This window comes from uncultured Pseudokineococcus sp., from assembly GCF_947495735.1.
In the GTDB taxonomy this organism is placed as follows: domain Bacteria; phylum Actinomycetota; class Actinomycetes; order Actinomycetales; family Quadrisphaeraceae; genus Pseudokineococcus.
On sequence record NZ_CANMAA010000001.1, the window covers coordinates 115344 to 230686 of the forward strand.

Below are 115343 nucleotides of genomic sequence, written 5' to 3' on the forward strand. Positions count from 1 at the left end.
GGCGAGAGCGTGCGGACGGCGCGCCGCAGCCCGGCCACCTCCGCGACCTCACGCTCCAGGCGGCCCGCGAGCGCCCGCCGGGCCCGGGCCCGGGCCGCGCCCACGGCCTCCCGGCGCTCGGCCAGGCCGCGGCCGGGCTCGGCGAGCGCGGGGCGGGCGCGCAGCGAGCGCAGCTGCGCCGCCTCGGCCTCGAGCCGGGAGCCCAGTGCGCGCCTCAGCCGGTCGCGGGACGCCGCGACGCCGGCGAGCTCCTCGGCCACGGCGGGCACGACGCGCCGACCGGCGTCGGTGGGCGTGGACGCCCGCACGTCCGCCACGAGGTCGAGCAGGGGGGAGTCCACCTCGTGGCCGATGGCGCTGACGACGGGCGTGCGGCACGCCGCCACGGCTCGCACCAGGGCCTCGTTGCTGAAGGGCAGCAGGTCCTCCAGCGACCCGCCGCCGCGGGCGACCACGAGGACGTCGACCTCCTCGGCCGCGTCCAGCTCGGCGACGGCGCGGCTGACCTGCGCGACCGCGTCGACGCCCTGCACGACGACCTCGCGGACCTCGAACCGGACGCCGGGCCACCGGGCCCGCGCCGTCACGACGACGTCGTGCTCGGCCGCGCTGGCGCGGCCGCAGACGAGGCCGACGACGCGCGGCAGGAAGGGCAGGGGCTTCTTGCGCCCGGGGGCGAAGAGCCCCTCGGCGGCGAGCACCTGCTTGAGCGCCTCGACGCGGGCGAGCAGCTCGCCCGCGCCGACCGGGCGGATGGCGTCGGCCCGCATCTGCAGGCTCCCGCGCCGCGCCCAGAACTCCGGCGTCGCCCGGACGACGACCCGGGCGCCCTCGACGAGGGAGGGCCCGAGGGCGTCGAGGACGCGGACCGAGGTCGTCACGGACAGGGACATGTCCACGTCGGCGTCGCGCAGCACGCAGAAGGCGGTGGCCTGCCCCGGCCGGCGGGTCACCTGCACCAGCTGGCCCTCGACCCAGACGGTCGACATCCGCCCGACGTAGTCGCTGATCTTGGCCGACAGCAGGCGCACCGGCCAGGGCTGCTCGGCGGTCGTCGCGGCGGCGGTCGCCGGCAGCTGGCGCGGGCGGTCCTCGCCCGCGGGTCCGTCCCCGCCACCCGCGCCGGGGCGTGCCGCCGGGCTCGGTCGGCTCGGCTGCTCGCTCACGCGGGCGACCCTACGCAGCGGCTGCGCGGGCCCGGGCGCGTGACCGCACCGCTCACGGGTGAGCCGCCGTCCGCTCCCCCGGGGAGCGCCTCGGAGAGGCGAGCCGCCGTCCACTCGCCCCGGGAGCTCCTCGACGGGGCGAGCCGGCGGCGGCCCTGCCTGCGAGGGACGCCGGCACCGCCGGTGCGCGACGGGTCGCCCCGGGGCCCGCTGCGTACTGTGGGTGCGTGACTCCCGCCCACCGCCCCGACCCGTCCGCCGCACGCACCGCCCCCGCTCAGCCGGGCCCGGTGGACGGCGGCGACTCGCCGACCGGCGACGAGGCGGACGGGCCCACCGCGCCCGGGGACGCCCGCGCCGAGGAGCAGATCGCCGAGCACGGCGCGTCGTCCTCGCCCGACGTGGCCGGGGTGGCCGACGCGGCTGCCGGCGGCGCCCGCTCCGGCGGGTCGGGCAAGCGGGTCCTGCTGGCCGCCCCCCGCGGCTACTGCGCCGGGGTGGACCGCGCCGTCATCGCGGTCGAGAAGGCGCTCGAGCACTACGGGGCGCCGGTCTACGTGCGCAAGGAGATCGTCCACAACAAGCACGTCGTCGCGACGCTGTCCGAGCGGGGCGCCGTCTTCGTGGACGAGACCGACCAGGTCCCCGAGGGCGCCACCGTCATCTTCTCCGCGCACGGGGTCTCGCCCGCCGTGCACGAGTCGGCGGCGCAGCGGCAGCTGAAGACGATCGACGCCACGTGCCCCCTGGTGACCAAGGTGCACAAGGAGGCCGTCCGCTTCGCCAAGGACGACTACGACATCCTCCTCGTCGGCCACGAGGGCCACGAGGAGGTCGAGGGCACCGCCGGCGAGGCGCCGCAGCACGTGCAGCTCGTCGACGGCCCCGAGTCCGTGGACGCCGTCACCGTGCGCGACCCCGAGAAGGTCATCTGGCTGAGCCAGACGACGCTGTCGGTCGACGAGACGATGCAGACGGTCGAGCGGCTGCGCGAGCGCTTCCCGACGCTGCAGGACCCGCCCAGCGATGACATCTGCTACGCCACGCAGAACCGCCAGGTGGCGGTCAAGAAGATCGCCCCGAGCTGCGACCTGCTGGTCGTCGTCGGGTCGGCCAACTCCTCCAACTCCGTCCGCCTCGTCGAGGTGGGCCTGCAGCACGGCGCGGCGGCCTCCTACCGCGTCGACCACAAGGGCGAGATGGACGAGTCGTGGCTGGACGGCGTCTCCACCGTCGGCGTGACGTCCGGCGCCTCGGTGCCGGAGATCCTCGTGACCGACCTGCTCGCCTGGCTCGCCGAGCGCGGCTACGGCGACGTCGAGGAGGTGCGCACAGCCTCGGAGGACCTGCTCTTCTCCCTGCCCCGCGAGCTGCGCGCCGACCTCAAGGCCACCTCCGCCGCGAAGCACTGAGGAGCCCGGCGGGAGCGCGCAGGAGCCCGGCAGCACCGGGACGGCGGGCACCGGCTCGCACCGGTGCTCAGCCGGCCCGGCGGTCCTGGGCGCCGCCGGAGGCCTCTCGGGCGAGCCGCTCCGGGCGGTGCTCGCCCGCGTCGGTGAGCAGCTCCGGCGCCGTGAGCGGCCGCGGGGCGTCGACGAGAGGCTCGACCTCGGGGATGTCGTCGTCGACCAGCCCCATCTCCGCCAGGCGCCGCGCCGAGACCAGGACGCGGCGCTCCAGCGTCCCGACGAGCCCGTTGTAGTCCTCCACGGCGCGGTGCAGCGAGCGCCCGAGGGCGCTGGCGCCGCGACCCAGCCCGCCGAGGCGGCGGTGCAGCTCGCGACCGGTCTCCAGCAGGGCCCGCGCGCTGCCGGCGAGGGCGTCCTGCTGCCACGTCAGGGCCACCGTGCGCAGCAGCGCCAGGAGCGTCGTCGGGGTGGCGAGGACGACGCCGCGCCCCATCGCGTGCTCCAGCAGGGCGGGGTCGGCCTCGCAGGCGGCCGCGAGGAAGGACTCCCCGGGCACGAAGCACACGACGAGCTCGGGGGAGGGCTCGAAGGCCTCCCAGTACCGCTTGGCGGCCAGGTCGTCGACGTGGCCCCGCAGCGCCTTCGCGTGGGCGGCCGCGGCGGCGTGCTGGCGCCGGGCCGCGGCCCCCGGGTCCTCCCCGGCCCGCGCGGCCTGGGCCGCCTCGAGGAACGCGGCCAGCGGCGCCTTGGCGTCGACGACGACGCTCTTGCCGCCCGGCAGCCGGACGACGGCGTCGGGGCGCACCCGCTCCCCGTCGGGGCGGGTGGCCGTGACCTGCCGCTCGACGTCGACCCGCTCCAGCATGCCGGCGTGCTCGACGACGCGGCGCAGCTGCACCTCGCCCCACGCGCCCCGGGCGCTCGGGCTGCGCAGCGCCCCCGCCAGGGCTGTCGTCTCGGTGCGCAGCGCCTCGCCCGAGCGGCGCACGCCCTCGAGCTGCGCCTCCAGGCGGCCCACCTGCGCCGCGCGCTCGGCCTCCAGGGCACCGACCGTGCGCTCCACCCGCGCGAGGCTGCTGGTGAGGGGGGCCAGGCCCAGCGCCAGCTCGTGCTCGTCCTCGCGCGCCGCCTCGGCCGCCGCGACCCGCTCCCGCGCGGCGTCGCGCTCCGCGACGGCGCGCGCCAGGGCGAGCTCGGCGTCCCGGCGGCCGTCCAGGGCGCCGCGGCGCACCCCGGCGCGGTGCCCGGCCCACGCCGCGCCGCCGACGAGCGCCAGGAGGACCAGCGACGCCACGAGGGCCGGCGCCAGCGCGGAGGTCGTCATGCGGCGGAGCGTGGCACCGACCCCCGACATCGCCGCGTCCCGTCGCGCGTGTCGCCGCGCTCGTCCTCGGAGGACGTCTCGGGGGCGTGCCGTCGCCCGTCCGCCCGGGAGCGGCGCCGGCGACGTCGCTGGCAGAGTGCCGGTGTGCGAGCAGAGGACCCGTCGAGCGCCGAGGCCCTCCCCGCCAACCGCTGGCTCGCCGAGACCGGGGGCACCCGCGGGCCGGAGTACGCGGCGCGGTTCGCCGAGCTGGCCGGGGCGGGGGAGGACGTGCACGGCGAGGCCGCCGCCGTCGACGCGCTGCTGCCCCGGCGGGCCCGCGTCCTGGACGCCGGGTGCGGCACCGGGCGGGTGGCGAGCGAGCTCGCCCGGCGCGGGCACCTCGTCACCGGGGTGGACCTCGACGCCTCGATGCTCGAGGAGGCGCGCCGGGCCGACCCCGCCGGGCGCTGGGTGCTCGGGGACCTGCTCGAGGTGGCCCCCGAGGAGGTCGGCGCGCCCCTGGACGCCGTCGTCCTCGCCGGCAACGTCGTCGTCTACCTCACCCCCGGCACCGAGGGGGACGTCCTGACCCGGCTCGCGGGGTGGCTCGTGCCCGGGGGCCTGCTCGTCGCGGGGTTCGCCGCCGACCGCCACGTCGCGCCCGAGGACCTCGCGGGCTGGTGCGCCGCCGCCGGCCTGGAGCCCGTCGACTCCTGGGGCGGGTGGGGCGGGGAGCCCGCGGGTGGGGACTACAGCGTCCAGGTCCACCGCCGCCGGCGGTGAGAGCACTGAGCGCACTGGGCGCCCTGAGCGCCTCGAGCGCACCGACCACCCCGGTCGCCCCGTAGGCTCCTGTTCCCGTGGCTCTCACCCTCGGCATCGTCGGACTGCCCAACGTCGGCAAGTCGACCCTCTTCAACGCCCTCACCCGCAACGACGTGCTCGCGGCGAACTACCCGTTCGCGACGATCGAGCCCAACGTCGGCGTGGTCCCGCTCCCGGACCCCCGGCTGCAGGTCCTCGCGGGGATCTCCGGCAGCGAGAAGGTCCTGCCCGCGACCGTGTCCTTCGTCGACATCGCCGGCATCGTCAAGGGCGCCAGCGAGGGGGAGGGGCTGGGCAACAAGTTCCTCGCGACGATCCGCGAGGCCGACGCCATCTGCCAGGTCGTGCGGGTGTTCTCCGACCCGGACGTCGTCCACGTCGACGGGCGCGTGGACCCGGCCTCCGACATGGAGACCGTCGCCACCGAGCTCGTCCTCGCCGACCTCCAGACCCTCGAGCGCGCGCTCCCGCGCCTGGAGAAGGAGGTCAAGGGCAAGAGGGCCGACCCGGCGGTGCTGGCCGCCGCGCAGGCGGCCGTCGCCGTCCTCGAGCGGGGCACGGCGCTCTCGCAGGGCGCCGCCGACGCCGGCGTGGAGCTCGAGCACCTGCGCGACCTCACGCTGCTGACCACCAAGCCCTTCGTCTACGTCTTCAACACCGACGAGGCGGGGCTGGCCGACACCGCCCGCCGGGCCGAGCTCGAGGCGCTGGTGGCCCCCGCGGGCTGCGTGTTCCTCGACGCGGCCGTCGAGTCCGAGCTCGTGGAGCTGGACCCCGAGGACGCCGCCGAGCTGCTGGCCTCGACGGGCCAGACCGAGTCCGGCCTGGACCAGCTGGCCCGGGTCGGCTTCGAGACGCTGGGCCTGCAGACGTACCTGACGACGGGGCCGAAGGAGTCCCGCGCCTGGACCATCCGCCGCGGGTGGACGGCGCCGCAGGCGGCCGGCGTCATCCACACCGACTTCCAGCGCGGCTTCATCAAGGCCGAGGTCGTCTCCTACGCCGACCTCGTCGACGCCGGCTCGCACGCCGAGGCCAAGGCGCGCGGACGCGTCCGCATCGAGGGCAAGGACTACGTGATGGCCGACGGCGACGTCGTGGAGTTCCGCTTCAACGTCTGACGGCCGCTGCTCCCGGGGTGCTCGGGCCCGTTCCGAGGGGGTGGGACCGGACCGCCCGGGGCGGGCCCGGCTGCGCCGGTCCCGTGCGGGTGGATCCCAGGTGACGTCCAGGTGGCCCGGAGATGACGACCCCCGGGCGCCCCGCGCGGTCACGGGCAGGTCTCGTTCTGGTCTCAACACCTCTCGAGTGCGGAGGGCCGTGCTCCGGCGGCCCCCCGACGTGCTTATCGTCTGCGCCAGCCAGGGTGCCCAGCGCGCTCGAGGCCACCACACCCACGAGGAGGAACCACATGCGTGTCCCCACGCGGACCACGCGCGCCATGGCGGTCGCGATGGCTGGCGTCTTCGCCCTGAGCGCCTGCGGCGGCTCGGACGACGGCGGCTCGGGCGGCTCGGGCGGCTCCGGCGGCTCCGGCGGCGGCAGCGGCGACGGCACCTGGAGCATGTACATCGGCAACCCGGAGAACCCGATCGTCCCGGGCAACACCACGGAGTCCGAGGGCAGCCAGGTCGTCGACGGGCTCTGGACCGGCCTGGTGCAGTACGCCGAGGACGGCTCGGTCGAGTACACCGGCGTCGCCGAGTCCATCGAGTCCGAGGACAACGTCACCTGGACGGTCACCCTCAAGGACGGCTGGACCTTCCACGACGACACGCCCGTCACCGCCAGCAGCTTCGTCGACGCCTGGAACTACACGGCGCTGTCGACGAACGCCCAGGGCGGCTCGTACTTCTTCTCCAACATCGTCGGCTACGACGCCCTGCAGGGCGAGACGGACGACGAGGGCAACGTCGTGGCCGAGCCCTCGGCCACGGAGATGAGCGGCCTGACGGTCGTCGACGACCAGACCTTCACGGTCGAGCTGACCGAGCCGTTCTCGATCTTCCCGACCACGGTCGGGTACTCGGCGTTCTACCCCCTCTCGGAGGCCTTCCTGGCCGACCCCGAGACGATGGCGACCGACGTCCCCATCGGCAACGGCCCCTTCATGGCGACGACGCCCTTCGAGGACAGCGTCGGCTTCGAGACGACTCGCTTCGAGGACTACGCCGGGGAGAACCCCGCGCAGTCCGGCGGTGTGGAGTACCGGGTCTACACCGACGTCAACACCGCCTACGCCGACGTCCAGGCGGGCAACCTCGACGTGATCAACCCGATCCCGCCGGACGCCATCGCCACCGCGGAGGAGGAGTTCGGGGACCGCTTCGCCGAGGCCGAGTCGAGCTCGTTCACCTACGTCGGCTTCCCGACGTACGACGAGCGCTTCTCCGACCCGCGCGTGCGCCAGGCCTTCTCGATGGCCATCGACCGCCAGGCCATCACGGACGCCATCTTCCAGGGCACCCGCGTGCCGGCCGACGCCGCCGTGGCGCCGACGGTCGAGGGCTACCGCGAGGGCGCCTGCGAGTACTGCGCCCTCGACGTCGAGCGCGCCAACCAGCTGCTCGACGAGGCCGGCTTCGACCGCAGCCAGCCGGTCGAGCTGTGGTTCAACGCGGGCGCCGGCCACGACGCGTGGATGCAGGCCGTCGGCAACCAGTTCCGCGAGAACGTCGGCGTGGACTACCAGCTGCGCGGCGACCTCGAGTTCGCGCAGTACCTCCCCCTCGGCGACGAGCAGGGCTTCACCGGCCCGTTCCGCCTCGGCTGGGTCATGGACTACCCGAGCGCCCAGAACTACCTGCAGCCGCTGTACACGCAGGAGGCGCTGCCGCCGAACGGGTCGAACGCGACCTTCTACACCAACCCCGAGTTCGACGAGCAGCTCGCCCTGGGCAACCAGGCGGACAGCCCCGAGGACGCGGTGGAGTACTACAACGCGGCGGAGGACATCATCCTCGAGGACATGCCGATCGCGCCCATGTTCTTCGGCCTGTCGCAGTTCGTGTGGTCCGAGCGCGTCGGCGACGTGACCGTCGACGTGTTCACCCACGTCAACGCCGCGGACGTGACGGTCAGCGAGTGACGACGCGGTAGCGTCCCACCGCTCCACGAACGCGGGGTGCGGGTGCCCTCCTGGCGAGGGCGCCCGCACCCCGCGTGCGTGGGCCTGCCGGCCGTCGTCGTCACCCACGGGGCCGTCCGGCTGTTCCCCAGCGCCGACCACCCCGCCGGTGCCCGACCCGAGGAGAGACCCGTGGGCCGCTACGTCGCGCGCCGACTGCTCCTGACGATCCCCGTGCTCATCGGGGCCTCGTTCTTGATCTTCGCCATGGTGTACGCCCTGCCCGGCGACCCCATCCGGGCCCTGGCCGGGGACCGCCCGCTCCCGGCGTCCGTCCAAGCGGCTCTGACCGCCGAGTTCAACCTCGACGACCCCCTGCTCGTCCAGTACGCCAAGTACGTCGGGGGGCTCCTGCAGGGCGACTTCGGCACCGACTTCCGCGGTCGGCCGGTGCTCGACACCATCAGCCAGCGCCTGCCGGTGACCGTCACGCTGACGGCCGTCGCCATCTTCTTCGAGATCCTCATCGGCATCACGGCCGGGGTGCTCGCCGGTCTGCGCCGCGGCTCCTTCTTCGACAACCTGGTGCTCGTCTCCACGACGCTGGTCGTGTCGATCCCGGTGCTCGTGCTCGGCTTCGTCAGCCAGTACGTCCTCGGGGTGCGGCTGGGCTGGTTCCCCGTGGCCGGCATCACCCAGGGCCTCTACAGCTACCTGCTGCCGGGCTTCATCCTGGCGGCGACCTCGCTCGCCTACGTGACGCGCCTGACGCGCACGAGCCTCGCCGACAGCCTGCGGGCCGACTACGTGCGCACGGCGCGGGCCAAGGGCCTGGCGCCCCGCACCGTCGTCGTGCGCCACACGCTGCGCAACAGCCTCATCCCGGTCGTCACCTTCATCGGGGCCGACATCGGGGGGCTGCTGGGCGGCGCCATCATCACCGAGGCCGTCTTCAACATCCCGGGGCTCGGTCGCGCCGTGTTCGACGCGGTCAGCCAGCAGGAGGGGGCCGTGGTCGTGGGCATCATCACGCTGATGGTCTTCTTCTTCATCTTCTTCAACCTGGTCGTCGACGTCCTCTACGCCGTCCTCGACCCGAGGATCCGATATGAGTGACCGCGACCCCGTCGCCTCCGCCGTCGACCCGAAGCTGTCCAGGGACTCGCGGCACCCTCGGGACCCCGAGCAGCGGCACGACGAGGTGGAGGCCGGCACGACGACGGGCCTGGCCGCCCCCGACGTCGACCAGACCGACGGGAGCCAGACGTCGCTGTGGGGCGACGCCTGGCGCGAGCTGCGCCGACGGCCCTTCTTCTGGATCGGCGGCGTCCTCGCGCTGGTCTTCCTGACCATGGCGGTGTTCCCGGCCCTCTTCGCCGGCGGGGCCGACCCGCGCGCCTGCAGCCTCTCCAACTCGAACCTCCCGCCCTCGGCGGAGCACCTGTTCGGCTACGACCAGCAGGGGTGCGACTACCGCGCCACCGTGGTCTACGGCGCCCGCAACTCGCTGCTCATCGGCTTCACCGCCGTCGTCGGCGTCCTGGCGGTCGGCGTCGTGATCGGCGCCGTCGCCGGCTACTTCGGCGGGTGGGTGGACAGCCTGCTGGCGCGCATCGCCGACGTCTTCTACGCGCTGCCGCTCATCCTCGGCGCCCTGGTGCTCCTGCGCGTCGGTCCGGAGATGCGCGTCTTCGGGCAGCCCATCCCGATCATCTCCGAGCGCGGCCCGGGAGCCATCGCGATCGCCCTCACCATCTTCGGGTGGATGACGGCGATGCGCCTGGTGCGCTCGCAGGTCATCGCGATCAAGAGCTCGGACTACGTGGCCGCGGCGCGCGCGCTGGGGGCGGGGAGCTTCCGCATCCTCACTCGCCACATCCTGCCCAACGCCGTGGCCCCGGTGCTCGTCTACGCGACCATCACCGTGGGCGCGCTCATCGCGGCCGAGGCGGCGCTGACCTACCTCGGCGTCGGGCTCCAGCAGCCCGCCTTCTCGTGGGGTCTGCAGATCAGCGCCGGCCAGAACCTGCTGCGCACGGCGCCGCACCTGGTGCTCATCCCGAGCGCCGTCCTGTCCCTGACCGTGATGGGCTTCATCATGATGGGCGACGCCCTGCGCGACGCCCTCGACCCGAGGCAGCGCTCATGACCCCGTCCACCTCCGGCGCGCACCCCGCCGGCACCCCGGCCGACAGCGGCACCACGAGCCGCACCGACGCCGCAGCCCGTGCGACGGCGACCCCCGACACGGGGGTCCCCGTGCTCGAGGTCGAGGACCTGCGCGTGGAGTTCCGCACCCGCGGGCCCGTGGTCAACGCCGTCAACGGCGTGAGCTACTCGATCGCGCCCGGCGAGACGATGGCGATCCTGGGGGAGTCGGGCTGCGGCAAGTCCGTCTCCGCCCAGGCGATCATGGGGATCCTCGACACCCCGCCGGCGGTCATCAGCGGGGCCATCCGCTTCGAGGGTCGCGACATGCTCGCGATGGGGGCCGAGGACCAGCGCAAGATCCGCGGGCCCGGCGTCTCGATGATCTTCCAGGACGCCCTCTCGGCGCTGAACCCCGTCTACAGCGTCGGGTACCAGATCGGCGAGATGTTCCGGGCGCACCGCGGCACCTCCAAGAAGGAGGCGCGGGAGAGGGCCGTCGAGCTCATGGACCGGGTGCGCATCCCGGCGGCGCGCCAGCGCGTCGACGACTACCCGCACCAGTTCTCGGGCGGCATGCGCCAGCGCGTCATGATCGCCATGGCGCTCGCGCTGGACCCGAAGGTGCTCATCGCCGACGAGCCGACGACGGCCCTCGACGTCACGGTGCAGGCCCAGGTCATGGACCTGCTCAAGGACCTGCAGCGCGACACCGGCATGGGCCTGATCCTCATCACCCACGACCTGGGGGTGGTGAACGAGGTCGCCGACCGCGTCTCCGTCATGTACGCCGGGAAGGTCGTCGAGACCGGGACGACCGACGACGTCTTCACGCGGCCGGCGCACCCCTACACGCGCGGGCTGATGTCCTCCATCCCGCTGCTGGAGGACAAGGGCCACCGGCTCAACCCCATCGTCGGCGCGCCCCCGAGCCTCGCGGCGATCCCGCCGGGCTGCTCCTTCCACCTGCGCTGCCCGATGGCGCGGCGCGGCGCGGACGGGCGCCCCGACTGCGCCGCCGACGTGCCGCCGCTGCGCGAGGTCGTCGTGGGCCGTCGCTCGGCGTGCCACTACAGCGAGGAGCTCCTCCATGGCTGACGTCCAGACCCGCCCCGAGCGCCGGACCAGCGAGGCCCGGCGCGCCTGGGAGGCCAGCGGCGACCCGCTGCTGGAGATCCGCGGGCTGCAGAAGCACTTCCCCCTCCAGCAGGGCATCGTCTTCAAGAAGACGGTCGGGCACGTGCGCGCCGTCGACGGCGTCGACCTGACGGTGGGCCGCGCCGAGACGGTGGGCCTCGTCGGGGAGTCCGGCTGCGGCAAGAGCACGGTGTCCAAGCTGCTCGTGGCGCTGGAGCGGCCCACCGCGGGGGAGATCGTCTACAAGGGCGAGGACGTGTCCCGGATGCGCGGCAGCGCGCTGAAGGCCTACCGCCGCGAGGTCCAGATGATCTTCCAGGACCCGTACTCGTCGCTGAACCCGCGCATGACCGCGGGCGACATCGTGGCCGAGGGCTGGGCCGTCCACCCCGACGTCGCCCCGAGGAAGGGGCGGGACCGCCGGATCCGCGACCTGCTGGACCGCGTGGGCCTGAACGCCGACTACGCCAACCGCTACCCCCACCAGTTCTCCGGCGGCCAGCGCCAGCGCATCGGCATCGCGCGGGCCCTGGCGATGAGCCCCGAGCTCATCGTCTGCGACGAGCCCGTCTCCGCGCTCGACGTCTCGGTCCAGGCCCAGGTGATGAACCTCCTCGAGGACCTGCAGAAGGACCTGGGGCTGTCCTACCTGTTCATCGCCCACGACCTGTCGGTGGTGCGGCACATCTCCCACCGCGTCAACGTCATGTACCTCGGGCGCATCGTGGAGACGGGCACGGACGGCGACGTGTACGGGCACCCCTCGCACCCGTACACCCAGGCGCTGCTGTCCTCGGTGCCGGTGCACGAGCCGGCGCTGCGGGGCAAGGGCGACCGGATCCTGCTGACCGGTGACGTGCCCAGCCCGGCGAACCCGCCGTCGGGCTGCCGCTTCCGGACCCGCTGCTGGAAGGCGCAGGACGTGTGCGCCGAGCAGGACCCGGAGCTGCGCGACCGCGGGCAGGGGCACCCGTCGGCGTGCCACTTCGCCGAGGACCACCAGGTCGTGCCGACCGTCGAGGGCTCCGCCGGCTGACCCGACGCGCACCGCGACGGCCGGTCCCGCACCGCGGGGCCGGCCGTCGCACGTCCGGGGGCGGTCGGTCACGGTCCGGCCTCGTTCTGCCGTGATGGGGGCTCGTGGTTGGCCACGCGGTGACCGGCAGTGCTATCACGGTCGACGGACATGCGCCGCGCACCGCTGCTCGGCGTTCGCAGACCGGACGCGGTGGAGCTCCCGCCGCGGAGGAGGAGCACGCGCATGAGCAGCACGACCGAGAAGGTGCCGGTGGGCGGGCCGCCGCCGAACCCCCCGACGCCGCAGGACGCCGGCGCAGGTCGCTTCGGCATCGCCCCGTGGGTGTTCTGGCCGGCGCTGGGGATCATCGTCACCTTCGTCACCTTCACCCTCGTCTTCCCGGAGGCGGCGGGAGCCGCCTTCGGGGCCGTCCAGTCGCGCATCATCGGCGGCCTGGGCTGGTACTACGTCCTGCTGATCGCCTCGTTCGTCGTGTTCTCCATCTGGGTCGGGGCGGGGCGCTTCGGCTCCATCCGCCTGGGCCGGGACGACGACGAGCCGGAGTTCAGCCTCCCGGCCTGGTTCGCCATGCTGTTCGCGACCGGCATGGGCATCGGTCTCGTGTTCTGGGGCGTCGCCGAGCCGCTCAACCACTTCGCCTCGCCGAAGCCGGGCGTCTCCGGCAACGACGTCGAGCTCGCCCAGCAGGCGATGACGCAGACGTACATCCACTGGGGCGTCCACGCCTGGGCGATCTACGTCGTGGCCGGCCTCGGCATCGCGTACGCGGTCCACCGGCGCGGCCGCCCGGTCTCGATCCGCTGGGCGCTCGAGCCGCTGCTCGGGAACCGGGTGCGCGGCTGGCTCGGCAACGTCATCGACGTGGTGGCCATCGTCGGCACCATCTTCGGCGTCGCGACCTCCCTCGGCCTCGGCGTGCTGCAGATCGGCGCGGGCTTCGAGTTCATGGGGATCGCCGACAACGGCAGGACCCTGCAGGTCGTCCTCATCGTCGTCATCTCGCTCATCGCGATGGTCTCGGTCGTCTCCGGCGTCGGCAAGGGCATCAAGTGGCTGTCCAACGGCAACATGGTCCTCGCCGGCGTGGTGCTGCTGGCCGCGCTGCTGGCGGGGCCGACCCTGTTCCTCCTCCGGGAGTTCGTGCAGTCGATCGGCCTGTACCTGCAGAACGTGCTCCGGCTGACCTTCGACGTCTCGGCCTTCCAGGGCCAGGAGGGCCAGGACTGGCAGGCGGGGTGGACGACGTACTACTGGGGCTGGTGGATGTCGTGGGCCCCCTTCGTGGGCGTCTTCATCGCCCGCATCTCCAAGGGGCGGACCGTCCGCGAGTTCGTGGCCGGCGTCCTCCTCGTCCCGACCACCGTCACGTTCCTCTGGTTCTCGGTCCTCGGCGGGACGGCCCTCTACGAGGAGCTGTTCGGCGGTGGCGGCTACGTGGCGGCCGACGGCTCGGTGGACACCGAGAGCAGCCTCTTCACGCTGCTGTCGGGCATCCCCGGCGGCGCCATCTGGGCCGTGGCCGGCATCCTGCTCATCACGATCTTCTTCGTGACGTCCTCGGACTCCGGGTCGCTCGTGGTCACCATGCTCGCCACCGGCGGCGACCCCGACCCGGCCCGCTGGAACCGGATCGTCTGGGCGCTCATGTCCGGGGCCGTGGCCATCGGGCTGCTGCTCACGGACGGTCTGGCGGCCCTGCAGACCGGGGCCATCGTCACGGCCCTGCCCTTCAGCTTCGTCCTCATCGGGATCATGCTGTCGCTCGTCAAGGCCTTCAAGCGCGAGCTCGAGGTGCGCCGCCGGCTGATGCGCCAGGTCGAGCGCCGCGAGCTGGCGGCGGAGGCGTCCGAGCACGTCTTCGGCCAGCTCGAGGAGTACCCGCTCGACGACTACGAGCGGGGCTTCTCGGCCGGCGGCCGGCGCAACGGCCGCGCCGCGGGCGGTGACGTCAAGGTGCTCCGCCGCCGGGGTCGCCGCGAGGGCCCGAAGTAGGCCCCTCCTGCGACGCACGAGGTCGGGGACGGCGCGTGAGGGCCGTGGGGCCGGTGCTCGTGGTCGCCGCCGCGCTGGTGGACGACCTGGCCCGGCCGACGACGCTGCTCGCGGCCCGCCGCAGCGCGCCGTCGTCGCTGGCTGGGGGGTGGGAGCTCCCGGGCGGCAAGGTGGACGCCGGCGAGGAGCCGGTGGCCGCGCTGCGCCGGGAGCTGGCCGAGGAGCTGGGGGTCCGGGTCGAGCTGGGCTCCCGCCTGGTCTCGGCCGAGCCGGACGGCGACTGGCCGCTCGCCCCCGGGCTGCGGATGCGCGTCTGGACGGCTCGCGTCGTCGAGGGGCAGCCCGCGCCGCTGGAGGACCACGACGTGCTTCGCGTCCTGCCGGGCCGGCGCTGGCGGGACGTCGCCTGGCTCCCCGGCGACGTCCCGCCGGTCGAGGCGCTGGCCCGGTCCGCGGGCTGGTAGCCCGCGGACCGGTCAGGGGACTGGCTCTCAGGCCCGCGGGGTCTCGGGCGTCTGGCCGTCCGGGCGCGGCGGCGCGTCGTCGCGCTGGGGCAGCTCGGCCATGCCGGCCTTGGCGAGCGGCGAGGGGCCGAGCTCGTCGAGCAGCTGCTGCATGCGGTGGTAGGCGCGGTCCCGGTAGGCGATGAGCTCGTCGAGCTGCTCCGGGCCGAGGTCGTAGAAGCCCCCGCCGTTCTTCGTGCCGTGCCGACCGGCGTCGACGACGTCGGTGAGCAGGCGCGGGGCCGCCAGGCGGTCGCCGAAGCCCTCCTGGAGCGTGCCGAAGCCGCGCACGTACGTGTCCAGCCCCGCCATGTCGGCGATGGCGAAGGGCCCGAAGAAGGGCAGCCGGAAGCCGAACGTCGTGCTGACGACCGTGTCGACGTCCTGCGGGGTCGCCACGCCCTCCTCGACGACGGCCATGGCCTCCTTGAGCAGCACGAACTGCAGGCGGTTCAGGACGAAGCCGGGCACGTCGGCGACCTGGGCGCTGCGCCGGCCCATGCGGGCGAGCAGCTCCTCGACGGCCTGCACGACGGCCGGGTCGGTGTGCTCGCCGCTGACCAGCTCCACGCCCGGGATGAAGGGCGCCGGGTTGGAGAAGTGGACGGTGAGGAAGCGGCTCTTGTCCCGCACCGCCTGGGAGAGCACCTTCACCGGGATCGTCGAGGTGTTGGTGCCGATGATCGCGTCGGGCCGAGCGGCGGCGTCGACCTGGCGGAGCACGTCCAGCTTCAGGTCGGGGACCTCGGGCACGGCCTCCTCGACGAGGTCCACGTCGGCGACCGCCTCCGCGAGCGACGCCCTCGGGTGCAGGTTCGCCTCGACGGCGTCCGCGGCCCCGGCCGGGTAGAGGCCGGCGGCCTCGAACGTGCGCGCCTCGCGGAGGAGGCGCTCGTGGTTGCGCTGGGTGGCCTCGGCGTCGGCGTCGGCGAGCTGCACGGGCACGCCGGCGATCGCCAGGGACTGCGCGATGCCTCCGCCCATGTAACCGGTGCCCACGACGGCGGCGCTCTCGATGCGTGTGACGGCCACGGCGTTCCTCCTCGGGTCGGTGGCCGGGGCGACGTCGCCCCGGCCGGGTCCGCCCAGTCTGTCGGCCCCGGCGGCCGGCGGCCCTCGGGCGTCGCGCCGGACTGGTGCGCCACCGGCTGGGAGTGCGGCGGACGCCCGCGTCAGGAGCCGCCCGCCACCTCCTCGACCCGCGGCGGCTCGGTGCCGGGGTGGAGCCCGCGGGAGCGCATGTGCCGCACGAGCACGAGCCCGAGGGCCAGGGCCACGAGGACGCACACGACGAGGAAGGCGAGCAGCGCCGGGAGCCGGTCCTGGATGAGCGTCGGGGTGGCGAGGGCGAAGAACCCGACGGCGAAGCGTCCGACGGCGAGCGTCAGGCCCTGGACGGTCGAGCGCGCCTCGACCGGGAGGCTCTCCCGCGTCCACACCTTGTAGATGGCCTCGCCCGCGGCGTTGTTGCCGAGCTGGTACAGGGCGATCGCGACGACGTAGACGGCGAGGACGCCCGCGCCGAAGCCCAGCAGCACCATCGCGACGGCCTGGACCGAGAGGCCGACGACGAGCACGGGCGTGCGCCACCGGGTGTCCATGAGGCGCACCACCAGCAGGGACGCGATGACGCCGAGGGGGATGACGGCGGCCCCGACGCCGGTGGCCGTCGTCTGGCTGGCGCCGGCCGCCTCGATGAGGAAGTAGGGCTGGAACTGCCCGAAGGTGTTGGCCACGAGGTTCCAGGCGACGTAGAAGCCCATCGTCAGCAGCAGGGGCACGAGCATCGCCCGCGTCGTGAGGATGGTGCGCAGGGGCAGCCCGCCGCGGGTGCGCCGCGGCCGGTCGCCCCGGCCCTCGCCCCGGGTGGGCTGGTGCGAGCGGGCCTCCTCCGCGTCCGCCTCCAGCGAGCGCAGGGAGGGGGAGTAGCGGCGCACCAGGAAGGTGACGACCGCGAGGACGGCCAGCTCCCCGAAGACGAGGCGGATGCCGAGCAGGCCGAGGCCGGAGAGGGCGAACCCGAGGACCTGCGTGACGGCGATGCCGATCACCCACATGACCTGCGTGACGCTGACGAGGCGTCCCTGGGCGCGGGCGGGCGAGCGCTCGGACACCACGGCGATGGAGGTGGGCAGGTCCGCGCCCGCGGCCAGCCCCGCGACGACGACGCCCGCGAAGAGGACCTCCGCGGACGGCGAGAGCGCCATGGCCGCCATGCCGACGGCGTACACGAGGATGTAGACGGTGAAGGCGCGCAGCCGGCCGACGAGGTCGGCGACGCGCCCGCCCAGCAGGGCGCCGACGCCGATGCTGAAGGTCAGCGTCGCGCTGAGCGCGCCCAGGCCCCACGCCCCGAGGCCGTACTCCTCGCCGATCAGCGCGAGGCCGACACCCAGCGCCACGATGACCGAGGCGTCGAGGAAGGACGCCATGCCCGCCGCCACGGCGAGCGACCAGTGGCGGCGGTCGGGCTCGCCACCGCTGAAGAGCGGCGCCACGTCGGTCGTGCTGCCGGCGTCCTCGTCGGTGCGGTCCACAGGGATCTCCTGACCTCGCGTGGTGGGTGTCCCCGGGCTCGGGGTCGGCTCAGCTCGTCGCCGGCTCGTACCGGCGGAGCCGGTGCGTGCCGCGGACCAGCGCGCGCAGGTCCTCGAGGGACCCGGTGACCGTCCCGGTGGCGCGGGCCTGCACGAGGACGTTGCCGAGCGCGGTCGCCTCGACGGGCCCGGCGAGGACGGGACGCCCGCACGCGTCGGCGGTGAGCTGGCACAGCAGCGTGTTCCGGGCGCCGCCGCCGACCACGTGGACGACGTCGACGTCGCGGCCCGAGAGGCGCACGGCGTCCTCGACGGCCCGGGCGAAGGCCCCGGCCAGGCTGTCGAGGACGCAGCGCACCACGGCGGCGCGCTCGACCGGGGAGGGCTGCCCGGTGGCCTCGCACGCCCGCTGGACGCGCCCGACCATGGGCCCCGGCGGCAGGAACGACGGGTCGTCCACGTCCACCACGGGACCGCCCGGCGGCAGGTCCCCGGCGGCGGCGAGCAGCCGGCCCAGGTCGGCGTCGCCGCCGTCGCCGCGCCACTCCTCCAGGCAGCACTGCAGGACCCACAGGCCCATGACGTTGTGCAGGTACCGCACGCGCCCGTCGACGCCGCGCTCGTTGGTGAAGCCCGCGGCGAGGCTCTCGGGGGCGAGGACCGGGTCCTCGAGCTCGACCCCCACCAGCCCCCAGGTGCCGCAGGCGATGTAGGCGAACCGCTCGTCGGTGGCCGGCACGGCCACGACGGCGGAGGCGGTGTCGTGGCTCCCGACGGCGACCAGCTCGGTGCCGCGCAGGCGCGTGCGGTCCACGACGGCCGGCAGCAGCGGGCCGAGCCGCGCCCCGGCGTCGACGACGTCGGGCAGGAGCGCCGGCGAGACGCCCGCCAGCTCGAGCAGGTCCTGCGCCCACCGGCCGGTGCGCACGTCGGCGAGGCCCGTGGTGGAGGCGTTGGTCGACTCCGCGACGCGCTGGCCGGAGAGCCAGAACCCCAGCAGGTCCGGCAGCAGGAGCAGCTGCTCCGCCCGCTCGAGCAGGGGGCCGTCGGCCTCCGCGACGAGCTGGTAGATCGTCGTGAACGGCAGGTGCTGCAGCCCGTTGCGGGCGTAGAGGTCGTCGGCCGCCAGTCGCTGGTGCACGCGCTCGGCGACGCCGTCGGTGCGGGGGTCGCGGTAGGAGCGGGGGTTGGCGAGGAGCCCGCCGCCGCCATCCAGCAGGGCGTAGTCCACCGCCCACGTGTCGACGGCGACGCTGCTCACACCGTCGGGACCGGCGCGGTGGGCGGCGTCGGCGAGGCCCGCCAGCGCGTCCTGCCAGAGGCCGAGGACGTCCCAGTGCAGGCGGCCGCTTCGGCCGTCCGGGCCCGCCGCCACCTCGACGGCGCCGTTGCGGAAGCGCGCGACCTCCGTCAGCTGCAGCCGGTCGGGGGCGACGTCGCCGAGCATCACGCGCCCGCTGGAGGCACCCAGGTCGACGGCCGCGTGCAGGCTCACGGCGCCCCTCCCGCCGGGTCCGGGGTCGGTGCCGGGCCCGTCACCGCAGGAACGCCGCGGCGACGCCGGAGTCCACCGGCACGTGCAGGCCCGTGGTCCGCGAGAGCTCGCCGCCGGTGAGGACGAAGACGGCGTCGGCCACGTGCTCGGGCAGCACCTCGCGCTTGAGCAGCGTCCGCTGGGCGTAGAAGGCGCCCAGCTCCTCCTCGGGGATGCCGTAGGTCTTCGCGCGCTGGGCGCCCCACCCGCCGGCGAAGATGCCGGAGCCCCGCACGACGCCGTCGGGGTTGACGCCGTTCACCTTGATCCCGTGCTCGCCGAGCTCGGCGGCCAGCAGGCGCACCTGGTGGGCCTGGTCGGCCTTCACGGCCGAGTAGGCGATGTTGTTCGGGCCCGCGAAGACGCTGTTCTTGCTGGAGATGTAGACGACGTCGCCGCCCATGCCCTGGGCGATGAGCACGCGGGCGCACGCCTGGGAGACCAGGAAGCTGCCCTTGGCCATGACGTCGTGCTGCAGGTCCCAGTCGCGCTCCGTCGTCTCCAGCAGCGGCTTGGAGATCGACAGGCCCGCGTTGTTGACGACGAGGTCGAGCCCGCCGAAGGCCAGGACGGCGTCGCGGACGGCCGCGGCCACCGCGGCCGGGTCGGACACGTCGGCCGCGACGCCGACGGCGACGTCGGTCCCCTTCGCCCCGGCGATGCCCGCGGCGGCCTCCTGGGCCTTCGCGAGGTCGAGGTCGGCGACGACGACGCACGCGCCCTCGGCGGCCAGCCTCGTGGCGATCGCCTTCCCGATGCCCGAGGCCGCGCCGGTCACGAGGGCGACGCGCGTGGCCAGCGGCTTCGGCCGCGGCCGGCGGGCCAGCTTGGCCTCCTCCAGCGCCCAGTACTCGATGCGGAACTTCTCCGCCTCGTCGATGGGCGCGTACGTGCTCACCGTCTCGGCACCGCGCATGACGCCGATCGCGTTGCGGTAGAACTCGCCCGCCACGCGGGCCGTCTGCTTGTCCGCGCCGTAGGTGAACATGCCGACGCCGGGGACGAGGACGACGGCGGGGTCGGCGCCGCGCATCGCCGGGCTGCCCGGCACGGCGTGCCGCTCGTAGTAGGCCGTGTACTCCGCGCGGTAGGCCTCGTGCAGCGCGGGCAGCCGCTCGAGCACCTCCTCGAGGGGGGCGGTGGCGGGCAGGTCCAGCACGAGGGGGCGGACCTTGGTGCGCAGGAAGTGGTCCGGGCAGGACGTGCCGAGCGCCGCCAGGCGGGGGTGCTCGGAGCGCGCGAGGAAGTCGAGCACCGCGGGGGAGTCGTCGTAGTGGCCGACCTGGGGGGCGTCCGTGGACGCCAGCCCGCGCAGCACCGGCGCCAGGGCGGCGGCGCGCTCGCGGCGCTCGGCCTCGGGCAGGGGGGCGTGCCCGGCCAGCTCCTCGCCGAAGGGGTGGGTGCCGCTGGCGGCCTCGCGCTCGGCGAGGAAGGACTCCGCGGTGCGGACGATCTCGAGCGAGCGCTCCTGGCACTCCTCGCTGGTGGCGCCCCAGGCGGTGATGCCGTGGCCGCCGAGCACGCAGCCGATCGCCCGGGGGTTCGCCCGCGCCACCTCGGCGATGTCCAGGCCGAGCTGGAAGCCCGGGCGCCGCCACGGCACCCACGCGACGCGGTCGCCGAAGACCTCGCGGACCAGGGCCTCGCCGTCCGCGGCCGTCGCCAGCGCGATGCCCGCGTCGGGGTGCAGGTGGTCGACGTGCGCCGCCTCGACGAGCCCGTGCATGGCCGTGTCGATCGAGGGCGCCGCCCCGCCTCGCCCGTGCAGGCAGTAGTCGAAGGCCGCGACCATCTCGTCCTCGCGCTCCACGCCGGGGTAGACGTCGACGAGCGCGCGCATCCGGTCCAGGCGCAGGACGGCGAGGCCGTCGGCGGTGAGGGTGCCGAGGTCGCCCCCGGAGCCCTTCACCCACAGCAGCTCGACCTCGCGGCCGGTCGCCGGGTCGACGTCGACGCCTTTCGCGGACGTGTTGCCGCCCGCGTAGTTGGTCGTGGTGGGGTCGGCGCCGAGGGCGTTGGAGCGGGCGACGAGGTCGGCGACGGGGGTGCTCACGGGGGTCTCCTGGGAGGTCGGCGTCGGAGGGCTCGGGGGAGGGGTGCTCATCAGGCGCCCCACCCGGCCTGGGTGCCGCCCACGCGCTCGGCGGCGACCCGCTCGGCGTACCCGGAGGCCGCGAAGGCGCGGTAGGGGTCGGCGGGCAGCCCGCGGCTCTCGCGCAGCTCGGCGAGCAGGGGCCGGACGTCGGTGCTGTAGGCGTCCATGAGCAGGCCGTTCGCGGCGAGCACGTCACCGGCGCGCTGGGCCTGCCCGAGCGCCTCGCGGTCGACCAGCAGGGCCTTGGCGGTGGCCTCCTGCACGTTCATGACCGACCGGATCTGCCCGGGGATCTTCTCCTCGATGTTGTGGCACTGGTCGAGCATGAAGTTGACGCCCGAGTCGGGGCGCAGGGCGTCGCCGCCGACGATCTCGTGCATGATCCGGAACAGCTGGAACGGGTCGGCGGCGCCGACGATGAGGTCGTCGTCGCCGTAGAAGCGCGAGTTGAAGTCGAAGGCGCCGAGCCGGCCCGCCCGCAGCAGCTGGGCGACGATGAACTCGATGTTCGTCCCCGGCGCGTGGTGGCCGGTGTCCAGCACCACCATCGCCTGCTCGCCGAGCGCCAGGCAGTGCAGCAGCGAGGTGCCCCAGTCGGGGATGTCCATCGCGTAGAAGTACGGCTCGTAGAACTTGTACTCCAGCACGATGCGCATGTCGGCGTCGAGACCGGCGTAGACCTCGGCGAGGGACTCCGCGAGGCGGTCCTGGCGGCCGCGCAGGTCGTCCTGGCCCGGGTAGTTGGTGCCGTCCGGCAGCCAGATCTTGAGGTCCTTCGAGCCCGTGGCCCGCATCACGTCGAGGCACTGCAGGTGGTGCTGCACGGCCTTGCGGCGGATCGCGGGGTCGGCGTTGGTCAGCGACCCGAGCTTGTAGTCGTCGTCCTGGAAGACGTTGGAGTTGATCGTCCCCAGCTGCACGCCCTCGTCGGCGGCGTGGGCCGCCAGCGCCCCGAAGTCGTCGACGAGGTCCCACGGGATGTGCAGCGAGACCCGGGGCGCGGCGCCGGTGTGGCGGTGCACCTGCGCGGCGTCGCTGACCTTCTCGAAGGGGTCGCGCGGGACGCCCTTCGTCGGGAAGACCTTGAAGCGCGTCCCCGCGTTGCCGAAGGCCCAGCTCGGGAGCTCGATGCTCTGCTGGGCGAGGGCGTCGAGGGCGTGCTGGCGGCGCTGGTCGGACGTGGTCATCGGGGGCCTCCGGCAGGGGCGGTCGGGAGAGCGCCGGGCCCGGGCGGGACGGCGGCGGGCGGGACGGCTGCGCGCTGGGCGTCGAGGTCGAACACGCACTCCAGGCGGACGGTCCCGGTGTCGGGGCGCCCGCCGGGGAGGTCGGCGAAGAAGGGGGCCATCTCGGCCTGCCACCGGGCGTTGACCTCGGTGGCGTCCATGGCCGCCTGGGCGGCGTCGAGGTCGTCGGCGACGACCGTGCCGACGAGGAGCCCGTCGCCGCGCAGGAAGAGCCGGTAGTCGCGCCAGCCGGAGGCGGCGAGCGCCTCGAGCATCTCGGGCCAGACCTCGGCGTGGCGGCGGGTGTACTCCTCGAGCCGGTCGGGGCGGACCTGCAGGGTGAAGCAGTACTGGGGCATCGTCGCTCCTGGTGCCTGAAACGTTCCACGGAGAGTGTCTCGGAGGCTAGTGCCGGCCGGTGGGGCGGGAGCGGCTCAGCCGCCGGTGACGACGACCCGCGTCGTGACGACCAGGCCGGACACCCGGCCCGTGGCGACGACCTCGGCCGAGCCCGTCGAGGTGCGCGGGTGGACCACGGCGGTCACCTCGCCCCGGCCCTCGGCGTCGGTCCGGACGCGGGCGAGGCGCCGGCCGTCGAGGACGACGTCCACGGCCTCCCGGGGGGCGAAGCCGCTGACGGACACGGTGGTCCGCCCGCCGGCGACCACCCCGCCCGCGAGGACCAGCTGCGGCCCCGCCTCGACGAGCTCGCCCGGCCCCGGGTCCTCCCCGGTGTAGGCGATGCTCGGCGCCGGCGGCGCCTCCATCCCCGCCCCGAGGAAGTAGGAGGTGTGCGGCGGCTGGTTGTAGCTGGTGTTCTGCCACGCCACCGCCAGGCGGTAGGTCGGGTCGGACATCAGGGTGCGGAGCCGGTGCTCCGTGACGTCGGTGGTCGTGTGGACCCGCAGCGCCGAGGAGTCCTCGAGCCGCGTGACGACCTCCTCGCGCCAGTCGCCGAAGAGGTCGGCCTGGATCGCCGGGGTGCCCTTCGTGCCGTTGGCCGTGAGCGTCCCGGAGGCCCGGTAGACCTCGACCTCCTCCTGCGCCTCCCAGTCCCACTTCGCGATGGTGGGGACGCCGGCGCCGCGGTCGGCGTCGTAGTCGTGGTCGGTGATCTCCCGCAGGAGGTCCCCGTCCCACCAGGTGAGGAAGTTGGCCGCGGGGATCGAGGTGGACAGCAGCTCGCCGTCCGCCGAGCGCATCTCGCCGACGCGGGAGTTCCAGGCCGCGTCACCGCCGACGGCCCAGCCCTCCGCCCCCTCGTGCCGGGGGTCGACGTCGCCCATCGCCGCGCGGCCGGTGTCGCGCGTGGCCGGGATCGACCAGATGATCTCGCCCGTCGCCGCGTCCCGGAACGTCGCGCCGCGCTGCCCCGAGGCGCCCATGTCCTCGTGCGCGGCGAAGACCTCGAGCCCGGGACGGCCCGGGGCGAAGTCCGAGACGTGCAGGGCGTCGCCGTGGCCCAGCCGCGTGTTGTAGAGCGGCGTGCCGTCGTCGTCGAGGGTCAGGGAGCCGAAGACGACCTCGTCCTTCTGGTCGCCGTCGACGTCGGCCACCGCGAGCTGGTGGTTGCCCTGGCCGCGGTACTGCGAGCCCGCCTGGTCGGTGTCGAAGACCCACCGCTGCGTGAGCTCCGCGCCGTCGAAGTCGTACGCGGCGACGACCGCCCGCGTGTAGTAGCCGCGGCTGAAGATGACGCTCGGCCGCTCGCCGTCGAGGTAGGCGGTGCCCGCCAGGAAGCGGTCGACGCGGTTGCCGTAGCCGTCGCCCCAGGCGCCCACGTCACCGCGCGGCGGCGTGTAGTCGACGGTGTCCACGGCGGCGCCGGTGGCCCCGTCGAAGACGGTCAGGTACTCGGGGCCCGTGAGCACGTACCCGCCGGAGTTGCGGAAGTCCGCGCTCGCGTCGCCGATGACCCGGCCCTGGCCGTCGACGGTGGCGTCGGCGGTCTTCATGGTGACCTCGGCGCGCCCGTCGCCGTCCAGGTCGTAGACCTGGAACTGCGTGTAGTGGGCGCCGGCGCGGATGTTGCGCCCCAGGTCGATGCGCCACAGGCGCGTGCCGTCCACCTCGTAGGCGTCCACGTAGACCGGGCCCGTGTAGCCCGCCCGGGAGTTGTCCTTGGCGTTGGACGGGTCCCACTTCAGGACGACCTCGAGCTCGCCGTCGCCGTCCAGGTCCGCCACCGAGGCGTCGTTCGCCGCGTAGGTGTAGGGCTGCCCGGCCTCGTCGACGCCGTCCGCCGGCTTGTCCAGCGGGATGTCCAGCGTCTGGTCGTCCCAGACCGAGAAGTCCTCGGTCGCCCAGCGCTCGACGCCCTCGACCACCGCGCTCACGCGGTAGGTCGAGCCCGTCCCGCCGTCGGCGTCGAGCAGGTTCGTGCTGCCGGTGAGCGGCTCGTCGGTGACGCGCTCGCCGTCGCGGTAGACGTGGAAGGCGACGGACTCCGGGTCCAGGCCCAGCATCCGCCAGCCGACGTACGCGCCGCCGTCGACGGCCACGGCGACGGGGGAGCGGTCGAGGCGCTCGGCCTGGCGCTCGAGGACGGTCGGGGCCTCGGTGAGGAGGACCTCCGAGCGCTCCGAGGTGCCCCCGGCGTTCACGGCGGCCACCGCGTAGCGGTAGGGCACCGTGGTGAGGACGTCGGTGTCGGTGAAGGTCGGCCCGTCCGCGCGGCCGACCAGCGCCAGCTCGCCGTCGGCCCCGGGGGCGCCCTCGGCGCCCTCGGCCCGGTAGACGAGGTAGTACCCGGCGCCCTCGGAGGGGGCCCAGGTCAGGGTGAGCTCGCGGGCCTGGAGGTCGGTCACCGCGAGGCCGGTGGGCACCGGCGCGGTGGCGACGTCGTCGTCCACCGTCGTCACGAGGACGTCCTCGGTCGGCACCGACTCGGTGCCCGCGGCGTCCAGGGCGACGACGCGGTAGGCGTACTCGAGCCCGACGGCGGCGGTGGTGTCGACGTAGGAGGTCTCCTGGACGTCGGCCAGGGCCTCGGCCTCCGCGGCCCCCGGCGCCTGGCGGTAGACGCGGTAGCCGGCGGCCTCGGGCACGCCGGCCCACGACAGGGGCACGGCGACGCCGCTGCCCTCCACGTCGACGTCGCCCGCCGCGAGGGCGGTCGGCGCCAGCAGCAGCGCGGTGACCTCCACCCCGTTGAGCCGGGAGGACGAGCCCGTCATGACGAGGTTGATCTGCCCGTCGACCACGTCGACCGGCTGGCTGATCTTCTTGCTGACCGCTCCGCGGCCGGCGTTGGAGGACCCGTAGGCGCGGCCCTCGATCTGCACCTCGGAGCGGCTCGTGCCGATCCAGTCGCCGTTGTAGGTCGTCACGGCGTAGGTGCCGCGGGGCACGTCGATCGCGAGCTCGTGCACCGGCGCGGGCAGCAGGAAGTCGCGCTCGACGTCGTCCGGGGCCTCGGGGAAGTCGGTGCCGCGGTCGCGGCCCGCGATGGCCGGCTCCAGCGAGAGCCAGCCGAAGCCGCGCTCCGGGGTGTAGGCGGTGGTCTCGTCGAGCGCCGTCCAGCCCTCGGCGAGCGGGTCGCCCTGGCGCTGGACGTCCAGGCGCAGGAGGGCGGCGCGGGTGGTGACGCGCACGGCCGCCGACGGCCGGGACTCGCCGCGGCCGTTGACGGCCACGACGCGCAGGTCGTACGAGGCGCCCTCCGCCAGGCCCGTGACCGCGGCCCGCGCCACGGTGGAGGTGGTGGCGAGCACGTAGTCGGCGTCGGGCGCCCCGGCGTCCTTGCGCTCGACCTGGTAGATGTCGGCGCCCTCGACGGGCTCCCACGTCAGCACGGTCCCCGAGCTGGACACCGAGCCGGCGACGACGCCGGTCGGGGCGGCCGGGACCTGCGCGGGGGGCTCGGCCTCCACGACCTCCTGCGCCAGGGGGATGTCGAGGCGGGCGACGTCCGCGGCGACCAGGCGCGCCATCTGCACGGCGCCGTAGTCCTGGAAGTGGGTGTCGTCCTGCGTGCCGTTCGGGCGGTTCGGGTAGACGCCCGCCGGGACCCAGAGGAAGACCGACTTGGCGCGCTCGGGGCCGATCTCGGTGAGGAGCGCGCGGCTGGAGGCCGAGAGGTCCACCAGCGGGGCGCCGGTCTCCGCGGCCAGCTCCCTGACGGCCTCGACGTACGCGGGGAAGGAGACGTTCGCCGTGCCGTCGGCGGCGAAGGAGCGCCGGGAGACGGGCGTCACGAGGATCGGCGTCGCGCCGCGCTGGCGGGCGCCGTCGACGAAGGTGCGCAGGTACTCCCGGTAGTCGGCCGGGGCCGCGAAGCGGTCGTCGACGCCGTAGGAGTTGTCGTTGTGGCCGAACTGCGCGAACAGGTAGTCGCCCGGCCGCACGTCCAGGAGCACGTCGTCGAGCCGGCCCTGGCTGATGAAGTTCTTCGAGCTGCGCCCGCCGATGGCCCTGTTGACGACGCTGACGTCGTCGGTCAGGTACCGGTCGAGCATCTGGCCCCAGCCGGCCTGGGGGGTGTAGTCGTCGGTGTAGGTCTGTACCGTCGAGTCGCCGGTGATCCAGGCGGTGGGCTCGGCGCCCGCCTCGCGGGGCGCCTGCGGCGTGATCGTGAGAGCGGCGAGCTTCGGCGCCGTCCCGCCGACGTCGACGTTCAGCTGGCCGTCCACGAGGGCGATGTCGAAGGACATCTCGAGGAGCTCGCCGGCGGGCAGGGCGGTGGGCAGGACCTTCGCCATCTGCTCCACCTCCATCGACAGGTCGCTGGACTCCACCGTGTCGCCGGCGACGAGGTCGACGGTGTAGTCGCCCGGCGGGAGGTCGACGACGAGCTCGGTGGCGCCCAGGGTGAGGAAGTCCCCGCGCAGCGGGTCGTCGCCGCCGCGGTCGGTCGCGCTGGCCGCGCGCGGGTCCACGAGGCCGTAGCGCTGGTCGGCGGAGTAGGCGGTGGAGGCGTCCACGCGCACCGCGCCCTCGGCCAGCTCGCCGCTGCCGAGGTCGAGGACCAGGGGCCCCTCGAGCGCGGGGGCGGGGGTGGTGAGCGAGGAGGCGGCGGCCTGCGAGGGGACCGACACCTCGCCGGCGGCGTCGACCGCGCGCGCCCGGTAGTAGTGGACCGCGGTGGTGTCCACGCCCCGGTCGGTCGTGAAGACGTCGCGGCCCTCGACGCGGGCGACCTCGGTGTAAGGGCCGGCGACGGCGGCGGCGCGCTCGAGCACGTAGCCGGCGGCGCCGGGCACCTCGTCCCAGCGGACCACGACGGCGTCGTCGGTGACGCGCGCCATCCGCACGTCCTGGGGCGCGGGCAGCAGCGAGGCGGCCGGGTCCTCGGGGTCGACCTCGACCTCGGTGACCTGGATGCCGTTCACGTAGCCGCCGGCGCCCGCGCCGGTGACGTCGACGGTCAGCTGTCCGTCCTCGACCACCGTGCGCCAGGTCTCCTCGGAGACCGACTGGCGGGCCGACACGCTGCCGACGGGGGCGCCCTCCAGGGAGATCGAGGTCCGCGTCGAGCTGGTGCCCGGCAGCACGTCGCCGGAGAGGACGCGGACGTCGTAGGCGCCGTCCGGGACGTCGACGGCGAAGCCCCAGGCGGTGCCCAGGACGAAGTCCTCGGCGACCGGACCCGTGTCGGTGCCGGTGCGGTGGCGCGAGATCGGGCTGACGTCGCCCGCCGGCACGATGCCGTAGCCGGCCTCCGCCGAGTAGCGGTTCGACTCCGGCACGCCCGTCCAGCCGTCGGCGACGGGGCTGGAGGCGGTGCCGAGGTCGAAGGACCAGCTCGTGGGCGCGGGCGCGGCGCCCGTGGCCAGCGCCGGCGCGCCCAGGGCGGTCAGGGCCCCGGCCGTCACCGCGGCCACGGCGGCGCGGCTGCGGCGGCGCCCGTGCGCAGCGGACCGGACGAGGGGAGCGGGCGGCGGGGGAGCAGCGGAGGTCGGGGGGCGGGAGGGGAGCACGGCACCACACCTTCTGTCTCGTCGTCGAGAGGAGGTCGCAGGACCTGGGCCGGTCGCGCCGCCGCCTCCCCGAGGGGGGTGGCGGACGGCCGCGCACGACGGCGCAGCGGCGACCCAGTGCCCGGAACGATGATGGAGAGCGCTTTCCTCGTCAAGGGGCGATGTGGGGCGAATCGACCACCGGTGCGGACGGACGGGTGGTGGGGGTCCGCGGTGCCGCGGTGCCGCGAGGGCCGGGGGTGCCGGGTCGGGGCGCGAGTGGCTGGAGCCCGAGAAGACCTACCGCACAGGTGGTTGACGGCCCCCGCGAGCACCCCTACAGTCGGAATGCGCTTTCCACCTGAGCAGAGAGGCTCCAGTGATGAAACGATGCATGCGGATCGCCGCAGTCTTGACCGCGGCGGCGCTCACGACCACCGCCTGCGGGAGCTCCGGGTCCGGTGACGGCGGTGAGGACGGCGGTGACGTCAACCTCACGATGACGTGGTGGGGCAACGACGACCGCGCCCAGCGGTACAACGAGGCCATCGAGGCCTACGAGGCCGAGAACCCGGGCGTGAGCGTCACGACGTCCTTCGTCGACTACCCGAACTACTGGCCGGCCCGCGCCACCGAGGCCGCGGGGCGGTCGCTGCCCGACGTCATGCAGATGGACGTGTCCTACCTCCGCCAGTTCGCCTCCAACGGGCAGCTGCTCGACTTCGCCGAGGTCGAGGGCGACGGCGTCGACCTGAGCGGGCTGCCGGACCCGCTGATCCCCTCGGGGCAGGTGGAGGGCGCCCAGTACGGCATCCCGGTCGCCACCAACGCCTTCACCCTCTTCACCGACGCCGCGGGCCTCGCGCAGGTCGGGGTCGAGCTGCCGGAGAACCCGACCTGGGAGGAGTACCACGACTTCCTGCGCGAGGTGGCCACCGCCGGCGGCACGACCGAGGACGGCCAGCCCGTGTACGGCGCCGGCGACTACACCGGCGTCTTCTGGATGTTCATCCACTGGCTCAACCAGCAGGGCATCGAGGCCTTCACCGAGGACGGCGAGCTCGGCTTCACCCAGGACGACCTCGAGACCTGGCTGTCCTCGGTCGACGACCTGCGCGCCGAGGGTCTGCTCATCCCGCCCGCGCGCATCAACCAGCTGTCGCCGCTGTCGCCCTTCGACGCGGGGGAGACGACGAGCGAGATGACGTGGGACAACTTCGCCGCCGGCTACGCGACGAACAACCCCGACGTGGAGCTGGAGCTGCAGCCCATCCCGTCCGACGACCCGGAGAACCCGGGCCTGTTCCTCAAGCCGTCGATGCTGTTCAGCATCGGGGCCAACACGGACCACCCGGAGGAGGCGGCGGCGCTCATCGACTACCTCGTCAACGACCCGGAGGTCGGTGACGTCTTCGGGACGTCGCAGGGGCTGCGCGCCTCCAGCTTCCAGCGGGACGCCATGACGATGGAGGGCCTCGACGCCGAGGTGGCCGCCTACGAGGAGTCCATCGAGCCCCTCCTCGTCGACTCGCCGCCCCCGCCGGTGGAGGGCTTCGGGACGATCGAGGCCCGCCTCCTGGAGATCACCGAGAACATCAACTACGGCACCGTCTCCGTCGAGGACGCCGCCGCGCAGTGGTACAGCGAGGCCGAGCAGACGCTGGCCGACAACCAGTAGCACCCCGCCGGGGCGCACGGGCTGGTGCCCGTGCGCCCCGGCGCCACCGCACGGACGGAGATCACAGGGCTGGAGAGGGGATGGGTCGATGACGACGGTCACCCAGGCGGTGCGCGAGCGCGAGCAGGGGCGCGACGTGCAGGAGCCGAGGGCGCCGCGCTCGCGCCGGCGCCGGGCGGAGGACGTGGCGGGCTACAGCTTCCTGCTTCCCTGGCTCCTGGGGTTCTTCCTGCTGACGGCGGGCCCGATGCTCGCCTCGCTGTACCTGTCCTTCACGCGCTACGACCTCTTCAACGCGCCGCAGTGGGTCGGGCTGGACAACTTCCGCGAGCTGTTCTCCGACCCGCGGTACCGCGACTCCGTCCGGGTCACCACGGTCTTCGCCGTGGTGGGCGTGCCCATCAAGCTCGCCGCCTCGCTCGCGGTCGCCATGCTGCTCAACGCGGCGCTGGGGGCGAAGGGCTTCTACCGCTCGGCGTTCTACCTGCCCTCCCTGGTGGGCGCGAGCGTCTCGATCGCCATCGTGTGGCGGGCGATGTTCAACGACGGCGGCATCGTCGACCAGATCTCGCAGGGCGTCGGCGGCGAGGCGGGGGGCTGGATCGGAGACCCCACCCGCACGATGCCGATGTTCATCCTGCTGGCGGTGTGGCAGTTCGGCGCTCCCATGGTGATCTTCCTCGCCGGGCTCAAGCAGGTGCCGGCCGAGCTCTACGAGGCCGCCTCGGTGGACGGCGCCGGACCGCTGCGCCGGTTCCTCTCCATCACCCTGCCGATGCTGAGCCCGGTGATCTTCTTCAACCTGCTGCTCGAGACGATCAACGCGTTCCAGGTCTTCGCCTCGGCCTACATCATCTCGAACGGGACCGGCGGGCCGGCGAACTCGACGCTCTTCTACACCTTGTACCTCTACCGGCGCGGCTTCGAGGACTTCGAGATGGGCTACGCCTCCGCGATGGCGTGGTTGCTCGTCCTCGTCGTCGGAGCCATCACCTTCGTCTTCTTCAAGACCTCGAAGTCCTGGGTGCACTACAGCGGGGAGACGCGATGACGCGCACGACGGCCGAGCCGGGCACGCGGACGGTCGACGAGAGCGCACGGACCCCCGAGCAGCACGCGACCGCCCGGCGGTCCGCGCGCCGCTCGCGGGACCGCCGGCACAAGCTGGTCTTCCACCTGGTCACGGGTGCCCTCGTGGTGGTCGTGCTCTACCCGGCCGTGTGGATGCTCGTCTCCTCGTTCCGACCGTCGGCCCAGATCATCGGAAACGTCAGCATCGTCCCGACGGAGGTGACGCTGGACAACTTCGTGGCGGCCTTCAACGGGATCGGCGGGGTGTCCTTCTGGACGTTCTTCATGAACTCCACGATCCTCGCCGTGGGCTCGGTCGTGGGCATCGCCCTCTCCAGCGCCGTGAGCGCGTACGCGCTGGCGCGCATCGACTTCCGCGGCCGCCGGGTGTGGTTCGGGCTGATGATCGCGACCCTCCTGCTACCGGTCCACGTGATCATCATCCCGCAGTACATCGTGTTCAACAACCTCGGCCTGGTGAACACCTACTGGCCGCTGCTGATCGGGAAGTTCCTCGCCACCGAGGCGTTCTTCGTCTTCCTCATGGTGCAGTTCATGCGGAACCTGCCGCGCGAGCTCGACGAGGCGGCGCGCATCGACGGGGCGGGCCACCTGCGGATCTTCGGCTCGATCATGCTGCCGCTGATGAAGCCCGCGCTCGTCACCTCCTCGATCTTCGCCTTCATCTGGTCGTGGAACGACTTCCTCGGTCCGCTGCTCTACCTGAAGGACCCGAACCTGTACTCGCTGCCCATCGCGCTGCGGCTCTACGTCGACCAGACGACGGGGGCGGCGAACTTCGGGCCCCAGATGGCGACGGCCGTGCTCGCCCTCGTGCCGGTGCTGATCTTCTTCATCATCTTCCAGCGGTACATCGTCGAGGGCGTCGCCACCCAGGGCCTCAAGGGATGAGCGCGGCCGCCGTCGCCCGACGCCGCGACCGCGGCGCCGGGCGCGGCGCGTCGGGCCGGGCGACGAACCGCGACGCGAGCCGCAGCCCGCTCACCGCGCTGGGGCTCCTCGGCGAGGTCGTCGTCGTGGGCGTCGCCGTGGCCCTGCTCACCGTGCCCCTCGTGACGGCGCTGCCCGCCGCGGCGGCGGGGGGCGAGCACCTGCGGGCGCACGCCCGGGGGGAGCGCGACGACGTGCGCTCCCTGCTCGCCCGCCTGCGGCGGGCCTGCCGGCGGCCCTGGGGGGTCCCGGTCGCGGCCGGGGCGCTCCTGCTGGTCCTCGTGGTCGACGGCGGCATCGTCCTCCTCGCGCCCGCCGGCCCCCCGGTGCCGGCGCTCGCCGGGCTCGGTGCCGGGGCGCTGCTCCTCGTCGTGCTGCTGCGGGCGGCCGCCGCCTGGTCGCCCACGGCCTCCGACGTCGCGGGCCCCCCGTGGCGGCGCCTGGTGGCCGCCGCCGCCGCGCGCTCCCTCGACGACCTGAGCGGCTCGGCGCTGCTGCTGCTGGCGCTCGGCCTCGCCGGCGTCCTCGTGTGGATGCTGCCCCTGTTCGCCCTGCTCGTCGGGGGCCTCGTCGTCCTCGCCGCCGTCGCCGTGGAGCAGCGCGCCGACGCCCGGGCGCGGGCCGGCGGCGCCTGACGCCCCCGGACAGCACCACCCGCACCACCCGACCCGACCCGTCCGACCTGACCGGACACACCCACGGGACCCACGGCAGCACCCTGGCGGGGCCCCCGACCGTGAGGAGCTCGACGATGAGCACGCGACCCACGACGACCGGCCACCGCACCACCCGCACCGTCGCCGCCGCTGCCGCGGCGGCGCTCGTCCTCGGCGCCGCGCCGGCTGCGGCGTCCCCCGCGCCGGGAGGGGCCTCCGAGCGCACCGCCGCCGCGGCTCCCGGTCCGCGCCCCCAGCTCGAGCTCCTCGACCGCGGCCTCGTCGCGGCCGTGACGTCCGACGGCGTCTTCCTGAGCTGGCGCCTGCTGGCGACCGAGGCCGGCGCCGCCGGCAGCGCCGCCGCCGTCGACTTCGAGGTCTCGCGCGACGGGCAGGTGCTCGGCACGGTGTCGGGCAGCACCAACTTCCTGGACGCGGACGGCGCTCCGGACTCGGTCTACCGCGTGGTCGCCGTCGTCGACGGCAGCCCGGTGGACCGCGGCGCCGAGACCACCCCCTGGGGGGAGGCCTCCCTCGACGTCCCGCTGCAGAAGCCGGCCGACGGCACGACGCCGGCGGGGGAGACCTACACGTACGCGGCCAACGACCTCAGCGTGGGCGACGTCGACGGCGACGGCCAGTACGAGTTGATGGTGACCTGGTACCCGTCCAACGCGAAGGACGTGTCGCAGAAGGGCTACACCGGCCCGACGATGCTCGACACCTACCGCATGGACGGCACCCTGCTGGCCCGCATCGACCTCGGCGTCAACATCCGCTCGGGTGCGCACTACTCCCAGCCGCTGGTCTACGACTTCGACGGCGACGGGAAGGCGGAGCTCATGGTCAAGACGGCCCCGGGCACCCGCAGCACCACCTACCGCGACGGGCAGCCCGTGGCGGAGCGCCACATCACCATGCCCGCCGAGGACCTCGCCGCGGGCTGGTCGCACGAGGACGACCTCCGCCTGTCCGCCGAGGAGTACGCGGCGCACCTGGCCGACGTCTTCCAGGGCTGGCACGCCCACCCGGAGGTCGTCGCCGGGAGCTGGCCGGCGACGATCGAGGAGGCGCTGGGCGTGGAGGGGGAGCCGGCCTCCTACCCGCTCTCGCGCGAGGACGCCGAGGCCCTCGTCGACCACTTCATCGACGTCTACGCCCCCGCGCGCAGCAGCCGCAACGACCTGCGCACCCTCGAGGGGTTCGTGCTCGACGGCCCCGAGTACCTCACCGTCTTCGACGCCGGCACGGGCGAGGAGCTCGACACCGTCCGGTACGAGCCCGGCCGCCACGACGACGGCCTCATGTGGGGCGACTACGCCATGTCCCGCATCGAGCCGGGCAACCGCGTCGACCGCTTCCTGTCCGGCGTCGCCCACCTCGACGGGGACCGCCCCTCGGCGATCTTCGGGCGCGGCTACTACACGCGCGCCGTGGTGGTCGCCCACGACTGGGACGGCGAGCGGATCTCGACGCGCTGGACCGCCGACAGCGGCTGGACGCCGATGAGCAACCCGTTCGACGACGGGCCGCACGGCGTCGAGGGCACCGACCCCGAGCACGGGACCCTGACGACGCAGGGCTTCCACTCCCTCAGCGCCGCGGACGTCGACGGCGACGGGCGGCACGAGGTCGTCTACGGGTCCGCCACGCTCGACCACGACGGGAGCCTGCTGTACAGCTCGTACGACGTCATGCCCGAGGGCAGCGCGACGCCCGGGGTCCGCGCCAAGCTCGGGCACGGCGACGCCATGCACGTCGCCGACATCGACCCCGAGCGCCCCGGCCTGGAGATCTTCAGCGTCCACGAGGGCGGCGCCTACGCGCCCTACGGCTGGGCGCTGCGCGACGCCGCGACCGGCGAGGTCCTCGCCGGCGAGTACTCGGGGCGCGACACGGGCCGCGGCATGGTCGGCGACGTGCTGCCGGAGGTGCCGGGGCTGGAGATGTGGGCGTCGATGCCCGGGCAGGCCGCGGGCGAGATCCTCACGGCGCGCGGCGAGCCGGTGCAGGGGCCGCGACCCCTCGGCACCAACCAGAGCATCCGGTGGGCGGCCGACATGACGACGCAGGTCCTCGACAGGTCCGGCGACGGGACCCCCCTGGTGGTGGACGGGCGCCGCGGCGTCCTGCTCGAGGCCGAGGGGACGCTCACGAACAACGGCACCAAGGGCAACGCGGGCCTCGTCGCCGACGTCCTCGGCGACTGGCGCGAGGAGCTGCTCCTGCGCACCGAGGACAGCTCCGCGGTGCGCGTCCACCTGAGCACCGAGGTGACGGACCGCGGGATCCCGACGCTCATGCACGACCCGCAGTACCGGGCCGAGGTCGCGCGCCAGCAGACGTCCTACAACCAGCCCTCGTACCCGAGCTTCCACCTCGGGTCGGGGACCGACCCGGCGCAGGTCCCGGTCGCGGACCTCCGGGCGCCGGGGGCGCTCGACGCGCTGGCGCGCGTGCTCGAGGGCGAGGTTGCGAGCGGTGCCGTCTCCGGGTCCACCGCACGCCAGCTGCGGTCGGCTCTCGAGCAGGCGCAGCGCCACGACGACGGCGGCCGGGAGGCCGCGGCCGCCCGGGCGCTCGACCGCTTCCGGGCGCTGCTCGGGCGCCCGGCGGCGTCGGCCCAGGTCGACGAGGACGCCGAGAGCGTCCTGGACTTCCAGGCGCGCGCCACGGCCCGGCTGCTCGACGGTGCGCCGCGCGGCTGAGCCCTCCGCCGCGGCGACCCTCGGGGTCGCACCCCTGCGCCCGGCCGCCGGTAGCGTCGGCGGCCGGGTGCAGGGCCCGGGCCGGGAGGGTGCCATGGCGAGCGTCAAGGACGTCGCGAGGTCGGCGGGGGTCTCCGTCGGGACGGTGAGCAACGTGCTCAACCGTCCCGAGGGCGTGAGCCCCGTGCTGCGCGAGCGCGTGGAGCGCGCCATCGCCGACCTCGGCTTCGTGCGCAACGAGTCGGCCCGCCAGCTGCGCGCCGGGTCGAGCCGCACCATCGCCGTCGTCGTCCTCGACGTCGCGAACCCCTTCTTCGCCGACGTCGTCGCCGGCGCGGACGAGGCGGCCGACGAGCAGGACGCCCTCGTGATCGTCTGCAGCAGCGCCGGTTCCGCCGAGCGCGAGGCCCGCCACCTGCTCCGCCTGGAGCAGCAGCGGGTGATGGGCGTGCTGCTGAGCCCGGTGCAGGACGCGGCGGGCCCCGCGCTCGCGGAGGTCCGCCGCCGCGGGACGCCCGTCGTCCTCGTCGACCGCGGCACCCCCGACCCGGACCAGTCGTCGGTCGCGGTGGACGACGTGCGCGGCGGCGCGCTGGCGGGTGAGCACCTGCTCGCCCTCGGGCACCGGGAGCTCGGCTTCGTCGGGGGGCCGCTCGGCCTGCGGCAGGTCGACGAGCGCCTGCAGGGACTGCGGTCCGTGGCGCCGGGAGCGGACGTCCGGGTGGTCGAGAGCGCCGGGACCTCGGTCCGGGCGGGCTCGCAGGCGGCGGCCCAGGTCCTGGGCCTGCCGCCGGGCGAGCGGCCCACGGCGCTGTTCTGCGCCAACGACCTGCTGGCCATCGGCGTGCTCAACGAGTGCCTGCGGCGCGGGGTCCGCGTCCCCGAGGACGTCGCGCTCGTCGGCTACGACGACATCAGCTTCGCGGCGACGACGACCGTGGCCCTGACCTCCGTGCGCCAGCCCCGCGAGCTGCTCGGCCGCACCGCCGTCCGGCTGCTGCTGGACCAGGTCGGCGACGGCCGCGGCCCGTCCGCGGCTCGGACGCGGACCGGCGCGCCCACCCGCCGCGGCGAGCAGGTCCTGTTCGCGCCGGACCTGGTGGTCCGCGCGTCGACGACCGGTCCGGGGCGGACGGCGACCTCGGCGCGCGGGCGGCCGGCGACCGGCACGGCACCGCCGCGGGAAGCGGCTGACGCGGTCGGTGGACCAGGGCCGCAGGGGCGCGCGTGAGGGCTCCCCTGCGCCGGCGAGGTGCCCGATGACCTCCGCGGCCGACCTGAGCGCCTTCGTCCGGCGCCATCCGCCGGCGCGGCCGCCCGCCCCGGGAGCCCCCCTCGTCGACCGCGTCCGGGGAGCGCTCGGCGTGCCGGCGGACGACGGCACCGGCGACGCGGGACTGCGGGACGTCCACGTCGAGCGCTCCTGGCGCTCCGCCGGCGTGCGGGGGCAGGAGCTGTCGTGGGACCCCGGCTTCGGCGCGCGCACCCGCGCGTGGCTGCTCCTGCCCGAGGGCGCGGACGAGCCGCTGCCGGCGGTGCTCCTCGCCCACTGCCACGGCGGGCTCAAGCGCTGGGGGAGGGAGAAGGTCGCCGCCGGTCCGGGCGGGGTGGAGCCCCCGTCCGTCCGGGCCGCCCGCGAGAGCGGCTACGGCGGTCGCCCCGTGGCCGAGGACCTCGCCCGCCGGGGGTTCGCCGTCCTGGCCCACGACGCGTTCGGCTGGGGCAGCCGGCGCACCGCCGTCGACGACATGCCGCCCCGGGTCCGCGAGCTCGGGGCCGACCTCGCCGAGCTCGCCGAGCGCCGTGGTCGGCCCTGGGACGCCGCGCGCCGCTACGAGGCGATGGCGGGGCTCCACGAGCACGAGCTGGCCAAGCAGTGCGGGGCCCTGGGCACGTCCTTCGCGGCGATGGTGCTGCGGGAGGACGCCGCGGCCCTGGGGGTGCTGGCGAGCCGTCCGGAGGTGGACGCGCGCCGCACCGCCGTCCTCGGCTTCTCGGGCGGGGGCTGGCGCGCAGGGGTGCTGGGAGCGCTGGACCCGCGCTGCTCCGCGGTGGGGGTCGTCGCGATGATGAGCGGGATCCCCGAGACGCTCGAGGACCACGTGCACCGGCACACCTGGATGTTCTTCACCCCCGGGCTGTGGCAGGTCTGCGACTGGCCGGAGCTGGCGGGGTCCAGGGCGCCGCGGCCCCTCCTGGTGCAGTACGGGCTGCGCGACCCGCTCGTGCCCGTGGAGGGCGCGCGGCGCGCCCACGAGGACCTGCAGCAGCGGTACGCGGCCGCCGGTGCGGCGAGCGCCTACCGCGGAGAGCTCCACGACGTCGGGCACGTGTTCGGGCCCCGCCAGCAGGCCGCGGCAGCCGACTGGCTGGCCGAGGTGGCCGGCCGGGCGGGGGAGCGGGGGGCGCCCGGGGGGCGGGCGGCCCGGCCTTGACAGGGCCGTGCGCGCGCCGGGAGGGTGGAACGGTTCAGCGCGTGGTCGCCGCCCGCGCGTCGCGCCACCCGCACCCCGGCGCGAAGGACGCCCGGACCGGCAGAGCCGCCGGGCGCGGCCGACGACGCGCGACGCCGCGGACCGCAGGACCACCCGCCCCCGAGCGCGTGGTGGCGGCCCCGGTGCGTGCGACAGCTGCCCGGCGCCACCAGGTCTGCGGAGGAGAGAGCGATGACGACGACACCAGGAGCCGCACCGGCGACCAGGGCCCCCGCAGGTCCGCTGCTGCGCCTGGCCCCCGGTGACTCGGTGGCCGTGGCCCGCCAGGACCTCGTCGCGGGCGACGAGGTGGCGGTGGACGACCGGCGCGTCGTCCTGCGCGACGACGTCCCCGCGGGCCACAAGGTGGCCCTGGAGCACGTCGGGACCGGGCAGCCGGTGCGCAAGTACGGGCAGCTCATCGGCCTCGCCTCCCGCGACATCACCGCCGGTGAGCACGTGCACGTGCAGAACCTCGCCTTCACCGCCTCCGGTGCGGGCGCCGACCTCGCCGTCGGCGCCGACGCCCGGCCGACCGCGCTGGTCCCGCCGGCCGAGCGCGCGACCTTCCAGGGCATCGTCCGCGCCGACGGCCGGGTCGCGACCCGGAACTACGTCGGCGTGCTGACCACCGTGAACTGCTCGGCCACGGCGGCACGGCGCATCGCCGACACCTTCCGCCTGCCCGGGGCGCTGGAGGAGTTCCCCGGGGTCGACGGCGTGGTGGCGCTGACCCACGGCACCGGCTGCGGCATGGACGCCCGGGGCGAGGGCGCGGCCCTGCTGCGCCGCACCATCACCGGCTACGCCCACCACCCCAACTTCGCCGCGCTGCTCGTCATCGGCCTGGGCTGCGAGGTGAACGAGATCGCCGCGCTGACGCAGGGGTTCGACCTGCCGCCGGGCGTGCCGGTCGTCGCCATGACGATCCAGGAGCTGGGCGGCACCGTCCGCACGGTCGCCGAGGGCGTCGCCAGGGTGCGCGAGCTGCTGCCCGCGGTCGGCGCGGTCCGTCGTCAGCCGGTGCCCGCCGGCGAGATCGTCCTGGGGCTGAACTGCGGCGGCAGCGACGCCTGGTCGGGCGTCACCGCGAACCCCGCGCTCGGCGTCGCCTCCGACCTCCTCGTCGCCCAGGGCGGGACGTCGGTGCTGGCGGAGACGCCGGAGGTCTACGGCGCCGAGCACCTGCTGACGCGCCGCGCAAGCAGCCCGGAGGTGGCCGAGCGCCTGATGGAGCGCATCCGCTGGTGGGAGCGGTACACGGCGGCGTCCGGGGGCAGCATGGACAACAACCCCTCCCCGGGGAACAAGGCCGGCGGCCTGACGACGATCCTGGAGAAGTCCCTCGGCGCCGTGGCCAAGGGCGGGTCCAGCGAGCTCTCGGCGGTGTACGAGTACGCCGAGAGGATCAGCCGGCGGGGCTTCGCCTTCATGGACACCCCCGGCTACGACCCGGTCTCGGTGACCGGCCTGGTCGCCGGCGGCGCCAACGTCGTCTGCTTCACCACCGGACGGGGGTCGGTGTTCGGGTGCAAGCCGGCGCCGAGCATCAAGCTGGCGACCAACTCCGACGTCTTCCGGCGGATGGGGGACGACATGGACGTCGACTGCGGGCGGGTCCTCGCCGGCGAGCAGACGGTCGAGGAGGCCGGCCGGGAGATCTTCGACCTCGTCCTGGAGGTCGCCTCGGGCCGCCGCAGCAAGAGCGAGGAGCTGGGCTTCGGCGACGAGGAGTTCCAGCCCTGGCAGCTCGGGGCGGTGATGTGATGCGCCGCCTGGACCTGGACTCCCTGGGCTCGGTGGAGCCCGCGCTGCGCCCGCGCGTCGACCCCCGCTCCCTGGGCGTGGGCGTCGTCCACCTGGGGATCGGCGCCTTCCACCGGGCGCACCAGGCCGTGTTCACCGAGGACGCCGTCGCCGCCGCCGGAGGTGACTGGGGCATCGCCGGGGTCACCCAGCGCAGCGCGGACGTCGTCGAGCAGCTCCGCCCGCAGGGCGGGCTGTACTCCGTCCTCGAGCGCGGCGAGGCCGGCACGGCGCTGCGGGTGGTCGGCAGCGTGCGCGAGCTGCTGTTCGCCGCCCGCGAGGGCGAGCGGCTGCGAGAGCTGCTGGCCGCCCCCAGCACGCGCCTGGTCACCCTGACCGTCACCGAGAAGGGGTACCGCCACGACCCCGCCAGCAGGCGGCTGCGCCTCGCCGACCCCGAGGTCGCCGCCGACCTCGCGGGCCGCGCCCCGGGCTCCGTCGTGGGCCAGCTCGTGCGCGGGCTGCAGGCGCGGCGCGCGGCCGACGCCGGACCCGTCACGCTCCTGTCCTGCGACAACCTGCCGGCCAACGGGGCGGTGCTCGCCGGGCTCGTGGCCGACTTCTGCGCGGCGCTGCCGTCGGCGGAGGGGGAGCCGCTGGCGGAGTGGATCACCCGGTCGGTGCGCTTCCCCTCCTCGATGGTGGACCGGATCGTCCCCGCGACCACGCCGCAGGACCGCACGCGGGCGGCGGAGCTGCTGGGGCTGGACGACCGCGGCGTCGTCGTCACCGAGCCCTTCCGGCAGTGGGTCGTCGAGGACGACTTCGCCGCGGGCCGTCCGGCGTGGGAGCGGGCGGGCGCGGTGCTCACCGCCGACGTGGCGCCCTACGAGGCGATGAAGCTGCGGCTCCTCAACGGCGCCCACTCGACGCTCGCCTACCTCGGCGCCCTGGCCGGCCACGAGCACGTGGCCGACGCCATGCGCGACCCCGGGCTGGCCGAGGTGGCGTCCCGGCTCATGGCCGAGGACGCGGTCCCGACGCTGGCGGTGCCCGACGGCTTCGACCTGCGCGCCTACCAGCAGGACCTCCTGGACCGCTTCAGCAACCCCGCGCTGCGGCACCGCACGGCGCAGATCGCGATGGACGGCAGCCAGAAGCTGCCCCAGCGGCTGCTGGGCACGGTCGCCGACCGCCTCGCCGCGGGCGCCCGCCCCCGTGCGGCGTGCCTCGGGGTGGCTGCGTGGATGCGGTGGGTCTCCGCCGGGCGGACGGACGACGGCCGTCCGGTCCACGTCGACGACCCGCTGGCCGAGCGCCTGCAGCAGCTGACGGCCGGGGCGCAGGACCCGGCGGCGGTCGTGGACGCCCTCCTGGGGCTGGAGGAGGTCTTCGGGCGCGAGCTCCCCGCCGACCCGGTCTTCCGCGAGCTCGTCCTGGACGCCCTGACGGCGCTGTCGCGGGGCGGGGTGGCCGAGGCCGTGCGCGAGCTGGTGGGCTGACCCGCAGGACGGCGGGCGGGGTGCCCTCCGGGGGCGGTGGCGGACCACCGCCCCCGGAGGGGCTCAGCCGGCGCGCGGGGCGTAGGCCTCGCGCGGGATCGTGGTGGTGAGGTCGACGGCCGTCTCGACCGCCTCCTCCGCGGACAGCTGGCCGTCGCAGACCAGCTGCGCGAGGTAGCCGCTGTCGACCCGGCGCGCCAGGTCGTGCCGGGCGGGGATCGAGGCGAAGGCCCGGGTGTCGTCCACGAACCCCGCGGTGTTGTAGAAGCCCGCCGTCTCCGTGACGGCCTCGCGGAAGCGGCGCATCCCCGACGGGCTGTCGAGGAACCACCACGGGACGCCGAGCCGCACCGACGGGTAGACGCCCGCCAGCGGGGCGAGCTCCCGGCTGTACGTCGTCTCGTCGATCGTGAAGAGCACGCACCGGAAGCCGGGGTCGGTCCCGAAGGCGGAGAGCATCGGTCGCAGCCCGGTGGCGAAGTCCACCGGCACCGGGATGTCGAAGCCTCGGTCCGGGCCGAAGCGCTCGGCGACCACCGGGTCGTGGTCGCGCAGCACGCCGGGGTGGATCTGCATGACCAGGCCGTCGTCCCGGCTCATCCGCGCCATCTCGAACAGCATGTGCGCCGCGAAGGCCGCGGCCTGGCCCGGCTGCAGCGCGCCCGTGCGGGCGGCGGCGTAGGTGCGGGCGGCCTCCGCGCCCTCCATCGGGGTCGTGTCCGCGTGCAGGTGGCCGTGGTCGCTGGCCCGCGCGCCGGCCCGGAGGAAGTCCTCGCGGCGCTGGCGCAGCGCCGCGAGGTAGCCGTCGTAGTCACCGGTGTCGACGCCGGACACGGCGGCGAGCTCCTCCACGTCCTGCCGCCAGGTGGGACGGTCGAGGTGCACCAGGGCGTCGGGGCGGAAGGTCGGCACGACCGTGCCCGACCACCCGGACGCGGCGATGGCCGCGTGGTCCTCCAGCCTGCTGGTCGCGGGGTCGGTCGTCGCCAGCAGCTCCAGGCCGAACCGGTCGAAGAGCGCCCGCGGGCGGAACTCGGGCCGGCCGAGGCAGTCCACCAGCTGGTCGTAGATGTCGTCGGCCGTCTCCGCCGACGGCTGCACGCGGACGCCGAAGACGTCGTGGAGCTCCTGCTCGAGCCAGTACCGGCTGGGGGTGCCCCGGTACAGGTGCCAGCCGGCGCAGAAGCGACGCCAGATCGCCCGGCCGTCGGTCTCCACGGGGCCGCCGTCGCGGCGGGGCACGCCGAGGTCCTCGAGCCGCGTGCCCTGGGAGACGAGCATGCGCGTGACGTAGTGGTCGGGGACCACGAGCAGGCTCGCCGGGTCGCCGAAGGCCTCGTCGCGGGCGAGCACGGAGGCCTCGACGTGCCCGTGCATGCTGATCAGCGGCAGGCCGCGGACGGCGCCGTAGATCTCCCGGGCCACCGCCCGCGCGTGCGGGTCCGGCGGCAGGATCCGGTCGTCGTCGAGCTGCAGGGGGCGCACGGGGGCTCCAGGTGGTGGGAGGGGGTCGGCGGGGCCGAGGCGGTCAGAGGGCGAGGAGCTCGTCGACCTGCACGGGCCGGCCGGTCTCGAAGGACCGGTTCGCGGCGAGCCCGGTGAGGAGGGAGCGCGCTCCGTCCAGCTGCGTGGAGGCGCGCCCGAGGGGGTCCTCGACGCCGCCGGGACCGAAGATGTCGGCGAGCATGCGCTCGTCCCCGCCGCCGTGCCCGGCTCCGCTGGTGTCCGGGAGCTCGAGCTCCACGGGGCGCTCCCACAGCCGTCGCAGCGTGAGCCGCGACCCGCCGGCGGCCTCCGCCTCGTCGGCGCCGTGGAGGGCCTCGCCCTTGGCGCGGCCCGCGGTGGCGGCGTCGACGAAGCTGTTCTCGACGACGTCCAGCTCGAGGCGTCCCTCGCTGCCGTTGATCGCGACGTGGTAGCCCTCCCAGGGGGAGTAGGCCGTGAGGTGGTAGCTCATCGTCGCCCCGCTGCGGTAGCGGACGGCCACCGCCATGTCGTCCTCGATGGTCACCCCGGGCGCGAAGACGTTCTGGTCGCGGTGGTAGCCGTCCTCGTGCTGGGCGTCGAGGTAGAGCGCCTTCAGGCTCGGCGAGCTCTCCAGGTGCATCGCGAAGGGGTCGTCGGCGGCGGCCGCGGCGCCGTGCGCCGAGGTGTAGTCGCGCGCCAGGCCGCGACGGGCGCCGTTCTCGTCGCCGTAGAAGAACAGCCGGCCCAGGCCGAAGACGACGTCGGGGGAGGAGGCGATCCACCAGTTCACGAGGTCGAAGTGGTGCGTGGCCTTGTGCACCATCAGGCCGCCCGAGTTCGCCTTGTCCCGGTGCCAGCGGCGGAAGTAGTCCGCACCGTGGCGGGTGTCCAGCAGCCACTCGAAGTGGACCGAGCCCACCTCGCCGATGGCGCCGGAGGCGATCACCTCGCGCACCTTGGCGTGGGCGGGGTTGTACCGGTAGTTGAAGGTCACGACGAGCTTGCGGCCGGTCTCCTCCTGCGCGTCGAGGATCCGCCGGCACCGCTCGGCGTCCACGGTCATCGGCTTCTCGGTGACGACGTCGCAGCCGGCGCGCATCGCCGCGACGATGTACTCGTCGTGCGTGCGGTCGACCGTGGTCACCACCACGGCGTCCACCCGCTCCGCCTCGAGCATCGCCGTGAAGTCCGCCGCCCCGTAGGTCGGCACCGCCGGCAGCCCGTGCTCGGAGGTGAGCGCCGCGTTGTGGACGTCCATCCGGGTCTGGTTGACGTCGCACAGGGCGACCAGCTCGGAGGTGTCGGCGTGGGTGCTCGCCAGGGCGCGCACGTACATCTGCGCGCGCCCGCCGAGCCCCACGATCGCGTACCGGGTCCGGCGTGCGGGAGGAGCGGCGTGGTCGTCGGTCATCGGAGGTCCTCCGGGGTTCGGTGGGTGGGGCGGGACCGGGAGCGGTGCTCGTCCGGGCCCGGGCTGCGCGACGCGCTCACACGAGCGCGGCGCGCAGCTGGTCGGCGAGCGCGGCCGCGGACGCCCGGTCCAGGCGTCCGTCGGCCACCGCGACGTCGAAGCGCCGGGTCAGGGGCTCGCCCGCCGGCAGGACGAGCGGGCTGTCCTGCGCGAGCGACGAGCCGATGCCCGGGTACTCGGCGGCGCGGACGAACCAGGGGTCGACGTCGCCGGCCGGGCCCGGTGCCGCCACGAGGACGACCGTCGCCGGCCCGCTCGTGCCGGGGCCGGCCCAGAAGTCGGCCGACCACGCGATCCAGGGCGCGGCCCGCCCGTGGACGGCCTCCTCGCCGGAGGCGGTGGCCGTGAGCACCCGGACGTCGTCGCAGGGGGGGAAGCGCCAGAAGAAGCCGCCGTAGCCGGCGCCCGCCCTGCCCCCGCTGCCGGGCGAGCCGAGGACGGCGCCCGTCTCGCTCGTCAGCGCCGAGGCGAAGGTGAGCCGCCAGGTCCGGTCGTCCAGGGGCGCCCAGCGGACCGTGCGCTCCTCCCGCAGCCGCACCGCGCCGTGGGGCCCCGTCCAGGCGAGGTGCTGGCGGAAGCCGTCCGGCAGCGCCTCGGGCGCCTCCCCGACGACCGTCCCGTGGTCCTCCCGCAGCACGTACCCCTGTCCGTGGACGTAGGTCCCGCCGCCCCAGAAGTTGGTGCCGTCCACGTCCGGCACCGCCATCCCGGCGCCGGTGTGCCAGTCGTGGTCCTTCGGGTGGGTGGCGGTGACCACCACGCCCGCGAGGGTGCGCACGGGGTGCAGCACCGGGCGGGGGCTGGAGGTGGGGATGGTGCCGCGGCCGTCGCGGTACTCGGCGACCGCGGTCCCGCCGACCTCGGCGCGGACCAGCACCTCGTCCCGGAGCGGGTGCGCCCAGGGGGCGCCGAGCTCGGCGAAGGTGCGCCCGGTCGTGGCGGCGCGCTCGACCCACTGCTCGACGTCCTCGACCACCGCTCGGCGCTCCGACCCCTCGCCCTCCCAGCGGATCGCCCGGGGGTCGATGCGGACCGGCTCGTCGGCGCGGGCGACCTCGTCCAGGACCCGCATGAAGGCCCCGGTGCTCTCCAGCGGCACGAGGAGGGGGCTGCCCTGGCGCCGGTGGGCCAGCAGGTCCTCCAGGAGGTCGGTGCGCCGCGCGGTGACGGCGCGGGTCGCGCCCTCGACCTCCACCTCGATCCGGTCGGTGGTGTAGGCGAGCCTGGCCCGGCCCCGGACGCCCTCGACGACGAGCTCGGGCTCGCTCTGGGTGGCGGCGCAGAGGGTCAGCGCGCAGGTGACCTCGGCGCCGCTGGTCGTCTCCACCCGCACGACCGAGGTGTCGTCGCAGTCGACGTCGTTGGCGCGGTACAGGTCGGCCACCACGGAGGCGACGTCGTCCCACCGGCGGGCGCCGACGACCGCCAGCGCCGTGGCGACGGCGTGGGCCAGCGGGTTGGTGACCACCCCGTCGACCACCGCCCGCCCGCGCTGGCTGCGCAGCCCCGCCCACGGCGAGCGGTGCCAGTACGCCACGGCGCGCGACCACGTGCCCGTGGCGCCGACCCGGGTGACGGGGCCGATGCCCAGCGCGTCGGTCGCGAAGAGCGCCGGGACGTCGGTGCCCAGGCTCTGGAAGCCCACCTGGACCACCCGCCCGGTCGCCTGCTCGGCGTCGAGCAGCCGCTGGAAGTCCTCCGCGGTCGCCACCGGCGGCTTCTCCAGGAGGACGTCGGCGCCGGCGCGCAGGGCCGTCTCCGCGAGCCGGTGGTGGTCCCCGAGCGGCGCGGCCACCACCACGACGTCCACGGGCCCGACCTCCGCGAGCGCGTCGTCCAGCTCGACGTGCAGCGGCACCCCGGGGCAGCTCTCCGGCGGGGCGAAGGGGTCGACCGCGGCGACGAGCTCGACGAGCCCGCGCTCGGCCAGACCGGCGATGCGGGCCGCGTGCACCTGCCCGAAGCCGCGGACGCCGACGAGGACCACCCTCGCCGGGGGAGCGAGGTCCCCCGGCCGCGGGTCGGCGCTGCCCGGCACCTACTTGCCGCCCGTGGTCGCGATCCCTCGGACCAGGAACTTCTGCCCGAACAGGAAGGCCAGGAACAGCGGGACGAGCGAGACGATCGACATGGCGAACATGGCGCCCCAGTTGCTGCCGCTCGTCGCGTCCAGGAAGGAGCGCAGGGCCACGGGCACCGTGTACATGGACGGGTCGGTCAGGTAGATGAGGGGCGTGAAGAAGTCGCTCCACGTCCACAGGAAGGTGAAGACGGCGGTCGTGGCGATCGCCGGCCCCATGAGGGGGACGATGACGCGGCTGAAGATCTTCCAGTGCCCGCAGCCGTCGATCCGCGCCGCCTCGTCCAGCTCCTTGGGCAGGCCGCGGATGAACTGCACCATGAGGAAGACGAAGAAGGCGTCGGTGGCGAGGAACTTCGGCAGGACGAGAGGGATGAAGGTGTTCACCCACCCGAGCTGGTTGAAGAGGATGTACTGCGGCACGACGATGACGTGGATCGGCAGCATGATCGTCAGCAGCATGATGGCGAACCACATCGTGCGGCCCCTGAACTGCAGCCGCGCGAAGGCGTAGGCCGCCAGCGAGCACGAGACCAGGTTGCCGACGACCGCTCCCGTCACGACCAGCGCCGAGTTGAGCATGTACTGCCCGAAGGGGTTCGAGAGCGCGTACCAGCCCTCGGCGTAGTTCTCGAGGTACAGGTCGCTGACCCACAGGCCGGGCTCGCGGAAGATGACGTCGGTCGGGCGCAGCGAGCTGGCGATCATCCACAGCAGCGGGTAGATCATGAGCAGGCTCGCGGCCACGAGGAGCAGGTGCTTGACCAGCGACCTGCCCCGCGCGCGGGCGGAGGAGCCCCTGCCCGGGCCGTCGGGGACCCCGGGGCCGCTGGAGCGCCGGTCCGGCGACCTCTCGTCCCCGCGCGTGGTGCCGGCGGCGGCTCCGGCGGCAGCGCTGGTGGCCGTGCTGGCGGAGTGGCTCTGGAGATCACTCATCGTAGAAGACCCAGTACCGTGAGAGGAAGAAGTTCAGGGCGGTCAGGACGCCGACGATGATGACCAGCAGCCACGCCATCGCGGAGGCGTAGCCCATCTGGAAGTCGGTGAAGCCCCGCTGGTAGAGGTACAGCGTGTAGAAGAGCGTCGAGTCCGAGGGGCCGCCGGTCCCGTTCGAGACCACGAAGGCCTGCGTGAAGGACTGGAACGCCCCGATGACCTGCAGCACGAGGTTGAAGAAGATGATCGGGGAGAGCAGCGGGAGCGTGATCTGCACGAAGCTGCGCCACCGGCCCGCCCCGTCGACCGAGGCCGCCTCGTAGTACATGCGGGGGATCTGCCGGAGCCCGGCCAGGAAGATGATCATGGGCGAGCCGAACGTCCACACGTGGAGCAGGACGATCGTCCACAGCGCCGTGTCCGGGTCGGAGATCCACCCGGTGGTGGACTCGACGCCGACGAGGGCCAGGACCTGGTTGACGAGCCCGCTGGTGCCGAACATCTGGCGCCACAGGATGGCGATGGCCACCGAGCTGCCGAGCATCGACGGCAGGTAGAAGACCGAGCGGTAGAGGGGCAGGCCCCGCATCCCCCGGTCGAGGAGCAGCGCGATCGCCAGGGCGAGGGCGAGCTGGATCGGCACCGACACGAAGACGTAGGTGAAGGTCACCCGCAGCGAGTTGTGCAGCCGCGGGTCCTCGAGCATCCGGGCGTAGTTGTCGAGCCCGGTCCACGTCGGCGCCTGGATGAGGCTGTAGTCGGTGAAGGAGAGGTAGAGCGAGGCCAGGAGGGGGCCGATGGTGATGACGACCAGCCCGACCAGCCACGGGAGCAGGAACAGGTAGCCGGCCTTGTTGTCGCGCCCGGCCTCCTTGGCCCGCATCCGGCGGTCCTCGGGGCTGCTGCCGGACTTGTCCCGGCGCAGGCTGGTGAGCTCGGAGATGGCGCTCATGGTCAGCCGGAGAGGTTGGAGCTGGCCTCGTCCACGAACGCCTGGGCGGCGTCCGAGGGGGTGGAGCTGCCGAAGAGGACGTCGGTGTAGGCCCGGAGGAAGATGGCCTCCAGGGCGCCGCCACCGGCCGGCGGGGCGCTCGGGGCGTCCGTGGTCTCGGGCTCGATGTCCGCGATGAACTGGACGACCCGCTGCTGGACCTCGGACAGCTCCGGGGTGATCGCGTCGCGGACCTCGGTGTTGGCGGGGATGCCGCGCTCGGCGAGGTTGATGCCGGCCGCCTCGGGCGAGTTCACCCACCAGTCGATGAGGGCCGCCGCCGCCTCCGGGTCCTCCGTGCGCGCCGAGGCGGACCAGAGCATCGAGGCCTTGTAGTAGGTCGCCCGGTCGGTGGCCGAGCCCGTGGAGCTCGGGTACCGGAGCAGGGTGAGCTCGGTGCCGGCGGCCTCGCTGAGCGCCTCGAGCTGGTTGGACCAGAAGGTCTGCATGGCTCCCGTGCCGACGGCGATCGCGCTCTGGTCGAGGCTCTTGGCGGCCTCCTCGCCGATCTGCGAGGGCGACCCCGTGGCGCCCGCCTCCTGGAAGCTGAGGGCCATCTCCAGCCACTCGGCCGCGTCGGCGGCCTCGAAGCCCAGGCCGCCGTCCTCGGAGAAGAGGGACTTGCCCTGCTGGCGCAGCCACAGCTCCAGGTAGTCCTCGCTGGCCCACACGCCCACGACGCCGAACGGGATGCCCGCCCCGGCAGCCACCTCCGCGCTGATGGTCCGCAGGTCGTCCCACGTCCACGTGGTGTCGTCGGGCATGGGCAAGCCCGCCTGCTCGAAGAGCGCGGGGTTGGCCATCAGGACGGGGGTGTTGATGCCCGCGTTGATGCCGTAGACGGCGCCGTCGATCTCGCCCGAGTCCGCCGTCCCCTCGGCGAAGGACGAGGTGTCGATGTCGTACTGCGAGAGGTCGAGCAGCGCGCCGCGGGCGCCGTACTCGCCGAGGTAGGCCATGTCCATCTGGATGACGTCCGGGGCGCTGCCGCCGGCGGTCTGGGTGGCCAGCCTGTCCCAGTAGCTGGCCCACTCACCGGGCTGCGCCGTGATCGACGTGCCCTCGTGCGACTGCAGGTAGAGGTCGATGGCCGCGGTGGTGTTGGCGTTGCGCGTCGGGTTGCCCCACCAGGCGAGGGCGAGGCTGGCGGGGCCGCCCTCGCCGCCGGAGCGGCCGCCGCAGGCGCTGAGGCCCGCCGTCGCGGTCGCGGCAGCGAGGCTGCCCCACAGGAACTGGCGTCGGTTGAGAGCCATGACGATCGGTCCTCCACGTTGAGGTGAATGCGCTTTCCGGAACGTAGGGGGAGGGGTCCGGCGGTGTCAACGACCGCCCGCGCCCAACCCGTCGACGCCGGGTCACGATGTCGCAGCCGCGGTGTCAGGAGGACCGGAACCGGAGAACCGGCACCGCCCGCAGCCCTGACGCGGTCGGCCGCCGTGCCAGCTCGAGGTCCTGGACGGTGCACCGCCACCCGTGCGCCCGGCGGGCCGCGGCGAGGTCCTCCTCGATCTCGGTGTTGGTCCTCAGGGCCGCCACGGCGGTGCTGAGGACCTCGACCTCGACGGTGTTCTCGCCCTCGGCGACCGCGCGGGTCACGTCGACGGCGAAGGGCGGCGCCCAGGCGGTGCCGCAGGCGACCCCGTTCACGGTCACCCGCGCGACCTCGCCCGCGGGCGCGGCGAGCGCCACGCGGTAGGAGGCTCCGCGGATCCCGGCGTCGTCGAGCGACCCGGGGTCGGAGGTCCGCGGCTCGCCCAGGTCGAGGACCACCCGCCCGGCCGCCTGCACGGCGCTCAGGCGCGCGGTCGTCCGGTAGACCGCGGCCCCGGAGTAGTCGCGTCGCGCCTCGTCCGACTCCCACGCGTGCGGCACGGCCACCGGCGCGGCCGCGCTCGGCGCGTCGGCGTACGCGACCGTCCACGGGCCGGCGAGGACGGCGGCGCCGTCCGGCTCGGCCGCGGATCGCGGGCGCGGCTCGTCCGGCCCGCCGTGGGGCGTGCCGTGCGAGACGACGACCGCTGCCTCGTAGGGGTGCAGGACCAGGGCGACGCCACCGTCCACGACCTCGCAGGGCAGGGACTCGCCGGTGAGGGGGTCCCACCGCTCCCACCCCGCACCGCCCGACCGCGGGGAGAACCGGACGGCGCGCACCGCGGGGCCGGTGTTGACGACGAGGTGGACGTCGGTCCCGCTCGTGCGGCGGTGGACGACGCCGACGTCGGGCGTCGCCGGGACGACGACCGCGTCGGGGGCGACCACGCGCCCGAGCGCCGCGGGCAGCTCCTGCGGCGCCGCGACGCGGGCCCAGCCCGGCCCCTCGGCGCTCCCCCCGGCGGCGACGACCGCGCCCCCGGCCGCGACGTGGGCCGCCAGGCGACGGGCCGACTCGGGAGGCAGGTGGTGGACGTCGGGCAGGACGACGACGCGGTACCGCGCCAGGTGTCCCTCGGCGAGGGCCGTGTCGTCGACGAGGTCGTAGTCGTAGCCGCTCTCGCGCAGCACCGCCGGCAGCTCCTCGCCGATGCGGGTGCGCGTGCTGCGCCACAGGTCGAGGTGCACGGCCCCCGTCGCGGGCGGCGGGCGGGTCGCGTCGGCGCTCGGGGCGTAGAGCGCCACGTCGACGACCGGTTCCCCCTGCCGCAGCAGCCAGCACAGCCGCTGGAGGTAGCGGGCCAGCTCCGGCATCACCGGCCACCACGGGTTGTGGTCCGACAGCGCGCCTGCGGCGTAGAAGACCTTCCCGGGCGCCTGCGCGCCCGCCGGGGAGTACGGCCACCCGTGGCCGACCAGCTGGTTGACGCCGAGGAGGAGGTGCTCGTGGGCCTCGGCCTTGAGGTCCAGGGGGGTGGCGGCGAAGGAGGGGGAGTGGACCCACGTCCAGGTCTCGGAGGAGACGACGTCGCGGCCGTGCAGGTGGGCTGCGGAGGTGGCCCACTTCGTCTGGGTCACCGACCGCCACCCCCACCCCTCGCCCTCGGGGAGGTCGACGTGGCGGTAGCTGCTGAGGGTGGCGGGCGGCGCCCCGTAGCTCTGCAGCCGGAACAGCACGTCGTGCTCGCGCGCCCACCGCTGGACGACGACGACGAAGTTCTCCTCGTAGAGCTCGCCCAGCGTCCTCGTGACGTCCGCCCGCACCTCCTCCGACGCCGGTCCGGGGGTGTGCAGCTGCCACAGGAGCGGCCTCAGGTCGTAGCCGCGCCGTGCGGAGAACTCCTCGAGCAGCGCGGGCGTCCAGTCCGCCCCGTACACCTCGAGGCTGTCGCAGAAGACCGCGGTGACGAGCTCCGGGCTCGCGGCGGCGAGGAGGGGGGCGGCGACGGCCGCGAGGTGCGCCTCGGTGGCGGCCCGGCTGCAGTGGTCGAGCACCGGCCCCTCGGCCCCGACGGCGGCTCGCTTGACGTTCTGGCCGGTCGGGCTCGAGGTGACCAGCAGGAGCCGGCGCGGGCCGGTGCCCTCCGGGACCTCCACGGCGCCGTCGCGGACCGCCACCTCGTGGTACTCGGCCACGACCTCCTGCACCGATCCCTCGGCCAGGTAGGCCGCGACGAGGACGTCACCGGGCCAGCCGCTCGGGACGGGCATGCGGCGCGCGCCGGGCGGGATCTCGCGCTCGTCCCAGCGCAGGCAGCGGGCGGCGTGGTCGTCGCCCACGTGCGGCCCCCCGAAGGACCAGCCGCTGCCCAGGGTCAGGTCGAGGCGCAGGCCGAGCGCGTCCGCGCGCTCGGCGGCGAAGCGAAGCCGCCGGAGGAAGACGTCGGAGAGGAAGCCCTCGTCCGCGTCCGCGCACGGCGCCACGGGGGAGGTGAAGGCGACCTCGACGCCGCCGATCCCGGCGGCCGCCATCGCCTCCAGCTCCCGGGCGAGCTCCGCCTCCTCGACGACGGGGCCGGGCCACCACCACCGCACCATCACCCGGCTCTCCGGCGGCGGTGCCCGGAAGCCCCGCCGCAGGGCGGCCAGGTCCGTCCCCGACGACGTCCCCGCTGGTCCCCGCACGGTCTCCACCTCTCGTCCCAGCGGCGGGCGCGACGTCGACGTCCGCACCGCAGCGCGCCGTGACCGGCGGTGGGCGGGCGCCGTGGCCGGCGCCGCTCGGTCCCGCGGACGCTAGTGAGGGCCCGGGCCCGCGGTCAACGGCCGGGCGCTGGGGCCAGCGGCGTCCCAGGGGCGACGCACCGCCGCGCGGCCGGGCTGGCCCCGTCGCCCGGCGGCTCCTCGTCGTGGCCCGGTCACGCGGCGCACCGCGATGCCGCCGAGCCTTGACCGCGGCGCCGGCGCGGTCCTACGCTCGCTTCCGGCTTGAAACGTTACAAGCGCGGGCGTCCGCGCCGTCGAAGGAGACGTTGCATGCGGCAGTCACCAGGTCCGCTCGTCCGCGCCCGGAGCCGCGGCGAGGCGTCGCCGTGAGCGCCGCCGGTGGCGCGGCGACGCAGGCCGCCTCGGGCGAGCGTGCGGCCTCCGCCACGGCGCCCCCCGGGCGGCGCCGGCGCCGGCGGTCGGCCGTGCCCTGGTGGTTCGTCGTCCCCGCCGCCGTCTTCTACGTGTTCGCCGTCGCGTGGCCGAGCCTCCAGGGCGCGGCGCTGTCGCTGACGGACTGGGACGGGCTCTCCCAGGAGCGCAGCTTCGTCGGGCTGGCCCAGTTCGAGCGGCTGATCGCGGACAGCGCGGCGACCGGCGCCATCTGGAACACGCTGTTCATCGCCGTGGGCATCACCGTGCTGCAGAACCTCGTGGGCCTGCTCCTGGCGCTGGGGGTGCACTCGAAGATCAAGAGCCGCAACGTCCTGAGGGTCGCGCTCTTCGCCCCGGCCGTCATCACGCCGGTGGCCGTCGGCTACCTGTGGCAGTTCCTGCTGGCGCCGCAGGGCGCCGTCAACGACCTCCTCGGCGCCCTGGGGCTGGGATTCCTCCAGCGCAGCTGGCTGGGTGACGGCGACCTGGCGCTCGTCGCCATCGTCGTGGTCATCATCTGGCAGTTCGCGGGCTACTCGATGGTCATCTTCCTGGCGGGCCTGCAGGGCGTCCCCGAGGAGATCCTCGAGGCTTCCCACCTCGACGGCGCAGGGGCCTTCCGGCGCTTCTGGTCGGTCGTCCGGCCGGAGCTCGCGCCGGCGCTGACCATCAACCTGATGCTGTCGGTCATCGGCGGGCTGAAGCTCTTCGACCAGGTCTGGGTGATGACCGGCGGCGGTCCGGGCAACGCGACGGACACGATGTCGACGCTCATCTACAAGAACGCCTTCCAGTTCAACGACTTCGCCTACGGCATCGCCATGGCGCTCGTGCTCACGGCCTTCGTGGCCGTGCTGTCCTCCGCCCAGTACCTCGGGCTGCGCCGGCAGCCGGGAGGGTCCTCGTGAACCGCTACTCGTGGCGCACCGGCGTCCTCGAGGCCGTCATGGTCGCCGTGGGGCTGCTGTTCCTCGTGCCCCTCTACGTCCTGGTGAACATCTCGCTGAAGGCCCCTCAGGGGCCGACCGAGCCGCTCGTCCCGGTGGGGCAGCCGACCCTGGTGAACTACGCCGACGCCTGGAACCAGGCCGGTCTGGGGCCGGCCATGGTCAACAGCGCCACGGTGACCGTCGTCAGCGTGCTGCTCATCGTGGTCTTCGCCGCGCTCGCCGCCTACCCGCTCGCCCGGGTGACGAGCCGTTGGTCCTCCTGGCTCTTCTACGCCTTCCTCGTCGGGCTCCTGCTGCCCTTCCAGCTCGCCCTCATCCCCCTCTACACGACGATGCGCGACCTCGGGCTCCTCGGGTCGGTGTGGGCGCTCGTCATCTACTACGTGGGGCTTCAGATGCCCTTCTCGATCTTCCTCTACACGAGCTTCTTGCGCGCCGTCCCCCACGACTACGAGGAGGCCGCCTCGATCGACGGGGCGGGTCCGCTGCGCTCCTTCTGGAGCGTCGTCTTCCCGCTGCTGCGGCCGGTGACGGGGACGGTGGTGATCCTCAACGTGCTCCAGGTGTGGAACGACTTCCTGACGCCGCTGCTCTACCTGTCCGGCAGCGCGCAGCAGACGCTCCCCGTGGCCCTGTTCACGTTCGTCAGCCAGTACGTGTCGCAGTGGAACCTCGTGTTCGCCGGGCTCGTCATCTCGATCGCTCCCATCCTCCTCGTCTACTTCCTCATGCAGAAGACGATCATCAAGGGCTTCGCCAGCGGCCTGAAGGGCTGAGGCCCACCGACCGTCCCCGCCCCGCACCCGTCCCGAGCCCCTCGCGTTCGAAGGAGAACGACATGAACCGGTCCCTGCGCAGCACCCTCGTCCCCGGCGCCCTGGCGCTGGCGCTCGTCGGCGCCACCACCGCCTGCTCCAGCGACGTCGCCGGTGGTGGTGCCGCTGGCGGTGGGGGCGACGGCCAGACCCTCGCGGTCGCGGCCACGACCAACGAGCAGGCGGCCATGGACGCCGTCATCGCCGACTTCGAGGAGGCGAACCCGGGAGTCACGGTCAACGCCACGTACTCGGCGCTGGACCAGTACCAGACCACCACCCGCACCCAGCTCTCCTCGGGCACCGCACCGGACGTCCTCTTCGTGTGGCCCGGCGACGGCAACCCGGTCGCGGTGGACGTCGTGGCACCGGCCGGCTACCTCGAGGACCTCTCCGACGAGGAGTGGGTGGCCGACCTGCCCGACGGCATCCGGCCCGTCGTGCAGGACACCGAGGGCGCGACCTGGATCGCACCGATCAGCTTCTCCGGCATCGGCGCCGTCTACAACATGACGGCGCTGGAGGAGGTCGGCCTCACGCCGCCGGAGACGTGGAGCGAGCTGCTGCAGTTCTGCGCCGACGCCCAGGAGCAGGGGCGCAGCGCGTTCGCCCTCGGGGCTCAGACGAACTGGGTGACGCAGCTCATCCCCTTCGCCCTGACCCCCTCGCTCGTGTACCGCGACAACCCGGACTTCGCCGAGCAGATGGCCGCCGGCGAGGCGTCCTTCGCGGACTCGGAGTGGACGACCGCGATGGACAAGAACCTCGAGATGCAGGAGGCGGGCTGCTTCCAGAGCGACCCGCTGGGCACGAGCTACGAGGCGACCCTCACCGCGGTCGCGCAGGGCGACAGCCTCGGTGTCATCCAGGTCAACTCGGCCGTCCCCGGCGTGCAGGGCGAGGCGCCCGAGGGCACCGAGGTCCAGCTCCTCCCCGTTCCCGCGACCGACGACCCGTCGGAGACCTGGATGGCGGGGGCAGCAGGCTCGTCCTACGGCATCAACGTCGACGCGGCGAACCCGGACCTGGCGCACCAGTTCCTCGACTACGTCATGTCGCCAGAGGGCACGAACACGTACGTCACGACGAACTCGGCGCTGCCGGCGATCCCGAACGACGACTTCCAGGTCGAGCCGTCGCTGGAGGCCCTGGCGCAGTACCAGGAGGAGGGCAGGACCTACCCCTTCATGGACCAGCAGTGGCCGAACGCCAGGGTGCAGCAGACGCTCTTCTCGGTCGCGCAGCAGCTGCTGGGCGGGCAGACGGACGTGCCCTCGGCGCTGGCCGCGATGGACGAGGCCTACGCGCAGGGCTGAGCCGACACGGACCGGTGGCGGAGCGGGTGACGCCCCGCCACCGGTCCCGGTCCCGGTCCCGGTGACCGCGCACCACCACCAGACCCGCACCGGCCGTGCCCCACGGCACCCGAGAGGACACCCCTGTTGAGCACTGCACCTGAGACGCGGCCCGTCGCCGACGAGCCGTCCGTCGTCGTGACCGATCTCCGCGCTGAGCAGCTGGAGCCCGCGCTGGGCCTGGGGACGGCGACCCCGCGGTTGTCGTGGGTCGTGCGCCCGGCCGCGGACGCGGTGGTCGAGGAGGACTGGCGCCAGCGGGGGTACGAGGTCGAGGTCGTCCCCGCCGCCGGCGGGGACGCCTGGCGCAGCGGTGAGGTGGCGGGGGACCACGGTGTCCTGGTGCCCTGGCCCGGGGCGCCGCTGGCGTCGCGCACGGCGGTGCACGTGCGGGTGCGGGCCCTCGGGGAGGACGGCGTGGCGTCGGCGTGGAGCGGGCCGCTGCCGGTGGAGACCGGGCTGCTGGACCCGGCGGACTGGGTGGCCCGCCCCGTGTCGGCCGAGCTGGGGCAGGACCCCTCCGACGTCCAGCCGCCCGTCCTGCTCCGCCGGGTGCTGCAGCTCGACGCCCCGGTCGCCTCGGCGCGGCTGCACCTGTCGGCGCACGGGGTGACGGAGGTCGAGCTGAACGGGCGCCGGGTGGGGGACGAGGTCATGGCGCCGGGGTGGACGAGCTACGACCACCGGCTGCGGTACCGGACGCACGACGTGACGGCGCTGCTGTCCGAGGGCGAGAACGTCCTGGGGGCGTGGCTGGCCGACGGCTGGTACCGGGGGCGCCTGGGGTTCCACGGCGGTCACGTGAACCTGTGGGGCGAGCGCACGGCGCTGCTGGCCCAGCTCGACGTCGAGCTGGCCGACGGCCGTCGCGTCACCGTGGCCACGGCCGGGGACGGCTCGTGGCGTGCGGCGCCCTCGCCGATCGGATCCAGCGGTCTGTACGAGGGCGAGGTGCACGACGCCCGTCGCGAGCTCGAGGGGTGGTCGCGGCCGGGGTTCGACGACAGCGGCTGGGCCGGCGTCGTGGAGGTCGAGCGCGACCCGGCCACCCTGGTGGCCGCGCAGGGCCCGCCGGTGCGCTGCACGCAGGAGGTGCTGCCCGTGGCGGTGGCCACCGCGCCGTCGGGTGCGACGGTGCTGGACTTCGGCCAGAACCTCGTGGGCCGGCTGCGGATCCGCGTGCACGGGTCGGCCGGGGACCGGATCCGGCTGCGCCACGCAGAGGTCCTGCAGGACGGCGAGCTCTACCGCCGTCCGCTGCGCGGAGCGGCGCAGGAGGACGTCTACGTCTGCGCCGGCGGGGGCGAGGAGGTCTGGGAGCCGCGGTTCACGATGCACGGGTTCCGCTACGCCGAGGTCACCGGCTGGCCCGGCGCCCTGGCCGAGGGCGACGTCGTGGCGCGGGTCCACCACTCCGACATGCGGCGCACGGGGTGGTTCACGTGCTCGGACCCGCTGCTGGAGCGGCTGCACGAGAACGTCGTGTGGTCCATGCGCTCGAACTTCGTGGACGTGCCGACCGACTGCCCGCAGCGCGACGAGCGGCTGGGCTGGACGGGGGACATCCAGGTGTTCGCCCCGACGGCGTCCTTCCTCTACGACGTCAGCGGCTTCCTGGCCTCGTGGATGCAGGACGTCGCGGCCGAGCAGCACGCGGACGGGGTGGTGCCGTGGTACGTCCCGGAGATCCCCGGCGGGGAGTGGACGCCGGCGCAGGCCGGCGCGGTGTGGGGCGATGTCGCGGTGCTGACCCCGGAGGTGCTGCACGCGCGCTACGGCGACGTCGAGGTGCTGCGCCGCCAGTACGACAGCGCCCGGGCGTGGGTCGACCTCGTCGAGCGGCTCGCGGGGCCGGACCGGGTGTGGGTCTCGGACGGCCTGCAGCTGGGGGACTGGCTGGACCCAGCGGCCCCGCCGGAGGACCCGGCGGACGCCCGCACGGACAAGCACCTGGTGGCCACGGCGTACTTCGCCCGCTCCGCGGACGCACTGGCCGGGACGGCCCGGGTGCTGGGGGAGACCGGCGACGCCGAGCGCTACGAGCGCCTGGCCGGAGAGGTGCGGGAGGCCTTCGCGGGTCGTTACCGCGACGGGGACCGGCTGACCAGCGACGCGCAGACGGCCTACGCCCTCGCCGTGGTCTTCGACGTCCTCCCGCCGGACGCCCGGGCGGCGGCGGGACAGCGCCTGGCCGAGCTCGTCCGCGAGGCGGGCGGGCGGATCGCCACGGGCTTCGCCGGGACGCCGGCCGTGTGCGACGCCCTGTCGGCGACGGGGCACGTCGACGCCGCGTACGAGCTGCTCACGACCACCGACTGCCCGTCGTGGCTGTACACCGTCTCCCAGGGGGCGACGACCATCTGGGAGCGCTGGGACAGCCTGCTGCCCGACGGGACGGTCAACCCCGGCGAGATGACGTCGTTCAACCACTACGCCCTGGGCGCCGTGGCGGACTGGATGCACCGGGTCGTGGCCGGTCTGGCGCCGGGGGCGCCGGGCTGGGCGCGGCTGCACGTCGCCCCCCGACCCGGTGGGGGGCTCACCAGCGCTGCGGCGCGGCACGAGACCCCGCGGGGCACGGCGTCCGTCTCCTGGCGCCTGGCGGGCGGGCGCCTGCTCGTCGACGTCCAGGTGCCCCTCGGGGTGCGCGCCGAGGTGGACCTGCCCGGCGAGGACGTCGTCGAGGTCGGCGCCGGGATGCACCACTTCGACGTGGACGACCGGACGGCGTCTGCGGCGCGCGCGCAGGCCCCGACCACCGCCTGAGCGCTCCGACGGACACCTGGGCCGGGACCGGGGAGGCGCCTGCGCGTCTCCTGGTCTCGGCCCGAGGCGTCTCCCGGGCCTGGTGCTCGGGCGCGACCTCAGCCCCGTCGCGGCTGCGCGGACGTCCACCCGGTCCCCGCGGCCCGCGAGGGCGCTCTCCTGCTGCCTGCGAAGACCGCTCTGGACCGTTGACGTCTCTTGGCCGGGTTCACTACCGTTTGAAACGCCTCAACGGGTCCCGCGGCCGCCCGCCCTCACTGACGAGGGGCCTCGCAGCACCGGCCGCCGTGTCGAGGAGGACACCCGCCATGACCCCACCGACCCGACCCCCGCACGTCCGCCGAGCGGCGCCCCTCGCGGCGGCCGCCCTGGCGGTGTCGCTGCTGCCGGCGGCCGCGCAGGCCGCGCCGCCCGCCTCGAGAGATGCGGCGGACGTGCCCGTCGACTGCCCGTGGATGGAGACGAGCCTGTCGCCGGCCGAGCGCACCGAGCTGCTGCTCGACGCCTCGAGCCCCCGCCAGGTGATGCGCTGGCTCGTCGAGCAGCCGGCTGCCCAGCCCGAGCGGACGACCTTCCCCGGGGGCGTCGTCTACCCCGAGCAGGTCCCGTGCACTCCGGACATCACCTTCGCCAACGGCGGACCCGGGCTCAACGCGACGGGCGCCACCGCCTTCCCCGTGCCCATCGCCGAGGCGGCGGCCTTCGACGAGGAGCTGAGCCGGGCGAAGGGCGCGATGGTCGCCTCGGAGACCTTCCGCGCCGGGCGCAACGTCCTGCTCGGCCCGGGCATGGCCGGTGGCCGGACACCGCTGTCGGGCCGCACGTCCGAGTACTACGGCGAGGACCCGGTGCTGTCGGGCGCTCTCACGGGGGCGAGCGCGCGCGGCCTCGAGAGCCTGCCCGACATGCCCGTCGTCGCGAACCTCAAGCACTACGTCGCCAACGAGCAGGAGCTCGACCGCGACGCGAGCTCCAGCAACGTCGACGAGCGCACGCGGCGCCAGATCTACGACCTGCCCTTCGAGATCGCGGCCGCCGAGTCGGGAGCCGGGAGCATCATGTGCTCCTACAACCAGCTCAACGGGGTCTACGCCTGCGAGAACCCGGCGCTCGAGGACGTCGTCAAGGGCGACTGGGGCTACGAGGGCTTCGTCATGTCCGACTTCGGCGCGGTCCACTCGACGGCGGCGTCGCTGGACGCCGGCCTCGACATGGAGCTGAACCGGCCGATCTGGTACACGCCGGAGCGCCTCGAGGCCGCGCTCGCCGCGGGCGAGATCACCGACGACCAGATCCGTGCCGCCGCGACGCGCGTGGTGCGGACCTTCATCGACGTCGGGCTCTTCGACCACCCCGTCCCCGAGGTGCCGAGCACGGACCTCATCACCCCCGAGTCCCGGGCGCTCGCGCGGGAGATGGCGGAGAAGGGCTCGGTGCTGCTCGAGAACGACGGCGTCCTGCCGCTGGGGCGCGACGACCTCGACGTCGCCGTCATCGGGCCGTGGGCGTCCGAGGAGCCGACCGGAGGCACCAGCGCCACGACCGTCTGCTCCTCCTACCTGCCGTTCGGGCGCACCGGCCTGAGCGTCCCGTGCCCGGACCTCGTGTCGCCGCTCGAGGCCATCACCGAGCGGGTCGAGGCCGCGGGCGGCACCGTCGTCTTCGACGGCGGTGACGACCCGGCGCGCGCCGCGGCCGTCGCCGCCGACGCCGACGTCGCGCTCGTCTTCGGCTGGTACCAGATGGGCGAGACGGCCGACCGCGAGGACCTGCACCTGGAGGACGACGGCGACGCGCTCATCAGCGCCGTCGCGGCGTCCAACGACAGCACGGTCGCCGTGCTGGCCGCCGGCAGCGCCGTCGAGATGCCGTGGGTGGACGACGTCGCCGCGGTGCTGCACACCTGGTACCCCGGTCTGGAGATGGGCGGCGCCATCAGCGGCCTCCTGTGGGGCGACGTCTCGCCGTCGGGACGGCTGCCGATGACCTTCCCGCGCTCGCTGGAGGACACCCCGACGCAGGCGCCGGAGCAGTACCCGGGCGTCTTCGCCGACGGCTCGACGGAGCGCACGGACCCGGACGCCATCCGGCAGGTCGAGTACTCCGAGGGCCTGCAGGTCGGCTACCGGTGGTACCTGGCCCAGGGGATCGACCCGCTCTTCGAGTTCGGCCACGGCCTGACCTACACGACGTTCGACTACGACAGGCTGCGGGTCACCCCTCGCGTCTCGGACGGCACGGGGCGCGTCGACGTGTCCTTCTCGCTCACCAACAGCGGTGAGCGGGCCGGCACCGAGGTCGCGCAGGTGTACGCCGAGCTGCCCGACGCGGCGGGCGAGCCCTCGCGCCGCCTCATCGCCTGGGAGCGCGTCGAGCTGGAGGCGGGGGAGACCCGCCGGGTGCGCATCAGCATGGACGCCGAGGAGCTGGCCACGCGGCACCTCCTGCAGCACTGGGACACCGGTGTCGACGGGTGGGTGACCCCGTCCGGCCGGACGAGCGTCCAGGTGGGCCGTTCCTCGCAGGACCTGCCGCTGCGCGCGGAGGTGCGCCTGCGCTGACCTCCTGCCGGGCACGGGGTCCGCGCGACGTCGCGCGGACCCCGTGCCCGGCACCCGAGCCCGCGCGCGGCCGCCCGACCCTTGACGTCGCACTGTGCGCACCCCTTCCTTCCGCGTGCCGGTGAAACGATCCACGAGCACCTCACCCACGAAGGAGTGGCCATGACCACGACGCGCTACCTCACCCGCGCTGCGGTGCTCGCAGCGATCGCCCTGACCGCCTCGGCCTGCGGCCAGGGGTCCGGCGGATCGGCTCCCGCGGGCGGGGGCGGAGAGTCCGGCGGCAGCGGGGGCTCGGACTCCTACACGGTGGCCTTCGTGCCCAAGCTCCAGGGCGTGCCCTACTTCGAGGCCATGAACACCGGCGGCGAGGCGGCCTGCGAGGAGCTCGGCTGCGAGTGGCTGTACCAGGGCCCGGTGGAGGCCGACGCCGCGGCGCAGTCCGACATCGTCCGCTCCTTCATCCAGCAGGGCGTCGACGCCCTGGTCGTCGCCCCGAACGACCCCGACTCGATCGCCCCCCTGCTCCAGCAGGCCGCTGACGCCGGTATCGCCGTGGCGACGTCGGACACCGACGCGCCGGGCAGCGCCCGCGAGGTGTTCGTGAGCCAGGCGTCGACCCAGGGCATCGGCGAGGGCCTCACGGACGCGCTGCTCGAGGGCATGGGCGGCTCCGGGCAGTACGCCATCGTCTCCTGCGGCGAGACGGCCCAGAACCTCAACGCCTGGATCGAGGTCCAGCGGGAGTACACGGCGTCGGAGTACCCCGACGCCGAGATCGTGGACGTCGTCTACGCGGGGGAGGACCAGGCGCGCGCCACGCAGCTGGCCACCGACCTGCTCAACGCCAACCCCGAGCTCACCGGGCTCGTCGGGGAGTGCACGTCCTCGGCGCCGGGCGTGGCCCAGGCCGTCCGCGACGCCGGTCGCATCGGCGAGGTCTCCACGGTCGGCCTCGGCACCCCGCAGTCGATGCTGCCCTACCTCGAGGACGGCTCGTCGTCGGCGGCGATCCTCTGGGACGTCGAGGCGCTGGGGTACCTGACCGCCTACGCCGGCGTGCAGCTGGCCTCGGGCGAGGGCTTCGGGGACATCTCCGCCGTCACCGACCAGGTCCCCGACGCCACCTACGACAAGGCGGAGCAGACGCTCCTGCTCGGCCCGCCGCTGCGGATCACCGCCGACAACGCCGGCGACTACGACTACTGAGGGGCGGAGGGTCGAGCGCGGTGGAGCCGCGACCGCAGGGCGCCGAGGAGGCGCACCGGCTCGAGATGACCGGCATCGCCAAGAGCTACGGCGCGGTCCGGGCCATCCGGTCCGGCGAGCTGCGGGTGCGGCCGGGCACGGTCCACGCCCTCGTCGGCGAGAACGGGGCGGGCAAGTCGACGCTCATCAAGATCCTCGCCGGCGCCGAGCAGCCCGACAGCGGTGAGATCCGCATCGACGGCCGCCCGGTGGGGGTGGGCAGCACCGCGGCGGCCATCGACCTCGGCGTCGCGACCGTCTACCAGGAGCCGCAGCTGTTCCCGGACCTGACCGTCGCCGAGAACGTCTTCCTCGGCCGCGAGCTGCGCCGGCGCGGCCAGGTCGACTGGGTGGCGCAGAACGCCCGGGTCGTGGAGCTGCTGGAGCTCATCGGCCTGCCCGCCCGGTACGCGACGGCGCCGGTCCGGGACCTGTCCATCGCCGAGCAGCAGCAGGTGTCGATCGCCAAGGCCCTCGGCGGGGAGGCGCGCATCCTCATCCTCGACGAGCCCTCCGCCATCCTCACGGACTCCGAGATCGAGGTCCTCTTCGGGGTCGTGCGCCGCCTCGTGGCGACGGGCGTCTCGGTCGTCTACATCTCCCACCGCCTGGACGAGCTCTTCACGATCGCCTCGGAGGTGACGGTGATGCGGGACGGCGAGACCGTGGGCAGCTACGCCATCGAGGACCTCACCGTGCGCCGGCTCGTCGAGCTCATGGTCGGCGGGACGCCGGTGGAGGCCACCGGCCGGCGGGACGTCCCCGACGTCCCGCCCCTCCTGCGCCTCGAGGGCGTCTCGAGCGGCGACCGGCTCACCGAGCTGGACCTGGCCGTGCGCCCGGGCGAGGTGGTCACGCTGTACGGCCTGGTCGGCTGCGGCGCCGCGGACGCCGCGGAGGTCGTCTACGGCATCCGCCGGGCGAGCGCCGGACGGGTCCTCCTCGACGGCGCGCCCGTCGCGCCGCGGTCGCCGCGCCACGCCAGGGCGCTGGGCATCGGCCTGCTGCCCTCGGACCGCAAGCGCCAGGGGTCCTTCTCCTTCCAGTCCATCTCCTTCAACATCGCGGCCGGCAACCTGCCGCTGCTGTCCCGCGCGGGGGTCTGGGTGGACCGGCGCAGGGAGCGGCAGGTGGCGCGGGAGGCGATCGCGCGCTTCTCGGTCAAGACCCCGCACGAGCGCCAGCCCATCTCCTCGATGTCCGGCGGCAACGCCCAGAAGGTCGTCCTGGCGCGCCAGCTCGTCGAGCGCCCGCGGGTGCTGGTGCTGGCCGAGCCGACGCAGGGGGTCGACGTGGGCGCGAAGGAGGAGATCCACCGGATCGTCCGGGGCATCGCCGACGAGGGCTCGGCCGTGCTCGTCGTCACCACCGACCTCGGCGAGGCGATCCGCCTGTCCGACCGGCTCGTCGTCCTGCGCGCCGGGCGCGCGGTCGCCGAGTTCGCCCCCGGAGCCAGCCAGGCCGACGTCCTCGCGGCGGCGGCGGGCGACACCGCGGACCGGGCGGTGCCGGCGTGAGCGTCCCGAGCCCGGCGCGCAGCCGGGGCCGCGAGGGGGCCTCCGCCTCGAGCGGACGGGTGCTGCCCTTCCCGGTGACCGGTCAGGAGCTCGTGCTCCTGGGCGTCATCGCCGCGCTGTGGCTGGTGCTCGGCCTGGCGACCCCGGCCTTCCTCACCAGCGGGTCGCTCGTGCCGCTGCTCGTGTCGACGGCCCCGATCGCCCTCGTCGGCCTCGGCGTCACCGTGGTCATCATCTCCGGCGGCATCGACGTCTCCGTCGGGTCGATCGTCATGGTCTGCGCCGCGGTGACCGCCACGGCGATGACGGCGGGGGACGTGCCGCTGGTGCTCGCCCTCCTGCTGTCCGTGGCCGTCGGCGGGGCGCTCGGGCTGGTCAACGGGGTGCTCGTCGCCTACGGGCGCGTCCACGCCATCATCATCACGTTCGGGACGCTCAACATCTTCCGCTACGTCGGGCTGCAGGTCTTCGACGGCAGCACGGTGGACGGCATCCCGGCCACCCTGGCCGTCTTCGGCCGCGGCGAGGCGGGCCGCACCGCCGGGGTGCCGCACAGCTTCCTGCTCGTCGTGATCCTGGCGCTGGCCGCCTGGGTCGCCCTGCGGCACACGGCCGGCGGCCGGCACTACTACGCCATCGGCGGGGACGCCCACGCCGCGCGCCTGGCGGGCGTCGCCGTCCGTCCCCGGGTCCTGCTGGCGTACGTGCTGACGGGCCTGCTGACGGGTCTCGCCGCCTGCTTCGTGATCGCCCAGGGCACCTCGACGCTGGCCCCGAACGTCGGTCTGGGGCTCGAGCTGTCGGCCATCGCCGCCGTGGTCATCGGCGGCACCTCCATCACCGGCGGACGGGGCTCGGTGCTGGGCACCGTGCTGGGAGCCCTGCTCGTGCAGACCGTCGCCTCGGGGATCATCCAGCTCGGCTGGCCGTCGCAGCTGTCGAGCCTGTTCATCGGCGTCTTCATCATCGTCGCGGTCGGCGTGGACCTCCTGCGCCAGCGCGGGAGGAGCTCCTCGTGACCACGTCGGCACCGGACCGCAGCGCGCCGTCGGCGCCCACGGGAGCCTCCTCGCCCGAGCCCGGTCGGGGCCGCGCGGGCGGCGCCTCCCGGGTGGGCTCGGCCGTGCTGCGCGCCGTCCTCACCCAGCGCGTCGTCCTGCTCGTGGTCCTCCTCGCCGTCGTCGTCGGGGTCTTCTGGAACCTGAGCGCCCGCAACTACCTCTCGGCCCCCTACGACGCCGGCTACATGGCCCTGGCCCTGATCAACCTGCCCCCGCTCGTGATGCTGGGGCTCGCCCAGCTCCTCGTGATCACCTCGGGGCGCGGGGGGATCGACCTGTCCGTGGGCGCGATCGTGTCGCTGACGGGCATGGTCTTCGGGCTCGCGCACGGGCGGTGGGGATGGTCGCTCGTGGCGGCGATCGCGCTCGCCGTCGTCTTCGGGGCGCTGTGCGGGGCCTTCAACGGCGCCCTCGTCGCCTACCTCGGCTTCCCCCCGCTGATCACGACGCTCGCGACGTACTACGCGTTCTCGTCGCTGGCCGTCGTGGTGACGGCGCAGCAGCCGATCAGCACCCCGCCGGTCCAGGAGCTCTACTTCCTGGCGCGCGCCGTCCCGGTCGTCGGCGAGGTCGCCCTGCCGCTGAGCATCCTCGTCTTCCTCGTCCCGACGGTGCTCGTCGTGTGGCTGGTGACGGCGCGGACGGCGCTCGGCCGACGGCTCTACGCGATCGGGACGAACGACGTCGCCGCCGAGTGGTCGGGCATCGACGTGCGGCGCACGCGCTTCCTCGCCTTCACCGGTGCCGGCCTGATCTCGGGCCTCGTCGCCGTGGTGGTCACCGCGCAGTTCGCCTCGGCGCGCCCCGACGCGGGGACGGCGGGCAACGGACTGGCCCTGCCGGCGATCACCATCGCCGTCCTCGGCGGTGTGGCCATCACGGGTGGCGTCGGTCGCGTCTCGGGCGTCGTCCTCGCCGCCCTGCTCGTCGTGTGGCTGAACGCGGGCATCCTCCTGGCCGTCCCGGGCAACGCGGGCAGCCAGCTGCAGCTGCTCGCCCTGGGCGTCGTGCTCGTGGCCGCCGCCCTGCTCAACGGGCTCTCCCTGCGGCGCTACGGCGGGGCCTGACCGCGCGCCCCGGTGCCGCGCGGGTGACCGGTGCTCAGCCGAGCCCGGCCTCGGCGGAGAAGCCCTCGATGTGAGCCCGCACCGCGGCCGCCGCCTCGTCGGGGGAGCCCGCGCGCACGAGGTCGAGCACCGAGCGGTGCTCGAGGCGCAGCCGGGCCACGGTGGTCGGCCAGCTCGGCAGCGCGGGCACCGCGGCCATCACGTAGCCGTGGATCGCCTCGCGCAGGGAGGCCATCACGGCCTCGACGACGGCGTTGCCCGCGGCCGCCGCCAGGGCGACGTGGAACTCGGCGTCGAGGAGGTGGTAGCGGGCGGCGTCGTCCGGCGCCTCCTCGGCGGCGGCGTCCATGGCCCCCAGCAGGCGGTCGGCGTCCGCGAGGTCGGGGCCGGCGCCCGCCCGGGCCCGGCGCGCGGCCTCGGCGACCGCCCAGGTCTCGAGCAGCACGCGGGTGGCGACGACGTCGGCGATGGGCAGGCGGGAGGTGGCGGCGTGCAGCCGCAGCGCCGCGCCCAGGGGAGCGGCCGGCTCGCCCACGACGACGGCGCCCGCCTCGGGGCCCGACCCGGCGGCGGTGCGGACGACGCCCATCGCCTCCAGCACGCGCACGGCCTCGCGCACCGAGGAGCGGCTGACCCCGAGCTGCTCGGCCAGCGCGCGCTCGGCCGGCAGCCGGCCGCCGAGCGCGACCCGGCCCGCGACCAGCTCGCCCTCGAGGTGGGCCAGGACCAGCTCGTGGGCGCGCACAGCGGGCAGCGTAGGCGCGCCGGCCCGTTGTCCGCGGCGACCGCATGACCTACCGTCACGTGTGGTCGGACCACAGGCGGTCCGCGCCGACGACGAGGCGCCCACGACGAGGTGCCGGAGGAGGTCCGCGTGCGGATCGCGGTGATGGCCACGTGCCTGGGGGACGCCGTCGCGCCCCAGGCCGTGCGGGCCACGGTGGAGCTGCTCGAGAGGCTGGGGCACGACGTCGTCTTCCCGCCGGGGCAGACGTGCTGCGGGCAGATGCACGTGAACACCGGCTACCTGCGCGAGGCGCTGCCGGTGGTGCGGCACTCCACCGAGGTCTTCGGCCCCGTCGCCGACGGGGAGTGGGACGCCGTGGTGGCGCCGTCGGGCAGCTGCACCGGCTGCGTGCGCCACCAGCACGCCATGGTGGCGCGCCGCGGGGGCGACGAGACCCTGGCCGTCCGCGCCGAGGCGGTGGCCGCGCGCACCTACGAGCTCTCCGAGCTGCTCGTGGACGTCCTCGGCGTCACCGACGTCGGCGCCTACTACCCCCACCGCGTGACGTACCACCCCACGTGCCACTCGCTGCGGATGCTGCGCGTGGGGGAGAAGCCCTTGCAGCTGCTGCGGGCCGTGCGGGGGCTCGAGCTGGTCGAGCTCCCCGACGCCGAGGTCTGCTGCGGCTTCGGGGGGACCTTCGCGATCAAGAACGCCGACACCTCGACGGCGATGCTCGCCGACAAGATGACCGCGGTGCTCTCCACCGGGGCCGAGGTCTGCACCGCCGGTGACTCCTCGTGCCTGATGCACATCGGCGGCGGGCTCGGGCGCCTGCGCACGGGCGTGCGCACCGTGCACCTCGCCGAGATCCTCGCGAGCACCGAGGCGACGCAGACGCCGTCGGCGCGCTCGCTGGCCACCGGCGTCGCGGCGGAGCCCTCGCGCGCGGAGCGCGGCGACCCGCTGGAGAGCGCCGACCCGCGGCAGGAGGCCCCGCTGTGAGCACCACCGACCTGCCCCTGCCGACCGTGCGCCCCGCGCACGCCCCGCCCGGTGTGGGGAACCTGCGCGGCACCCGGTCCTTCCCCGCCGAGGCCCGGGAGTCGCTGCAGGACACCCAGCTCCGCCGCAACCTCGGCAAGGCGACGGGCGTCATCCGCGCCAAGCGGGCTGCCGTCGTCGACGAGGTGCCGGACTGGGAGGAGCTGCGCCTGGCGGGCTCGGCGATCAAGACCGACGTCATGGCCCGGCTGCCCGAGCTGCTCGAGCAGCTCGAGGCCTCCGTCACGGCGCGCGGCGGCGTCGTCCACTGGGCCCGTGACGCGGCCGAGGCCAACGTGATCGTGCTCGACCTCGTGCGCGCCACCGGCGCCGACGAGGTCGTCAAGGTCAAGTCGATGGCCACGCAGGAGACCGGGCTCAACGAGGCCCTCGAGGCCGGCGGCGTCGCGGCGTGGGAGACCGACCTCGCCGAGCTCATCGTCCAGCTGGGCGAGGACCGGCCCAGCCACATCCTCGTGCCGGCCATCCACCGCAACCGCAGCGAGATCCGCGAGATCTTCCTGCGCGAGATGCCGGGGGTGGACCCGGACCTCACCGACGAGCCGAGGCGCCTGGCCATGGCGGCCCGCGCGCACCTGCGGCGCAAGTTCCTGTCGGCGCAGGTCGCCGTCAGCGGGGCCAACTTCGCCGTGGCGGACTCCGGGACGCTCTCGGTGGTCGAGTCCGAGGGCAACGGCCGGATGTGCCTGACGCTGCCGAGGACGCTCATCACGCTCATGGGCGTGGAGAAGGTCGTGCCGACGTGGGCCGACCTCGAGGTCTTCCTCCAGCTGCTGCCGCGCAGCTCCACGGGGGAGCGGATGAACCCCTACACCTCGACCTGGACGGGCGTCACGCCCGGCGACGGGCCGCAGGAGTTCCACCTCGTGCTCCTGGACAACGGCCGCAGCGGCGTGCTCGCCGACGTCGACGGGCGCGCGGCGCTGAACTGCATCCGGTGCTCGGCCTGCCTCAACGTCTGCCCGGTCTACGAGCGGGCCGGGGGGCACGCCTACGGGTCGGTCTACCCCGGCCCGATCGGGGCCGTCCTGTCGCCGCTGCTCACGGGCATCACCGGCGAGGACGACCCGAACGCCTCGCTGCCGTACGCCTCCTCGCTGTGCGGTGCCTGCTTCGACGCCTGCCCCGTGCGCATCGACATCCCCAACCTGCTCGTGCAGCAGCGCGCGGCGTCGGTCGAGTCCCACCACCGGCCCACCGGCCAGGACGTCGCGATGCGCGCGGCGCGGGTCGCGATGACGTCACCGGGCCGCTTCCGCGCGGCGGAGAAGGGCCTGGGCCTGGGACGCGCGCTCGGCGGCCGCAGCGGCCGGATCACCGCGCTGCCGTGGCCCGCCTCGCGCTGGACGTCCAGCCGCGACGTGCCCGTGCCGCCGGCGGAGACCGCCCGGGACTGGTTCGCCCGCACCCGCCCCGGGCGGGAGCGGTGAGCGCCGGGGGAGGGGCGCGCGAGGAGGTCCTCGCCCGACTGCGCGCGGGCCGGGACGCCGGGGCGCCGAGGGTCGCACCCGGCCCCGTGCCGCGCGACTACGCGCGCCGGGGCGAGCACGAGCCCGGCAGCGCCGGGGCGCTCGCGCTGCTGGTCGAGCGGGTGGAGGACTACCGGGCCACCGTCACCCGGGTCGCTGGGGAGGGGGACGTGGCCGGCGCTGTCGCCCGGCTCCTCGTGCACGCCGCGTCGGTCGCCGTGCCGCCGGGGCTCGACCGCGCGTGGCTCGAGGGCACCTCCGCGGCCGTCGTCGTCGACGGCGAGCCGCAGGCGCTGACGGCCGCCGCCCTCGACCACGTCGACGCCGTCCTCACCGGTGCGGCCGTCGCCGTCGCCGAAACGGGAACCTTCGTCCTCGACGCCGCGGCGCCGGACCAGGGGCGCCGGATGCTGACGCTCGTCCCCGACCACCACGTCTGCGTGATCCGGGCGCGCGACGTCGTCGGCACCGTCCCGGAGGCGCTCGCCCGGCTCGACCCGGCCCACCCGCTGACCTTCGTGAGCGGACCGAGCGCGACGAGCGACATCGAGCTCGACCGCGTCGAGGGGGTTCACGGGCCCCGTCGCCTCGACGTGGTCCTGGTCGGCTGACGCGCAGGTCGAGGGAGCGGCAGGTCGAGTCCGTCTGCGGCACTAGCCTCGTGCGCCGTGGCCATCCCTGAGTCGAGATCCGTCGCCGTGCCGCCGCCGGCCGAGCGCCCGGCCCGTGGCCGCCGCTCGCGGGGTCCCAGCATCGCCGACGTCGCCCGCCTCGCCGGGGTGAGCGTGGGGACGGTCTCCCACGCCCTCAACAAGCCCGCCGTCGTCGCCCCGGCCACGCTCGCGCGCGTCGAGGGGGCGGTCGAGGAGCTGGGCTACGTGCGCAACCGCGCTGCCCGGGACCTCGTGGCCGGGGACTCCCGGACGGTCGGGATGGTGCTGGTGGCGCTGGACAACTCCTTCATCGTCGACATCGCCCGCGGCGCCGAAGAGGCCGTCCGCGCCCAGGGCCGCTCCCTGCTCCTGGCCAACGCCGACGTGGACCTCCCGACGCAGGACCACTACCTGTCCCTCTTCGACGAGTCCCGGGTCGCCGGCGTGCTGCTCGCTCCCCTGGACGCACCGCTCGACGGCGCCGTCCGGGTGCGGGGCCACGGACGCCCCGTCGTCCTCGTCAACTACGCGGCCGAGGGCTTCTGCGGCGTCCTCGTCGACGAGGAGCGCGGCGGCTACCTCGCGACCCAGCACCTGCTCGACCTCGGCCGCCGCCGGCTCGCGTTCGTCGGCGGACCGCTGACCCTCTCCGCCGTCGCCGGACGCCTCCGCGGCGCCCGGCGGGCCGCGCAGGAGGCGGGCGTGGAGGTCGAGCACCTGCCCACGCGGAGCCTGCAGCCGGGGGAGGGTCGCCGCGTCGCCGCCGAGGTGGCCGCGCGCCCCGGGGGCGAGCGCCCTGACGGCCTCGTCATCGCCGCCGACTCCCTCGCCGTGGCCTGCGTCCAGGCGCTGACGACGGTCCACGACGTCGCGGTGCCCGGGGACGTCGCCGTCACCGGCTACGACGACAACCACTTCGTCTCCGACGCGCCCGTCCCGCTCACGACGGTGCGCCAGCCCGGCCAGGAGATGGGCCGCCGGGCCGCGGAGCTGCTCGCGCGCGAGGTGGAGGAGGGCGACGAGCACGTCCACACGACCGTCGTCGTCGTCCCCGAGCTGCTCGTGCGGGCCAGCAGCTCCGGCTGACGGCGCCGCCGGGGCGCACCGGGCGGCTCAGGACCTCCGCGGCGAGGCTCCTGGGACGAGCCAGCCGGCGAGCCGCTCGAGCAGCGCCCGGTGGCCGGGGCTGTCGAAGGAGCGCTCGTCGTGCCCGAGGGCGTCGTAGGCGGTGCGGACGCCCCGCGCGTCCTCCCGGACCCACGCGAGCGGTTGCGCGCGGCCCTCGTGCTCGGCGTCGGCGAGCACCACCACGTCGCCGGAGACCCGCAGGTCGCAGTAGACCTCGTCGACCAGCTCGACGACGTCCGGCAGCGCAGTCGTGCCGGGCGCCGACAGCAGCGGGTGCGCGCCGGTGCGCACCCGCACCTGCGCCGGCCCGATCGGCGGGTGCCACGTGAGGTCGCGGACCCACCGGCCGCCCAGGCGCTCCTCCCACTCGGGCACCTCGACGAAGGAGGTGGCGGCCACGTGCACGCCGAGCAGGGCGCGGTCCCCGGCGAGGAAGGCGCGCAGGCCGTCAAGCGCCGGGCCGGGGGCCGGCGACGGGGCGCCGTCGCGGGGCAGGCCGACGTCCAGGACGAGGACGTCCGGCCAGGCGCCCGGGTCGACCAGGGCGGCCAGCGCGTCCTCGACGCCGTCGTCCGTCCCGGGGGTCACCTCCACCTCCAGCCCGGCGCCGCGCAGGACGTCGGCCGCGCGCGCCGCCGTCACGGCGAAGGGGTGCCACGGGTCGGCGTACCGGCCGGCGCCGGCGACGACGAGCGCACTGGGGCGTGGGGGGTGCTTCGGCACGGTCGACCTCCGGTCGGCGGGCGCGGGCCAGGAGTCGGGCCGCAGACGGGGCCGGGTGCGCGTGGTGCCAGGCCTACCACGGCCGGTGCGCGTCCGTGGTCGCACCGCGTGGACTCGGGCATGCTGAAACCATTCACGTGGACGGGCGGGGTGGTGGCGGCCATGGGTGGGCGCAGGGGGTGCGAGGGCTGCGACGAGCCCCGTCGGAGCGGGGTGGACCCGGAGGACGTCGAGCTGCTGCGGCTCCTGGCCTCCGGGCTGCCGCTGACCGCCGTGGCGCGTCGGGTCTGCCTGTCCGAGAGGACCGTCCGCCGTCGCGTGCGCGGGGTCTGCGACCAGGTGGGAGTGGCCACGTCGATCGAGGCCGTGGTCTGGGCGGCTCACCGCGGCCTGCTGTGAGGGAGCGCGGTGGTCCTCGCCCCGGTCGACCAGCGGGCACCGCCACGGCGCGGCCTGAGGGGAGATGTCCGGTTCCGGCCAGGTCGAGGTCTGGTCGGCGACACGCTGGCTCCCTAGCGTCCTCCTCGCAGACGCCGAGCCCGACGACGGGCTCCGACGCCCCTCGACGGACGGAGCTGTCCATGTCACGCCGCACCTGCCCACCACCTCATCGCCGCAGCGGCTCCCGCGCGGCGGCCGCGTGCCTGGCGGTCGGCGTGGTGGTCTCCCTCGTGACGCCGGCGTCGGCGGACGCACCCGGGCGGGCCGGGCTGAACCGAGCGCCCGAGCCGCCGCGCCACCTCACCGTGGGCGACCGCGAGGAGGCGGCCAACGTCGAGGGCGTCCCGCAGCTGGGCTGGTGGCCGGAGGACCCCGACCACGACGAGGTGCAGACCGCCTACCAGGTCGAGGTGGTCGACGCCTCGGGCGGCGTCCTCTGGGACAGCGGGAGGGTCCCCGGGGCCCAGCAGTCCTACGTCGACTACGGCGGGCCCGCGCTGGCGCCGGGCGCCGACCACTCGTGGCGCGTGCGGACCTGGGACCGAGGAGGGCTCGCCTCGCCGTGGTCGCCGTGGTCGCACTTCAGCACCGGCCTCTCGGACGGCGACTGGGAGGGGGCGTCGTGGATCCAGCGACCGCAGACGCGGCCCGGCGACGAGTGGACGCTGGCGCGGCGCGAGGTGGACGTCGACGGCGACGACGTCGTGCGAGCCACCGCCTACGTGGCCGGGAGCCACACCTACGAGCTGCGGGTGGACGGCGTGCGCGCCGACCGCGGCCAGTCCTTCGCCTACCCGGGTGAGGGCTACTACAAGGCGACGGACATCACGGGTCTCGTGGCGGGCAAGCAGCGCGTGGCGCTCGGCGCGGTCCTGCACTGGTACGGCAGCGGTCAGGGCCGTCCGGCGGGCGTCCCCGGTCTGCTCGTCAAGGTCGTCGTGGAGCACGCGGACGGCTCGCGGCAGGTCGTGGTCAGCGACGGCTCGTGGACCACGAGCCCGGGTCCCTACGTCGCGTCGCCCCGGCGCAACGGCGAGGGGGACAGGGTCGAGCACCTCGACGCGCGGCTCGTGCAGCCCGGCTGGGACGCCGTCGGCTTCGACGACTCGGAGTGGTCCGGCGCGGCCGAGCTCGGCGAGCACCCGGTGGCGCCGTTCACCGCGCTGCAGGCCCAGCACACGCGGATGGAGGAGACGACGGCCCGCCCCGTGGCCCTGCTCCGCGCCGACGACGGCACGGTCGTCGCCGACTTCGGCCGGGTCGTGCCGGCGCGCCCCCGGGTCCGGTTCGACGAGGGCGTCACCGGGCGCGTCGTCGAGATGCGCGCGGGCTACGAGCTGCGCGAGGACGGGCGCGTCGACGACTCCACGCTCGCCTCCCAGGGCACCGACATGTCCTTCCCCTACACGCAGGTGGACGGCCCCCAGGAGTTCGCGGCCTTCACGCACCTGGCCTTCCGCTACCTGGAGATCCCCGGCGCGGACGAGGACGTCGCGCTGGAGGACGTCTCGGCGGTGGTCGTCCACCGCCAGGTGCCCGCCGGGCGCGCGGCGGAGCTCTCCAGCTCGGACCCGGTCCTGGACGACGTCTGGGACCTCATGCAGCGCTCGGCGCTGTACTCGGTCCAGGAGGCCTTCGTCGACACGCCGACCCGGGAGAAGGGGCAGTTCCTCGGGGACGCGGCCGACATCTCCTACGCCACCATGGCCGGCTTCGGCGAACGGGACGTCACCCGGCAGGCCCTCCTCGAGTTCCTGACCTCGTCGGACCGCTTCTGGTCCGAGGAGGGCGACCGGGGGCGCTACAACGCCGTCTACCCCAACGGCGACGGCAAGCGCGACATCCCGGACTACTCGCTGATGATGGTCGACTGGGTCTGGCGCTACTACGAGGAGACGGGCGACCGGGACCTGCTGGAGACCGCCTACCCGTACATGCTCCAGACCGCTGACTACGTCCGGCGGGCCATCCCGGCCGAGGGGCCGACGGCCGGGCTCGTCACCGAGCTGCCGGGCGGGAGCGGTCCGTACCTCCACGGGATCGTGGACTGGCCGGAGCCCGGGCGCTTCGGCTACGACATGAGCACCGTCGCCCGCACGACCATCAACGCGCAGTCCGTGGCCGTGCTCGAGGACGTCGCCCGCATGGCGGAGGAGCTGGGCGAGGACGACGCCGGCCTGCGGGAGGACTCCCGGGCGCTGGCGGACCGGATGAACGCGACCCTGCGCACGGCCGACGGCCTGTACGTCGACGGCCTGCGGGAGTCGGGGGAGCAGAGCGACCACGCCGGTCAGCACGCGACCTCCTACGCCATCGCCTACGGGGTCGCGCCGGAGGAGGACTGGCCGCTGCTCGCCGAGCACCTGGACGGCCTCGGCATGGCGCAGGGGCCGATGACCGTCCACCGCCTCCTCGAGGCCCTCGGCGAGTCGGGTCGTCCCGACGCGGTCCTCGAGCGCCTGACGGACCCCGACGACCTGGGGTGGGCCGACATCCTGCGCCGCGGCGGCACCTTCACCTGGGAGGCCTGGACGCTGGACCCCGGCACGAACTTCAGCCAGTCCCACGGCTGGAGCTCGCAGGCGCTCGTGGACGTCCAGGAGTACCTCCTGGGCGTGGAGACGACGAGCCCCGGGGCGCAGACCATCACGGTGGCCCCGCCCGAGGACGTGCTGGAGCGGGTCGCCGGGACGGTGCCCACCCAGAGGGGCCCCGTGTCGGTGGAGTGGCGGCGCACGGGGCCGGCCGACACGGTCGTGCTCGTCCTCGACGTCCCGGTCGGCACCACGGCCCGGGTGGAGCTGCCCGTCGCCGACGGCGTCACGTACGAGGCGCGGGGGCGCGGCGACGCGCGCTCCCTGGGCTCCGCCGGCGGGCGCGCGGTCTTCGAGGTGGGCTCCGGGCTCACGCGCTTCGTCCCGCGGGCGGGTCGCTGAGAGGACCGGTCGGCCGCCTCCCCCGCCCCGCGCGCCACGGGGCGGGGGAGGCTCCGGTGCGCGAGGGGGCGGGACCCGGGAGGACGCCGCCTAGACTGCAGCGACCCCGACCTCCAGCGAGACGAGCGCACACCCATGCCCGCACCCGACACCGCGACCGCCACGGCGACGCGCGCCGACATCCGCAACCTCGCGATCGTCGCGCACGTCGACCACGGCAAGACGACCCTGGTCGACGCCATGCTGCAGCAGGCGGGCGCCTTCACCGCGCACCAGACCGCGGAGGGCCTCGCCGAGCGCGTCATGGACTCCGGTGACCTGGAGCGCGAGAAGGGCATCACGATCCTCGCGAAGAACACCGGCGTGCACTACCGCGGTCCCTCGGTGCCCGAGGGCGTCGCGCCCGAGGACGGCGTGACGATCAACATCATCGACACCCCCGGCCACGCCGACTTCGGCGGCGAGGTGGAGCGCGGCCTGTCGATGGTCGACGCCATCGCGCTGCTCGTGGACGCCTCCGAGGGTCCCCTCCCGCAGACCCGCTTCGTGCTCCGCAAGGCGCTCGCGGCCCGCCTGCCGGTGATCCTCGTCGTCAACAAGGTGGACCGCCCGGACGCGCGCATCCAGGAGGTCGTCAACGAGACGTACGACCTCTTCCTCGACCTGGCCTCGGACCTGCCCGGCGCCGAGGAGATGCTCGAGTTCCCCGTCGTCTACGCCTCGGCCCGCGCCGGCCGCGCGTCGCTCGAGCGCCCGGAGAACGGCGGGATGCCGGACTCGGACAGCCTCGAGCCGCTCTTCCGCACGATCATGGAGCACGTCCCGGCGCCGTCCTTCACGCCGGGCGCCCCGCTGCAGGCGCACGTGACGAACCTCGACGCCTCGCCGTTCCTCGGCCGCATCGCCCTCTGCCGCGTCCACGAGGGCACGATCCGCAAGAACCAGCAGGTCACCTGGTGCCGCGCCGACGGCACCCAGCAGCGAGTCAAGATCACCGAGCTGCTCATGACCGAGGCGCTCACGCGCGTGCCGGCCGAGGAGGCCGGCCCGGGCGACATCATCGCCGTCGCCGGCATCCCCGAGATCACCATCGGCGAGACCCTGGCCGACCCCGAGGACCCGCGCCCCCTGCCGCTCATCACGGTGGACGAGCCGGCCATCTCGATGACCATCGGCACGAACAACTCCCCGCTGGCCGGCAAGGTCAAGGGCAGCAAGGTCACCGCGCGCCTGGTCAAGGACCGCCTCGACCGCGAGCTCGTCGGCAACGTGTCCATGCGGGTCCTGCCCACCGAGCGTCCCGACACCTGGGAGGTCCAGGGCCGCGGCGAGCTCGCCCTGGCCATCCTCGTCGAGCAGATGCGGCGCGAGAACTTCGAGCTGACCGTCGGCAAGCCCCAGGTGGTCACGCGCGAGATCGACGGCAAGCTCCACGAGCCCGTCGAGCGCCTGACCGTCGACGCCCCGGAGGAGTACCTCGGCGCCATCACCCAGCTGCTGGCCGTCCGCAAGGGCCGCATGGAGCAGATGAGCAACCACGGCACCGGCTGGGTCCGCATGGAGTTCCTCGTCCCGAGCCGCGGCCTCATCGGCTTCCGGACCGAGTTCCTCACCGAGACCCGCGGCACGGGCATCGCCCACCAGGTCTTCGAGAAGTACGAGCCCTGGGTCGGCGAGCTCCGCACCCGCCCGTCGGGCTCGATGGTCTCCGACCGCTCCGGCGTCGCGACCACCTACGCCATGACGAGCCTCCAGGAGCGCGGCACGCTCTTCGTCGACCCCACCACGGAGGTCTACGAGGGGATGGTCATCGGCGAGAACAGCCGCGCCGACGACATGGACGTGAACATCACCAAGGAGAAGAAGATGACCAACGTCCGCTCCAACGCGGACGAGCTGGAGCGGCTGGTTCCCGCGCGGCGCCTGTCCCTCGAGCAGAGCCTGGAGTTCTGCCGCGAGGACGAGTGCGTCGAGGTCGTCGCCAACGCCGTGCGCATCCGCAAGGTCGTCCTCGACGCCAACGCCCGCAGCAAGACGGCCCGCGCCGCCAAGCGCTGACGAGCTCCCCCCGGGCTGTGCGCCCAGGTCGCGGTCTCCCGCGGCCTGGGCGCACAGCCGTCTCCGGCTGCGTCGCCCGTGCGACGTGGCCGTCGGCTCCCGCCCGAGGTGCGCCCGTGGCACGACGGCGCGGCCGGGCCTGCGGGGAGCACGTCAGGCAGGCGCTCCCGGACCCCAGCGGCCGGTGGGCCCGCTCGGACGGGTGACTGGTGCGCCGTCGCCAGTGCGACCCCGCAGGCGCGGGTGGGCCGGGACGCGACCACACGTCCGTGACGCAGCGGGCGAGCCGCACACGTCGTCCCGGGCGCCCGTGCCGCACCACGACGCACGAGGGGCGCACCAGCAGCTGCTGGTGCGCCCCTCGTGGCGTCCTGGGTGGGATCAGGCCTGGCGCTCCTTCGGGGAGCTCTCGAGCGTGCGCGCCGGGTCGGTGACGACGGCGTCGCCGAGGGCCTCGTCGATGCGCGCCATGGCGTCGGCGGGGATCTTCACGCCGGCGGCGGCGGCGTTGTCGTGGACCTGCTCGGGCTTGGAGGCGCCGATGATGGCGGTGGCCACGTTGTCGTTCTGCAGGACCCAGGCGACGGCGAGCTGCGCCATGGACAGGCCGAGGTCTGAGGCGACCGGCGTGAGCTCCTGCACGCGGGCGAGGACGTCGTCGGACATCCAGCGGGCGATCATGTCCTTGCCGCCCTTGTCGTCCGTGGCGCGCGAGCCCTCGGGGGCCTGCTGGCCGGGCAGGTACTTGCCCGTCAGCACGCCCTGGGCGATGGGCGACCACACCACCTGGGAGATGCCGAGCTCGCGGGAGGTCGGGACCACCTCGCCCTCGATGACGCGCCAGAGCGCGGAGTACTGCGGCTGGTTGGAGATCAGCTGGAAGCCCAGCTGGCGCGAGAGCTCGTGCCCGGCGCGCAGCTGGTCGGCGGTCCACTCGCTGACGCCGACGTAGAGGACCTTGCCCGACCGGACGAGGTCGGCGAAGGCCTGCATCGTCTCCTCGAGCGGGGTGGCGTAGTCGTAGCGGTGCGCCTGGTAGAGGTCGATGTGGTCGGTCTGCAGCCGGCGCAGGGAGGCCTCCGCGGACTCCATGACGTGCTTGCGCGACAGGCCCGTGTCGTTGGGCCCCTTCGGGCCGGTGGGGCCGTACACCTTGGTGAAGATCTCGAGCGACTCGCGCCGCTCGCCCTTGAGGGCCTCGCCGAGGACGGTCTCGGCGCGGGTGTTGGCGTAGACGTCGGCGGTGTCGAAGGTCGTGATGCCCGCGTCGAGCGCGGCGCGGACGCAGGCCGTGGCGGCCTCGTCCTCCACCTGCGAGCCGTGCGTGAGCCAGTTGCCGTAGGTGATCTCGGAGATCTTGAAGCCGGAGTCGCCCAGGTGTCGGTAGTCCATGAGCGCCACCCTGCTCCTGCACCGCGGAGAGCGCTCGCCGGACGCGCCGGGCCCGGGGCAGGATGGCGGGCGTGACGACGACGCCCGAGCACCCGGCCGAGCCCGACCCCGTGGCGCCCGGCGCCACCCCGACGGCCGACGGCGCCGAGCTGGCCGTGGGGCAGGACGTCGCGCAGGACGTGCTGCAGCAGGCGGCGGACGCCCTGGACGAGGCGGTCGAGCGCGAGCTCGAGCCCGGCGAGCTCGAGGCCATGGACGCCCTGGACACCCCGCACCGGCTGCTCCTGGTCCACGCCCACCCCGACGACGAGACCATCGCCACCGGCGCGACCATCGCCGCGGCGGCGGCGGCGACGGGCACGTCGGTGACGCTCGTGACCTGCACCCGCGGCGAGCGGGGGGAGGTGCTGCCGTCCGTCCTCGCCGAGCACCCGGAGGTGGACGCCGACGAGGAGGCGCTCGCGGAGCTGCGCGTGCAGGAGCTGGCCGCGGCGGCCGAGGCGCTGGGGCTGGAGGACCGGCGCCTCCTGGGCGCCGACGCCACGGGCCCGGACGGCGAGCCGGTCCGCTACCGCGACTCCGGGATGGCCTGGGCGCCCCTCCCGGACGGCGAGGCGGGCGGCGACGGCGCCAGCGCGCGGGCGGTGCCCGCCCCCGACGCGCCGGCGGGCGCGCTGTCGCTGGCCCCGCTCGAGGAGCTGGCCGGGCACCTGGCGCGGGTGCTGCGGGAGGTGCGGCCCCAGGTCGTCATCACCTACGAGCCCGGCGGCGGGTACGGGCACCCCGACCACGTGCGGGCGCACGAGCTCACCCTGCGCGCCGTGGAGATGGCCGAGGACCCGTCCGGGGCGGCCCCGTGGTCCGTCGCCCGGGTGCTCGGGCACGTGGCGGACGCCGAGCAGCTGCGGGCCGGCCTGCGGGAGCTGCGCGCGGCCGGCCTCGCGACGATCGACCCCGACGGCGCGCTGCCGAGCCTCGCGGTGGCCTCCGAGGAGGTGGACGTCGTCGTGGACGCCTCCGCCGAGCTGCCGGCCAAGGTGGCGGCCCTGCGCGCCCACGCGAGCCAGGTGGAGCTGGGCCGGGCCTCGCTGGCCATGACCAACGGGCTGCACCAGCCGCTGTCGGGGGTCGAGAGCTACCGGCTCCTGCGCGGCGAGCCGCTGCGCCCCGCGGGCGGGGAGCCCGCGACCGACCTGTTCGCGGGGCTGGCCTGAGCCCCGGGGCCGCGGGCCCGGCCGTCCCCGGCGGGGACCGCGAGCCCGGCACCGCGGCGGCGACCGTCGACGTCGACACCTACCGCCGCGCCGCCGGGCGGTTCGCCAGCGGGGTCTGCGTCGTCAGCACGCGCCAGGGCAGCCACGACCACGCCATCACCGTCAGCAGCTTCGCGTCGGTCTCGCTCGACCCGCTCCTCGTGCTCGTGTGCGTGCACGCCGACGCGCGCTTCTACGACGCGGTCGAGGAGACCCGCACCTGGGGGCTGAGCATCCTGTCCACGAGCGCGCGGCCCGCGGCGGCGTGGCTCGCGACGCCGGGCCGGCCCGTCGTCGACCAGCTCGCCCGCGTGCCCCACCGGCGCGGCCCGCGCACGGGCGCCGCGCTGCTCGAGGACTCCGTCGCGACGCTCGAGTGCGCCACGGAGGCCGAGCACCCCGCGGGCACCCACGTCGTCCTCGTCGGGCGCGTGCTCGACGTCGCGCTGGCCCCGGACGGCGTCCGCCCGCTGCTCCACCACCGCGGCGCCTACGCCGAGCTCTGACCGCCGGAGCGCGTCCCGCCGGGCGCACGTCCGGCGAGGCCCGACCCGCCCGGCGGCGGGTGCCGGGGGCACCGACCGCCCGGCGGCGGGTGCCGGGCGCACCGGTCGGTCCCCGTAGCATCGCCGGGTGCCTCCTGCTGACGACGCCAGCACCCCGGGCTCCCCGACGGAGCCACCCACCGGCGAGGGGAGGGGGACCGCCGCCCGGAGGCGCCGCTGGCCGTGGGGCGTCGGGGCCGCCGCCGTCCTCGTCCTGGGCGGGTACGGCGCGGCGGCCGCCCTGACGGCGGACCGCGTGCCCTCGGGCACGACGGTGGCCGGCGTCCCGCTGGGCGGCCTGGACCGCGACGAGGCCGAGCAGCGCCTGGCGCAGGACCTCCTGCCGCGCGCCGAGGAGCCGCTGGCGGTCGACGTGCTCGGCACCGGCGCCGAGGTGGTGCCCGCCGACGCCGGTCTGGCGCTCGACCCGAGGGCGACCGCGGACGGGCTGGTCGGCTTCTCCCTGGACCCGCGGGTCCTGTGGGCGCACGTCGCGGACCGGGGCGAGGAGGTCGCGCCCGAGACGACCGTCGACGACGACGCCCTCGCCGCCGCCGTCGAGGACCTCGCCGGGCGGGTGGACGCCGCGCCCGTGGAGGGGGACGTCGTCTTCGACGCCGAGGGCTACGACGTCGTCGCCGCCGTGCCCGGCACCGCCCTGGACCGCGAGGCCGCGGCCGCCGCGCTGGAGGAGGCCTGGCCGGGGGTCCTCGACCAAGCCGCGCCGGAGGCCCTCGAGCTGCCCGCCGAGGCCCCGGCACCGGCGGTGGACGCCGAGGCGGTCGACGCCTTCGTGGCCTCCTTCGCCGAGCCCGCGGTGGCGGGCCCCCTGCCGGTGCGCGTGGGCACGGCGACCGCCGAGGTGCCCGTGCCGGCGTTCGCGCCCGCGCTCTCCGCGGAGCCGGGGGAGGACGGCGCTCTCGCGCCCGTCGTCGACGCCGAGGCGCTGCGCAGCGCACTGCTCGAGGTCGAGCCCGACCTCGACGCCGAGGCGCAGGACGCCTCGCTCGAGCTGCAGGACGGCCGGCCCGTCGTGGTCCCGGCCGTGGTCGGGCGCAGCGTCGCCGCCGACGCCCTGGGGCCCGCGGCCCTGGAGGCCCTTGCGGTGCCGCCGGGCCCCGAGCGCGTGGCCGTGGTGACCTCGCAGGAAGTCCAGCCGGAGCGGACGACCGCGGACGTGGAGGCGCTCGGCGTCACCGAGGTCATCGCCGAGTTCTCGACGCCGCTGCGCGGCAGCAACGCCGGGCGCCTGCAGAACGTGCGCACCGCGGCGCGCGCGGTGGACGAGACGCTGCTGGCCCCCGGCGAGGTGTTCGACCTCAACGAGGTGCTGGGGCGCCGGACGGCGGCCGCCGGCTACGCCGAGGCGACGATCATCAGCGGCGGCCGCTACGTGGAGAGCTACGGCGGCGGGGTCTCCCAGATCTCGACGACGCTCTACAACGGCGCGTTCTTCGCGGGCCTGGAGCTGCTGGACCACCAGCCGCACTCCTTCTACATCTCCCGCTACCCCGAGGGGCGCGAGGCGACGCTGGACTTCAACAGCATCGACATGCGCTTCCGCAACGACACGAGCACCGGCGTCCTCATCCAGATGAGCGCCGGCAGCAGCAGCTCCGGCGACGTGACCGTCCGCTTCTGGGGCACGGACGTGAGCGACGTCGAGACCTCCACCAGCTCGCGGCGGAACATCACCCAGCCGGAGAGCCGCGAGATCGACGACGACGACTGCATCCCCTCGACCGCCGGCGAGGGCTTCACGGTGACCGTCACGCGCACCGTGACCCGGGCCGGCGGCGTCGTCCACGACGACCGCGACGTCGTCCGCTACGACCCGGTGCCCGGGATCACCTGCGTCTGACCCGGTCCGACGTCCAGCGCCGCGCGGGGCGCTGGACGGCGCCCGCCGTGGCGTCAGCGGGGAGAGGGCGCCTCGCGGTAGGCGTACCGGTGGTGCTCGACGAGGCCGAGGGACTCGTACAGGGACCGCGCGCGGTCGTTGCCGTCGGCCACCTGCAGGGCGACGCGGTCGGCGCCGCGCTCGCCCGCCCAGACGGCGAGCGCGGCCACGACGGCGCGGGCGAGGCCCCGGCGGCGGTGCCCGGTCGCCACGGCGAGGTCGGTCAGCACCGCCCACCCGTCAGCCACGGCCATGCGCCCGGCGGCCGCGGCAGCACCGGCCTCGCCCTCGTCCACGTCCTCGCGGACGACGGCGAAGGCCTGCGCGGGCGCCGAGCGGAGGAGGCCGTCCACGACAGGGTCGTCGACGGCGCCGGGCCGCACGAGCGCCGTCCACGCGGCGTCCGGGGCAGCGCTCACGAGCACGCGCGGCGCCCCGGCCCGAGCGCCGGCGCCCGAGGACCCCGGGCCGGCCGGCGGTCCGGCGGCCCCCGGGGCGGCCAGCGCCTGCAGGGCCCCGACCATCACGGTCGTGGGGCTGACGAGCGACCACCCGCGCCGGGCCAGCTCGGCGTCGACGTCGGCGACGGCCGCGAGGCCGGCCGCGTCCGCGCGCGCAGCGGCGCCCACCGGCGCGCCCGTCGACCGCGGCAGCTGGAAGCGGGGGGTGGAGCCGCGGGCGGAGAGCCAGTCGCCCGCGGCCTCCACCGCCCGTCCGAGGTCGTCGGCCGTGCCCGCCGCGGGCCCCGGGTCGCCGGCCGCCCCCGCGCCGGTCGACGGGGCGCCCGTCGGGCCGGGCTCGCCGAGGACGAGCACCGAGCTGGCGCGCCGCGTGCGGTCGCCGGCGGAGCGCAGGAGCCACCGGCCGGTCCGGGCGACGTCCGCCGGCTGCCACGCGCGGGCGAGGACGGCCTCGAGGTCCAGGACGCCGACGACCGGCTCGCCGGCGCGCGGACGGCGCACCCGCGGCGGCACGCGGCGGGCGGCGACGACGTCGCCCGCCGGGACCTCGACGAGCGCCCCGTCGCCCCGGCGCACGGCCAGGACCTCCCCGGCGCGCTCGAGGACGCCCACGACGTCGCTCGCCGCGCCGTCGGGCAGCCGGTGCCGCACGACGACGCGCCCCCCGACCGCCGAGGGCGGCAGCGCGCTGCGGCTCCGCTCCGCGGCGGGCGGGCGCGCGGGGTCGCCGGGGGGCGGGAGGGGGCTCGGCACGGCGGAAGGCTGCCACGGAGCGCAGGAGCGGAGGGCCCCGCCGTCCCGCGACCCGCCGGCCCGGGCCCGAGCGGGTGGCGCCTCGCGCCCCGGCCGTCGTCCGGCGGTCGGACCGGCCGGGCGGGGGGAGCGCCGGCGGGTAGATTGACGCGCGTTCCGCCGTCCCCTCGCCGCACGCCGGGGGACGCCCTCGACCGCCCCGGAAGGTACGACCCGTGACGTACGTCATCGCCCAGCCCTGCGTCGACCTCAAGGACAAGGCCTGCATCGAGGAGTGCCCGGTCGACTGCATCTACGAGGGCGAGCGCGCCCTCTACATCCACCCGGACGAGTGCGTGGACTGCGGCGCCTGCGAGCCGGTCTGCCCGGTGGAGGCCATCTACTACGAGGACGACGTCCCCGAGCAGTGGAGCGCCTTCACGGCGGCCAACGTGGAGTTCTTCGACGACCTGGGATCGCCCGGCGGCGCGGCGAAGATGGGCCTCATCCACAAGGACCACCCGGTGGTCACGGCCCTCCCGCCGCAGGAGCACGACAGCTGAGCGCCGTCGTGACCGGCGCCGGGGCGCTCGGCGGAGGTGCCGGGCGCCTGGCGCTGCCCGACTTCCCGTGGGACGCGCTCGTGCCGCACGCGGAGCGGGCGCGGCGGGTGCCCGGCGGCATCGTCGACCTGTCCGTCGGCACCCCCGTGGACCCGACGCCGGCGCTGCTGCGCGACGCGCTCGCCGCGGCCTCGGACTCCCCGGGGTACCCGCAGGTGTGGGGCACCCCCGCGGTGCGCGAGGCCGTGGCGGGCTGGTTCGCCCGTCGCCGCGGCGTCCCGGAGCTCGACCCGGACGGGGTGATGCCGACGCCCGGGTCCAAGGAGCTGGTCGCGTGGCTGCCGACGCTGCTCGGCCTCGGCCCGGGCGACGTGGTCGCCCACCCGGCCGCCGCCTACCCGACGTACGACGTCGGCGCCCGCCTGGCGGGCGCGGCGCCCCTGGCGCTGGACGACGTCGCCTCGCTGGCCTCCCCGCAGGTGGAGCTGCCCGGCGGCGGCACGGGGCGCATCCGGCTCGTGTGGCTGAACTCGCCGTCCAACCCCACGGGCGCGGTCGACCCGGTGGAGCGCCTCGCCGCCGTCGTGGCCTGGGCGCGCGAGCACGACGTCGTGGTCGCGAGCGACGAGTGCTACGCCGAGCTGGGCTGGCGCGCCCCGGCGGACGGGCCCGCGGAGGGCCTGGACGTCGACGCCCGCGGCGACGTCGTCGTGCCGAGCGTGCTGGACCCCCGCGTCGTCGGGGACGACCCGAGCGGCGTCCTCGCCGTGTACTCGCTGTCCAAGCAGTCCAACCTCGCGGGCTACCGGGCGGCGTTCGTCGCCGGGTGCCCCGCGCTGGTGCGGGCGCTCGTCGCGGTGCGCAAGCACGCCGGCGTGATCGTGCCGCGGCCGGTGCAGGAGGTCCTGCGCACGGCGCTGGAGGACGACGCGCACGTCGCCGAGCAGAAGGAGCGCTACCGCGCGCGCCGGGACGTCCTGCGCCCGGCGCTGGAGGCCGCCGGAGGACGGGTCGACGGGTCGGTCGCGGGGCTCTACCTGTGGACGACGTTCGGGGAGCCGGCCCTGGCCACCGTGGCCCGCCTCGCCGACCTGGGGGTGCTCGTGGCGCCCGGGTCCTTCTACGGCGCCGCGGGGGAGCAGCACGTGCGGGTGGCGCTCACCGCGAGCGACGAGCGCGTCGCCGCAGCGGCCCAGCGCCTGCACGGCTGACCCCGGCGCTCCCCGGAGCCGCTGCGACCGGCGTTCGCCGCGCGTCGGCGCCGCCCGGTAGCGTGCGAGTCGCGCCCTCGCGGAGCGCCCCGACGACGCGGCACCGGTCGAGCGGGAGCCGCGGGCGGCCCGACGACCACGAGCGGCCCGCACCGGAGCCGCGCTGCTGCGAGGAGACGCCCGTGACCGAGGACCAGGCCGCCACCGCCCCCGCCTCCCCCGAGGGGAGCGTGCTGCACCACCCCGGCGGCGAGCTCCCGCTCGCGACCGTGCCGGCGACCGAGGGCAGCTCGGGCATCGACGTCTCGAAGCTGCTGAAGGAGACGGGCCAGGTCACGCTCGACCCGGGCTTCGTCAACACGGCGTCGTGCCGCTCCGAGATCACCTACATCGACGGCGACGCCGGCATCCTGCGCTACCGCGGCTACCCGATCGAGCAGCTGGCCGAGGGCTCGACCTTCCTCGAGACGAGCTACCTGCTCATCCACGGGAACCTGCCCAGCGCCGCCGAGCTCGAGGAGTTCTCCTCGAGCCTCAGCCGGCACACGCTGCTGCACGAGGACCTGAAGAACTTCTTCAACGGCTTCCCCTCGAACGCCCACCCCATGCCGGTCCTGAGCTCGGCCGTCTCCGCGCTGTCCACGTTCTACGAGGACAGCCTCGACCCGTTCGACCGCCGCGCCGTGGACCTCTCGACCGTCCGGCTGATGGCGAAGCTCCCCACGATCGCGGCCTACGCGCACAAGAAGACGCTGGGCCAGCCCTTCCTGTACCCGGACAACTCCCTCGGCCTGGTGGAGAACTTCCTCCGGATGACCTTCGGCTTCCCGGCCGAGCCCTACGAGGTCGACCCCGCGCTGGCCTCGGCCCTGGACCAGCTCTTCATCCTGCACGCCGATCACGAGCAGAACTGCTCCACGTCGACGGTGCGGATGGTGGGCTCGGGCCAGGCGAACCTCTACGCGTCGGTCTCCGCGGGCATCCACGCGCTGTCGGGGCCGCTGCACGGCGGTGCCAACTCGGCGGTGCTGACCATGCTGGACGACATCATCGCCAGCGGCGACGACGTCGACACCTTCATGGAGCGCGTGAAGAAGAAGGAGAAGGGCGTCCGGCTGATGGGCTTCGGCCACCGGGTCTACAAGAACTACGACCCGCGCGCCGCCATCGTCAAGAAGACGGCCGACCGCGTGCTCGAGCAGCTCGGCGTCAACGACCCGCGCCTCGACGTGGCGCTGCGGCTCGAGGAGATCGCCCTGCGCGACGACTACTTCGTCGAGCGCAAGCTGTACCCGAACGTGGACTTCTACACCGGCCTGATCTACAAGGCGATGGGCTTCCCGACGCGGATGTTCACCGTCCTGTTCGCCATCGGCCGCCTGCCGGGCTGGATCGCCCAGTGGCGCGAGATGATGGAGGACCCGCAGACCAAGATCGGGCGCCCGCGCCAGGTCTACGTCGGCGAGCCCGAGCGCGCGTACGTGCCGATCGGCCAGCGCTGACGTGGCGGCCGACGGCGGCCCCGGCACCCGGGCGCTCGGCGCGCTGACCGCCCCCGACGACGACCTGCGCGCGTGGGCGCGGCTGGCGCCGCTCGGGCTGGTGCTCCTCGGCGCCGGGACCTGCGTCACGGGCGACGCCGCCGTCGGCCGCGGCACGGGCGCGTCCCGGCGCCGCTGGGTCCTCGGGGGGACGGTGGGGCTGCTGCTGCAGGGCGCGGGCCTGTCCGTCTTCGGCGAGGCCGTCAAGCGCCGGGCCCTGCACGACGTCCGGACCTCGTCCGCGGCGGGTGCCGCGTGAGGGTCGTCGTCGTCGGCGCGACCGGCCACATCGGCACCTACCTGGTGCCGCGGCTGGTGCGCGCGGGCCACGAGGTGGTCGCGATGAGCCGCGGCGAGCGGGAGCCCTACTCGCCCGACGACGCCTGGTCGTCGGTCGAGCGCGTGCGGGTGGACCGGGACGCCGAGGACGCGGCCGGGACCTTCGCCGGTCGCGTGATCGACCTGCGCCCCGACGCCGTCGTCGACCTCGTCTGCTTCACGCCCGCCTCCGCGGAGCAGCTGGTGGAGGGCCTGCGGGGCCGGGTCGACCACCACGTCCACTGCGGGACCGTCTGGGTGCACGGCGACAGCACCGTCGCCCCCATGGACGAGGACGACGACCGGGAGCCCTACGGCGACTACGGCGTCCAGAAGGACGCGATCGAGCACCTGCTGGTCGAGGAGACCCGCCGCGGCGGGCTCGTCAGCACCGTGGTCCACCCCGGCCACATCAGCGGGCCGGGCTGGCCCTGCATCACGCCGGCGGGCAACCTCGACCCGCGCACCTGGCAGGCGCTCGCGGCCGGCGAGCCGCTGGTGCTGCCGGGCTCGGGCTCGGAGCTCATGCACCACGTCCACGCCGACGACGTCGCCGCGCTGTTCGAGCGCTCGCTCGAGCGGCGCGACGCGGCGGCGGGGCAGGCCTTCCACGCCGTCTCCCCGCAGGCCATGACGTCGCGCGGGCTCGCCCGGGCCGCTGCCGCCTGGTTCGGCCGCGAGGCCGTCCTCGAGCAGGTCAGCTGGGAGCGCTTCGCCGAGACGACGGCGCCCGAGCACGTCGAGGCCAGCCGCGCCCACCTGCTGCGCAGCCACAGCGCCAGCACGCGTCGCGGCCGCGAGGTGCTCGGCCACGAGCCCCGGTACTCCTCGGCCGAGACCTGCCGCCAGGCCGTGCGCTCGCTCGTCGACGCCGGCGAGCTCGACCTCGGTGGCGCCCGGCCCTGAGGCGGCGCCGGCGCCGCGCCGGGGGCTGGCTCGCCGGACCGGGGACGCCGGACCGGGGACGCCGGACCGGGGACGCCGGACCGGGGACGCCGGACCGGGGACGCTGAGTGCGGGGCGCCGGTGCGAGCGTGGTCGGTGTCCCGGGTCTGCGTCAGTCGGCCCCGGTCAGCCGGCGACGGTCAGGCGCACGACCCCCGGGCCCGGCGCGGAGGCGTCCGGCGTCCACGCGGCCTCGCCGCGCACCCAGCGGCGCCCGTCGGTGGCCACCTCGACGACGTCCGTGCTGACGGCGCGGGCCACCGCCCAGTGCGCGAGGGCCCAGCCGGCGCGGGTGCCCTCCTCGCCCTCGCCGTAGGAGCGGTCCAGCACGGTGCCGGAGGCGTCGTCGTCGAGCGGAGCCAGGTCCTGCTCGCCGAGCTGGGCCGCGGCCTCCTCGACCACCGCACGCGCGCGGGGGGCGAGACCGTCCTCGCCCGGCACTTGGGGCGTGCCGCTGACCTCCACGTCGGGCAGCCGGCACACGAGGGAGGCGGGGGAGTGGCCGGTCAGGGCCGAGGCCAGGACGCGCGCCTCCGGCTCGTGGTCGGCGTAGGCCGTGGGGAACCCCGAGCGCTGCACCTCCTGGGCGGCGACCGTGACGTCCATCGACGCGTAGTCGTCGACCTCCACGAGGCCGTCGTAGAAGGCCTCGGTGGCGTAGAGCGGGTCCTGCACCTGCTCGGGGGTGCCCCAGCCCTGGGAGGGCCGCTGCTGGAAGAGGCCCAGGGAGTCGCGGTCGCCGTGGTCGAGGTTGCGCAGGCCGGACTCCTGGATCGCCGTGGCGATGGCGATCGTGGCGGCCCGGGGCGGCAGGCCCCGCGCCTGCGACCGGGCGGTGATGAGCGCTGCCACCGCGGCGCGGTCGGCCGTCAGGGTGTGCTCGTCGCCGCTGGCCGAGGCCGTGCAGCGCGGGCTGACGACCGGCACGTCCACCTCCCGCACCACCACCGCGCCGACGACGGCGGTGGCGCCGAGCAGGAGCGCGGCGACGGCGGCTGTGCGGCCCAGGCGCCGGCGGCGCTCGGCGGACGCCCGGCGGCGCGCGGAGGAGGACGGCACGGCGCGTCGGGGAGCCGGCGTCGTCAGTTCGCGTGCAGCGCCGCGTTGAGCGCGCCCCAGGAGCCGCTGCGGGTCCGCGCCTCGACGGCGCCCGTCGTGGAGTCGCGCCACAGCTGGAGGCCGTCGACGCCGGACAGCTCGCGGGCCTTGACCACGCGGGCGACCTCGCGCGTCTGCGGGTCGACGACGGACACCTTCGTGCCCGCCGTCACGTACAGCCCGGCCTCGACGACGCAGTCGTCCCCGAGCGAGATGCCGATCCCGGCGTTGGCGCCGAGCAGGCACCGCTCGCCCACGGAGATGACCTCGGTGCCGCCGCCGGACAGCGTCCCCATGATCGACGACCCCCCGCCGACGTCCGAGCCGTCGCCGACCACGACGCCCGCGCTGATGCGCCCCTCGACCATCGAGGCGCCGAGGGTCCCGGCGTTGAAGTTCACGAAGCCCTCGTGCATGACCGTGGTGCCGGGCGCGAGGTGCGCCCCGAGCCGCACGCGGGAGGCGTCCGCCACGCGCACCCCGGACGGCAGCACGTAGTCGGTCATGCGGGGGAACTTGTCGACGCCGAGCACGGTGACGCGCTCGCCGCGGGCGGCCAGCAGCCGGGTGCGCACGTCCTCGAAGCCCTCGACCGCGCAGGGGCCGGCGGAGGTCCACACGACGGTCGGCAGCACGCCGAACAGGCCGGTGAGGTCGACGCCGTGGGGGCGCACGAGGCGGGCGGAGAGCAGGTGCAGGCGCAGGTAGGCGTCCGGCACGTCGGCGGGGGCCGCGTCGAGGTCGACGACGGTGCGCACGACGTGCGTGCGGACGCCGCGCCGCGGGTCGGTGCCCTCGAGGGCCGCCAGGTCGGCGGGGACGCCGAAGGGCCCAGGGTCGTCGCCGGGGTACCCGAGAGCCGGTGCGGGGTACCAGGTGTCGAGGACGGCGCCGTCGTCGGTGCTGGTGGCCAGCCCGTAGCCCCAGGCCCAGCGGGCCTCGGGAGCGCTCGTGTCGGAGGTCTGGTCGGAGGCGTCCGGCATGGCGCCGAGGCTACCGGGGGCGCGGCGCGCGGACCGCCGCGCCTCGCCCGCCGGCCCTCGCGCGCACCCTCCCCGGCGCCGCGGCGCGCGCCCGCCCGGCGGGCCCCGGCGCCCTACCCTTCCCGGCATGACGACCGCGCCGCCGCAGCCCGCCGTCCTCGACCTCGCAGCCGACCTCGCGGACCTGCTGCAGGCCGTGTGCGACCTCGAGTCGGTCAGCGGGGACGAGGCGCGCCTGGCCGACGCCGTGGAGGCCGCCCTCACGGGCTGCGCGCACCTGGAGGTGCTGCGCGACGGGGACGCCGTCGTGGCGCGCACCCGCCTGGGCCGCTCCTCGCGGGTCGTCGTGGCGGGGCACCTCGACACCGTCCCGCTGGGCCGGCGCGAGGACGGCAGCCCCAACCTGCCGACGTGGCGCACGGGCTCCGGCGCCGACGAGGTGGTGCACGGCCGCGGCACGGCCGACATGAAGGGCGGTGTGGCCGTAGCGCTCTCGCTCGCCGCGTCGCTCGTGGAGCCGTCCCGGGACGTCACCTGGGTCTTCTACGACCACGAGGAGGTGGAGGCCTCCCTCAACGGCCTGGGCCGCCTGGCCGCCAACCACCCGGACTGGCTGGCCGGCGACGTCGCCGTGCTCGGCGAGCCCACGTCCGCGGCCGTCGAGGGCGGCTGCAACGGGACCCTGCGCGTCGAGGTGACCCTCACCGGGGTCCCCGCCCACTCGGCGCGGCCCTGGCGCGGGCGCAACGCCGTGCACGCGGCCGCGCCGCTGCTGGCGCTCCTGGCCGACCACGACCCCGGCGAGCGGGAGGTGGACGGCCTGGTCTACCGCCAGAGCCTGCAGGCGGTCGGCGTCCGCGGCGGCGGCGCCGGCAACGTCGTCCCGGACCGCTGCGTGGTGACGATCAACCACCGCTTCGCGCCCGACCGGACGCTGGCGCAGGCCGAGGCCGACCTGCGCGAGCTGCTGGCCGGCTACGACGTCGTCCTCACCGACGGCGCGGAGGGCGCCCGCCCCGGCCTGGACCGACCCGCCGCGGCCGACGTCGTCGCGGTGACGGGGGAGGAGCCCCGCGCCAAGCTCGGGTGGACCGACGTCGCCCGCTTCAGCGCCCTCGGCGTGCCCGCCGTCAACTTCGGCCCCGGCGACCCCCTGCTGGCCCACGCCGACGACGAGCGGTGCCCGGTCTCGGACCTGCACCGCTGCGCCCAGGTGCTCGGCGACTGGCTCCGGGGCACCCCGCGCGAGGACGTCGCGGCCGGCCCGGCCCCCGGCGCGTCGGCGCCCCGCGAGCCTGGGACGATCGCGCCGTGACCCTGGTGCTGCTCCTCGTGGCCGTCGCGGTGGCCGGCGGCGCGGTCGCCGTCGCGCTCGGCCGCATCCCCGGCGGGCTGGACGAGCCGACGACGAGCAGGCCGCTGCGGGCGCTGCCCGACGGTCCGCTGGCCGCCGACGACCTCGACCGCGTGCGCTTCTCCCTCGGGCTGCGCGGCTACCGCATGGACGAGGTGGACGCCGTGCTCGACCGCGTCCGCGACGAGGTGGCCGAGCGCGACGCGCGCCTGGCCGAGCTGGAGGCGCTCGTGCGGCGCGCCGACCCGGTCGACCCGCCGTGGCGGGAGCCCGGCGCGACGGCGGAGCGGGCCGCGGCGGGGGGCGGGTCCTGATGCGCCTCGTCGTCGAGGTGAGCGCTCGCCGCAGCGCCCCGGTCGTGTGGCGCCACCTGACGGACTGGCCCTGGCAGACCGGGTCCATCCCCCTCACCCGGGTCTTCTCCACCCGTCGCACCGGCGGGGTGGGGGACTCCTTCACCGGCCGCACCGCGCTCCTCGGCGTCGGCTTCGACGACCCCATGGACGTCGTCCGCTGGGAGCCTCCGACGGCCGGGGCCCCCGAGGACGGCGGTCTCCCGGGCACCGCCGTGCTGGCCAAGCGCGGCTCCGTCGTGCTCGGCAGCGCCGCCCTGCGGGTCGACCCGCTCACGGCCGGCTCGTGCCGCGTGGTCTGGGGCGAGGACGTCGAGATCGCACCCGTGGCCCTCACCCGCCCGCTGGCGCCGCTGCTGCGCGTGCCCGCCTGGGTGGGGCTGCGGTCGGTGGTCGTCGACATGGTCCGCCGCGTCGAGGCGCAGACCCCCGAGCCGCTCGAGCCGTGACCGAGCGCCCGCAGGGGCCCGTGCTCGGGTCCTCGGGCGGGGACGGGGGCGGTCCCGTGGTCGGCGACGACGGGCGCGCCCGCTGCCCCTGGGGCGACGGCCCCGAGGACTACCGCCGCTACCACGACGAGGAGTGGGGCCGCCCGGTCACGGGCGAGGCCGAGCTCTTCGAGCGCCTGAGCCTCGAGGCGTTCCAGTCCGGCCTGTCCTGGCTCACGATCCTGCGCAAGCGCCCCGCCTTCCGCGTCGCCTTCGCGGGCTTCGACGCCGACGCCGTCGCGGCCTTCGGGCCGGACGACCGCGCGCGGCTGCTCGCCGACGCGGGGATCGTGCGCAACCGCGCCAAGGTCGACGCCGTCCTCGCGAACGCGCGCGCCGTCGTCGCGCTGCGCGAGCGCGGGGGGCTCGAGGCGCTGCTCGTGCGCGCGGCCGAGCCGGCGGGCCACCGCCCCGCGCCCGAGCACGTGGGCGAGGTCCCCTCGGCCACCCCGGCGTCCGCAGCCCTCGCGCGGGCGCTGAAGGCCGAGGGCCTCGTCTTCGTGGGGCCGACCACCGCCTACGCGACGATGCAGGCGGTCGGGCTCGTCGACGACCACCTCGCCGGGTGCTGGGTGCGGGGCGGCGGGAGCGGCTGAGCCGCAGGCGGTCGCCCGGACCCCGCTGCTCGCGGAGGAGCCCGGCGCCCGCGCCGGGGCTCGTCGCGAGCGCTGCGGCCCTCAGCGCCGGCGGCGGAGGAAGGCCTCGACCGCGGCGCGGTGCTCGGGGCGCTGCGCCGCCTCGACCACGAGGCGCCCCTCGTGCTCCAGCGTCGCGGCCAGGTCGTGCGTCGCGGCGAAGGCCAGGGCGCGCCGCGTGGCCACGAGCGCCGCCGTCGGGCCGGCCGCCAGCTGCTGCGCCACCTCGGTGACGCGCGCGTCGAGGGCGTCGTCGTCGACGGCCTCGGTGGCCAGCCCGATCGCCGCGCACTCCGCCGCCGGCAGGGGGCGGGGGAGCAGCAGCAGGTCGCGGGCGCGCCCCTCGCCCACCAGGCGCGGCAGCCACCACGACGTCCCCGTGTCGGGTGGCAGCCCCACGCGGGAGAAGCCGAGGTCGATGCGGGCGGACGCCGCGAGCAGCCGCAGATCGGCGGCCAGGGCCAGCGCGGCCCCGGCGCCCGCAGCGGTGCCGCGGACGGCGGCCACCACCGGCGCCGGCATCTCGGCCAGCAGCAGCGCGAGCGGGGCGTACTCCTCCTCGACGACCCGCCCCAGCGCGGCGTCGCCGTCGGCGAGCCGCGCGGCGTGCTCGCGCAGGTCCTGCCCGGCGCAGAAGGAGTCCCCCGCGCCCGTGAGGACCACGCAGCGCACGGCCCCCGCCTCGGCGTCCGCCGCGACCTCCCGCAGGGCGGCCAGCAGCGCTCGGCGGGTGGCGGCGTCCAGGGCGCCGCGGACCTCCGGGCGCCCGACGACGACCCGGGCGACGGCGCCGTCGTGCTCGACGGCGGCGAGCGGCGCGGTCACGGGACCTCCGGGGGCTGACGGCGCGGGCGCGGGAGGGCGCCGGGCGCCCCGCGAGGGCACCGGTGCCGCCCGGGAGGCTAGCCCCGTTTCGACTTCCCGCGATCACCACGGATAATGGAGGCCGATCACGTCCACAGGAAGGGGACCCGCAGATGGCGGCCATGAAGCCGAGGACAGGTGACGGCCCGCTCGAGGTCACGAAGGAGGGTCGCGGCATCGTCATGCGCATGCCCCTGGAGGGCGGCGGGCGGCTCGTCGTCGAGATGACCCCCGACGAGGCCAAGGGCCTGGGCGACGCGCTGGGCACGGCGGTCGGCTGACCGGTCCGCCGGTCCGCGACCTGCACGACGGCCCCGCCCGGAGCGCTCCGGGCGGGGCCGTCGTGCGTCCACCGCCCGCCCCGACCACCGGACCCCGCTGCCGACCCGGCCGCGAGGGCCCCGCGGCCGGGCCGGGCCGCCGGGCGGACGCCGGAGCCGTGGGTAGGGTCGCGGACGTGGTCGCCCGCATGCCCCGCCTGGTCCCCGTCTCGAGCAGCGACGTCCGCTCCGCCGCCGGGGCCGACGTCCTCGCGGTCCCCGTCGCCGCGCCGCCCCCCGGGGAGAGCGATCCGCAGCCGCGCCCGGGGACGGCCGACGCCGCGGTGTGGCTGGGGGTGAACACGGCCGTCCTGGCCGAGCAGCAGCGCTTCCGCGGGGCGGCGGGCGAGGTCCTCGGCGTGCCCCTGCCGTCCTCGCGCGACGACGGCGCGGGCCCTCGCCGCCTCCTCCTGCTCGGCGTCGGCGACGGCGGCGCGACGGCCCTGCGCCGCGCCGGCGCGGCGCTGGCGCGCGCCACCCGCGGCACCGAGCGCGTCGTGACGACGGCCGGTGTCGGGCTCGCCCCGCGGGCGCTGCGGTCCCTGCTCGAGGGACTGCTCCTGGCGAGCTACGACCCGCCCCGCACGGGGCTGGAGGACGGCCCCCGACCGGCGGCCGAGGTCGTGGAGCTCCTCGGCGTGGACGAGGGGCCCGCGCTGGCGCGCGCCGTCGTCGCCGCGCGCGCCACGTGGCGCGCGCGGGACCTGACCACCACGCCGTCGTCGGTCAAGGACCCGGCCTGGGTGGCCGAGCAGGCCCGCGCCCTGGCCGCCGACGTCCCCGGCGTCGAGGTCGAGGTGCTCGACGCGGCCGCCCTGGAGCGCCAGGGCTTCGGCGGCATCCTCGCGGTGGGTCGCGGCTCGGACTCCCCGCCGTGCCTGGTGACCGTGCGGTACCGGCCTGCCGCCGGGACGGCGCCGCGGCGCCACGTCGTGCTCGTGGGCAAGGGCATCACCTTCGACAGCGGGGGCCTGTCCATCAAGCCCCGCGAGGGCATGGTCCCGATGAAGACCGACATGGCCGGCGCCGCGGTCGTCCTCGCCGCCGTCCTCGGCGCGGCCGAGATGGAGCTGCCCCAGCCCGTCACGGCGCTGCTGCCGCTGGCCGAGAACGCCTTCGGCGGGTCCTCCTACCGCCCCGGCGACGTCGTGCGCGTCCACGGCGGCACCACCGTGGAGATCGCCAACACCGACGCCGAGGGGCGGATGGTCCTGGCGGACGCCCTCGCCCACGCCGACGCGTCCCTGGACCCCGACCTGCTCGTGGACGTGGCCACGCTGACGGGGGCGGCCTCCCTGGGCCTGGGCAAGCGCCACGCGGCCCTGTACACCGGGGACGCCCCGCTGCTCGAGCAGCTGCGCAGCGCCTCCGAGGCGACGGGCGAGCGCGTCTGGCGGATGCCGCTGGTGGAGGACTACACCTACGCCCTGGACTCCGACGTCGCCGACCTGCGGCACGTGGCCGCCAAGGGCGGCCCCGGCGCGGGGTCCATCACCGCCGCGCTGTTCCTGCGCGAGTTCGTCGGCTCGCGGCGCTGGGCGCACCTGGACATCGCCGGCCCCGGCCGGGCCGACAAGGACGAGCACGAGGTCACCCGGGGCGCCACGGGCTTCGGCGCCCGCCTGCTGCTGCGGTGGCTGGAGGACGGCGCCGTCTGACGCGCGGCGCCCGCACGGGGCGTCGCAGCGCCCCGGTGCCGTCCTGACGCCCGGTGCCGTCCTGACGCCGCCCGGCGTCCTGGGGCGCGCCTCGTCGACGGGGTGCCGCCGACGGGGCCGGACCCGGCAGCCCGGCGACGACGGGCCTCGGAGGGCCGGTCGGGGGCGCCGGGGGACGGCTCAGCCGCGGACGACCCCGACGAGCAGGCCGTCGCCCACCGGCAGGAGGGCGGGCACGAGGCGCTCGTCGTCGCGCACGCGCCGACCGGCCTGGCGGACGGCGGTCGTGGTCTCGTCGCGCTGCGCCGGGTCGGCGACCTTGTCGCGCCACAGGGCGCCGACGACGACGAGGAGGCCGCCCGGCCGCAGCAGCCGGAGCGCCTGGTCGAGGTGGGCGTCCAGGTCGCGGCGGTCGGCGTCGAGCAGCACGAGGTCGTAGGCGCCGTCGGTCAGGCGCGGCAGCACGTCCTGCGCGCGGCCCCCGATGACGCGGACCCGCCCGCCGCGGACGCCGGCGTCGGCGAGCGCCTCGCGGGCGGCCCGCTGGTGCTCGGGCTCGCTGTCGATCGTCGTCAGGACGCCGTCGGCGGGCATGCCCGCCAGCAGCCACAGCGTGGAGACGCCGCTGCCGGTGCCGACCTCGACCACCGCGCGGGCCGCCGAGGCGGCGGCGAGCACCCGCAGGGCCGCGCCGGTGCCCGGGGCGACGGGCGAGCAGCCCAGCTCGACGCCGCGGCCCCGCGCGCGCTCCGTCGCCTCGTCCTCGACGACGAAGTCCTCGGCGTAGCTGCGGCTGGCGGCGGACGTGGCGGCGATGACGCACCCCTCGGCTCGTGCGCCCCTCCCGACCGGGTCGGTCGGCGGCGGCGCCCCCCGAGGCTAGTGGGAGAGCGGCGGGCAGGAGAGCGGCGCGGGGGAGGGCCGCGGGGCGCCCGGGCGGCGGCGTCCGCTGCTCCGTCCGCTGGTCCCTGCGCGGCGCGGGGCCGGGGCTGCCAGGTGGCGTCCAGGCGCCGGTGGCACCATCGGCGCATGACGACGCGAGCCCACGGCTCCGCGCACACCGCTGCCGGGCACGACGACGCCGGGCGCACCGACGCAGGGCGCACCGAGGCCGTCCACGCCGATGTCCCGGGGGCGCCCGCGGACGGAGACGCCTGGACGCCGCCGTCCTGGGACCAGGTGGTCCGGGACCACTCGGCCCGGGTCTTCCGCCTGGCCTACCGCCTGACGGGCAACCGCCACGACGCCGAGGACCTGACGCAGGAGGTCTTCGTCCGGGTGTTCCGGTCCCTGTCCTCCTACACGCCGGGGACCTTCGAGGGCTGGCTCCACCGCATCACCACCAACCTCTTCCTCGACCAGGTGCGGCGCCGCCAGCGCATCCGCTTCGACGCCCTCGGGGACGACGCGACGGACCGCCTCCCGGGCGGGGACCCGGGGCCGGAGCGGGCGTTCGAGCACGGCAACCTCGACCACGACGTGCAGGCGGCGCTGCTCGACCTGTCGCCGGAGTTCCGCGCGGCCGTGGTGCTCTGCGACATCGAGGGCCTCAGCTACGAGGAGATCGCCCGGACCCTGGGCGTCAAGATCGGCACGGTGCGCTCGCGCATCCACCGCGCCCGCGCCCAGCTGCGCGCGTCCCTGGCCCACCGCGCCCCCACCGCCCGCCTGGACTGAGGCCCGGAGCGCCGCTCGGCACGCCGCGCCCCCGCCGGACGTCGGTCCGCGGGAGGGCCGCCCGGGGGTCTCGTGCGGGCCCGGTGCGCGCCGCCGCCCCCGCCGGGCGAGGATGGCTCGTCCAGCCACCGAGCGGCCGCGCCGCACGAGGAGGAGCACCCATGAGCGTCCCGGGCCCCGCGCCGCGCGGCGACGACGCCGCGCCGAGCCGCGACCACCCGGCGCCGGGCGCCGACGAGAGCCAGCTCGGCCGGGAGCCCTCCCCCTGGGCGCCGCGAGAGGACCCGGGGGTCCCCTCCTCGGCGGACCCGGGTCACCGCGCCGACGCCGGGGCTGGGGCGTGGAGGGGCGCCGGCGGCCCGACCGGCTCGGCGCCCGGCTCCGAAGACCCCCCCGGTGCCCCGGGGGGCGAGCCCGCCCCGGGGCCCCTGCTGGGGCACTCCGGGCCGGGGTTCCCGGAGGGTGCGCCCGCGCCGCTGCTCGGGCGCGCGCGCGAGCCGCGGCGCCGGTGGCGCTCGGCGCGCGCGCTGGCGCTCGTGGCCTCCTGCCTGCTCGTCGGCCTGCTCGGCGGCGTGGCGGGGCAGCGCCTCGCCGGCCCGGCCGGGACGACCGTCTCCGTCGTCGACCGCTCGGGCGGGGGCGCGGCGCAGCCCGCCGACGGCTCGGTCACCCAGGTCGCCGACGCGGTGCTGCCGAGCACCGTGTCGGTCGAGATCAGCTCGAGCGAGGGATCGGGCAACGGGTCGGGCTTCGTGCTGTCCGAGGACGGGTACGTGGTCACGAACAACCACGTCATCGCGCCGGCCGTCGAGGCGGCGGGGCGCATCCGCGTGCTCCTGTCCGACGGCACGCGGGAGCCCGCGACGGTCGTGGGACGCACCGCCGACTACGACCTCGCGGTGCTGCGCATCGACCGCACCGGTCTGGTCCCGCTCGCCTTCGCCGACACCTCCGCCGTCCGCGTGGGCGACCCCGTCGTGGCGGTGGGCGCGCCGCTCGGGCTGGCCAGCACGGTCACCAGCGGCATCGTCAGCGCGCTCAACCGCCCCGTCGTGGCCGGTCCCAGCCAGGGCGAGCAGGGCTTCATCAACGCCGTGCAGACGGACGCCGCGATCAACCCGGGCAACTCCGGGGGCCCGCTCGTCGACCTCACCGGCGCCGTGGTCGGCGTCAACTCGGCCATCGCCCAGACGGCCGCGCTCGGAGCGGGCGGCAGCATCGGCCTGGGCTTCGCGATCCCGGCGGACCAGGTGGTGCGCACGACCACCGAGCTCATCGAGGACGGCGTCGCCACCTACCCCGTCATCGGCGTCTCCCTGGACTCCACCTACGAGGGCCAGGGCGTGCGCGTGGCGCAGGGGTCGAGCCCGGCCGGCGCACCCGTCGTCGCCGGCGGCCCGGCGGACCTCGCCGGCGTCGAGCCCGGCGACGTCATCACGGCGATCGACGACCAGCTCGTCACCGCCCCGGACGAGCTCATCGTCGCCATCCGCGCCCGCACGCCGGGCGAGGAGGTGGTGCTCACGGTGCGCCGGGGGCGCGAGGCCGTCGAGATCCCCGTCGAGCTCGGGAGCGAGCCGAGCGACTGACGCGGCGGGGCGGCGCGGACGACGCCGCGCTGCGGGAGTCGTCGACGACGTGGCCGTGACGGCGGACGGCGCCCGGCGGGTGGCCGTGCGGCGTCCGGCGGTCGACGGCCCGGTGACGCCCGCGGGGCGCGTCCGCCCCGCGGCGACGGGTGCGCACGAGCGGAGCGCACGCCGTCGTAGGCTGCGGCCGTGTCCTTCCCCAACGGTGGCGAGCTGCTCGTGCTGCTCGTCATCGTCCTCGTGGTCGTGGGTCCCGAGCGGCTGCCGCGGTACTCCCAGCAGCTCGCCGACCTCGTCCGCGGCGGCGTGCGCTACGCCAAGGGCGCCCGGGACAGCCTCAAGGAGGAGATGGGCCCGGAGTTCGACGACATCGACTGGCAGAAGCTCGACCCGCGCCAGTACGACCCGCGTCGCATCGTCCGCGACGCGCTCACCGACGTGTGGGACGACCCGCCCGCCAAGCCCCGCAGCCCGGGAGCCCCGCGATCGCTGGCCGCGCCCGCGGCGGGTGGGGGGGGCGCCGCGGTCGCGGCCGCAGCGGCGACCGGCGGGTCGAGCCCGGCGCGCCCGCCCGTCCCGAGCCCGCGCGGCGGCGCCGAGCCCAGGGTGACGCCCGACCGCACGCCCTTCGACGACGAGGCCACCTAGCCCGGCACCCGACGCGCGCCACGACGAGGTGGGCCCTCCCGGTGCCGGAGCGCCGCGACGTGCGGCGCCAGCGGCGCGGGCCCCGGCTCCGCCGGTGGTCGGCTGGCCCGGCCCGCGACGCGCTCTGGCCGGCGCGGCGCGGTGCGCTCAGCCCGCGACGCGCTGGGCGGGGGAGCGCACGGGCGTGATCCCGAGCGGGCGCCCGGCGAGGCCGCGGGGCTTCGACAGCGCCCGGGCCACCTCCCGCAGCGCCACCGCCGCCGGCGCCTCGGGGTCCGAGAGCACGAGCGGGACGCCGGCGTCGCCGCCCTCGCGGACGCGCACGTCGAGCGGCACGCGGCCGAGCAGGCCCACGGGGACGCGCAGCAGGTCCTCGAGCCGCCCGGCCACGGCCTCGCCGCCGCCGCTGCCGAAGACCTCGACGCGCGAGCCGTCGGGCATCTCCATCCAGCTCATGTTCTCCACGACGCCGGCGACGGACTGCTTGGTCTGGTGCGCCACGGCGCCGGCGCGCTCGGCCACCTCGGCCGCCGCGGCCTGCGGGGTGGTCACCACGAGGAGCTCCGCCCCGGGCAGGAGCTGCGCGACGCTGATGGCGATGTCACCGGTGCCCGGCGGCAGGTCGAGCAGCAGGACGTCGAGGTCGCCCCAGTGCACGTCGGTGAGGAACTGCTCGAGCGTGCGGTGGAGCATCGGGCCGCGCCACACCACGGGCGCGTTCCCCTGGGTGAACATCCCGATGGAGACGATCTTCACGCCGTGCGCCACGGGCGGGATGATCATGTCGTCCACGCGCGTGGGGGCGTGCTCGACGCCGAGCATGCGGGGCACCGAGAAGCCGTGGACGTCGGCGTCCAGGACGCCGACGCGCAGCCCGTCCGCGGCCATCGCCGCGGCGAGGTTGACGGTGACGCTGGACTTGCCGACGCCGCCCTTGCCCGAGGCGACGGCGACGACGCGCGTCAGCGACCCGGGCTGGGTGAAGGGCACCTCGCGGGCGGGGCGCCCGCCGCGCAGCACGTCCTTGAGCGCGGCGCGCTGGTCGTCGTCCATGACCCCGAGCTCGACCCGCACGGAGGCGACGCCCTCGACGGCGGAGACCTCGCGCGTGACCTCGCGGGTGAGCTGCTCGCGCATCGGGCAGCCCGCGGTGGTGAGGGAGACCTCGACCGCCACGTCGGGACCGTCGAGGGACACCGAGCGCACCATGCCGAGGTCGGTGATGGGGCGGCGGATCTCGGGGTCGAGCACGCGGCCCAGGGCCTCGCGCACGAGCGTCTCGGAGGGGCTCATGCCCCCAGGGTAGGTGTGCCGGGACGGCTCTCCGGACGCCCGTCCGAGCGGCCCTGGCGGCCCCGGCCGCGCCCGCGCTCGCCGTCCTCGCGCCCGCCGTCGAGCTCCTCGACGAAGCCCCGCAGCTCGCTGCGCAGGAAGTCCCGGGTCGCGACGTCGCGCATGGCGATGCGCAGCGCCGCCACCTCGCGCGCGAGGTACTCGGTGTCGGCGAGGTTCCGCTCGGCGCGCTGGCGGTCCTGCTCCAGGGAGACGCGGTCGCGGTCGTCCTGGCGGTTCTGCGCCAGGAGGATCAGCGGCGCCGCGTAGGAGGCCTGCAGCGAGAGCATCAGGGTGAGGAAGAGGAAGGCGTACGGGTCGAAGCGCACGCTCGCCGGGGCGAGGGTGTTCCACAAGACCCACAGGACGATGAAGCACGACATGTAGATGAGGAAGCGCGGCGTGCCCATGAAGCGGGCGAAGGCCTCCGAGAGCCGGCCGAAGGTCTCGGGGTCGATGCTCGGGCGGGGCAGGAACCGTCGCCTCGTCTCCTGGGGGCTGTCGAGCCCCGGCTCCCGCCGGCGCGTCCCGCTCTGGTCCCGTGCTGCCATCTCGTCCCTCCTCCTGCGTCCAGGTGCCGTCGTGGCTCCTGCTCGGTCCGCGCCGTCCGCCTCCCGCCCGCTCGGGCGGCACCCCTCAGCGCCGCGCCGCGCCGCCCCGCCCCAGCTCGGCGTCGTCCTGCTCCCGCCAGTCCTCGGGGAGGATGTGGTCGAGGACGTCGTCCACCGTCACGACCCCCAGCAGGCGCCCGGCGGGGTCGGTGACGGGGACCGACACGAGGTTGTAGACGGCGAGGCGCCGCGCCACCACGCCGAGCGGGGCGTCGGGGGAGAGGCCGTCCACGTCCGTGTCGAGGATGGAGCCGATCCGCTCGTGGGGCGCCACCCGCAGCATGGCCTGGATGTGCACGACGCCCAGGTAGCGACCCGTCGGGGTCTCCAGCGGGGGGCGGCAGACGTAGACCGACGCCGCCTCGGCGACGGACAGGTCGCTGCTGCGCACCAGGGCCAGCGCCTCCGCCACCGACGCCTCCGGCGCCATGAGCACCGGCTCGGGCGTCATGAGGCCGCCCGCGGTCTCCTCGTCGTAGGCGAGCAGCCGGCGCACGTCGGCGGCGTCGTCGGGCTCCATGAGCTGCAGGAGCGTCTCCTTGGCGTCCTCCGGCAGCTCGCCGAGGACGTCGGCGGCGTCGTCGGCGTCCATCGCCTCCAGGACGTCGGCCGCGCGCTCGCGGGCGAGCCCGGTGACCACCTCGACGCGGTCGTCCTCGCCCAGCTCGGCGAGGACGTCCGCCAGCCGCTCGTCGTCGAGCTCGGCGGCCAGCTCGAGGCGGCGGCGCCCCGAGAGGTCGTGGAGCGCCTCGGCGATGTCGGCGGGCTTCATGTCCTCGAAGGTCGCGATGAGCAGGCTCGCGCCCTGGGCCGCGGCCGGCGTCCCGAGCAGGTTCCCGACCTCGTCGACGGGGACGAGCAGCGTCTCGCCCCGCCGGCCCCGCAGCCGGGAGCCGAGCCCGCCGGGGGTGCCGCGGCGGACGAAGACACGGGTGACCTCGAGGTCGCGGGGGCCGGGGCGCTCGAGGGCGAGGTCCTCCACCGTGGCGGCGCCGGAGCCGTCGAGGAGCTCCACCTGGCGCTCCAGCACCTCGGCCAGCAGGAGCACCTCGGTGCTGCGCTGCTCGAAGCGGCGCATGTTCACCAGGCCCGTGGTGATGACCTGGCCGGCGTCCATGGCCGTGACCCTCGTCATGGGCACGAAGACGCGGCGGCGGCCGGGGACCTCCACCACGAGCCCGACGACGCGCAGGCGCCGCCCGTCGCCGCGCAGCACGCTGACGACGTCGCGCACGCGCCCGACCTGGTCGCCCATGGGGTCGAAGACGGGGAGCCCGGCCAGCCGCGCGGCGAAGATCCGGGACGGGCTGCTCACGGGCGCAGCGTAGCGGCGACGTCGCGCGCCCCCGGCCCGCGCGGGCGGCGCCCTCCGCGCCCGCCCGGCCGCGCAGGTCCCGCGCGGGTGCGAGGGCGGTCGGCCGGTCGTAGCGTCGCGGGCATGACCTACAGCGAGACCTCCAAGGACCCCTCGACCGCCCTCGACGGCGCCCCGAAGATCGAGTACACGATCCCGGGCATGGACGCCGACGCCGGGGCGCAGGTCGTGAAGAACCTGCAGGAGCGGCTCATCGCCCTCACCGACCTGCACCTGACCCTCAAGCACGTGCACTGGAACGTCATCGGGCCGAACTTCATCGGCGTGCACGAGATGCTCGACCCGCAGGTCGACGCCGTCCGCGAGATGGCGGACGCCGTGGCCGAGCGCATCGCCGCCATGGGCGGCAGCCCGGTGGGCACGCCGGGGCACCTCGTCGCCCAGCGCAAGTGGGACGACTACTCCATCGGCCGCGCGGGCACGATCGAGCACCTCGGCGCGCTCGACCTCGTCTACCAGGGCGTCATCGCCGACTACCGCGAGGCCATCGAGTCCGCGGGCGACCTCGACCCGGTCACCGAGGACCTGCTCATCGACCACTCGGGCGACCTCGAGCAGTTCCACTGGTTCGTGCGCGCGCACCTGGAGAACGCCGGCGGCCAGATCTCGACGGCCGGCGCCACCAGCGAGAAGCAGGCCGCGCAGCAGGCGGGGGACGAGCGCTTCGGCGAGTGACCTCGCGCTGACCGCTCACCGCGGGGGGCCGTCCGGACCGGACGGCCCCCCGCGGTGCGTCCGGGCGGGCGGGGCCGCCGCCCGCCGTAGGCTCGTGGGTCCACGGCACCGCGGGGAGGAGGACTCCATGGCCGTCCCTCCGGAGGCCGACCTGACCCGCCCTCCCCACCGGTCCGACGTCCCCGGGGACGCCGCGGCCCGGCCCGACCGGTCCCCCACGGGCTCCTCCGGCGCCGCGCGGCCCGCCGCCCCCGGGGCCTCGCCGGCGGCCCGCGAGCGGGGCGCCGACGACGCCGCGCAGCCCTCGTCGACGATCCGGCGCTGGGGGCTCCTGGGCGCCCTGGCCGGGGCCGGGCTCGGCGTCCTCGCGCTCGTGCTCGTGGTCCGCCAGCTCGGCAGCGCCGACCCGGTGGAGGTGCTGCGCCAGGCCTCCCCGGGGTGGCTGGTGCTGACGGTCCTCACCGCGCTGGTCCCCTTCGCGGGCGCCACGACGACGGTCGTGGCCTTCTCGCCCGTGCCCCTGCGGCGGCTGCCGACGGCGGCCGTGCAGGTGGCCGGGACCTTCCTCAGCCTGCTCGGCCCCGCGGGCCTCGGGGGCATGGCCCTGAACGTCCGCTACCTGTACCGGCGGGGAGCGCCGACCCCGGCGGCCGTCGCGGCGGTGGTGGCCATCCAGGTCGTCTCGGTGGTCGTGACCGCGGCGGTGCTCGGCGTCGCCGTGCTCACCTCGGGGCGCATGGCCCAGGGCGTCCGGCTCCTGCCCGACGCGGTGACGCTGGTCACGGTGTGCTCGGTCGTCGTGGCGGCGCTCGCGGTGCTGGCGGTGCCGCGCGTGCGCGCCTGGGTCGTGGGGCGCCTGCGAGAGCCGGTGGGCCGCGCCGTCGCCGTGCTCCGCGACCTCGTCCGCCGGCCCGCCCGCCTGGCCGCGGGGGTGGCGGGCAGCTGCCTCGTCACCGGTGGCTTCCTCGCGGCGCTGGCCGCCAGCCTGCACGCCTACGACGCGTCGGTGCCGCTCCTGGAGCTGGCGGTCGTCCTGTTCGCCGGCACGGCCGTCGGCAGCGTCTTCCCCACCCCGGGCGGGGCGGGGGCCATCGAGACGGCCATCGCCGGCGGGCTGGTCGCCGTGGGGGTCGACCCGGTGCCGGCGGTGCTGGCGGCGGTCACCTACCGGATCGCCACGCTGTGGCTGTGGGTGCTCCCGGGGTGGGTGCTCGCGGTGCTGCTGCGGCGCGCCGGCCACATCTGACCCCGGCGCCTGCGCGGCCCGGGTCGTCCGGTCCAGGAGGCGCCGCCGCCGCTGCGAGTCGGCTGGGAGTGCGCGCGCCGGCCGGTCCTCGGGTGGTGCCCCCCGGGGGGACGCCGGATGATCACGGCATGGCCAGCTCCTTCACCTCCCCCCGCGACCGCCGCCAGGGCATGCCCACGGCGCCGACCGGCGAGGAGGTCGCGTCCTACGACACCTACGCCGCAGCGCAGGCGGCGGTGGACTTCCTCTCCGACGAGCAGTTCCCCGTCCAGCACGTGACGATCGTCGGCACGGACCTGCGGATGGTCGAGCGCGTGCTCGGCCGCCTCACCTACGGGCGAGTGGCGGGGGCCGGGCTGGCCTCGGGCGCCTGGATCGGGCTGCTCATCGGCCTCATCCTCGTGCTGCTGACGCCGCCCGAGGCGGGGCTGCTGGCCATCCTCCCGGCGGTGCTCATCGGTGCCGCCTTCGGCCTGATCCTCAGCCTCGTGAGCTACGCGGCCACCCGGGGCCGGCGCGACTTCACCTCCGTGAGCCAGATCGTGGCCTCCCGCTACGCGCTGTTCTGCACGCAGGAGCAGATGGGCGCCGCCCGCGAGGTGCTCGGCCGCGACGCCGACGCCGCTCGCGGCCTCGGCCGCCCGGGCTGGGGCGGTGCCGCGCAGCCGGCGCGGGTCCAGGCGCCGCAGTCGCCGGCACCCGGTGCCGGCGCCTCCGAGGGGACCGCCTCGGCGCCCGTCGCCAGCGGCCCCACGTACAGCGAGATGGTCGCCCGCCAGCGCGAGGAGGAGCGGGTCCGCGCCGAGGGCGAGGACCAGCAGCCGCGCTGACGCGGCGGGCGTCGTCGCAGACGCCGCACATCCGGCACAGCGGCCCGCGGATCCTCCAGGATCCGCGGGCCGTTCTGCTGCGCCGGGCCGTCCTGCTGCGCCGGTGGCCGGTGGCCGGTGGCCCGGGCCCGGGGGAGCCGCCCGGGCCCGGGGAGGAGCGGGCTCATCCGCGCAGCGACGCCATCCACGCCTCGACCGCGTCGGGGGTGCGCGGCAGCATCCCGGAGAGGTTCTCGCAGCCGTCGGCGGTCACCAGCACGTCGTCCTCGATGCGCACGCCGATGCCGCGCAGCTCGGCCGGCACCAGCTCGTCGTCGCCCTTGAAGTACAGGCCCGGCTCGATGGTGAAGACCATGCCCGGCTCGAGCACGGCGTCCAGGTACATCTCGCGGCGCGCCTGGGCGCAGTCGTGGACGTCGAGGCCCAGGTGGTGGGAGGTGCCGTGCACCATCCACCGGCGGTGCTGGCCGCCGTCCTCGGACAGGGCCTCCTCGGCGCTGACGGCCAGCAGGCCCCACTCCTCCAGGCGCGCGGCGATGACGCGCATGGCGGCCTCGTGGAGGTCGCGGAAGCGCGAGCCCGGCCGGACGACGGCGAACGAGGCGTCCGCGGCGTCGAGCACGGCCTGGTAGACGCGGCGCTGGGCGTCGGTGAAGCGGCCGTCGACGGGCAGGGTCCGGGTGACGTCGGCGGTGTAGAGGCTGTCGAGCTCGACGCCGGCGTCGACCAGCACCAGCTGGCCGCCCCGCACCGGGCCGTCGTTGCGGGTCCAGTGCAGCGTGCAGGCGTGCTCGCCCGCCGCGGCGATCGTCTCGTACCCGACGCCGTTGCCGTCCTCGCGCGCCCGGGCGGCGAAGGCGCCCTCGACGACCCGCTCGCCGCGGACGTGCTCGAGCGCCCGGGGGAGGGAGCGCACGATGTCGGCGAAGCCGCGGGCGCTCGCCTCGACGGCCAGGCGCATCTGCTCGACCTCGTGCGCGTCCTTGACGAGCCGGAGCTCGGAGAGCGCCACCACGAGCTCGTCGTCCGCGACGGCGGACGCGTCCGCGTCGGCCCCGGCGCCGGCCCGCAGCGACGCCACGCGCGCCGTGAGCGCGGGGTCGGCGTCCGGCACGACGCGCAGGGGCGCGTCCCCGGCGCCGAGGAGGTCCTCGAGGTCGGCGATGTCGCGGCAGACGAGCCCGAGCTCGGCCTCCGCGTCGGCCAGCGAGGGGCGGGCGCCGACCCAGAACTCCCCGTAGCGGGCGTCGGCGAAGAACTCCTCCGACGTGCGGGGGGTGCGCGGGCGGAACAGCAGGACGGCCTCGTGGCCCCTGTCCGCGCCGTCGCCGCTGCCGTCGCCCGCGGGCCGCGGGTCGAGCACGAGGACGGCGTCGGGCTCGCGCTCGCCGCCGAGCCCGGTCAGGTGCGCGAAGGCGCTGTGCGCGCGGAACCGGTAGTCGGTGTCGTTGGAGCGGGTCTTCAGGGGGCCGGCCGGCAGCACCAGCCGCTCGCCGGGGAACAGGCGCGAGACCTCGGCGCGACGCGCGGCGGCGAAGGGGGCGGAGGCGGCGAGCGCCGGGGCGGTCTCGTCCGCGGGCGACCAGCCCGACGCCATCAGCTCGCGGAAGGCGGCCGAGGTGGGGCGCTGGCGGTGGCTGCGCGCCGCCTGGCGGTCGGCGACGCCGGCGTCCGGCGCCTGGGGGTCGGGCTGGTCGCCGTCGGGGTGCTGGACCGGCGAGAGGGCGGAGCCGGAGCCGGGGACCTCGGTCGCGTGCTCGACGTCGCCGGGCTGGACGCCGCCGGGCTGGGACGGGGTCTCGACGGCGTCCTCGTGGGGGGCGGTGTCGGTGCGGGTGGTGGCCGGCGTCGTCGGCGTCGTCATGGCGCCAGGATGCCACCGCGGGCGGGAGCGGGGCGGGACGGCGGGTGGGAGGGTGCCCGCCCGCCCTCCGGCGGACCGAGCGAGGGAGAGGTGCCCGTGGGCGGTGGCAGCGGCAGCGGTGGGGGCGGTCGGGCCGGCGGGGCTCGGCGCGGCAGCGCCCGGGGGCCGGGCGTGGTCGTCGAGCACCTGCGGCGGCAGGGGGCGATGTGCCGGGAGCTCGGGGCTCCCTTCACCGCGGCCCTGTGCGAGGCCGCGGCCGACGACGCGGCGCGCGGAGGTCCGGTGGCCGAGGTGCTGCGCGGGCGCGACGCGGAGCCCGGGCCCTCGGCGCTCGCGCTGCGGCTGGTGGGGGCGCTCGGCCGGCTCGTCTCGTCCGGCGCGGCACCCGAGCTCGCGCGCGCCTACCCCGGTGACGCCCGTCCCGACGGCGCGCCGGGCCCCTGGCCGGGGGACCCGGCGCGCGCCGCGGCGCTGCTGCCGGGCGTCGTCCGGGCGTCCGCGGACGTCCTGCGCGCCGACCTCGGGACGGCGCCGCAGACCAACGAGGTCGGGCGCGCCGCGGCGCTGTGGGGAGGGCTGCTGCGGCTGCTCGCCGAGGGGGCGGGCGACGGCGTGCGCGCCGCGGACGGGGCCGTCCCGGTGCACCTGCACGACGTCGGGGCCTCGGCCGGTCTGCTCCTGCAGGCCGACCGGATGCGGATGACGGCGCAGGACGGCGGCGCCTGGGGCCCGCCGTCCTCACCGGTGGTCCTGGAGGGCGCCTGGGACGTCTCGCCGTGGCTCCTCGAGGACGCGCCGGGCGGCGCGGAGGGCGGGCGCAACGCGGGTCAGGGACCTCCCGCGGTGCGGGTCGTCGGGCGGGAGGGCGTCGACGTCGCCCCGCTGGACCCGCTCGACCCCGCGGACGCGCGCCGGCTGCTCTCCTTCGTCTGGCCGGAGCAGCGCCGGCGCGTCCACCGCCTCCAGGGGGCCCTGGCCCTCGCGCGCGCCCACCCCGTCGCGGTGCGGCGGGCGGGGGCGGCGGAGCTGGCCCGCGGCCTCGAGCTGCGCGAGGGCGTCGTCACGGTGGTGTGGCAGTCGGTCGTGCGGCAGTACGTCCCCGAGGCCGAGCGCTCGGAGGCCGAGGCGGCGCTCGACGCGCTCGGCCGGCGGGCCTCGCCCGAGCGGCCGCTCGTGCGCCTGGCGCTCGAGCCGCGCCGGCTCCCCGGCGAGGACCGGCACCGCTTCGTCGTGGAGGCCCGGGTGCACGGCGGACCCGCCGGGGCGCGGGCCGGCGCGCCCGGGAGGGGAGGCCTCCGGCTGATCGGCGAGGCGGAGCCCCACGGCGTCCCCGTCACGTGGGGGACGCCGCCGCCGGCGTCCGGGCGCGGCGCCTGAGCCCGGACCGGCGGGCGGGGCGCACCCGTCCGGGGCCGTCCGTGCGGGGGCAGCGGGGCGCGGCACCTACGCTGGGGGCGTGATGATCGACCTCCACGCGCACTCCAGCGCGTCGGACGGGACGCAGTCACCGGCGCAGGTGGTGGCCTCCGCCTCCGCGGCGGGGATCGACGTGGTGGCCCTCACCGACCACGACACGACGTCGGGATGGGACGAGGCCGTCGCCGCCGCGACGAGCACGGGCACGGCGCTCGTGCGGGGTACCGAGATCTCCTGCCACGCCGGCGGCGCCAGCGTCCACCTGCTCTCCTACCTGCACGACCCCGCGTCGCCCGCCCTGCGCGCCGAGCTGGACCGCTCCCGCGGCTCGCGGCTGCGACGGGCGCGGCTGATGGTCGACCGCATCGGCGCCGACCACCCGCTGACCTGGGACGACGTGCTCGAGCAGGTGGACGGCGAGGCGACCGTGGGGCGCCCCCACCTCGCCGACGCGCTGGTGGCCAAGGGGCTCGCGCGCGACCGGGGGCACGCCTTCGCGACCATCCTGTCGACCCGCTCCCCGTACTTCGTCGGCCACGCGGCGCCGGACGCCGTGGACGCCGTCCGGCTCGTGCGGGCGGCCGGGGGCGTCCCCGTCTTCGCCCACCCGCGGGCCGTCCTGCGCGGGCGCGTCGTCCCGGACGCCGTCGTCGAGGAGATGGCCGCGGCGGGCCTCGCGGGCCTGGAGGTCCACCACCGCGACCACGACGCGACCGCCGTGCGCGAGCTGGCGGACCTCGCCGCGTCCCTGGGCCTCCTCGTGACCGGGTCGAGCGACTACCACGGCGCCGGCAAGGAGAACCGGCTCGGGGAGTTCACGACCGGTGCGGACGCCCTCGAGGTCATCGAGTCCGAGGGCGCGCTCGAGGTCGTCCGGCCCTGAGGCCGCTGCCCCCGCCCGGTCGAGCGGGGGCGGGGGCCCCGGCTCAGCGGTGGCTCGCGGAGCGGTCCTCCTGCGTCCTCTCCCGGGCGGCCTCGCCCGCGCCGGCGAGGCGCTCGCGGGCCTGGCGCAGCGACGGAGGCTCGCGCAGCACCGGCACCGCGCGCTGCAGACCGCCCACCCCGGCGCGCAGGGCGCGCAGCGCGGCGGTGGTGGCGGCGTCGGCAGCGGGCGCCAGCAGGAGGGGCCGGGGCACCCCGTGGAGGCGCAGGGCCCAGGACGGCAGGGTCGCGAGCGCCAGCCCGGCCGTCGACGCCCACAGCGGCGCCGCCGGCGTGGCCAGCGCCAGGAGCAGCGGCATCGGCGGCGCGACGACGCGGCCCACCACCTCGCGGGAGGCCGCGCTCGAGCGCAGCACCGGGCGGTAGCCCTCGAGGGCGTCCTGGAGCTCGGCGCGGCTCGAGGGCGCGTCGGCGGCCGGGACGCCGACGAGCTCGGCGGCGCGCACCTGCTCGCGCACGTACTCGTCGGCGTCCGCCGGCGTCAGCGGGGCGCCGGCGCGCTGCGCCGTGGACAGGAAGCTGTCGACGAGGCAGCAGTGGACCCACCGCAGGAGGTCGGTGTCCGAGGCGGCGTAGGACCCGCCGGTCTCGGGGTCCACGCCCCTCACCCGGCGGTGGACGCCGCGGACCCGCGCCGCGAGGGCCAGCGCCTCGTCGGTGGGCCCGAACGTCGTCGTCGCGACGAACTCCGCCGTCGTCGTCAGCCGCCCCCAGGGGTCGGCGCGGAAGCGCGAGTGCTGGTCGACCCCCGCCATGGCGAGGGGGTGCAGCGCCTGCAGGAGGAGCGCGCGCAGACCGGCGATCCCCGCGACGGGGTCCGCGTGCACGCGCCAGGTGACGCTGTCGGGGCCGAAGAGCCCCGGGTCGCCGGCCGCCTCGGCCGGGGTGGGACGGGCCGCGGGCCTCACGCGGTCCCGGGAGCGGTGGCGCGGAGCTCGAACCAGACGCACTTGACCGGGCGGCCGCCCTCGTGGCGCCGGTCGCGCAGGCGCGAGCCCCAGGCGCTGGAGAGCATCTCGACCAGCTGGAGCCCCCGGCCGCCCAGGTCCTCGAGGTCGGGGTCCTGCGGGCGGATGGGGCTCGGGCTCGCGTCGTCCACCTCGACGCGGACCACGCCGCCCGCCAGGACCTCCGCGTGCACGTGCACGGGCGGGCGGCCGTGGCGGACGGCGTTGGTGACCAGCTCGGAGGTGAGCAGGAGGGCCGTGTCCGCGGCGTCCTCGTCGAGGTGCCAGGCGAGCAGCGCCTCGCCGAGCAGGTGCCGGGCCCGGGGCACCTCGGCCGCGTCGGCGTCGAGCTCGGCGATCAGCTGCACGCCGGGATTGTGCCCTACGGGCGTCGCGTCCTCGCGAGGGGGACGTCCCGGCAGGGGCACGGCGGACCTCTCAGCTCTCGGCGGCGCGGTCGCCGCCCGAGCCGGACCGGACGCTGTCGGGCAGGGACCCGCTGGCCAGAGCCCCGCTCGGCAGGGACCGGCCGCCCTGGGCCCCGCCCGAGCGCGCCCCGCCGGACGTCGCCCCACCGGACCTCGCCCCGCGGGACTTCGCGTCGCCCGACGTCGCCTCGGTGGCCCGGGCCTCGCCGGACTGGGCCCCGCCGGACTGGGCCTCGCCGGAGCGGGCCTCGCCGGAGCGGGCCTCGCCGGAGCGGGCCTCGCCGGCCTGGGCCTCGCCGGCCTGGCCGCCACCGCGCCCGCCACGGCGGCGGCGACGGGGACGACGCCCGGCGGCGTCGCCCTCGGCGCCCTGGTCGCCGCCGTCGGTCGGCGCGCTGCCCGAGCGGGCCGGGGCCTCGTCCGCGGCCGTGGTGGTCGTCGTCGGCGCGTCACCGGTCGAGCCCTCGCCGCCGCGGCTGCGGCGTCGACGGCGCCCGGGGGCGTCGCCGTCACCCTCGGCGCGGGGCGCGCGCTCCTGGTCTCCGCTGCGGGCGCTGCCCCCCCGAGGGGCGCCGTCGCGCGAGCCGCCGTCGCGCGAGCCCCGCGCCCCGTCGCGCCCGCCGCCGCTGCGGCCGGTCTCGCCCAGGTCCTCGAGCACCTCGGCGCCCAGCCCGGCGCGGGTGCGGCGGCTGCGCGGCAGGCGTCCCGTGGTGCCCGCCGGGATGTCCAGGTCGCTGAACAGGTGCGGGGAGGTGGAGTAGGTCTCGACGGGGGCGGGGATCCCCAGGTCGAGCGTCTTGTCGATGAGGCCCCAGCGCGGCACGTCGTCCCAGTCGACGAACGTGACGGCGATGCCCTTCTGGCCCGCGCGGCCGGTGCGGCCGATGCGGTGGACGTAGGTCTTGTCGTCCTCGGGGCACTGGTAGTTCACGACGTGGGTGACGTCGGTGACGTCGATGCCGCGCGCGGCCACGTCCGTGGCGACGAGCACGTCGACCTTGCCGCTGCGGAAGGCGCGCAGGGCCTGCTCGCGGGCGCCCTGGCCGAGGTCGCCGTGCAGGGCCCCGGCGGCGAAGCCGCGCTCGGCGAGGTCGTCGGCGACCTTGGCCGCCGTGCGCTTGGTCCGGGTGAAGACGATGGACAGGCCGCGCCCCTCCGCCTGGAGCAGCCGCGCGAGGACCTCGACCTTGTCCATGGCGTGGGCCCGGTAGACGACCTGGCGGGTGGCCTTGACCGTGGCGCCGACGTCGTCGGGCTCGCTGGCCCGGATGTGCGTGGGCTGGGTCATGTAGCGGCGCGCCAGGGCGACGACCGGGCCGGGCATGGTGGCCGAGAACAGCATCGTCTGCCGGCCGGCGGGCGTCATCGCGAGGATCTTCTCGACGTCGGGCAGGAAGCCGAGGTCGAGCATCTCGTCGGCCTCGTCGAGGACGACGGTGCGGGCGTGGCCGAGGCGGAGCTTGCCCTGGTTGGCGAGGTCGAGCAGGCGGCCGGGGGTGCCGACGACGACCTCGACGCCCTTCTCGAGGGCCTCGACCTGCGGCTCGTAGGCGCGGCCGCCGTAGATGGTCAGCACGCGCACGGAGCGGCGGGCGGCGGCGGCGGTCAGGTCTCCCGAGACCTGCACGGCCAGCTCGCGGGTCGGGACGACGACCAGCGCCTGCGGCGAGCCGGGCTCGAGGAGGTCGTCCCAGCCCTCCTCGCCGGGGCCGACGGCGCGCTGGACGGCGGGGATGCCGAAGCCCAGGGTCTTGCCCGTGCCCGTCTTCGCCTGCCCGATGATGTCGTGGCCCGACAGGGCCACGGGCAGCGTCATGGCCTGGATGGGGAAGGGCCGCTCGATGCCCTTGACGGCCAGCGCGTCGGCGATGGCCTGCTGGACGCCGTGCTCGACGAACGTCGGCACGAGGGCCGGAGCGGCCTCGGGCGCGGGGGCCTCGAGGGTCTCGACGGCGATGTCGGCGACGTCCGCGGGCACGTCGGTGGTGGGGTCTGCAGTCATGGGGGAGGGCCTTCGGGTCGTCGGGCGGGGCCGCACGCGGGCCGGGCGCTCCGGGCGCACCGCACCACACGGGCCTCTCGCGCCGGGGGTGGCGGCCGATCGCTGCGACGACCGGGCGTAGGCGTGTTCGCTGCCCATGCTACCCACCGGAGCCCTCCGGGGCCGATCAGCGCCCCGGGGACCCCGGGTTCGGCGGGTCCGGACGCACGAGGAGCCGCCACCCGCGTGCGGGTGGCGGCTCCTGCCAGCGGGCTGCTGGGATCAGCGGCGGACGCTCTTGCGGCCCTGCGTGCCGGCGACGATCGAGACGCCGATGACGGCCAGGATCACCTGGATGATCAGGGTGATGAACGAGAAGCCGTCCCCGTTCGTGCCGATCGCGTTGCCGATGAATCCACCGATGAAGGCGGCCACGAGACCGATCAGGATGGTCAGCACGATGCTGATGTTCTGCTTGCCCGGCAGGACGAGTCGGGCGAGGGCCCCGACGACGAGCCCGACGATGATGGCGCTGATGATGCCGCTGACGGTCATGGCGGTGCCTCTCCGTGAGGGGGTTGTCACCTGGGACGGGCCCGGTCGGGCCCGTGGTGACGTTCCGGTGATCACACCGTCGCAGACTCGGGGGCCGTCGGCTAATCGAGGCCTCGTGCGTCACCCCGTCGATGACCTCGTCGGGGTGACGGGACCCCCGACGAGGGTCAGGACGTGCCGAAGCCCACGCGCCGGGGGCCCTCGGCACCGATCTCCACGTAGCCCAGGACGCCGGCCGGCACGACGACGCGGCGCCCGCGCTCGTCCTCGAGCTCCAGGGGCGCGGAGCCGGACACGGCCGCGTCCACGGCGCTGCGCACGTCCTCGGCGGACTGCGACGACTCCAGCACGATCTCGCGCGCCACGTTCTGCACGCCGATGCGGATCTCCACAGGTGCTCTCCTCACGTCGGGGTGGCGGGCCGCGGACTCCCGCCCGGCGCCGGGCGCCGCGGGGGGCCCGCCTCCGGCGAACCTAGCCCGGCGGCGGCGGACGACCCACCCCGGGCCGGCGGTGTTCGCCAGCGGCGCACCGGCTCGCGCGGGTCAGCGCCCCTGCCGCGGCAGGCCGCGCAGGCCGCGCCAGACCAGCGAGGAGATGAGGGCGGCGGCCTCCTCGCGCGGGACCTCCCGGCCCGCGGCCACCCACGAGCGCGCCGCCACCTGGGCGCTGCCCGCGAGCGCCACGGCGAGGACGTGGGCGCTGGCGCGGGGGAGCCCGGTGTCGGCCGCCACCACCTCGGTGATGGCGGCGGCGCAGGCGGTCTCCAGGGCGTCGAGGCGCTCGCGGACGGCGGGGTCGCTCGTGAGGTCGGACTCGAAGACCAGCCGCGCGCCGTCGTCCTCGTCGACGAAGGCGAAGTAGGCGTCGATCGTCGCGGCGACCCGCACGCGGTTGTCCTCGGTCCCGGCCAGGGCCGCGCGCACCGAGGCCTCGAGGTCGTCGCAGGAGCGGTCGACGACCGCCAGGTAGAGGTCGCGCTTGCCGGGGAAGTGGCGGTAGAGGACGGGCTTGGTGATGCCGGCGCGCTCGGCGATGGCGTCCATGCCGCTGCCGTGGTACCCCGCCCGGGAGAAGACGCGCTGCGCGGCCCGCAGCAGCTGCGCGCGGCGGTCCGCCCGGGCGAGCCGGGCGGCGGGGGGCTGCGCCGCGCCGGTGCCCGGCGCGGCGGTCCCCGGGGCCGCTGCTGCCGCGACGACCCCCTCGTCGGCCGGCTGCTCGGGGGAGGGGGACGGGAGGCGGCTCACGGCGGCCTCCTGGAGACGGGTGGGGTGCGGGGCGCGGTCGGCCGGGGCGGGCGCGACGCGGGACGGCGCGCGGGCCGCGCGGTCGGTCGCTGATCGTAGGCTCCCGTCCCGTGGTGAGCAGGAGGGTCCGCCGGCGGCGGCGCGTGCTGACCGGCGCCCTCCTCCTCGTCGCCGTCCTGGCCGTGGTGCTGGCGGTCCGCGGCGGGGACCAGCGGGCACCGGTGGCCGGGTCCGCGCCGGCGACGTCGGCGCCCGCCGCGCCCGTCCCCGTGAGCGCCCCGCCGGAGGTCGACGGCGAGGGGGACGTCGACGTGGACCCGGACCCGCCGCAGGAGGCCCCGGCCCCGCCCGTGAGCCCCGACGCGCTCGCCGGGGTGCTGCAGGCGGAGGTGCCGGGCTCGGGGATGGGTCGCCTGCTCACCGTGCCCGGGACGCGCGCGGCGGCCCCCGGCCCCGCCGGGGCGCAGACGCTGCAGGTCCGCGTCCAGGTGGAGGAGGGGCTGCCCGCCGACGGCCCCGCCGTCGCGGAGACCGTGATGGACGTCCTGCAGGACCCGCGCGGCTGGGGGCCGGACGGCTGGGCCTTCGCCCGCACCGACGACGCCGACGGCGCCGAGGAGCCCGACGTCACGGTCGTGCTGGCGAGTCCGGACCTGACGGACGAGCTCTGCGCGCCGCTGCGCACGGGCGGCGTGCTCTCGTGCCGCAACGGCGACCGCGTCGTCCTGACCTGGTACCGCTGGGTGCACGGCGCCGAGGGCT

The 115343-nt window shown here is 75.7% G+C and carries 92 protein-coding genes (2 of these 92 cut by a window edge); 58 read left to right on the forward strand and 34 right to left on the reverse strand.

Annotated features, from left to right (window positions below):
- Window positions 1–1076, reverse strand: partial view of an exodeoxyribonuclease VII large subunit gene (xseA, locus tag Q0848_RS00465; RefSeq protein WP_366146356.1) — the 5' portion only. The gene continues 181 nt to the left of window position 1, outside the view; only the first 1076 of its 1257 coding nucleotides appear in the window; it begins with the start codon at window positions 1074–1076; its stop codon lies beyond the left edge, outside the window.
- 491 nt (window positions 1077–1567) lie between these two features.
- On the opposite strand from xseA, the gene Q0848_RS00470 reads away from it, so the two are divergent.
- Window positions 1568–2578, forward strand: a complete 1011-nt coding sequence (locus Q0848_RS00470; protein ID WP_366146357.1) for a 4-hydroxy-3-methylbut-2-enyl diphosphate reductase — start codon at window positions 1568–1570, stop codon at window positions 2576–2578.
- A 67-nt stretch (window positions 2579–2645) separates the two neighbouring features.
- Here Q0848_RS00470 and Q0848_RS00475 read toward each other — a convergent pair whose 3' ends face one another.
- Complete coding sequence (locus Q0848_RS00475; protein ID WP_299033244.1) at window positions 2646–3899, reverse strand: DNA recombination protein RmuC; 1254 nt, start codon at window positions 3897–3899, stop codon at window positions 2646–2648.
- A gap of 144 nt (window positions 3900–4043) precedes the next feature.
- Here Q0848_RS00475 and Q0848_RS00480 point away from each other — a divergent pair, with 144 nt between their 5' ends.
- From Q0848_RS00480 to Q0848_RS00520, 9 genes are all read left to right on the forward strand, one after another.
- Window positions 4044–4664 (forward strand): bifunctional 2-polyprenyl-6-hydroxyphenol methylase/3-demethylubiquinol 3-O-methyltransferase UbiG, encoded by a 621-nt coding sequence (locus Q0848_RS00480; RefSeq protein ID WP_299033246.1) that lies wholly within the window; start codon window positions 4044–4046, stop codon window positions 4662–4664.
- Window positions 4665–4741: 77 nt separating this feature from the next.
- Window positions 4742–5827 (forward strand): redox-regulated ATPase YchF, encoded by a 1086-nt coding sequence (ychF, locus tag Q0848_RS00485; protein ID WP_299033248.1) that lies wholly within the window; start codon window positions 4742–4744, stop codon window positions 5825–5827.
- Between the two features lie 290 nt (window positions 5828–6117).
- Window positions 6118–7794, forward strand: a complete 1677-nt coding sequence (locus tag Q0848_RS00490) for an ABC transporter substrate-binding protein (protein WP_299033251.1) — start codon at window positions 6118–6120, stop codon at window positions 7792–7794.
- Window positions 7795–7965: 171 nt separating this feature from the next.
- On the forward strand, window positions 7966–8889 hold the full coding sequence (locus Q0848_RS00495; protein WP_366146358.1) for an ABC transporter permease: 924 nt from the start codon (window positions 7966–7968) through the stop codon (window positions 8887–8889).
- Window positions 8882–9922, forward strand: coding sequence for an ABC transporter permease (locus Q0848_RS00500; protein ID WP_299033255.1), 1041 nt, complete (start codon window positions 8882–8884; stop codon window positions 9920–9922). Before Q0848_RS00495 ends, Q0848_RS00500 begins: the two co-directional genes overlap by 8 nt.
- On the forward strand, window positions 9919–11019 hold the full coding sequence (locus Q0848_RS00505; protein ID WP_299033258.1) for an ABC transporter ATP-binding protein: 1101 nt from the start codon (window positions 9919–9921) through the stop codon (window positions 11017–11019). The genes Q0848_RS00500 and Q0848_RS00505 overlap by 4 nt, the downstream gene beginning before the upstream one ends.
- On the forward strand, window positions 11012–12094 hold the full coding sequence (locus tag Q0848_RS00510; protein ID WP_299033260.1) for an ABC transporter ATP-binding protein: 1083 nt from the start codon (window positions 11012–11014) through the stop codon (window positions 12092–12094). Before Q0848_RS00505 ends, Q0848_RS00510 begins: the two co-directional genes overlap by 8 nt.
- A 225-nt stretch (window positions 12095–12319) precedes the next feature.
- On the forward strand, window positions 12320–14089 hold the full coding sequence (locus tag Q0848_RS00515; RefSeq protein WP_299033264.1) for a BCCT family transporter: 1770 nt from the start codon (window positions 12320–12322) through the stop codon (window positions 14087–14089).
- 44 nt (window positions 14090–14133) lie between these two features.
- Window positions 14134–14553, forward strand: coding sequence for an NUDIX domain-containing protein (locus Q0848_RS00520; protein WP_366146359.1), 420 nt, complete (start codon window positions 14134–14136; stop codon window positions 14551–14553).
- Window positions 14554–14580: 27 nt separating this feature from the next.
- Here the strand turns inward: Q0848_RS00520 and Q0848_RS00525 are convergent, their stop codons facing one another.
- From Q0848_RS00525 to Q0848_RS00555, 7 genes are all read right to left on the reverse strand, one after another.
- Complete coding sequence (locus tag Q0848_RS00525) at window positions 14581–15624, reverse strand: 3-hydroxyacyl-CoA dehydrogenase family protein (RefSeq protein ID WP_299033270.1); 1044 nt, start codon at window positions 15622–15624, stop codon at window positions 14581–14583.
- A gap of 140 nt (window positions 15625–15764) precedes the next feature.
- Window positions 15765–17129: an MFS transporter gene (locus tag Q0848_RS00530; protein ID WP_299033273.1), complete on the reverse strand. Its 1365-nt coding sequence runs from the start codon at window positions 17127–17129 to the stop codon at window positions 15765–15767.
- A 49-nt stretch (window positions 17130–17178) separates the two neighbouring features.
- Window positions 17179–18624 (reverse strand): rhamnulokinase family protein, encoded by a 1446-nt coding sequence (locus Q0848_RS00535; RefSeq protein WP_299033276.1) that lies wholly within the window; start codon window positions 18622–18624, stop codon window positions 17179–17181.
- A gap of 40 nt (window positions 18625–18664) precedes the next feature.
- Entirely contained in the window at window positions 18665–20767 is a 2103-nt protein-coding gene (locus tag Q0848_RS00540; RefSeq protein WP_366146341.1) for a bifunctional aldolase/short-chain dehydrogenase, read from the reverse strand.
- Window positions 20767–21945: an L-rhamnose isomerase gene (gene rhaI / locus Q0848_RS00545; RefSeq protein WP_299033282.1), complete on the reverse strand. Its 1179-nt coding sequence runs from the start codon at window positions 21943–21945 to the stop codon at window positions 20767–20769. The genes Q0848_RS00540 and rhaI overlap by 1 nt, the downstream gene beginning before the upstream one ends.
- Window positions 21942–22343, reverse strand: a complete 402-nt coding sequence (locus Q0848_RS00550; RefSeq protein ID WP_299033285.1) for an L-rhamnose mutarotase — start codon at window positions 22341–22343, stop codon at window positions 21942–21944. The genes rhaI and Q0848_RS00550 overlap by 4 nt, the downstream gene beginning before the upstream one ends.
- 75 nt (window positions 22344–22418) lie before the next feature.
- Window positions 22419–27806: a fibronectin type III domain-containing protein gene (locus Q0848_RS00555; RefSeq protein WP_299033287.1), complete on the reverse strand. Its 5388-nt coding sequence runs from the start codon at window positions 27804–27806 to the stop codon at window positions 22419–22421.
- Between the two features lie 469 nt (window positions 27807–28275).
- Between Q0848_RS00555 and Q0848_RS00560 the strand changes: the two genes are divergently transcribed.
- From Q0848_RS00560 to Q0848_RS00600, 9 genes are all read left to right on the forward strand, one after another.
- Window positions 28276–29559 (forward strand): ABC transporter substrate-binding protein, encoded by a 1284-nt coding sequence (locus tag Q0848_RS00560; protein WP_299033290.1) that lies wholly within the window; start codon window positions 28276–28278, stop codon window positions 29557–29559.
- Between the two features lie 88 nt (window positions 29560–29647).
- Window positions 29648–30610 carry a carbohydrate ABC transporter permease gene (locus Q0848_RS00565; RefSeq protein WP_299033293.1) on the forward strand — a complete coding sequence of 321 codons (963 nt, stop codon included), beginning with the start codon at window positions 29648–29650 and terminating at the stop codon, window positions 30608–30610.
- The gene (locus Q0848_RS00570) at window positions 30607–31542 is read left to right on the forward strand and encodes a carbohydrate ABC transporter permease (RefSeq protein WP_299033294.1); all 936 of its coding nucleotides are present in this window, start codon (window positions 30607–30609) and stop codon (window positions 31540–31542) included. The genes Q0848_RS00565 and Q0848_RS00570 overlap by 4 nt, the downstream gene beginning before the upstream one ends.
- Entirely contained in the window at window positions 31539–32216 is a 678-nt protein-coding gene (locus tag Q0848_RS00575) for a hypothetical protein (RefSeq protein WP_299033297.1), read from the forward strand. The genes Q0848_RS00570 and Q0848_RS00575 overlap by 4 nt, the downstream gene beginning before the upstream one ends.
- Window positions 32217–32332: 116 nt before the next feature.
- Window positions 32333–34945: a rhamnogalacturonan lyase gene (locus Q0848_RS00580; protein WP_299033300.1), complete on the forward strand. Its 2613-nt coding sequence runs from the start codon at window positions 32333–32335 to the stop codon at window positions 34943–34945.
- A 94-nt stretch (window positions 34946–35039) separates the two neighbouring features.
- Entirely contained in the window at window positions 35040–36176 is a 1137-nt protein-coding gene (locus Q0848_RS00585) for a LacI family DNA-binding transcriptional regulator (protein WP_299033303.1), read from the forward strand.
- 28 nt (window positions 36177–36204) lie between these two features.
- Window positions 36205–37380, forward strand: coding sequence for a hypothetical protein (locus Q0848_RS00590; RefSeq protein ID WP_299033306.1), 1176 nt, complete (start codon window positions 36205–36207; stop codon window positions 37378–37380).
- 231 nt (window positions 37381–37611) lie between these two features.
- On the forward strand, window positions 37612–39186 hold the full coding sequence (locus Q0848_RS00595; protein ID WP_299033309.1) for a UxaA family hydrolase: 1575 nt from the start codon (window positions 37612–37614) through the stop codon (window positions 39184–39186).
- A complete protein-coding gene (locus tag Q0848_RS00600; RefSeq protein WP_299033312.1) occupies window positions 39186–40667 on the forward strand; it encodes a mannitol dehydrogenase family protein in 1482 nt (493 codons plus the stop codon). The genes Q0848_RS00595 and Q0848_RS00600 overlap by 1 nt, the downstream gene beginning before the upstream one ends.
- 63 nt (window positions 40668–40730) lie before the next feature.
- Here the strand turns inward: Q0848_RS00600 and uxaC are convergent, their stop codons facing one another.
- The 7 genes from uxaC to Q0848_RS00635 all read right to left on the reverse strand — a co-directional run bounded on the left by uxaC (window position 40731) and on the right by Q0848_RS00635 (window position 51608).
- Entirely contained in the window at window positions 40731–42152 is a 1422-nt protein-coding gene (uxaC, locus tag Q0848_RS00605) for a glucuronate isomerase (RefSeq protein WP_299033316.1), read from the reverse strand.
- 43 nt (window positions 42153–42195) lie between these two features.
- Complete coding sequence (locus tag Q0848_RS00610; RefSeq protein ID WP_299033318.1) at window positions 42196–43545, reverse strand: Gfo/Idh/MocA family protein; 1350 nt, start codon at window positions 43543–43545, stop codon at window positions 42196–42198.
- Window positions 43546–43621: 76 nt separating this feature from the next.
- Window positions 43622–45592, reverse strand: a complete 1971-nt coding sequence (locus tag Q0848_RS00615) for a DUF6807 family protein (RefSeq protein WP_299033321.1) — start codon at window positions 45590–45592, stop codon at window positions 43622–43624.
- A gap of 51 nt (window positions 45593–45643) precedes the next feature.
- Window positions 45644–46621 carry a carbohydrate ABC transporter permease gene (locus tag Q0848_RS00620; protein WP_299033324.1) on the reverse strand — a complete coding sequence of 326 codons (978 nt, stop codon included), beginning with the start codon at window positions 46619–46621 and terminating at the stop codon, window positions 45644–45646.
- A complete protein-coding gene (locus Q0848_RS00625; RefSeq protein WP_299033327.1) occupies window positions 46614–47573 on the reverse strand; it encodes a carbohydrate ABC transporter permease in 960 nt (319 codons plus the stop codon). The genes Q0848_RS00620 and Q0848_RS00625 overlap by 8 nt, the downstream gene beginning before the upstream one ends.
- A 2-nt stretch (window positions 47574–47575) precedes the next feature.
- Window positions 47576–48865, reverse strand: a complete 1290-nt coding sequence (locus Q0848_RS00630; protein ID WP_299033330.1) for an ABC transporter substrate-binding protein — start codon at window positions 48863–48865, stop codon at window positions 47576–47578.
- A gap of 124 nt (window positions 48866–48989) precedes the next feature.
- A complete protein-coding gene (locus tag Q0848_RS00635; protein WP_299033333.1) occupies window positions 48990–51608 on the reverse strand; it encodes a glycosyl hydrolase in 2619 nt (872 codons plus the stop codon).
- A 506-nt stretch (window positions 51609–52114) separates the two neighbouring features.
- Here Q0848_RS00635 and Q0848_RS00640 point away from each other — a divergent pair.
- The 9 genes from Q0848_RS00640 (at window position 52115) to Q0848_RS00680 (ending at window position 65404) form a co-directional block, all read left to right on the forward strand.
- Window positions 52115–52972, forward strand: a complete 858-nt coding sequence (locus Q0848_RS00640) for a sugar ABC transporter permease (protein ID WP_366146360.1) — start codon at window positions 52115–52117, stop codon at window positions 52970–52972.
- Window positions 52969–53790, forward strand: a complete 822-nt coding sequence (locus Q0848_RS00645) for a carbohydrate ABC transporter permease (protein ID WP_299033339.1) — start codon at window positions 52969–52971, stop codon at window positions 53788–53790. Before Q0848_RS00640 ends, Q0848_RS00645 begins: the two co-directional genes overlap by 4 nt.
- A 62-nt stretch (window positions 53791–53852) precedes the next feature.
- Window positions 53853–55145 (forward strand): ABC transporter substrate-binding protein, encoded by a 1293-nt coding sequence (locus tag Q0848_RS00650; RefSeq protein WP_299033341.1) that lies wholly within the window; start codon window positions 53853–53855, stop codon window positions 55143–55145.
- Window positions 55146–55271: 126 nt separating this feature from the next.
- Window positions 55272–57950, forward strand: coding sequence for a glycoside hydrolase family 78 protein (locus tag Q0848_RS00655; protein WP_299033344.1), 2679 nt, complete (start codon window positions 55272–55274; stop codon window positions 57948–57950).
- A gap of 308 nt (window positions 57951–58258) precedes the next feature.
- A complete protein-coding gene (locus Q0848_RS00660) occupies window positions 58259–60511 on the forward strand; it encodes a glycoside hydrolase family 3 protein (RefSeq protein WP_299033347.1) in 2253 nt (750 codons plus the stop codon).
- Between the two features lie 162 nt (window positions 60512–60673).
- Complete coding sequence (locus Q0848_RS00665) at window positions 60674–61720, forward strand: autoinducer 2 ABC transporter substrate-binding protein (protein WP_299033350.1); 1047 nt, start codon at window positions 60674–60676, stop codon at window positions 61718–61720.
- Between the two features lie 20 nt (window positions 61721–61740).
- Window positions 61741–63276, forward strand: a complete 1536-nt coding sequence (locus tag Q0848_RS00670) for a sugar ABC transporter ATP-binding protein (protein ID WP_299033353.1) — start codon at window positions 61741–61743, stop codon at window positions 63274–63276.
- Complete coding sequence (locus Q0848_RS00675) at window positions 63273–64295, forward strand: ABC transporter permease (protein ID WP_299033356.1); 1023 nt, start codon at window positions 63273–63275, stop codon at window positions 64293–64295. The genes Q0848_RS00670 and Q0848_RS00675 overlap by 4 nt, the downstream gene beginning before the upstream one ends.
- Complete coding sequence (locus Q0848_RS00680) at window positions 64292–65404, forward strand: ABC transporter permease (RefSeq protein ID WP_299033359.1); 1113 nt, start codon at window positions 64292–64294, stop codon at window positions 65402–65404. The genes Q0848_RS00675 and Q0848_RS00680 overlap by 4 nt, the downstream gene beginning before the upstream one ends.
- A gap of 34 nt (window positions 65405–65438) precedes the next feature.
- Here Q0848_RS00680 and Q0848_RS00685 read toward each other — a convergent pair whose 3' ends face one another.
- Window positions 65439–66149: a FadR/GntR family transcriptional regulator gene (locus Q0848_RS00685; protein ID WP_299033362.1), complete on the reverse strand. Its 711-nt coding sequence runs from the start codon at window positions 66147–66149 to the stop codon at window positions 65439–65441.
- A gap of 129 nt (window positions 66150–66278) precedes the next feature.
- Here Q0848_RS00685 and Q0848_RS00690 point away from each other — a divergent pair, with 129 nt between their 5' ends.
- From Q0848_RS00690 to Q0848_RS00705, 4 genes are read left to right on the forward strand one after another with little or no spacing between them, the layout of a single operon-like run.
- A complete protein-coding gene (locus Q0848_RS00690) occupies window positions 66279–67136 on the forward strand; it encodes a (Fe-S)-binding protein (RefSeq protein ID WP_299033365.1) in 858 nt (285 codons plus the stop codon).
- Window positions 67133–68626: a LutB/LldF family L-lactate oxidation iron-sulfur protein gene (locus tag Q0848_RS00695; RefSeq protein ID WP_299033368.1), complete on the forward strand. Its 1494-nt coding sequence runs from the start codon at window positions 67133–67135 to the stop codon at window positions 68624–68626. Before Q0848_RS00690 ends, Q0848_RS00695 begins: the two co-directional genes overlap by 4 nt.
- Window positions 68623–69276: an LUD domain-containing protein gene (locus Q0848_RS00700; RefSeq protein WP_299033371.1), complete on the forward strand. Its 654-nt coding sequence runs from the start codon at window positions 68623–68625 to the stop codon at window positions 69274–69276. The genes Q0848_RS00695 and Q0848_RS00700 overlap by 4 nt, the downstream gene beginning before the upstream one ends.
- Before the next feature lie 57 nt (window positions 69277–69333).
- Window positions 69334–70404, forward strand: a complete 1071-nt coding sequence (locus tag Q0848_RS00705; protein ID WP_299033376.1) for a LacI family DNA-binding transcriptional regulator — start codon at window positions 69334–69336, stop codon at window positions 70402–70404.
- Window positions 70405–70431: 27 nt separating this feature from the next.
- On the opposite strand, the gene Q0848_RS00710 is transcribed toward Q0848_RS00705, so the two are convergent.
- Window positions 70432–71169, reverse strand: a complete 738-nt coding sequence (locus tag Q0848_RS00710) for a ThuA domain-containing protein (protein WP_299033379.1) — start codon at window positions 71167–71169, stop codon at window positions 70432–70434.
- A 162-nt stretch (window positions 71170–71331) separates the two neighbouring features.
- On the opposite strand from Q0848_RS00710, the gene Q0848_RS00715 reads away from it, so the two are divergent.
- The 3 genes from Q0848_RS00715 to typA all read left to right on the forward strand — a co-directional run bounded on the left by Q0848_RS00715 (window position 71332) and on the right by typA (window position 76604).
- Window positions 71332–71568, forward strand: coding sequence for a helix-turn-helix transcriptional regulator (locus Q0848_RS00715; RefSeq protein ID WP_366146361.1), 237 nt, complete (start codon window positions 71332–71334; stop codon window positions 71566–71568).
- Window positions 71569–71750: 182 nt separating this feature from the next.
- Window positions 71751–74546, forward strand: a complete 2796-nt coding sequence (locus Q0848_RS00720; RefSeq protein WP_299033385.1) for a family 78 glycoside hydrolase catalytic domain — start codon at window positions 71751–71753, stop codon at window positions 74544–74546.
- 135 nt (window positions 74547–74681) lie between these two features.
- On the forward strand, window positions 74682–76604 hold the full coding sequence (gene typA, locus Q0848_RS00725; protein WP_299033388.1) for a translational GTPase TypA: 1923 nt from the start codon (window positions 74682–74684) through the stop codon (window positions 76602–76604).
- Window positions 76605–76985: 381 nt separating this feature from the next.
- On the opposite strand, the gene Q0848_RS00730 is transcribed toward typA, so the two are convergent.
- Entirely contained in the window at window positions 76986–77996 is a 1011-nt protein-coding gene (locus Q0848_RS00730) for an aldo/keto reductase family protein (RefSeq protein ID WP_299033391.1), read from the reverse strand.
- 71 nt (window positions 77997–78067) lie between these two features.
- Here Q0848_RS00730 and mshB point away from each other — a divergent pair, with 71 nt between their 5' ends.
- The 3 genes from mshB (at window position 78068) to Q0848_RS00745 (ending at window position 81655) form a co-directional block, all read left to right on the forward strand.
- The gene (mshB, locus tag Q0848_RS00735) at window positions 78068–79210 is read left to right on the forward strand and encodes an N-acetyl-1-D-myo-inositol-2-amino-2-deoxy-alpha-D-glucopyranoside deacetylase (protein ID WP_299033394.1); all 1143 of its coding nucleotides are present in this window, start codon (window positions 78068–78070) and stop codon (window positions 79208–79210) included.
- On the forward strand, window positions 79207–79755 hold the full coding sequence (locus tag Q0848_RS00740; RefSeq protein WP_299034501.1) for a flavin reductase family protein: 549 nt from the start codon (window positions 79207–79209) through the stop codon (window positions 79753–79755). Before mshB ends, Q0848_RS00740 begins: the two co-directional genes overlap by 4 nt.
- Window positions 79756–79882: 127 nt before the next feature.
- Entirely contained in the window at window positions 79883–81655 is a 1773-nt protein-coding gene (locus tag Q0848_RS00745; protein WP_299033397.1) for a VanW family protein, read from the forward strand.
- Between the two features lie 53 nt (window positions 81656–81708).
- Here the strand turns inward: Q0848_RS00745 and Q0848_RS00750 are convergent, their stop codons facing one another.
- A complete protein-coding gene (locus Q0848_RS00750; protein ID WP_299033399.1) occupies window positions 81709–82908 on the reverse strand; it encodes an N-acetyltransferase in 1200 nt (399 codons plus the stop codon).
- Between the two features lie 215 nt (window positions 82909–83123).
- Between Q0848_RS00750 and fdxA the strand changes: the two genes are divergently transcribed.
- From fdxA to Q0848_RS00775, 5 genes are all read left to right on the forward strand, one after another.
- A complete protein-coding gene (gene fdxA / locus Q0848_RS00755) occupies window positions 83124–83450 on the forward strand; it encodes a ferredoxin (protein WP_299033402.1) in 327 nt (108 codons plus the stop codon).
- A gap of 8 nt (window positions 83451–83458) precedes the next feature.
- Window positions 83459–84661, forward strand: coding sequence for a succinyldiaminopimelate transaminase (dapC, locus tag Q0848_RS00760; RefSeq protein WP_299033405.1), 1203 nt, complete (start codon window positions 83459–83461; stop codon window positions 84659–84661).
- A gap of 182 nt (window positions 84662–84843) precedes the next feature.
- Window positions 84844–86163: a citrate synthase gene (locus tag Q0848_RS00765; RefSeq protein WP_299033408.1), complete on the forward strand. Its 1320-nt coding sequence runs from the start codon at window positions 84844–84846 to the stop codon at window positions 86161–86163.
- Between the two features lies 1 nt (window position 86164).
- Window positions 86165–86461, forward strand: coding sequence for a hypothetical protein (locus Q0848_RS00770; protein ID WP_299033411.1), 297 nt, complete (start codon window positions 86165–86167; stop codon window positions 86459–86461).
- Window positions 86458–87426 carry an NAD-dependent epimerase/dehydratase family protein gene (locus Q0848_RS00775; protein WP_299033414.1) on the forward strand — a complete coding sequence of 323 codons (969 nt, stop codon included), beginning with the start codon at window positions 86458–86460 and terminating at the stop codon, window positions 87424–87426. Before Q0848_RS00770 ends, Q0848_RS00775 begins: the two co-directional genes overlap by 4 nt.
- Before the next feature lie 165 nt (window positions 87427–87591).
- On the opposite strand, the gene Q0848_RS00780 is transcribed toward Q0848_RS00775, so the two are convergent.
- Complete coding sequence (locus tag Q0848_RS00780) at window positions 87592–88524, reverse strand: hypothetical protein (RefSeq protein WP_299033417.1); 933 nt, start codon at window positions 88522–88524, stop codon at window positions 87592–87594.
- 23 nt (window positions 88525–88547) lie between these two features.
- The gene (gene dapD, locus Q0848_RS00785; protein WP_299033420.1) at window positions 88548–89546 is read right to left on the reverse strand and encodes a 2,3,4,5-tetrahydropyridine-2,6-dicarboxylate N-succinyltransferase; all 999 of its coding nucleotides are present in this window, start codon (window positions 89544–89546) and stop codon (window positions 88548–88550) included.
- A gap of 127 nt (window positions 89547–89673) precedes the next feature.
- Between dapD and dapE the strand changes: the two genes are divergently transcribed.
- Genes dapE through Q0848_RS00805 form a run of 4 tightly spaced genes read left to right on the forward strand, consistent with a single transcriptional unit; the run spans window position 89674 to window position 92337 of the window.
- The gene (gene dapE, locus Q0848_RS00790) at window positions 89674–90861 is read left to right on the forward strand and encodes a succinyl-diaminopimelate desuccinylase (RefSeq protein ID WP_299033423.1); all 1188 of its coding nucleotides are present in this window, start codon (window positions 89674–89676) and stop codon (window positions 90859–90861) included.
- The gene (locus Q0848_RS00795; protein WP_299033426.1) at window positions 90858–91214 is read left to right on the forward strand and encodes a DivIVA domain-containing protein; all 357 of its coding nucleotides are present in this window, start codon (window positions 90858–90860) and stop codon (window positions 91212–91214) included. The genes dapE and Q0848_RS00795 overlap by 4 nt, the downstream gene beginning before the upstream one ends.
- 17 nt (window positions 91215–91231) lie before the next feature.
- Entirely contained in the window at window positions 91232–91702 is a 471-nt protein-coding gene (locus tag Q0848_RS00800; RefSeq protein ID WP_299033429.1) for a hypothetical protein, read from the forward strand.
- Window positions 91699–92337, forward strand: coding sequence for a DNA-3-methyladenine glycosylase I (locus tag Q0848_RS00805; protein WP_299033431.1), 639 nt, complete (start codon window positions 91699–91701; stop codon window positions 92335–92337). Before Q0848_RS00800 ends, Q0848_RS00805 begins: the two co-directional genes overlap by 4 nt.
- 81 nt (window positions 92338–92418) lie before the next feature.
- On the opposite strand, the gene Q0848_RS00810 is transcribed toward Q0848_RS00805, so the two are convergent.
- The gene (locus Q0848_RS00810; RefSeq protein WP_299033434.1) at window positions 92419–93201 is read right to left on the reverse strand and encodes an enoyl-CoA hydratase-related protein; all 783 of its coding nucleotides are present in this window, start codon (window positions 93199–93201) and stop codon (window positions 92419–92421) included.
- 152 nt (window positions 93202–93353) lie between these two features.
- Between Q0848_RS00810 and Q0848_RS00815 the strand changes: the two genes are divergently transcribed.
- Together Q0848_RS00815 and Q0848_RS00820 are read left to right on the forward strand one after the other, a co-directional pair.
- Window positions 93354–93521 carry a DUF3117 domain-containing protein gene (locus tag Q0848_RS00815; protein ID WP_299033437.1) on the forward strand — a complete coding sequence of 56 codons (168 nt, stop codon included), beginning with the start codon at window positions 93354–93356 and terminating at the stop codon, window positions 93519–93521.
- Window positions 93522–93697: 176 nt separating this feature from the next.
- Window positions 93698–95218 carry a M17 family metallopeptidase gene (locus Q0848_RS00820; RefSeq protein WP_299033441.1) on the forward strand — a complete coding sequence of 507 codons (1521 nt, stop codon included), beginning with the start codon at window positions 93698–93700 and terminating at the stop codon, window positions 95216–95218.
- Between the two features lie 180 nt (window positions 95219–95398).
- Here the strand turns inward: Q0848_RS00820 and Q0848_RS00825 are convergent, their stop codons facing one another.
- Window positions 95399–96034: a class I SAM-dependent methyltransferase gene (locus Q0848_RS00825; RefSeq protein WP_366146362.1), complete on the reverse strand. Its 636-nt coding sequence runs from the start codon at window positions 96032–96034 to the stop codon at window positions 95399–95401.
- A 213-nt stretch (window positions 96035–96247) separates the two neighbouring features.
- Here Q0848_RS00825 and sigE point away from each other — a divergent pair, with 213 nt between their 5' ends.
- The 3 genes from sigE (at window position 96248) to Q0848_RS00840 (ending at window position 99132) form a co-directional block, all read left to right on the forward strand.
- Window positions 96248–96895 (forward strand): RNA polymerase sigma factor SigE, encoded by a 648-nt coding sequence (sigE, locus tag Q0848_RS00830; RefSeq protein ID WP_299033444.1) that lies wholly within the window; start codon window positions 96248–96250, stop codon window positions 96893–96895.
- Window positions 96896–97056: 161 nt separating this feature from the next.
- Window positions 97057–98484 (forward strand): S1C family serine protease, encoded by a 1428-nt coding sequence (locus Q0848_RS00835; protein WP_299033447.1) that lies wholly within the window; start codon window positions 97057–97059, stop codon window positions 98482–98484.
- Window positions 98485–98673: 189 nt separating this feature from the next.
- Window positions 98674–99132, forward strand: a complete 459-nt coding sequence (locus Q0848_RS00840; protein WP_299033449.1) for a Sec-independent protein translocase TatB — start codon at window positions 98674–98676, stop codon at window positions 99130–99132.
- A 147-nt stretch (window positions 99133–99279) separates the two neighbouring features.
- On the opposite strand, the gene Q0848_RS00845 is transcribed toward Q0848_RS00840, so the two are convergent.
- The 3 genes from Q0848_RS00845 to Q0848_RS00855 form a co-directional block, all read right to left on the reverse strand.
- Window positions 99280–100425 carry an Mrp/NBP35 family ATP-binding protein gene (locus Q0848_RS00845; RefSeq protein WP_299033452.1) on the reverse strand — a complete coding sequence of 382 codons (1146 nt, stop codon included), beginning with the start codon at window positions 100423–100425 and terminating at the stop codon, window positions 99280–99282.
- Window positions 100422–101015 (reverse strand): DUF1003 domain-containing protein, encoded by a 594-nt coding sequence (locus Q0848_RS00850; RefSeq protein WP_299033454.1) that lies wholly within the window; start codon window positions 101013–101015, stop codon window positions 100422–100424. The genes Q0848_RS00845 and Q0848_RS00850 overlap by 4 nt, the downstream gene beginning before the upstream one ends.
- A gap of 85 nt (window positions 101016–101100) precedes the next feature.
- Window positions 101101–102390, reverse strand: coding sequence for a magnesium transporter MgtE N-terminal domain-containing protein (locus Q0848_RS00855; protein ID WP_299033456.1), 1290 nt, complete (start codon window positions 102388–102390; stop codon window positions 101101–101103).
- Window positions 102391–102513: 123 nt separating this feature from the next.
- On the opposite strand from Q0848_RS00855, the gene Q0848_RS00860 reads away from it, so the two are divergent.
- From Q0848_RS00860 to Q0848_RS00870, 3 genes are all read left to right on the forward strand, one after another.
- On the forward strand, window positions 102514–103125 hold the full coding sequence (locus Q0848_RS00860) for a Dps family protein (RefSeq protein WP_299033460.1): 612 nt from the start codon (window positions 102514–102516) through the stop codon (window positions 103123–103125).
- Between the two features lie 127 nt (window positions 103126–103252).
- Window positions 103253–104371: a lysylphosphatidylglycerol synthase transmembrane domain-containing protein gene (locus tag Q0848_RS00865; RefSeq protein WP_299033463.1), complete on the forward strand. Its 1119-nt coding sequence runs from the start codon at window positions 103253–103255 to the stop codon at window positions 104369–104371.
- A 128-nt stretch (window positions 104372–104499) separates the two neighbouring features.
- A complete protein-coding gene (locus tag Q0848_RS00870) occupies window positions 104500–105201 on the forward strand; it encodes a general stress protein (RefSeq protein WP_299033465.1) in 702 nt (233 codons plus the stop codon).
- Window positions 105202–105364: 163 nt separating this feature from the next.
- On the opposite strand, the gene Q0848_RS00875 is transcribed toward Q0848_RS00870, so the two are convergent.
- A complete protein-coding gene (locus Q0848_RS00875) occupies window positions 105365–107065 on the reverse strand; it encodes an aminopeptidase P family protein (RefSeq protein WP_299033468.1) in 1701 nt (566 codons plus the stop codon).
- 96 nt (window positions 107066–107161) lie between these two features.
- Here Q0848_RS00875 and Q0848_RS00880 point away from each other — a divergent pair, with 96 nt between their 5' ends.
- Entirely contained in the window at window positions 107162–108442 is a 1281-nt protein-coding gene (locus Q0848_RS00880) for a DUF2332 domain-containing protein (RefSeq protein ID WP_299033471.1), read from the forward strand.
- 79 nt (window positions 108443–108521) lie between these two features.
- A complete protein-coding gene (locus Q0848_RS00885) occupies window positions 108522–109364 on the forward strand; it encodes a PHP domain-containing protein (RefSeq protein WP_366146342.1) in 843 nt (280 codons plus the stop codon).
- Window positions 109365–109407: 43 nt separating this feature from the next.
- Here Q0848_RS00885 and Q0848_RS00890 read toward each other — a convergent pair whose 3' ends face one another.
- The 6 genes from Q0848_RS00890 to Q0848_RS00915 form a co-directional block, all read right to left on the reverse strand.
- The gene (locus Q0848_RS00890; RefSeq protein WP_299033474.1) at window positions 109408–110331 is read right to left on the reverse strand and encodes an oxygenase MpaB family protein; all 924 of its coding nucleotides are present in this window, start codon (window positions 110329–110331) and stop codon (window positions 109408–109410) included.
- Window positions 110328–110738 carry an ATP-binding protein gene (locus tag Q0848_RS00895; RefSeq protein ID WP_299033476.1) on the reverse strand — a complete coding sequence of 137 codons (411 nt, stop codon included), beginning with the start codon at window positions 110736–110738 and terminating at the stop codon, window positions 110328–110330. The genes Q0848_RS00890 and Q0848_RS00895 overlap by 4 nt, the downstream gene beginning before the upstream one ends.
- Before the next feature lie 70 nt (window positions 110739–110808).
- Entirely contained in the window at window positions 110809–112800 is a 1992-nt protein-coding gene (locus Q0848_RS00900) for a DEAD/DEAH box helicase (protein ID WP_299033479.1), read from the reverse strand.
- A 261-nt stretch (window positions 112801–113061) separates the two neighbouring features.
- On the reverse strand, window positions 113062–113334 hold the full coding sequence (locus Q0848_RS00905) for a GlsB/YeaQ/YmgE family stress response membrane protein (protein ID WP_299033482.1): 273 nt from the start codon (window positions 113332–113334) through the stop codon (window positions 113062–113064).
- A 167-nt stretch (window positions 113335–113501) separates the two neighbouring features.
- Entirely contained in the window at window positions 113502–113726 is a 225-nt protein-coding gene (locus Q0848_RS00910; RefSeq protein ID WP_299033484.1) for a DUF3107 domain-containing protein, read from the reverse strand.
- 153 nt (window positions 113727–113879) lie between these two features.
- Window positions 113880–114581, reverse strand: coding sequence for a TetR/AcrR family transcriptional regulator (locus Q0848_RS00915; protein ID WP_299033487.1), 702 nt, complete (start codon window positions 114579–114581; stop codon window positions 113880–113882).
- A gap of 110 nt (window positions 114582–114691) precedes the next feature.
- Between Q0848_RS00915 and Q0848_RS00920 the strand changes: the two genes are divergently transcribed.
- Window positions 114692–115343, forward strand: partial view of a DUF3152 domain-containing protein gene (locus Q0848_RS00920; RefSeq protein WP_299033490.1) — the 5' portion only. The gene runs 170 nt beyond the window's last position; the window shows 652 of its 822 coding nt (coding positions 1–652); it begins with the start codon at window positions 114692–114694; the stop codon falls past the right edge of the window.

Coding starts and splice junctions, on each gene's coding strand:
- Q0848_RS00475 (WP_299033244.1), bottom strand. CDS start 3,899: ATGACGACCTCCGCGCTGGCGCCGGCCCTCGTGGCGTCGCTGGTCCTC.
- Q0848_RS00490 (WP_299033251.1), top strand. CDS start 6,118: ATGCGTGTCCCCACGCGGACCACGCGCGCCATGGCGGTCGCGATGGCT.
- Q0848_RS00630 (WP_299033330.1), bottom strand. CDS start 48,865: ATGGCTCTCAACCGACGCCAGTTCCTGTGGGGCAGCCTCGCTGCCGCG.
- Q0848_RS00580 (WP_299033300.1), top strand. CDS start 32,333: ATGAGCACGCGACCCACGACGACCGGCCACCGCACCACCCGCACCGTC.
- Q0848_RS00730 (WP_299033391.1), bottom strand. CDS start 77,996: ATGGACTACCGACACCTGGGCGACTCCGGCTTCAAGATCTCCGAGATC.
- Q0848_RS00835 (WP_299033447.1), top strand. CDS start 97,057: ATGAGCGTCCCGGGCCCCGCGCCGCGCGGCGACGACGCCGCGCCGAGC.
- Q0848_RS00870 (WP_299033465.1), top strand. CDS start 104,500: ATGGCCAGCTCCTTCACCTCCCCCCGCGACCGCCGCCAGGGCATGCCC.
- Q0848_RS00560 (WP_299033290.1), top strand. CDS start 28,276: ATGCGGATCGCCGCAGTCTTGACCGCGGCGGCGCTCACGACCACCGCC.
- Q0848_RS00900 (WP_299033479.1), bottom strand. CDS start 112,800: ATGACTGCAGACCCCACCACCGACGTGCCCGCGGACGTCGCCGACATC.
- Q0848_RS00505 (WP_299033258.1), top strand. CDS start 9,919: ATGACCCCGTCCACCTCCGGCGCGCACCCCGCCGGCACCCCGGCCGAC.
- Q0848_RS00625 (WP_299033327.1), bottom strand. CDS start 47,573: ATGAGCGCCATCTCCGAGCTCACCAGCCTGCGCCGGGACAAGTCCGGC.
- Q0848_RS00905 (WP_299033482.1), bottom strand. CDS start 113,334: ATGACCGTCAGCGGCATCATCAGCGCCATCATCGTCGGGCTCGTCGTC.
- Q0848_RS00550 (WP_299033285.1), bottom strand. CDS start 22,343: ATGCCCCAGTACTGCTTCACCCTGCAGGTCCGCCCCGACCGGCTCGAG.
- Q0848_RS00590 (WP_299033306.1), top strand. CDS start 36,205: ATGACCTCCGCGGCCGACCTGAGCGCCTTCGTCCGGCGCCATCCGCCG.
- Q0848_RS00540 (WP_366146341.1), bottom strand. CDS start 20,767: ATGAGCACCCCTCCCCCGAGCCCTCCGACGCCGACCTCCCAGGAGACC.
- Q0848_RS00815 (WP_299033437.1), top strand. CDS start 93,354: ATGGCGGCCATGAAGCCGAGGACAGGTGACGGCCCGCTCGAGGTCACG.
- dapE (WP_299033423.1), top strand. CDS start 89,674: ATGACGACCGCGCCGCCGCAGCCCGCCGTCCTCGACCTCGCAGCCGAC.
- Q0848_RS00595 (WP_299033309.1), top strand. CDS start 37,612: ATGACGACGACACCAGGAGCCGCACCGGCGACCAGGGCCCCCGCAGGT.
- Q0848_RS00510 (WP_299033260.1), top strand. CDS start 11,012: ATGGCTGACGTCCAGACCCGCCCCGAGCGCCGGACCAGCGAGGCCCGG.
- Q0848_RS00610 (WP_299033318.1), bottom strand. CDS start 43,545: ATGACCGACGACCACGCCGCTCCTCCCGCACGCCGGACCCGGTACGCG.
- Q0848_RS00650 (WP_299033341.1), top strand. CDS start 53,853: ATGAACCGGTCCCTGCGCAGCACCCTCGTCCCCGGCGCCCTGGCGCTG.
- dapD (WP_299033420.1), bottom strand. CDS start 89,546: ATGCCGGACGCCTCCGACCAGACCTCCGACACGAGCGCTCCCGAGGCC.
- Q0848_RS00600 (WP_299033312.1), top strand. CDS start 39,186: ATGCGCCGCCTGGACCTGGACTCCCTGGGCTCGGTGGAGCCCGCGCTG.
- Q0848_RS00850 (WP_299033454.1), bottom strand. CDS start 101,015: ATGGCAGCACGGGACCAGAGCGGGACGCGCCGGCGGGAGCCGGGGCTC.
- rhaI (WP_299033282.1), bottom strand. CDS start 21,945: ATGACCACGTCCGACCAGCGCCGCCAGCACGCCCTCGACGCCCTCGCC.
- Q0848_RS00575 (WP_299033297.1), top strand. CDS start 31,539: ATGAGCGCGGCCGCCGTCGCCCGACGCCGCGACCGCGGCGCCGGGCGC.
- Q0848_RS00660 (WP_299033347.1), top strand. CDS start 58,259: ATGACCCCACCGACCCGACCCCCGCACGTCCGCCGAGCGGCGCCCCTC.
- Q0848_RS00665 (WP_299033350.1), top strand. CDS start 60,674: ATGACCACGACGCGCTACCTCACCCGCGCTGCGGTGCTCGCAGCGATC.
- Q0848_RS00865 (WP_299033463.1), top strand. CDS start 103,253: ATGGCCGTCCCTCCGGAGGCCGACCTGACCCGCCCTCCCCACCGGTCC.
- Q0848_RS00620 (WP_299033324.1), bottom strand. CDS start 46,621: ATGAGTGATCTCCAGAGCCACTCCGCCAGCACGGCCACCAGCGCTGCC.
- Q0848_RS00565 (WP_299033293.1), top strand. CDS start 29,648: ATGACGACGGTCACCCAGGCGGTGCGCGAGCGCGAGCAGGGGCGCGAC.
- Q0848_RS00860 (WP_299033460.1), top strand. CDS start 102,514: ATGACCTACAGCGAGACCTCCAAGGACCCCTCGACCGCCCTCGACGGC.
- Q0848_RS00515 (WP_299033264.1), top strand. CDS start 12,320: ATGAGCAGCACGACCGAGAAGGTGCCGGTGGGCGGGCCGCCGCCGAAC.
- typA (WP_299033388.1), top strand. CDS start 74,682: ATGCCCGCACCCGACACCGCGACCGCCACGGCGACGCGCGCCGACATC.
- Q0848_RS00570 (WP_299033294.1), top strand. CDS start 30,607: ATGACGCGCACGACGGCCGAGCCGGGCACGCGGACGGTCGACGAGAGC.
- Q0848_RS00715 (WP_366146361.1), top strand. CDS start 71,332: ATGGGTGGGCGCAGGGGGTGCGAGGGCTGCGACGAGCCCCGTCGGAGC.
- Q0848_RS00845 (WP_299033452.1), bottom strand. CDS start 100,425: ATGAGCCCCTCCGAGACGCTCGTGCGCGAGGCCCTGGGCCGCGTGCTC.
- Q0848_RS00875 (WP_299033468.1), bottom strand. CDS start 107,065: ATGACGACGCCGACGACGCCGGCCACCACCCGCACCGACACCGCCCCC.
- Q0848_RS00720 (WP_299033385.1), top strand. CDS start 71,751: ATGTCACGCCGCACCTGCCCACCACCTCATCGCCGCAGCGGCTCCCGC.
- sigE (WP_299033444.1), top strand. CDS start 96,248: ATGACGACGCGAGCCCACGGCTCCGCGCACACCGCTGCCGGGCACGAC.
- Q0848_RS00585 (WP_299033303.1), top strand. CDS start 35,040: ATGGCGAGCGTCAAGGACGTCGCGAGGTCGGCGGGGGTCTCCGTCGGG.
- Q0848_RS00500 (WP_299033255.1), top strand. CDS start 8,882: ATGAGTGACCGCGACCCCGTCGCCTCCGCCGTCGACCCGAAGCTGTCC.